This window comes from Niastella sp. sgz303648 (genome assembly GCF_059587045.1).
In genome coordinates this window covers 1,095,755-1,211,097 of sequence record NZ_JCAPSW010000001.1, presented here as the reverse complement: position 1 = coordinate 1,211,097, position 115,343 = coordinate 1,095,755, and the positions used below count along the sequence as shown (strand labels likewise).

83 protein-coding genes and 1 riboswitch (2 of these 84 running past the window's edge) are annotated in these 115,343 nt (G+C 43.7%); of the genes, 52 read left to right on the top strand and 31 right to left on the bottom strand.

The genetic code is table 11. The features are described from left to right. From AC59IL_RS04185 to lepB, 7 genes are all read left to right on the top strand, one after another. A protein-coding gene (locus tag AC59IL_RS04185; RefSeq protein ID WP_496550827.1) for a hypothetical protein crosses the window boundary here: on the top strand, nucleotides 1-501 show its final stretch. 2,049 nt of this gene lie to the left of the window's left edge; 501 of the gene's 2,550 nt are visible here — the last part of the coding sequence; its start codon lies off the left edge, out of view; it ends in the stop codon at nucleotides 499-501. 43 nt (nucleotides 502-544) lie between these two features. Then, nucleotides 545-1,984, top strand: coding sequence for a DUF1593 domain-containing protein (locus AC59IL_RS04180; protein WP_496550826.1), 1,440 nt, complete (start codon nucleotides 545-547; stop codon nucleotides 1,982-1,984). Nucleotides 1,985-2,228: 244 nt separating this feature from the next. Next, complete coding sequence (locus tag AC59IL_RS04175) at nucleotides 2,229-5,057, top strand: glycoside hydrolase family 95 protein (protein WP_496550825.1); 2,829 nt, start codon at nucleotides 2,229-2,231, stop codon at nucleotides 5,055-5,057. A 124-nt stretch (nucleotides 5,058-5,181) separates the two neighbouring features. Then, nucleotides 5,182-8,922, top strand: a complete 3,741-nt coding sequence (locus AC59IL_RS04170) for a malectin domain-containing carbohydrate-binding protein (protein ID WP_496550824.1) — start codon at nucleotides 5,182-5,184, stop codon at nucleotides 8,920-8,922. Between the two features lie 114 nt (nucleotides 8,923-9,036). Further along, entirely contained in the window at nucleotides 9,037-10,128 is a 1,092-nt protein-coding gene (locus tag AC59IL_RS04165) for a glycosylase (RefSeq protein ID WP_496550823.1), read from the top strand. Between the two features lie 157 nt (nucleotides 10,129-10,285). Next, the gene (locus AC59IL_RS04160; RefSeq protein WP_496550822.1) at nucleotides 10,286-12,352 is read left to right on the top strand and encodes a hypothetical protein; all 2,067 of its coding nucleotides are present in this window, start codon (nucleotides 10,286-10,288) and stop codon (nucleotides 12,350-12,352) included. 14 nt (nucleotides 12,353-12,366) lie between these two features. Then, nucleotides 12,367-13,236 (top strand): signal peptidase I, encoded by an 870-nt coding sequence (gene lepB / locus AC59IL_RS04155; protein WP_496550821.1) that lies wholly within the window; start codon nucleotides 12,367-12,369, stop codon nucleotides 13,234-13,236. Between the two features lie 5 nt (nucleotides 13,237-13,241). Here the strand turns inward: lepB and AC59IL_RS04150 are convergent, their stop codons facing one another. From AC59IL_RS04150 to AC59IL_RS04090, 13 genes are all read right to left on the bottom strand, one after another. Then, complete coding sequence (locus AC59IL_RS04150) at nucleotides 13,242-15,437, bottom strand: hypothetical protein (protein ID WP_496550820.1); 2,196 nt, start codon at nucleotides 15,435-15,437, stop codon at nucleotides 13,242-13,244. Between the two features lie 85 nt (nucleotides 15,438-15,522). After that, the gene (locus AC59IL_RS04145) at nucleotides 15,523-16,731 is read right to left on the bottom strand and encodes a DUF4221 family protein (RefSeq protein ID WP_496550819.1); all 1,209 of its coding nucleotides are present in this window, start codon (nucleotides 16,729-16,731) and stop codon (nucleotides 15,523-15,525) included. Between the two features lie 106 nt (nucleotides 16,732-16,837). Beyond that, nucleotides 16,838-17,065 (bottom strand): hypothetical protein, encoded by a 228-nt coding sequence (locus AC59IL_RS04140; protein WP_496550818.1) that lies wholly within the window; start codon nucleotides 17,063-17,065, stop codon nucleotides 16,838-16,840. Nucleotides 17,066-17,501: 436 nt separating this feature from the next. Further along, nucleotides 17,502-17,747, bottom strand: coding sequence for a hypothetical protein (locus tag AC59IL_RS04135; protein WP_496550817.1), 246 nt, complete (start codon nucleotides 17,745-17,747; stop codon nucleotides 17,502-17,504). Between the two features lie 299 nt (nucleotides 17,748-18,046). Continuing rightward, entirely contained in the window at nucleotides 18,047-18,289 is a 243-nt protein-coding gene (locus AC59IL_RS04130) for a hypothetical protein (protein WP_496550816.1), read from the bottom strand. A gap of 88 nt (nucleotides 18,290-18,377) precedes the next feature. Then, the gene (locus tag AC59IL_RS04125) at nucleotides 18,378-18,620 is read right to left on the bottom strand and encodes a hypothetical protein (RefSeq protein ID WP_496550815.1); all 243 of its coding nucleotides are present in this window, start codon (nucleotides 18,618-18,620) and stop codon (nucleotides 18,378-18,380) included. Nucleotide 18,621: 1 nt separating this feature from the next. Continuing rightward, a complete protein-coding gene (locus AC59IL_RS04120) occupies nucleotides 18,622-18,870 on the bottom strand; it encodes a hypothetical protein (RefSeq protein ID WP_496550814.1) in 249 nt (82 codons plus the stop codon). A 199-nt stretch (nucleotides 18,871-19,069) separates the two neighbouring features. Then, nucleotides 19,070-19,540, bottom strand: coding sequence for a hypothetical protein (locus AC59IL_RS04115; protein ID WP_496550813.1), 471 nt, complete (start codon nucleotides 19,538-19,540; stop codon nucleotides 19,070-19,072). 10 nt (nucleotides 19,541-19,550) lie between these two features. Next, a complete protein-coding gene (locus AC59IL_RS04110; RefSeq protein WP_496550812.1) occupies nucleotides 19,551-20,642 on the bottom strand; it encodes a DUF4221 family protein in 1,092 nt (363 codons plus the stop codon). A 194-nt stretch (nucleotides 20,643-20,836) separates the two neighbouring features. Beyond that, on the bottom strand, nucleotides 20,837-21,067 hold the full coding sequence (locus tag AC59IL_RS04105; RefSeq protein ID WP_496550811.1) for a hypothetical protein: 231 nt from the start codon (nucleotides 21,065-21,067) through the stop codon (nucleotides 20,837-20,839). 98 nt (nucleotides 21,068-21,165) lie between these two features. Beyond that, the gene (locus tag AC59IL_RS04100) at nucleotides 21,166-21,411 is read right to left on the bottom strand and encodes a hypothetical protein (protein ID WP_496550810.1); all 246 of its coding nucleotides are present in this window, start codon (nucleotides 21,409-21,411) and stop codon (nucleotides 21,166-21,168) included. 43 nt (nucleotides 21,412-21,454) lie between these two features. Continuing rightward, nucleotides 21,455-21,688, bottom strand: a complete 234-nt coding sequence (locus tag AC59IL_RS04095; protein ID WP_496550809.1) for a hypothetical protein — start codon at nucleotides 21,686-21,688, stop codon at nucleotides 21,455-21,457. Nucleotides 21,689-21,919: 231 nt separating this feature from the next. Beyond that, nucleotides 21,920-23,842 (bottom strand): O-antigen ligase family protein, encoded by a 1,923-nt coding sequence (locus AC59IL_RS04090; RefSeq protein ID WP_496550808.1) that lies wholly within the window; start codon nucleotides 23,840-23,842, stop codon nucleotides 21,920-21,922. Nucleotides 23,843-24,406: 564 nt separating this feature from the next. On the opposite strand from AC59IL_RS04090, the gene galB reads away from it, so the two are divergent. The 22 genes from galB (at nucleotide 24,407) to AC59IL_RS03980 (ending at nucleotide 69,301) form a co-directional block, all read left to right on the top strand. Continuing rightward, nucleotides 24,407-26,839: a beta-galactosidase GalB gene (gene galB / locus AC59IL_RS04085; RefSeq protein ID WP_496550807.1), complete on the top strand. Its 2,433-nt coding sequence runs from the start codon at nucleotides 24,407-24,409 to the stop codon at nucleotides 26,837-26,839. Nucleotides 26,840-27,346: 507 nt separating this feature from the next. Then, entirely contained in the window at nucleotides 27,347-28,048 is a 702-nt protein-coding gene (locus AC59IL_RS04080) for a DUF3826 domain-containing protein (RefSeq protein WP_496550806.1), read from the top strand. Nucleotides 28,049-28,180: 132 nt separating this feature from the next. Further along, nucleotides 28,181-31,525 carry a SusC/RagA family TonB-linked outer membrane protein gene (locus tag AC59IL_RS04075; protein WP_496550805.1) on the top strand — a complete coding sequence of 1,115 codons (3,345 nt, stop codon included), beginning with the start codon at nucleotides 28,181-28,183 and terminating at the stop codon, nucleotides 31,523-31,525. A gap of 35 nt (nucleotides 31,526-31,560) precedes the next feature. Then, the gene (locus AC59IL_RS04070; RefSeq protein WP_496550804.1) at nucleotides 31,561-33,543 is read left to right on the top strand and encodes a RagB/SusD family nutrient uptake outer membrane protein; all 1,983 of its coding nucleotides are present in this window, start codon (nucleotides 31,561-31,563) and stop codon (nucleotides 33,541-33,543) included. Nucleotides 33,544-33,751: 208 nt separating this feature from the next. Next, the gene (locus AC59IL_RS04065) at nucleotides 33,752-35,410 is read left to right on the top strand and encodes a polysaccharide lyase (RefSeq protein WP_496550930.1); all 1,659 of its coding nucleotides are present in this window, start codon (nucleotides 33,752-33,754) and stop codon (nucleotides 35,408-35,410) included. Nucleotides 35,411-35,789: 379 nt separating this feature from the next. Further along, nucleotides 35,790-38,876, top strand: a complete 3,087-nt coding sequence (locus tag AC59IL_RS04060; RefSeq protein ID WP_496550803.1) for a DUF6298 domain-containing protein — start codon at nucleotides 35,790-35,792, stop codon at nucleotides 38,874-38,876. Next, complete coding sequence (locus AC59IL_RS04055; protein WP_496550802.1) at nucleotides 38,873-40,285, top strand: glycoside hydrolase family 140 protein; 1,413 nt, start codon at nucleotides 38,873-38,875, stop codon at nucleotides 40,283-40,285. Before AC59IL_RS04060 ends, AC59IL_RS04055 begins: the two co-directional genes overlap by 4 nt. A gap of 85 nt (nucleotides 40,286-40,370) precedes the next feature. Further along, nucleotides 40,371-41,195: a glycoside hydrolase family 43 protein gene (locus AC59IL_RS04050; protein WP_496550801.1), complete on the top strand. Its 825-nt coding sequence runs from the start codon at nucleotides 40,371-40,373 to the stop codon at nucleotides 41,193-41,195. Between the two features lie 145 nt (nucleotides 41,196-41,340). Next, entirely contained in the window at nucleotides 41,341-43,191 is a 1,851-nt protein-coding gene (locus tag AC59IL_RS04045; protein WP_496550800.1) for an exo-alpha-sialidase, read from the top strand. An 89-nt stretch (nucleotides 43,192-43,280) separates the two neighbouring features. Continuing rightward, on the top strand, nucleotides 43,281-44,834 hold the full coding sequence (locus AC59IL_RS04040; RefSeq protein WP_496550799.1) for an MGH1-like glycoside hydrolase domain-containing protein: 1,554 nt from the start codon (nucleotides 43,281-43,283) through the stop codon (nucleotides 44,832-44,834). 145 nt (nucleotides 44,835-44,979) lie between these two features. After that, complete coding sequence (locus AC59IL_RS04035; protein WP_496550798.1) at nucleotides 44,980-47,808, top strand: glycoside hydrolase family 2 protein; 2,829 nt, start codon at nucleotides 44,980-44,982, stop codon at nucleotides 47,806-47,808. Between the two features lie 64 nt (nucleotides 47,809-47,872). Further along, nucleotides 47,873-51,652: a family 78 glycoside hydrolase catalytic domain gene (locus AC59IL_RS04030; protein ID WP_496550797.1), complete on the top strand. Its 3,780-nt coding sequence runs from the start codon at nucleotides 47,873-47,875 to the stop codon at nucleotides 51,650-51,652. Between the two features lie 121 nt (nucleotides 51,653-51,773). Beyond that, a complete protein-coding gene (locus tag AC59IL_RS04025; RefSeq protein WP_496550796.1) occupies nucleotides 51,774-53,168 on the top strand; it encodes an alpha/beta hydrolase family protein in 1,395 nt (464 codons plus the stop codon). A gap of 135 nt (nucleotides 53,169-53,303) precedes the next feature. Next, the gene (locus AC59IL_RS04020; RefSeq protein WP_496550795.1) at nucleotides 53,304-54,185 is read left to right on the top strand and encodes a sugar phosphate isomerase/epimerase family protein; all 882 of its coding nucleotides are present in this window, start codon (nucleotides 53,304-53,306) and stop codon (nucleotides 54,183-54,185) included. 139 nt (nucleotides 54,186-54,324) lie between these two features. Further along, nucleotides 54,325-56,208, top strand: coding sequence for a right-handed parallel beta-helix repeat-containing protein (locus tag AC59IL_RS04015; protein ID WP_496550794.1), 1,884 nt, complete (start codon nucleotides 54,325-54,327; stop codon nucleotides 56,206-56,208). 105 nt (nucleotides 56,209-56,313) lie between these two features. Then, nucleotides 56,314-58,497: an alpha-L-rhamnosidase-related protein gene (locus tag AC59IL_RS04010; protein WP_496550793.1), complete on the top strand. Its 2,184-nt coding sequence runs from the start codon at nucleotides 56,314-56,316 to the stop codon at nucleotides 58,495-58,497. 102 nt (nucleotides 58,498-58,599) lie between these two features. Next, entirely contained in the window at nucleotides 58,600-59,853 is a 1,254-nt protein-coding gene (locus AC59IL_RS04005) for a ribulose-bisphosphate carboxylase large subunit family protein (protein ID WP_496550792.1), read from the top strand. A 208-nt stretch (nucleotides 59,854-60,061) separates the two neighbouring features. After that, complete coding sequence (locus tag AC59IL_RS04000; protein WP_496550791.1) at nucleotides 60,062-61,387, top strand: four-carbon acid sugar kinase family protein; 1,326 nt, start codon at nucleotides 60,062-60,064, stop codon at nucleotides 61,385-61,387. A 74-nt stretch (nucleotides 61,388-61,461) separates the two neighbouring features. Then, nucleotides 61,462-62,118: an aspartate/glutamate racemase family protein gene (locus AC59IL_RS03995; RefSeq protein ID WP_496550790.1), complete on the top strand. Its 657-nt coding sequence runs from the start codon at nucleotides 61,462-61,464 to the stop codon at nucleotides 62,116-62,118. 111 nt (nucleotides 62,119-62,229) lie between these two features. After that, nucleotides 62,230-63,561: a bile acid:sodium symporter family protein gene (locus AC59IL_RS03990; RefSeq protein ID WP_496550789.1), complete on the top strand. Its 1,332-nt coding sequence runs from the start codon at nucleotides 62,230-62,232 to the stop codon at nucleotides 63,559-63,561. A 49-nt stretch (nucleotides 63,562-63,610) separates the two neighbouring features. After that, nucleotides 63,611-67,087 (top strand): glycosyl hydrolase, encoded by a 3,477-nt coding sequence (locus AC59IL_RS03985; RefSeq protein ID WP_496550788.1) that lies wholly within the window; start codon nucleotides 63,611-63,613, stop codon nucleotides 67,085-67,087. A 192-nt stretch (nucleotides 67,088-67,279) separates the two neighbouring features. Then, entirely contained in the window at nucleotides 67,280-69,301 is a 2,022-nt protein-coding gene (locus AC59IL_RS03980) for an aceric acid hydrolase (protein ID WP_496550787.1), read from the top strand. A gap of 86 nt (nucleotides 69,302-69,387) precedes the next feature. Here the strand turns inward: AC59IL_RS03980 and AC59IL_RS03975 are convergent, their stop codons facing one another. The 4 genes from AC59IL_RS03975 to AC59IL_RS03960 form a co-directional block, all read right to left on the bottom strand. Continuing rightward, on the bottom strand, nucleotides 69,388-70,071 hold the full coding sequence (locus AC59IL_RS03975; RefSeq protein ID WP_496550786.1) for a hypothetical protein: 684 nt from the start codon (nucleotides 70,069-70,071) through the stop codon (nucleotides 69,388-69,390). Between the two features lie 58 nt (nucleotides 70,072-70,129). After that, entirely contained in the window at nucleotides 70,130-70,678 is a 549-nt protein-coding gene (locus tag AC59IL_RS03970; protein WP_496550785.1) for a DUF1697 domain-containing protein, read from the bottom strand. 10 nt (nucleotides 70,679-70,688) lie between these two features. Beyond that, nucleotides 70,689-71,210 (bottom strand): hypothetical protein, encoded by a 522-nt coding sequence (locus AC59IL_RS03965; RefSeq protein WP_496550784.1) that lies wholly within the window; start codon nucleotides 71,208-71,210, stop codon nucleotides 70,689-70,691. A gap of 64 nt (nucleotides 71,211-71,274) precedes the next feature. Further along, a complete protein-coding gene (locus AC59IL_RS03960) occupies nucleotides 71,275-73,605 on the bottom strand; it encodes a DUF5703 domain-containing protein (protein ID WP_496550783.1) in 2,331 nt (776 codons plus the stop codon). Between the two features lie 210 nt (nucleotides 73,606-73,815). Here AC59IL_RS03960 and AC59IL_RS03955 point away from each other — a divergent pair, with 210 nt between their 5' ends. Next, complete coding sequence (locus AC59IL_RS03955; protein WP_496550782.1) at nucleotides 73,816-74,724, top strand: AraC family transcriptional regulator; 909 nt, start codon at nucleotides 73,816-73,818, stop codon at nucleotides 74,722-74,724. Nucleotides 74,725-75,183: 459 nt separating this feature from the next. On the opposite strand, the gene AC59IL_RS03950 is transcribed toward AC59IL_RS03955, so the two are convergent. From AC59IL_RS03950 to AC59IL_RS03940, 3 genes are all read right to left on the bottom strand, one after another. Then, nucleotides 75,184-77,481, bottom strand: coding sequence for a TonB-dependent receptor (locus AC59IL_RS03950; protein ID WP_496550781.1), 2,298 nt, complete (start codon nucleotides 77,479-77,481; stop codon nucleotides 75,184-75,186). Between the two features lie 129 nt (nucleotides 77,482-77,610). After that, nucleotides 77,611-78,075, bottom strand: a complete 465-nt coding sequence (locus tag AC59IL_RS03945; RefSeq protein ID WP_496550780.1) for a hypothetical protein — start codon at nucleotides 78,073-78,075, stop codon at nucleotides 77,611-77,613. Nucleotides 78,076-78,244: 169 nt separating this feature from the next. Then, on the bottom strand, nucleotides 78,245-79,078 hold the full coding sequence (locus AC59IL_RS03940) for a LamG domain-containing protein (RefSeq protein ID WP_496550779.1): 834 nt from the start codon (nucleotides 79,076-79,078) through the stop codon (nucleotides 78,245-78,247). Between the two features lie 457 nt (nucleotides 79,079-79,535). On the opposite strand from AC59IL_RS03940, the gene AC59IL_RS03935 reads away from it, so the two are divergent. The 11 genes from AC59IL_RS03935 to AC59IL_RS03885 all read left to right on the top strand — a co-directional run bounded on the left by AC59IL_RS03935 (nucleotide 79,536) and on the right by AC59IL_RS03885 (nucleotide 89,109). After that, nucleotides 79,536-80,150 (top strand): hypothetical protein, encoded by a 615-nt coding sequence (locus AC59IL_RS03935; protein ID WP_496550778.1) that lies wholly within the window; start codon nucleotides 79,536-79,538, stop codon nucleotides 80,148-80,150. 63 nt (nucleotides 80,151-80,213) lie between these two features. Beyond that, a riboswitch (TPP riboswitch) is annotated at nucleotides 80,214-80,307 on the top strand. Between the two features lie 62 nt (nucleotides 80,308-80,369). Beyond that, on the top strand, nucleotides 80,370-80,573 hold the full coding sequence (gene thiS / locus AC59IL_RS03930; protein WP_496550777.1) for a sulfur carrier protein ThiS: 204 nt from the start codon (nucleotides 80,370-80,372) through the stop codon (nucleotides 80,571-80,573). Nucleotides 80,574-80,753: 180 nt separating this feature from the next. After that, entirely contained in the window at nucleotides 80,754-82,637 is a 1,884-nt protein-coding gene (gene thiC / locus AC59IL_RS03925; protein ID WP_496550776.1) for a phosphomethylpyrimidine synthase ThiC, read from the top strand. Between the two features lie 85 nt (nucleotides 82,638-82,722). Next, complete coding sequence (locus tag AC59IL_RS03920) at nucleotides 82,723-83,343, top strand: thiamine phosphate synthase (protein WP_496550775.1); 621 nt, start codon at nucleotides 82,723-82,725, stop codon at nucleotides 83,341-83,343. 51 nt (nucleotides 83,344-83,394) lie between these two features. Continuing rightward, nucleotides 83,395-84,183 (top strand): hydroxymethylpyrimidine/phosphomethylpyrimidine kinase, encoded by a 789-nt coding sequence (locus AC59IL_RS03915; RefSeq protein WP_496550774.1) that lies wholly within the window; start codon nucleotides 83,395-83,397, stop codon nucleotides 84,181-84,183. A 50-nt stretch (nucleotides 84,184-84,233) separates the two neighbouring features. Next, the gene (locus AC59IL_RS03910; RefSeq protein WP_496550773.1) at nucleotides 84,234-84,860 is read left to right on the top strand and encodes a thiamine phosphate synthase; all 627 of its coding nucleotides are present in this window, start codon (nucleotides 84,234-84,236) and stop codon (nucleotides 84,858-84,860) included. Between the two features lie 98 nt (nucleotides 84,861-84,958). Beyond that, on the top strand, nucleotides 84,959-85,723 hold the full coding sequence (locus AC59IL_RS03905; protein WP_496550772.1) for a thiazole synthase: 765 nt from the start codon (nucleotides 84,959-84,961) through the stop codon (nucleotides 85,721-85,723). A 4-nt stretch (nucleotides 85,724-85,727) separates the two neighbouring features. After that, nucleotides 85,728-86,837 carry a 2-iminoacetate synthase ThiH gene (gene thiH, locus AC59IL_RS03900; protein ID WP_496550771.1) on the top strand — a complete coding sequence of 370 codons (1,110 nt, stop codon included), beginning with the start codon at nucleotides 85,728-85,730 and terminating at the stop codon, nucleotides 86,835-86,837. 236 nt (nucleotides 86,838-87,073) lie between these two features. After that, entirely contained in the window at nucleotides 87,074-87,913 is an 840-nt protein-coding gene (locus tag AC59IL_RS03895; RefSeq protein ID WP_496550770.1) for a hypothetical protein, read from the top strand. Nucleotides 87,914-87,984: 71 nt separating this feature from the next. Continuing rightward, entirely contained in the window at nucleotides 87,985-88,557 is a 573-nt protein-coding gene (locus AC59IL_RS03890; protein ID WP_496550769.1) for a flavodoxin domain-containing protein, read from the top strand. 201 nt (nucleotides 88,558-88,758) lie between these two features. Next, nucleotides 88,759-89,109: an HPF/RaiA family ribosome-associated protein gene (locus tag AC59IL_RS03885; RefSeq protein WP_496550768.1), complete on the top strand. Its 351-nt coding sequence runs from the start codon at nucleotides 88,759-88,761 to the stop codon at nucleotides 89,107-89,109. A gap of 197 nt (nucleotides 89,110-89,306) precedes the next feature. Here the strand turns inward: AC59IL_RS03885 and AC59IL_RS03880 are convergent, their stop codons facing one another. Further along, nucleotides 89,307-89,930: a phosphoribosyltransferase gene (locus AC59IL_RS03880; RefSeq protein ID WP_496550767.1), complete on the bottom strand. Its 624-nt coding sequence runs from the start codon at nucleotides 89,928-89,930 to the stop codon at nucleotides 89,307-89,309. Nucleotides 89,931-90,095: 165 nt separating this feature from the next. On the opposite strand from AC59IL_RS03880, the gene AC59IL_RS03875 reads away from it, so the two are divergent. Continuing rightward, nucleotides 90,096-91,436, top strand: coding sequence for an erythromycin esterase family protein (locus tag AC59IL_RS03875; RefSeq protein WP_496550766.1), 1,341 nt, complete (start codon nucleotides 90,096-90,098; stop codon nucleotides 91,434-91,436). A gap of 24 nt (nucleotides 91,437-91,460) precedes the next feature. Beyond that, nucleotides 91,461-91,655 (top strand): hypothetical protein, encoded by a 195-nt coding sequence (locus AC59IL_RS03870; RefSeq protein WP_496550765.1) that lies wholly within the window; start codon nucleotides 91,461-91,463, stop codon nucleotides 91,653-91,655. A 49-nt stretch (nucleotides 91,656-91,704) separates the two neighbouring features. On the opposite strand, the gene AC59IL_RS03865 is transcribed toward AC59IL_RS03870, so the two are convergent. Beyond that, a complete protein-coding gene (locus AC59IL_RS03865; protein ID WP_496550764.1) occupies nucleotides 91,705-92,127 on the bottom strand; it encodes a hypothetical protein in 423 nt (140 codons plus the stop codon). Between the two features lie 329 nt (nucleotides 92,128-92,456). Between AC59IL_RS03865 and AC59IL_RS03860 the strand changes: the two genes are divergently transcribed. From AC59IL_RS03860 to AC59IL_RS03850, 3 genes are all read left to right on the top strand, one after another. Then, the gene (locus tag AC59IL_RS03860) at nucleotides 92,457-93,557 is read left to right on the top strand and encodes a baeRF3 domain-containing protein (RefSeq protein WP_496550763.1); all 1,101 of its coding nucleotides are present in this window, start codon (nucleotides 92,457-92,459) and stop codon (nucleotides 93,555-93,557) included. Nucleotides 93,558-93,900: 343 nt separating this feature from the next. Beyond that, on the top strand, nucleotides 93,901-94,599 hold the full coding sequence (locus tag AC59IL_RS03855; protein WP_496550762.1) for a hypothetical protein: 699 nt from the start codon (nucleotides 93,901-93,903) through the stop codon (nucleotides 94,597-94,599). 2 nt (nucleotides 94,600-94,601) lie between these two features. Continuing rightward, nucleotides 94,602-95,681 carry a WD40/YVTN/BNR-like repeat-containing protein gene (locus tag AC59IL_RS03850; protein ID WP_496550761.1) on the top strand — a complete coding sequence of 360 codons (1,080 nt, stop codon included), beginning with the start codon at nucleotides 94,602-94,604 and terminating at the stop codon, nucleotides 95,679-95,681. Between the two features lie 81 nt (nucleotides 95,682-95,762). Here AC59IL_RS03850 and AC59IL_RS03845 read toward each other — a convergent pair whose 3' ends face one another. Beyond that, nucleotides 95,763-98,348, bottom strand: a complete 2,586-nt coding sequence (locus tag AC59IL_RS03845; RefSeq protein ID WP_496550760.1) for a cation-translocating P-type ATPase — start codon at nucleotides 98,346-98,348, stop codon at nucleotides 95,763-95,765. A gap of 330 nt (nucleotides 98,349-98,678) precedes the next feature. Between AC59IL_RS03845 and AC59IL_RS03840 the strand changes: the two genes are divergently transcribed. Then, nucleotides 98,679-101,129, top strand: coding sequence for a glutaminase family protein (locus AC59IL_RS03840; RefSeq protein ID WP_496550759.1), 2,451 nt, complete (start codon nucleotides 98,679-98,681; stop codon nucleotides 101,127-101,129). Nucleotides 101,130-101,166: 37 nt separating this feature from the next. On the opposite strand, the gene AC59IL_RS03835 is transcribed toward AC59IL_RS03840, so the two are convergent. Further along, the gene (locus tag AC59IL_RS03835; RefSeq protein WP_496550758.1) at nucleotides 101,167-101,751 is read right to left on the bottom strand and encodes a hypothetical protein; all 585 of its coding nucleotides are present in this window, start codon (nucleotides 101,749-101,751) and stop codon (nucleotides 101,167-101,169) included. A gap of 126 nt (nucleotides 101,752-101,877) precedes the next feature. On the opposite strand from AC59IL_RS03835, the gene AC59IL_RS03830 reads away from it, so the two are divergent. Beyond that, nucleotides 101,878-102,477, top strand: coding sequence for a protoglobin domain-containing protein (locus AC59IL_RS03830; RefSeq protein WP_496550757.1), 600 nt, complete (start codon nucleotides 101,878-101,880; stop codon nucleotides 102,475-102,477). A gap of 30 nt (nucleotides 102,478-102,507) precedes the next feature. Here the strand turns inward: AC59IL_RS03830 and AC59IL_RS03825 are convergent, their stop codons facing one another. From AC59IL_RS03825 to AC59IL_RS03815, 3 genes are all read right to left on the bottom strand, one after another. After that, complete coding sequence (locus AC59IL_RS03825; protein ID WP_496550756.1) at nucleotides 102,508-104,034, bottom strand: hypothetical protein; 1,527 nt, start codon at nucleotides 104,032-104,034, stop codon at nucleotides 102,508-102,510. Between the two features lie 130 nt (nucleotides 104,035-104,164). Next, a complete protein-coding gene (locus tag AC59IL_RS03820) occupies nucleotides 104,165-106,282 on the bottom strand; it encodes a xanthine dehydrogenase family protein molybdopterin-binding subunit (protein ID WP_496550755.1) in 2,118 nt (705 codons plus the stop codon). Between the two features lie 160 nt (nucleotides 106,283-106,442). Continuing rightward, the gene (locus AC59IL_RS03815) at nucleotides 106,443-106,910 is read right to left on the bottom strand and encodes a (2Fe-2S)-binding protein (RefSeq protein WP_496550754.1); all 468 of its coding nucleotides are present in this window, start codon (nucleotides 106,908-106,910) and stop codon (nucleotides 106,443-106,445) included. 247 nt (nucleotides 106,911-107,157) lie between these two features. Between AC59IL_RS03815 and AC59IL_RS03810 the strand changes: the two genes are divergently transcribed. Then, nucleotides 107,158-107,877, top strand: a complete 720-nt coding sequence (locus AC59IL_RS03810) for a hypothetical protein (protein WP_496550753.1) — start codon at nucleotides 107,158-107,160, stop codon at nucleotides 107,875-107,877. A 184-nt stretch (nucleotides 107,878-108,061) separates the two neighbouring features. Here the strand turns inward: AC59IL_RS03810 and AC59IL_RS03805 are convergent, their stop codons facing one another. The 3 genes from AC59IL_RS03805 to AC59IL_RS03795 all read right to left on the bottom strand — a co-directional run bounded on the left by AC59IL_RS03805 (nucleotide 108,062) and on the right by AC59IL_RS03795 (nucleotide 110,288). Continuing rightward, on the bottom strand, nucleotides 108,062-108,502 hold the full coding sequence (locus AC59IL_RS03805) for an SRPBCC domain-containing protein (RefSeq protein ID WP_496550752.1): 441 nt from the start codon (nucleotides 108,500-108,502) through the stop codon (nucleotides 108,062-108,064). A gap of 275 nt (nucleotides 108,503-108,777) precedes the next feature. After that, nucleotides 108,778-109,110, bottom strand: a complete 333-nt coding sequence (locus AC59IL_RS03800) for a YegP family protein (protein WP_496550751.1) — start codon at nucleotides 109,108-109,110, stop codon at nucleotides 108,778-108,780. A gap of 788 nt (nucleotides 109,111-109,898) precedes the next feature. Then, nucleotides 109,899-110,288, bottom strand: coding sequence for a DUF1801 domain-containing protein (locus AC59IL_RS03795; RefSeq protein WP_496550750.1), 390 nt, complete (start codon nucleotides 110,286-110,288; stop codon nucleotides 109,899-109,901). 289 nt (nucleotides 110,289-110,577) lie between these two features. Between AC59IL_RS03795 and AC59IL_RS03790 the strand changes: the two genes are divergently transcribed. Genes AC59IL_RS03790 through AC59IL_RS03780 form a run of 3 tightly spaced genes read left to right on the top strand, consistent with a single transcriptional unit; the run spans nucleotide 110,578 to nucleotide 112,769 of the window. After that, on the top strand, nucleotides 110,578-111,807 hold the full coding sequence (locus AC59IL_RS03790) for a DUF937 domain-containing protein (RefSeq protein ID WP_496550749.1): 1,230 nt from the start codon (nucleotides 110,578-110,580) through the stop codon (nucleotides 111,805-111,807). A 23-nt stretch (nucleotides 111,808-111,830) separates the two neighbouring features. Next, on the top strand, nucleotides 111,831-112,328 hold the full coding sequence (locus AC59IL_RS03785; protein WP_496550748.1) for a BON domain-containing protein: 498 nt from the start codon (nucleotides 111,831-111,833) through the stop codon (nucleotides 112,326-112,328). An 18-nt stretch (nucleotides 112,329-112,346) separates the two neighbouring features. Then, a complete protein-coding gene (locus AC59IL_RS03780; protein WP_496550747.1) occupies nucleotides 112,347-112,769 on the top strand; it encodes an SH3 domain-containing protein in 423 nt (140 codons plus the stop codon). A gap of 111 nt (nucleotides 112,770-112,880) precedes the next feature. On the opposite strand, the gene AC59IL_RS03775 is transcribed toward AC59IL_RS03780, so the two are convergent. Next, a protein-coding gene (locus tag AC59IL_RS03775) for a DEAD/DEAH box helicase (protein ID WP_496550746.1) crosses the window boundary here: on the bottom strand, nucleotides 112,881-115,343 show its 3' portion. 405 nt of this gene lie beyond the right edge of the window; only the last 2,463 of its 2,868 coding nucleotides appear in the window; its start codon lies beyond the right edge, outside the window; its stop codon occupies nucleotides 112,881-112,883.

Here is a 115,343-nt window from a genome sequence, read left to right as displayed (position 1 = left end):
CCCGGCTTGCCCGATTCGCAGCAGGATGTAGGCGGTTGGGAAAATTATCCCGAAGAACACCGCCCCGCTAACTGGGACAGTGATAATGATGGTTTGCCCAACTGGTGGGAGCGATTAAAAAAATTGAATGTGTCCTCCGCAGCCGGTGATTTTTCTGATGCCAATGCTGATCCGGATCATACGGGCAATACAAACCTCGATCAATATCTTGAGTTCATGGGCGCGCCGCATTATTTTGCACGTAAGGGTAAAACCATCCCGATCGATCTTACAAAGCTGGCACGTGGCTATACCAATAAACCTGTATTTGCCATTGGTAAAATAACAAAGCAGGGAACTATGCAGCTTCGCTATACAAATGGAATTGCGTCGTTTACATCATTTGCCGAAGGCATTTTCTCTTTTACATTTACAGTGAAAGATGCGGAAGGCAGTTCAATGACACGTATCGTTAATGTAGTGGCTGCTGACGATCCCGAATTGCCGGTTGACGGTAAATAATGAAACAAACAATGAATCTTTAATAATGAAAAAACAGTTCACAATGGCACGGTCGAAAAAGCATTGTAAGGGTTACAGGTTCCCTGTATTTTTATTGATCCCATTGTTGTTTGGTTCATTGTTTTGTATGGCGCAACAGGCCGATAAAAAATTGCGCATTATGGTGTTGACCGATATTGAGAACGAGCCCGATGATGCGCAATCCCTCGTACGTTTTGTAACCTATTGTAACCAGTGGGATGTTGAAGGACTGATTGCTACTACTTCTACCCATAAAAAAGAAAACCCCGCAGCATGGCGTATACGCGAAATAGTGAATGCTTATGGCAAGGTACGGAACAACCTGTTATTGCATGAAAAAGGATACCCCGACGAAAAGTATTTACTGAGTGTTACCAAAGAAGGCTATTCAGGTTTTGGCATGGCGGCTGTTGGCCCGGGAAAAGATTCGGAAGGTTCTGAATGGATCATTGCTACATTAGATAAAAAAGACAGCAGACCTTTATATGTATCCGTTTGGGGTGGAACCAATTGCCTCGCGCAGGCACTGTGGAAGTTAAAGAATACAAGGGCGACGCAGGAAGTGCAGGAGCTGGTTGCAAAGTTGAGAGTGTATACCATTTCCGATCAGGATGATGCCGGGCCATGGATCAGAAAAAACTTTCCCGGTTTGTTCTATATCGTTAGTCCCGGGTATCGGTCGGCAGGCGCCTATCATTACGCAACATGGTCGGGCATCAGCGGCGATAAATCGTTTCATGGACGCTTTACCGGCGCAAACTTTAGTATTGTTGATAATCCCTGGCTCACTGAAAATATTCGTAAAAAAGGTCCGCTTGGTGCCGAGTATCCTATGACTAAAAATCTGATGGAAGGCGATACGCCTTCATTTTTATGGCTGATCAATAACGGGCTCAGTGATCCGGAGCATCCTGATTATGGAAGCTGGGGCGGCCGCTATGAATTGTATACACCCCGAACGCAAAAATGGTTCTTTGAGCCCGAAACACGGCCTATATGGACAGATGCTGTTGATGAAGTGATGGGCGTTGACAGTAATTTTTATACAACGAATAAAACTACCATCTGGCGGTGGCGCGAAGCTTTTCAGAATGATTTTGCAGCCCGTATGGATTGGACGATCAAATCCTATAAAGAAGCCAACCATCCGCCAAAAGCAGTATTGAACCATGCGAATTACCTGCAGGTTAAAAGTGGTGATTCGGTTGTATTAAGTGCCGAAGGTTCAACCGACCCCGATGGCAATGCGTTGATGTATGAATGGATGCAATATCAGGAACCCGGAACCTACAGCAGAAGAGAACCGGTACCCATTAAAAACAAAACATCCATAAAGGCGATATTCATTGCACCTAAAGTAGATAAGCCCGAAACAATACATGTGATATTGAAAGTTACCGATAACGGAACGCCTGCCTTAACAAGGTATCAGCGGGTGATTCTGGCAGTTCTTCCACGATAAAAATTAACTGCGATAAAGTGCTATGCGAGACTTGCAGTCTCGCATTATTATTTTGTGGCCTTTGGCCACAGGCTTCAGAAAAATTATCCGGCATATCTTATTATTCTGCTGGAACATCTTACTATAACGCCTTTTTAGCCCCTTTAACCAGACGGTGCGGGTTGTACAAAATGCTGCATACCCGTATATTGCGTTTCATGTAACTCATCAACCTGTTAACCCGTCAACTTATCAACTTATCAACTTGTCAACTTTTCAACTAAAATACCGGTGCCTTGTAATATTGTTTTGCTTATGTGCTGTTGCAATAACAGCGCATGCGCAACAACCCCTGCAACTATGGTACCGCCAGCCTGCAGCTGAATGGACAGATGCCCTGCCCATTGGCAATGGCCGGCTCGGCGCTATGATCTACGGCGGCACAGATACAGAGCACCTGCAGTTTAATGAAGAAACTTTATGGACGGGGCGTCCGCGTGCGTATGCACACCCCGGTGCTGTAAAATACCTGCAGCCCATAAGACAATTGTTGTTTGAAGGAAAACAAAGTGAAGCCGAAGCATTGGCCGAAAAACATTTTATGGGTTTGAAAGATGCCGATGACAGTGCATATGCGTTGCAAAAGAAAGCATGGTTTAATAAGGCGCGTCTTGATACTGCGATGGCATCGGCCACTTATGACGATAGCAACTGGGAAACAATGGTGCTGCCTACACCCGACGGGTGGGAGCAGGCCGGACTGACAGGCACCGACGGTGTGCTGTGGTTCAGAACAACATTAACCATTCCTGCAAAATGGAAAGGTAAAAACCTGGTGATCGATCTGGGTAAAATTCGTGATCTTGATTTTACCTATATAAATGGAAAATTCCTGGGGTCAGACCAGGGCATTTTCAAAAGAAGAAAATATTCCATTCCCGCTTCGTTGTTACACGAAGGCGCCAACAGCATTGCGGTTCAGGTGTTCAACTTTTTCGATAAAGGAGGTTTCATTGGCGGAAAAGGAACGATAAAATCTTTGACATTATATCCCGAAGGCGATCTGGCAAGCGCTGTACCATTGCCTGCTACCTGGAAGTATTTTATACAAAGCGAAAATCAACCGGCATTTCCCCGCTACGAAGCCGATTATCAGCCATTCGGCGATGTATACCTGAAATTTGATCAGGCGCCGCAGGTAAGTAATTACCACCGGCAACTCGATATAAGTAATGCTGTTTCATCGGTTACCTATACTGCCGGTGATATTGCTTATACGCGGGAATATTTTGTGAGCGCTCCTGCACCGTGTATGGTTATGCATGTATCGGCCAATAAAGCGGCTGCTGTTACCGTACAGGCTCTGTTAAAAACATTGCATAAAAAATACTCGGTAAAAAAGATTGACGATCACACGCTGGCGCTTGCCCTGCAGGTAAGCAACGGCGTATTGAAAGCTCAAAGTTATTTGTACGTGAATACCTCAGGCGGCACAGTTTCGGTAAGCGACACGGCTATCACTGTGCAAAAGGCCGATGAAGTAACCTTTTACCTCGTAGCTGCCACCAGCTTTAAAAATTATAAAGATGTATCCGGTGATCCGGCTTTGTTGTGCAAACAGGCGCTGCAACGAATAAAAGGTCAAACGTACAATACTATTAAAGGGGCGCATATAAAAGACTTTCATCAGTATTTTAATACGTTTTCGATCACTATTCCCGATGCAACCAATGCTGCGCTGCCGACTGACGAACGTATTGCGCAGTTTACTATGCAAAACGATCCTTCGTTAATGGCATTGTATATGCAATATGGCCGTTATCTGCTGATCTCTTCTTCACGACCCGGAACACAGCCAGCCAATCTGCAGGGTATCTGGAACGATCTGTTAACACCTCCCTGGGGCAGTAAATATACCACTAACATTAACCTGCAAATGAATTACTGGCCGGCAGAGTTGTTACACCTGCAGCCATGCACGCAGCCTTTGTTTCAAATGATCAGTGAATTGGCTGAAGCGGGTAAACAAACAGCGAAAGAACATTACGGTGCACCCGGCTGGGTGTTGCATCACAATACCGATCTGTGGCGTGGTACGGCGCCCATCAATGCATCTAATCATGGTATATGGGTTACAGGCGCTGCCTGGTTATGTTTGCATATATGGGAACATTTTTTGTTTACACAGGATACCGCTTTTTTGCGCAAACAATACCCGGTGATGAAAGCGGCTGCATCATTCTTTGTCAAATTTCTGGTAAAAGATCCTAAAACAGGCTGGCTCATCAGTAGTCCGTCTAATTCGCCTGAACAGGGTGGGTTGGTAGCAGGGCCCACAATGGATCATCAGATCATTCGTGAATTGTTCAGAAATTGTATCAGTGCCGCTGAGGCGTTAAAAACAGATGCTCCATTTGTACAAACACTAAACCTTACATTGCCTCGCATAGCACCCAACCAAATTGGCAAATACGGTCAATTGCAGGAATGGATGCAGGACATTGATGATACAACCAACCATCACCGTCATATTTCACATTTGTGGGGTGTATTTCCCGGTACAGATATCACCTGGACTGATTCCTCGATGATGAAAGCAGCCCGCCAGTCGCTGGTATACCGGGGCGATAGCGGAACGGGCTGGAGTTTGTCGTGGAAACTTAATGTGTGGGCGCGAATGAAAGATGGCGATCATGCGCTGCGCATGGTAAAAACATTGCTGCAACCTGCCTTTGATAAAAAAGGCGTTGAACGCGGTGGCGTTTATAATAACCTGTTCGATGCACATCCGCCCTTTCAGATCGATGGCAATTTCGGCGGCGCTGCCGGTATGGCCGAAATGCTTTTGCAAAGTCATACAGGAACTATTGAATTATTGCCTGCATTGCCGGCCGAACTGCCCGATGGAGAAATAAAAGGAATATGTGCCCGCGGCGGATTTGTATTGAATATGAAATGGCAGCAGGGAAAACTGCAGCAGGTAACGGTGGTATCAACAGCAGGTAAATTGTGCAGATTGAAATATGGTATAAACGAAATACAGTTTGCTACTGCAAAAAACGGTAGCTATACTTTTAATGGTGATTTGAAATAAATCGTGCAATAATAAATCGCGCAAAGGCGTCCCGCCATGGCGGGACAAAGCTTTTTCTTGGCGTTCTTATTGATCGCGAAGCGATCAACTTGCGCCCTGGCGCCTTTGCGGGAACTTTTTTCTCATGACTAAAACATTTTCTACAATAGTACAATCGGTTATTGTTTGTTTATTATACGCTTCATCAGCGTATGCGCAGGTAAATGTGCGAACCGATATTTCTTTAAACGATAACTGGTTCTCCATTGCCAGCGACAGCAACCAGCATGCATACGACGGATTTGAAAACAAATCCTTTTCAACCGGCACCTGGATAAAAGTAAATGTGCCCCACAACTGGGATGCTTACGAAGGATACAGACGGTTACACCACGGCAATCGTCATGGGTATGCCTGGTACCGGCGAACTTTTTCGGTTGCCGCCAAAGAACCTGGCAAACGTTACTTTTTATTTTTTGAAGGAGTAGGTTCCTATGCCACGGTTTGGGTAAATGGCAAAAAAGCAGGTGTTCATGCAGGTGGCAGAACAACATTTACATTAGATGTTACCGAATTATTGAATGATGACAAGCAGGCTAACCTGCTGGCGGTACGGGCCGATCATCCTGCGGGTATCACCGATCTGCCATGGGTTTGCGGCGGTTGTTCCGACGAGCGTGGTTTTTCTGAAGGCTCACAGCCAATGGGTATTTTCAGGCCGGTACATTTGATTGCCACCAATGAAATTCGTGTAGAACCATTTGGCGTGCACATCTGGAATGATACAACGGTATCTGAAAAATCGGCCGTACTGCACATTGCAACAACCATTAAAAATTACAGCAACAAAAAGGCAACCTTTGCAATTACACATCGTTTACTAAACAATGGCAGGCTGGTTGTGAAATCAACTTATTCATCTTCATTAGGATCCGGTAATTCCAGCGTTTCGTGGGATGAACTACCCGAAATCAGGTCGCCGCATTTATGGTCGCTGCAGGATCCCTTCTGTTATACGCTGGTAACTGAAATTACTGAAAATGGAAAGATTCTGGATGTTGCTACAACACCCTACGGTATACGATGGATAAGCTGGCCTGTTGGCCGTAGCGGCGGTGGTAAACAATTTTTGCTCAATGGTAAACCGGTTTTCATCAATGGCATTGCAGAATATGAACACCTGATGGGAGGCAGTCATGCTTTTGGCGAAGCAGAAATTACTGCCCGTGTACAACAAATAAAAGCCCTTGGCTTCAATGCTTTTCGCGATGCCCACCAGCCGCACAATTTGCGGTATCAATATTTACTGGATAGTATGGGATTACTGTGGTGGACACAACTCAGCGCCCATGTATGGTACGACTCACCGGATTTCAGACAGAATTTTAAAAACCTGCTCGAAGAATGGGTGATTGAACGGCGCAACAGCCCTTCGCTCGTTTTATGGGGCCTGCAAAATGAAAGCAAATTGCCGGAAGATTTTGCCAGGGAATGTACCGAACTGATTCGTGAGTTGGACCCAACTGCCTCATCCCAGCGAAAAGTAACTACCTGTAACGGAGGCGCCGGTACCGATTGGGATGTTCCGCAAAACTGGACGGGCACCTATGGTGGCGATCCTGCTACCTATGCCAGTGATGTAAAGCGTCAGCAACTGATCGGCGAATACGGCGCCTGGCGAACGCTTGATCTGCATAACGAAGGAGGGTATAAGCAAAATGGCCCGTTAAGCGAAGACCGTATGACCGAACTGATGGAATTGAAAGTTCGGTTAGCCGAATCGGTAAAAGACAGTACTTGCGGGCAATTCTTCTGGCTATATACATCGCACGATAATCCCGGCCGCGTGCAGAGTGGAGAAGGGTTGAGAGAACTGGACCGTATCGGTCCCGTAAACTATAAAGGATTATTAACGCCCTGGGAAGAACCGCTCGATGCTTTTTACATGTTCCGCGCCAACTATGCACCAAAAGAAACTGCGCCCATGGTATACATTGTATCGCATACCTGGCCCGGCCGCTGGAAAACCGTTGGTAAAAAAGACAGCATCATTGTGTATTCCAATTGCGATGAGGTAGAGTTGTTCAATGATGTAAATGCCATGTCGTTGGGCAAACGTACCCGTAAGGGCATCGGCACCCATTTTCAATGGGACGGTGCAGATATCAACTACAATGTATTGTATGCAGTAGGCTATGTAAACGGAAAGAAAGTAGCAACTGATTACATTGTGTTGCATCATCTTCCGCAAGCACCCCATTTTGATAGATTTTATAAGGATTCTTTATACACTTTTGATCAATATAAGCCATCAAAAAGGGGGGCTAATGTGAACAGAGAGAGTCTGTCCCGGCGCCCCCCCACCGGGGGGGATCGGGGGGGCTTGTATTTATACAGAGTAAATTGTGGCGGCCCCGACTATATTGATGCAAACGGACACACGTGGATGGCTGACCGTGAAAAAAGAACTGACAACACCTGGGGCTCCGTATCCTGGACAAAACAATTCGACGGCATGCCATCCTTCTTTGCCAGCCAGCGCCAAACATATGATCCCATTCAGGGTACAACAGACTGGCCGTTGTTTCAAACTTTCAGATATGGGTTACAGCAACTGCGTTATGAATTTCCGGTGCCCGATGGCGATTACCTGGTAGAACTATATTTTACAGAACCCTGGTGGGGAACCGGCGGCGGCATGGATTGTACCGGCTGGCGCATGTTTGATGTAGCCATCAACAATAAAACTGAGATAACCAATCTTGATATATGGAAAGAATCCGGCCACAATGGCGCGTTAAAGAAAACCCTGAACGTGCACGTTACCGGCGGACAACTGCAGATCTCTTTTCCTCATATTGCTTCCGGACAGGCAATTATTTCAGCCATTGCCATTGCCACGCGCAACCCGCAGATAAAGCCTGCACCGGCATCGCCGCGTTTGATTGATAACCTGGTTGTAGCAGATAAGATAATTGCAAAAGGCATTTCGCAGCAATCGTGGCTGAATATAGGCGACAAACAATATGAAGGAAGTAGTATTGAACTGTCAGCTTTGCCTCCCAACTTATATGGCGCTGAATGGATGCGTATGCCGTTGATTAAATCATCTGAATTGTTGCCGGCAAAATGGGCATCATTTACAGTTACTGCCGAAGCCGATGTATTCATTGCGCTGGATGCAAGTATTGCGCAACTTCCTGATTGGATGAAAGATTTTGAGGATACGAAGACTTTTTTGCAGACTGCATTAACAGGTAGAGCATTTGAGTATTCTGCTAATGAAAACGCTGCTGCCCCTCCCCCCTCCACCGGAGAGCCTGTCCCGCCTAAGCGGGAGATTGGGGGAGGCCGGGGCCGCCTTTACCGTAAACGTTTCCCCGCACAATCAACCGTGGCCTTAGGGCCAAACGGTAAAGCATACGGCGGTCAGAGCATGATGTATACCGTTATGGTAACACCTGTAACAACCCTGCAACCTGCATTTGATCTTAAACCGGTAACAGGATACAAAATGCCGCAGGCCACGATAAGTGGCGATGGAATAGCCCGGCAAACCATCAATAACAGAGAGTCTGTAGTGTTTACCAAACCGGCAGATGGTAGTGTTGCCTTTACAATTGATATTGGAGTGGCTGATTTGTATTCGCTATCATTCAGGTATTATAGCCCCCCAGCAATTACGAAAAAAGCGACCTGGCAATTGATAGCCGCCGATGGCACTGTAATGAAAACAGAAAATATGGACTTTACAACTACCCGAGAAGGCAAATGGAATTATTTCAGCACCACCACCGGAACTATGATCAATGCCGGAAGGTATACTGTACGCATTACAGCCGAAGATGCAGAGGGCGTGGCGATAGGAGGGTTAGATGTGCAGTAGTCGGGCCACGGTCCTGAGCGTAGTCGAAGGATAATCCCGATCGAAATCCTGAGCGAAGTCGAAGGATGCGCGAAATCGAATGACGCGCCTTTGCTATAATTTAAATAAATTAACGTGAAAAAAAGCATAGCCATTATCTTCCTGAATGTATATCTGCTCACTGCCTATGCGCAGAAAACAGTGCCCGATACCGTAATGCAGAAAATTTATGAGCAGGTAAAAACGCCGTATAAATACGGACTGGTAGTAGTGCCTGATGATAACAGCAAAAAGATCGATTGTCCGCAGGTGTTTCGCAAAGGCAATAACTGGTATATGTTATATGTGGTATTCGATGGCCGTGGCTACGAAACCTGGCTATCGGAAAGTAAAGATCTGCTGCACTGGCAAACAAAAGGCCGCATGCTATCGTTTTCGAAAGATACCACCATGTGGGATGCCAATCAGAAAGCCGGTTACATAGCCTTGCAGGATCCCCAATGGGGCGGCAGCTATCAATGGCAGTCGTGGAACAAAAAATACTGGATGTCGTATTTCGGCGGTAATGCCAAAGGGTACGAAGCTGGATTACTATCGCTCGGCATAGCTTATACAACCAAAGATCCTGCAAAACCACATGAATGGCAACGCCTGCCAAAGCCCATATTAACTTCAAAAGATGCCGATGTACGCTGGTGGGAGAACCGCAAGGAATTTAAAAGCACCGTGCTGTGGGACAAGCAAAAAACAACCGGTTATCCGTTTGTGATGTACTACAATGCCAATGGCGATTCGGCTGCCAATAATATCAAAACCCGCTGGTACGAACGCATTGGCATGGCCGTAAGCAATGATATGGTGCACTGGAAGCGATTTATTACCGATCCTGTAATACATCATCCCATGGGCATTACCGGCGACCCCGTTTTGCAAAAGATCAATGATGTATGGGTGATGTTTTATTTCGGCGCCTTCTGGAACAACCGCAAAGGCGCGTTCAACCGCTTTGCCTGCTCCTACGACCTCATAAACTGGACCGATTGGCAGGGGGATAACCTTATCGAATCTTCAGTTCCCTTCGATGATCAATTTGCCCATAAGTCGTTCGTGGTAAAATACAATGGTGTTGTTTACCATTTTTACTGTGCGGTAAACAAGAAAGACCAGCGGGGAATTGCCGTTGCCACTTCGGTTGATATGGGAAAGAGTGAAGTGGGGTTTAAATAAGATGGTTATCCTGGTTTATTTAGTTGAATTAAGAATGATTTGAGTGCGCCCGGTAAATCAGGGAGTGTAGCAGAATTGTATAATATTATTGATCAGCTATCGAGGGGGAATATTATTTATAAACAATATTTTATAAAGCAACTCACGTTATAGGAATATGAAAAAAATAGCAGGTTGTAAAAATGCCATGGTTTTTAAAATACTTTGTTGTTTATATCTGATATCTGTGTTGCTGATATTATTTTCATGTAATTCAAGGAAAGTTCCCTTAAGGGAGGCCGTCATAACGCATTACAGGGAAACGCCCGGTGATACTTTGAAATTAAAGGCCGCCTTATTTCTATTGGATAATATGCAGGGGCTTAGAACGCTTGATCCGGCTTCTGTATCTGCCAACCAACCTTTTTACCAGTATATGGAATACCTGGCGAATAAAGTAGAAGCAGATAGTACCGGCAAGGGAAGGATAAAGGTGCCGGATGATATGTTTAACAAAGGAATGGATAGCATAATAGCCATTTATACAAGCAATGGAAGTGCTACCATTACGGCGCCTGCTGCCAGGTTTACCATTGATGCAGATACCATTAATGCTGATTTTATCATCGACAATATTGATAAAGCTTTCGATACCTGGAAAAACATGCCATGGGCAAGACAGCTTTCTTTTTCAACTTTTTGTGAGTATATATTGCCATACAGGGCAAGTGATTCGTACTGGGAAAACTCACGTACATATTTTACCAACAAGTATAAGAACCTTGTTGATTCTTTTAAAAATGAAGAAAATCTTATTACAGTTGGCGAAACGGTTCGAAAGGATATTCATGTATGGTTTAAGGAAGATGGCACTTTTAGCGATAAATATCCGTTTGTGAAACCAATGCCATTTGAAAATATTTTAAAGGGCCGAAGAGGGGATTGTTATGAAGCTACCTTCACCAGGGTTACTGCCATGCGCGCGATGGGGGTGCCGGTTGCATTTGAAATGATTCCTCAATGGGGTAACGTAAGCGGCGGGAGCCACTTCTTTTATAAAATAATTGATCCCCTTCATGATACTATTGCTTCAAAAATAGATAATGCCAATGTATACCGCGATACAAGATATATAGTAGAAGGATCGAGCTATGAAGAGAAATTAGAGAAAGTGCCCGAAAACATAAATATAACATACAATAAATCTGTTCCTAAAATATACCGGCTTTGTTTTGCCATTCAGGATTCAAGCCTCGGGTATCGTAAATTGATCAATGAAGCGGTGCCCCGCTTTTTTGAAAGCAACCGTTTAAAAGATGTAACGACACAATATATTGAAACTGCAGATGTAACCATTGAGCTTCCTCAAAGCGACAATAAATATGCATATTTATGCGTGTTTAATCCGGAAGGATGGGAGCCTGTTGCCTGGGCTGAAATAATCGGCAACAAAGCAGTATTTAGAAACATGGGAAAAAACATTGTGTACCTGCCCGCCTTTTTTAAAAATCAGACCATTGTTCCCGCCTCTTCTGCATTTTTACTTCCACTAAACGGTGCCATTCAACCGTTGGTACCATCCAAAACAAAACAGAAAATGGCATTAACAAGAAAATTCCGCATTTCTACGCATAACGTGGGTAATGCTATGCAATGTGTTGGCGCCCGGTTTCAGGGAGCTAATGATCCTGCATTTAAGGATACCGTCAATTTGCATACAATACATGACGTACAGCTCGACTGGACCAGTGTTTCGGTAAATAATTCCCAAAAATTCCGATATCTTTTATTTCGATACGATAGTTCACATAAAAGCTCCGTTGCAGAGATTGAAGTCAGGGGAATTAAAAACGGGAAAAATATTAAGTTAAGCGGAACTCCAATAGGTAATCCGGGGCAGTATAAGAATAATTTGCAAAATGCTTTTGATTCAAGTAAGCTGTCGTATTTTATGTATGTTCCCGATGCGGTGAATTATATTGGATTAGATTTGGGTGATCAATACCGGATAACCGAAATCAGGTATTGTCCCAGAAATGATGATAATAATATTTCTGAAGGAGATTCATACGAATTATTCTATTGGGATAATCGCTGGATTTCTTTGGGAACCCAAACCGGAAAGGAACTATCGCCATTAATGTATTCAGGGCCGGCCAACGCATTATATTGGTTGCGTAATAAAACAAAAGGAAAAGAAGAGCGAATTTTTACTTATCAGAAAAATCAACAGTTTTTTTGGTGAAACCCGGAAAACCTATGCGAACGATAAGGATTGTTGTTAAAAGAATCATACAAATTGTTATTACTTTAATTCTCGCTGTAATTATAGTGCGCCTTTGTTTTTTCGACATTTTTAAAATTCCCAGTGGTTCAATGCGGAATGCATTGAATCAACGGAATTATATTATTATAAATAAAACGCTGTATGGGGGATTGTTGTCGGGAATATTGCCCGGTAACCCACAACCGGCTCAAAACGATTTGTTTGTTTTTAAAAATAACATCAACCAGATAGTGGTGAAACGGTGCATTGGTTTACCGGGAACTATCATTGAAGTTAAAACCGGGGTGGCGTTCATTGATGGCCGCCCGGCGCCCGAACCATTTACTGTTCGGCATTATTACAAAATATGGTTTAAGAATTATGGGGCGCTGAATAATGCACTAAACAGCAGCCGTGTAGATATATTCCATGATCACTTTAAAAGATATTCAAATTGTATATCGGCCTACTTCGACAATTCGGAAAAGAATTTGTTGTTAAAGCAACAGGGAATTGATTCAATTACCTTGTGTAGTATACGCGATGAAGATCCTGACGCACCCGATAGCGCCTACGAAAAACAAAATATACCACCGCTATTAATCCCATATAGTGGCATGAAAATAAAAATTGATTCAGCAACAATAGCTCAATACTCGAACCTTTTAACTACCTGTGAGGGTGTGCGTATTAAAAAACAGGAGATTAATTATTTTATTAACGATAAGCCCATGAAGGAATATGTTTTCAAAAATGATTATTATTTTTTTATGGGCGATAACCGCGACGGATCGTCTGATTCAAGATATTTCGGGTTGATCCCTAAAAACAAACTGATTGGAAAAGTGGTTAAAAAAATTTGAGCAAATTACTTTACCGAAAACCGGAATATTGCTTTGCCCAATAAGCCTTCATCGCCAACACCCTCTGCCACACCGATAAATTTACTGTTGATATCTGAACAGAAGAATTCGAGAGTAGCCTCTCCGTTTGCATCGGTAGTTACAGATGGTACCCAAAGCAGGGTGTTGCGGTAATCGGGCGCGGAGTTATCTTCTTTATCGTAATTGGGCTGGTAAAACTGACGCGTGCCATAATAGCCTTCTGTTCGGGCCAACTTAAATAGCTTTAATAATTCTTCTTCTGTAAAAGTAGGGTAGTGGTAAACGACCTTTCTTATGTCTTTGGATGTAAAGTAAATAGGGTGCGACCTGATTTGTGATTTATCGCCTGTGTATTCTGTGTATAGTTTTCCTTCAACCGGTTTTGAGCCTACATCTCTGGCAGGACAGTTCAGCCATCCGCAAATACCTACATAATCGGTCACGGCATTAAATTTGGCAATGCTGTCTAAATGACTTATATACTTATCGGCGAATAAACGCGACCGGGCACTGGCCGAAACAACTACCTCCTTAAGCATAGTCTGTTGTATTCTTGCGGGAGGTATGGCTGTATCAGTCGTGTCTTCATTATTGGTGGTTGCCGGATAGTTGAGTTTCATGCTGCGCACTGCATCCTGCATATCCTTAAAAGGATCATTTACCTGCACCGTAAATTCTTCGTTACCGAAATATTTTATGTATATGCGTCGCCCCATTAGTTGCTGATCGGGTGTTACTGCAAAATGCCCCGCACTATCAGCCAATACCATTTGTTTAATGCTTTCATCGTGGTTAAATATCATTAGAAATTGCTGCTGCTGCGGTTGTTTTCTTTTTTTTGCAGGTGTCAACCGGCCAAATGCTGTGTCGGAAATGGGGGAGGGGCAACCGGCATCTTTCATTAAATTATTTTCATTCCATACATAGCAGCGCCAGCCCTGGGTTAGTAAGAGCAGGTCAAGCGCATCTTTGCGACTGGTATTATGATCCTCGAAATAATACCGGGGGTTATATACCCGGCCTTTCAATTGGGTTGAAAGATAATAATGTGTCATTATATCTTTCGCCTCCTTATTATTGTAATACAGGCTGTCGAAAATGCTCACCGAAATGGTGGCCGGAACAGCCTGACCTTCTACGTTGGTTGTTTTTACCCTCACCGTCACCTTCTCCCGTGTTGTAAATAGTTTTTTCGACAAATCGGCTTTAATGTATAACTTTTTATCTGCGCTTACATAAACAAGACGTTCTGCGAGAGGCTGCAGGCCTTGATTAAAAAGGGTTATTTCTGCAATACCCTGCGGAACATTTTTCAGAGGTAAGGTCATAACCAAACTATCTCTGAGATTCCCGGCGCCGATCATTTGCACCATACCGCGCACCTGCAGTCTTAGGTAAACCGGCTGTGCAACCGATCCGGTAGTTTGTCGGATGCTGAGTTGCAAACTGTCGTTGGTGTTTTTCAGCAGATGCATGATCACGCCGCTGGTTTGGATGGCAGGTAGGGTGTATAAGGTATCTGTCGCCGGATGGGTTAAACGAATGGCATATTTTTTTCCGGCATGCGGAGAAAACGAGAAACTGCCCATGCCTTCGTGCCGGCTTGTAAATGACAATATTGGCCGGTTATCTGCTAATAGTATGCCTGTTACTTCTATGGGAACGCCGCTGGTATCTACTGCTTTAAATGCCACAGTGTTTTCCAATCCCGATACCAGTTGTCCTCCTTCCGGAAAAAGATTGAATTGCACGCTTTGGGGGGAATATATCTTTTGGACGTTTGTTTTTTTGCTGAGCAACGATTTCAAATCCTTTACAACAGTAATCTTTCGCAATGCATATACATTTTCCTGGCTATTGCATTGGGAATGCACCGAAAACGCCCGCAGCATATAATCTCCTTCCGGAAGTTTATAATCAAGATAGATATGACCATTTACAATGCCGCTATCTATGTAATACTTCTCTTGCCATACAATACTGTCATCGTTGCTTTTTACCAATTGTACAAACAATGTTTTGTCGATGCCCGAAGGTGTTAAGTGCTGAGCATCCAGTACGTAGGCTGCAAACCAGCAATCTTCCTGTGTTTCATATATGTTTTTGCTGGTTTGTATATACACTGAATTTTGGGCAATGTTGTTTGTGCCGGCAGACAGGCGTTCTGCCAGCAAATCCATTGTTTTTCTGTTTTGCTGTGAAAAGCCTCCCAGAAATGTGAATAAAAATGAGGTAAACAGAAAATTTCGGGTATGCGGCAATGGATTAAATTTTTTGTAAAGTAAATATTTTAAATGTAAGATATTCTTCCTTTACGTCATTGTCGTTAATGTATTCAATGTTTAATCCGTCTTCAGTAACAAATGCATTTTCCCAATGGTAATTCTTCCATTTACCAATGGTGGTTTCGCCGAGGTAGTTAAAATGCTCATCAAATACAATAACGGCTATTGGCTTATCTGTTACTTTGTTTTGTGCAGTTGCATCGGGTATGGCCCTATGCAGAAAACGGTAGTATACTTTATGGTACTTATCATATTTTATAGCCGAATACAGGTCGGTTGTACAAACTTTTGCTATGAAATCTTCTTTTGAAAGATGTTGTTTTCTTTTAATGTTTTTGTCAATGGAAGAAATAGTACCCGCTTCATTGCTGCCGGCGTAAACCGATTGGTAACCTTCTGCATCAATGCTGGCAATATATACGTCGTGCGATACCGGGAAGCTGTATACTATTTCTCCTTCTTTGGGCGATAGTTCTGAATACGCGGTGGTAAAATATCCCTGATCTTCCCAATTATAATCATTTCCATATAATGGTTTTGGATAACGATGAATGTGGGTGACTGTGTTGTCAGTTAGGCTGATTTTTGAGGTAAGCCGAAAGGTATCTAATATTTCTTTAGGTACAGATAACATGTATTGACCTGTAAATACCAGCTCGTTTTTTATTTCCATTATAGGAGTTGCCGTGTATGGATAGTATTGAGGATAAAGATATAGCCATAAAGGGTTCCTGGGGCTCATGTTGTTAATAAGGGAAATGTGTGAAAGTACCTGTGCTTTGCTATTAGCGATTAGTAAGTCATGTTTTATTCGTTCGAAAAGGTAAATCGAATCATAATTTCTGATATAATAAGCCCTTATATCAGTATTGCCGCTTGCTGTCTTTTTTTCGAAAGAAATTTTGTTAAGAAAAGCTGATGTTTTATAGTCGTAGAAATAAATTGAATTGGTATAGGTATTCAGGAAGGAAAGCGTTGTTTTTTCATTGCTGTCTGTAAATAGCTGAATGTATTGCGGCTTTGGCGCCGTGCTGCTGTCTAACTGAAATTTCTTTTCGGATATATTCACCAGTTTTACGGAAGCTTTCAGTTTTCCTTTTTTTTCATTTACAATGTTAACGGTTCGTGTGGTGCATGATAAAATACATATTCCCTCCAATAAAATAAGCGCTGTTGTTTTTATAGTCATACAATGAAATTTCTAAGGCATTGAAATCGATGAGTTTGAATTTGCATGTATCCAAAAGTGTTATCCATCATGCTGGCGGATAACACTTTTGTTTTGAGATCAACTTTTACCATCCAAAGGTGCAGTCGCTACCGCCGTATACACATATCTCAGCAGATAAACAATGTCCATCAATAATGCCGCCGATATTTCCACATTCTGCATTGGCTACATTTACTCTTAACAGACTGGCTAAATCTGTATTATTATCTTCAGCTGCATTTGTGTTTGTTGCGATAAATGAGCCGGCGGCCAGCATGGCGATACCTGTAATTGCGATAATTTTTTTGTACATAGAAATTTAGTTTTGATGATTAATAAAGCATTTGTTAGTAGTGAAAGTCTTTCAGGAGATACTACTTTCATAGGAATATCTTACCATGCTTATCTCTAAGCCGGCAAACATTTATTTATAAATGTCCTATATGGATTTTGATTTAAATGATAGGCGATTTTTTTTAATATTTAAGAATGATGGTTGACCTCAATCAGATTAATTTTCATAATGCTGATTGTTATATCGTGCGCATGCGCGCAGATATAGGTTGGGTAATGAATAAAAAGGAAACAATCGTTCAGTGAAGCTCAGCGTTGCAGAAAGGACTATACTAACGTAGTTAGATGTACTAAGGTAAAGATAATTTTAAATTAGTCAAATTATATTGGTTGAAAAAGGTGAAATAGTTATCCGCCTGATGACGGATAACTATTTTGTTTTGAAACCGGTTTTATTACTTCAGCATGCTACAATGTGCAGTTGGCCCATATACACATATTTCATCAGCACCGTCGCCACCGGGAACACAGTCTCCCAAAGCGTCGATGCCGGTAAGTCCACATTCAGCATTGGCTACATTTATTTTCAACAAGTCTGCTAACGTTAAATTATTTTCATTAGTTGTGTTTGCATTTGTGGCAAAAAAAACGCCAGTAGCCAACAGGGCTACGCCTGTAATTGCGATTAGTTTTTTGTACATAGAATAGTTTTTAATGTATGTGATTTTTTTATTTGAAACCGGTTTTATGGAATGTTTGGGTCACAACGGTCACCTTCACTATTCCAACGAAGACATGCTGCAGCACTTCCAACCGTTACACAGCCTCCGGTATGATCCAGCGTTTCTGTACTACATTCTGCATTAGCTACATTTACTTTTAACAGATCTGCTAACGCAATATTGTTAGCTGTATCTGAATTAGCTTTTGTTACAACAAATGCGCCAATAGCCAGCAGGGCTACTGCTGCAATTTTTAAAATTATAGAATGAAACCAGCTCTATTCATAGCGTGAGTCACATTCAGAACCACCTGAAACACATATGCCTTCACCACCCCATGATGTTATACATGTTCCGGAAACTGATTCGGCTTCTTTCATGCATTCAGCATTGGCCGCATTTACTTTCAGCAGGGTTGCTAACACTATGTTATTTTCATTAGCTGTGTTTGCTTTTGTGGCGAAAAATGCGCCCGTAGCCAACAGGGCAACACCTGTAATTGCGATTAATTTTTTGTACATAGAATTGTTTTTAATGATTAATAAAGCTTTTTAGGATCCAAAATAATTATCCTCCTGATGACGGATAACATTTCGATTGAGGCCGACTTTAAGGTTGAGAAGAGTCGCATTCGCTATAATTAGAAACCAAACATGTAGGAAAGCCTCCGGCTGGTAAACAAATTCCGCCAGAACGGGTTGGCTCATCATAGCATTCTGCATTGGCCACATTTACTTTTAACAGGTCAGCTAACGCTATGTTTTTATCGTTAGCTGTATTTGCTTTTGTAGCAAAAAATGCGCCTGTAGCCAGCAGGGATACTGCTGTAATTCCGATTAGTTTTTTGTGCATATCATTGAATGTTTGGGTCGCAAAGTTCAATACCAGAATTATCAACAACACATACTGCCCCACTTCCAAGCCGTAAACAGGTTCCAACAAGATGAAACGTTTCTGAACTACATTCCGCATTGGCCACATTTACTTTCAACAGGGTTGCTAATGCTATATTATTTTCATTAGCTGTGTTTGCTTTTGTTACGAAAAATGCACCCGTAGCCAGCATGGCTATTGCTGCAATTGCGGTTATTTTTTTGTACATACAATTGTTATTAATGATAAATAAAGCGATTTAATAGTGAAAGTCTTTCAGGAGGTACCACTTTCACAGAAATACCTTTGTCCCGCTATAGATAAGCGGGATAAACATTTACCGGGTAAATGTCCTGTGTGGGTCTTTAAAATTTAGTTATAGGCATTGATTTTAGAGATTAAGGATGATGGTTAATCTCTTCTTCATACTATTGCTCAATTTTTACTTTTAGTTTGTCGAAGGCCTGGCTGTTTTTCGGGCTTTGAAATTCATGGTCGGCCACTTTGCCGTTTTCAAGCTTTGCAATGCAGGGATAGATTTCATTTCCGCCAGGTACTTTAAACAGATTGTCTTTGTCGATATAAACATTAGCCCGGTCAGTAACCTTTGTGCCTATTTTTTGTTGTAGTATTTTGAGTGATTCTATCTTTGTAAGAACGAACATTATTTTAGTGTCATTAACATGATCTCTCATAAATGCTTCTCCTTCCTGGATGCATCCGTGACAACCCATACCCGGCAGCAATACCAGCCATTGATAGTTTTTGCCGGGTGTAATTGTATTCAATTCTTCATTAAGGGCATCGGCTTCCGTTTCTTTCTGGTCTTTTGGTTTATGAGAGCAGGATGTACAAAAGAGCACAAGGGACATGGTAAGTAAAGTGAAAATCCTTTTCATATAGTGTTTATTAAATTTTTTGTAGTGAAAATATTTTAATGGTAATAGTGTCTTCATTTATATCATTGTCATTGATGTATTCAATGTTCAAACCATCTTCGGTAATAAAAGAATTTTCCAGGTGGTAGTTTTTCCATTTACCGAGGGTTGTTTCGCCGAGATAATTGAAATTTTCATCGAACACTATAATGCCCACGGGCTTTTCTATAATGGGTGTTTTTTTGGTTGCATTTGGTATTGCTCTCTGAATAAACCGGTAGTATACCTTACGGTACTTGTCGTGTTTTATAGCTGAGTACAGGTCTGTTTGGCACGCCTTCAGTAGTAAATCATCATCGGGAAGCTGGTTCTTTGTTTTCAGGTCTTTATCAAAAGATGTTATAGTACCTGCTTCATTGCTGCCTGCATACATGGTTCTGTAACCCTCTGCATTTGCCTTTGCGATATATACATCGTGCGATACAGGGAAGCTATATACGATTTCACCTTCTTGTGCCGACAGGTCAGCAAAAACGGTGGTAAACAATCCCCGGCCCCAATTATAATTGTGTCCATACAACGAAGGGGGGTATTTATGTGAATGTATAACCTGATTATTATTAAAGCTGATGTTTGATGTAAGCCGGAACGTATCCATTATCTCTTCAGGAACCGACAGCATGTATTGACCTGAAAAGTTGATCCCCTCTTTAGTAACCAGCATGGGCGTTGCTGTTGTAGGATAGTATTGCGCATACAAATAGGTCCACACGGGGTTTTTATAATTCATGTTGTTAATAAGAGAAATTTTAGAAAAGACCTGTTTAGTATTTGCAATCATTAAATCGTGATTCAGCCGGCTGAAAAGGTATATCGAATCCTGGTTCCTGATATAATAGGCATTTAAGCCCGGAATTCCCTGCGGTCCCTTTCTTTCGTAGGTGATTTTATTAATAAAAGAGCCTGTTTTATAATCGTAAAAATAAATTGAATTGGAGTATGTATTCAGAAATGTAAGCTGCACTTTTCCATTGCTGTCGGTATACAACTGCATGTATTGGGGCTTAGGCGCCGTAATACTGTCTAATGCGAATTTCTTTTCGGCTACATTTACCAGCTTCATAGAAGCTTTAAGGCTACCTTTTTTTTCATTTTTGATACTAACGGTTCCTGTGTTACATGATATAATAAATATTGCGCAAAAGAGAACAAACGCTGGTAATTTTATAGTCATACAATATAATTTCTTATTGAAATTGTATAAATAGAGTTATCCGCCAGAGGGCTGATAACCTTTGCCTGGAGTGAATATTATTATTAATTTGGGGCGCACTCATCGATACCACCCCAAACACACACATAGCCTGTACCACCAGGTACACAATTACCCGACGCATCCGGAACCCAATTACATTCAGCATTGGCCACATTAACTTTTGTTAGTGCCAATAGATTGGTATTATCATTAGCCTTATTTGTTTTTGTTGCGAAAAATGCGCCTGCAGCTAATAATGCTGCAACTGTAAATCCACATATTTTTTTGTGCATACGATTTGTTTGTATTGAAAATTTATTTTAGGGTATATGCCAGAACAACATGCAAAGAATTATCCGCCATTCGACGGATAATCCATTGGCATTCTCTTTTATGGTTGTGCGCCATCACAATCCCGATAATTATTGTTAACAAAACATGTAGCACCAGCACCGATTGATATGCAAATGCCGGGGACCGGGAAGATTACATCATCGTAACATTCCGCATTGGCTACATTTACTTTTGTCAGCGCCAATAGATCTATATTGTCATTGGCTGCAATTGTTTTTGTTGCGAAAAATGAGCCAATAGCCAATAGGGCTACAACTGCAATTCCTATTAGTTTTTTGTACATAGAATTGTTTTATTATTTATGATTTTATTATTGTTACCCACTTTTATGGTTGAGAAGGGTCGCATTCATTAGCACAGCAATAGGTCATGCAGGTTCCACCTATACAAATACCGCTTCCATAGTGTGGGGTATCATAACATTCAGCATTGGCTACATTCACTTTTGTCATCGCCAACAGATCTATCTTGTTTTCATCAGCTGCTTTTGCATTAGTAAAGAAAAATGCACCTGTAGCTAACAATGCTACTCCTGCAATTGCAATTATTTTTTTGTACATAGAATTTTTTTAAGTAGTAATAAAGAAAAATTTGTGCTGAAAGTTTGTCAGGAGATGCTACTTTCGGGAGCATCCTGCCGCGCTTATCCCTAAGCCGGAAAACATTTACTAATAAATGTCCTGTACGGTCATTGAGATTTTGCTTATAGGCAGTTGTTTTAAAATGTTAAGAAATATTGTTAACTTCTTAAGCTATTTTTATTCTCTGCATTTTTTCCTACTGCCTTGTGCCTATTGCTTATTGTCAATTGCCTTTTGACTCCCTGCTTCGTATTTATTTATTATGTCTTTCATTGCCGTTTGTATTTCATCAATTGCCTTTGAAGGAACTTTCACCGGTTTCACCATAATTGCTTTCGCCAGCATATAAGCCTTTTGCTTTTGCCCCGAAGTGTCATATAATTTTGTTAGCAGGTACAGTGGATAAAAACGTCCAGGTGCCATATCAGCCGCCTGCTGATACGCCTGCTCTGCAGCTGTATAATTGCCGAGAGCGGCATAACAATCTCCAAGCGCTGTTTGTGTAATGATGGTGTTTAGCTGGTGTTTCGACTGGTTCAGTACATCAATCGCCTCTTTATATTTTCCGGCCATCGCCAGCGCTTTGCCATATTGCATGGTAAAATCTCCATGATCTTTTAAAAAGGGATATGCTTTTTCGAAGGCGGTTACACTTTGCTGATAACCTTCGTATTTATATTCTTCCTGTGCTGAGTTCCAACCGGTAAATCCTGAACGTAGTTTTTCTGCTGCGAAAACCGAAAATATCAGCATGGCAAGGCAGAAAAACAGCATCAGCACTTTTGAAAGGGCAAAACCCTGGAATGTGCTTCCTGATAGTTCTTTAGAAAACAACGGAGAACTATCGATGCTGGCTAATAAACACAGCATCGCTGTTGCCATCAGTTTTATTGGCAGTATATAAGAAGGATAGGAAAAAAGACCAAAGCCAAAAATAGCCGCCAGAACGGCCAAAGCAAGCGGCTTTAAGATAAACATATCTTTGCCGGTCTTTAACCTGAAACAAAAAAACACCAGCATCCCAATAATTAATAGTGCCGGAATGCCATTTTCAACCATAAATTGCAGCGGTTCATTAAAAGCGTAATAGGTATTATCAGCCAGTAATGATTCAGCGCTACTTCCATCTTTTCGTAACCGGTTGGCCTGTGCATCCATATAATGTGCCTGAAAACGATCGAACCCAATACCAAACACCGGATGCTGTTGTATCATGCCAGCACACACTTTGTAAACGAGGTATCGCCCATCGGCCGACGCTGTTTTATATTTATAGGCGCCGTATAGCCCTGCTGCACCTGCGATAAATACACAACCTATCAATATCTTTTTTACAGGAGTAAGTGGCAATAAAAACCGGTACCATTTATATTTATATATTAACAGTAGTAATGCGCCTGCTAAAAATGCTGCCCAGGCTGCTCTTGACCGTAATGCAGGCAACAAAATAATAACTGGTGCTAAACAGGATAGCGGTATATAGCTAAACAGTACATTGTTAAACAGCCTTCGATAAACCGTGTTGGCAGCTGGCTGTTGCCGATTGTCAATTGCAATTTGCAAATTGAATTCTGTTCTATACAAATACATACCTGCGGCCAGCACGCCCGTTATAGCCAGGTAACCTGCATACGGACCTGGATTAAAAAAGTTACCCGTAATCATGAAATTGCCGTTGCGTACAGGCAATATTTTAAACAATTGCAGCAACCCGTGTACGCCTTGTACAGTGTCTCCCAGCACAAGAGCCGGCAATATGTACAGGAAAGTTTTTGCGGGAAAACCTCTCAGTAGTATATAGCACAATGCCAGTCCCATTAACTCATATACCTGTATTGATAAACCCGAATATGGACGGAACAGATATCTGTTAAGCAATAGGTATAACAGTAACATTAATAATACAACGTCGATGGCAGACGCGGTAACAGAAATTCTTCTCCACAAAAAAACAGCTATCATTGTTACTGCGAGCACCAGCACCATTGCATAAAGCAACACGATCAGTTTGGTAGATTGTGTTGCATCTGCAAAACCTGCAAAATAAGCCGATGGAAGTATTATAAACGTGCAAACAACAATTAATGCACCGGACAGAGGAAACCGAAATAAAGCAAACAAATGATTTTTCATAACAGACAGTCGTATTGCATGGCTGTAATTATACCATACTTAAATGTTCAAAAAATGACCATTCAGTAAAATTCAATACCTCGTGTAAAAGTATTTTTCCAATCCGGTATCGGCTGAAGCTGTTTAGCAGGCAGGTCGATACCGCTGCGATATTTACTATCGCTTAGTGACCGGGCATATGTGCAGGTGAAAATTCGGCGACCAAATAAGGGGTATTGGTAAAAGTTCTGTTTGAATTAGTAATTTCAGCGCACCCGTAAAAATTCGGGTATATGGCATGTTCAGTTTCATATCGATAAGGAATTTGGTGAACGAGGTTAATTGGTTAAAATATCAGCACTTTTTTACTAACGCCTTAAGATGAACTAAATTAATAATTATTTACGAATGGCCAAATTAAAAGCATAAACAAAAAGTGTGTGTTGTGTTGCATTGTATGCGAATATTTATGATGTCAATAAAGAAAGTAATTTGGACCGGGACAGTACAGGATGCTTTGGACTTTTAACAGGCACTTGTTATTTCTTTTTTAGTCTATTTTTGCCCACCGTGAACTCACCCACAATGAAACCGCATTATTATATTTTTTTATTGGCATTACTGAATGGTACTTTGGCATTAGCTCAGGATGCAAACTCATCCCGCCAGATCATCAACTTCAATAAAGGCTGGAAATTTTATTTGGGCGATACCGCCGCCGCAAAAGAAACGGTTTTTGACGACAAGCCCTGGCGATCACTGAACCTTCCGCACGACTGGAGCATCGAAGGCGATTTTAGTGAAAAAAATTCTTCAACACCCAACGAAGCGGCCCTGCCAACAGGTATCGGCTGGTACAGGAAAACATTTACGTTGCCTGTTTCTGCAAATAATAAAAATGTATTTATTGAATTCGACGGCATTTATCGCAACAGCGAAATATGGATAAACGGGCATTACCTTGGAAAGCGGCCGAATGGCTACATTTCTTTTCAATATGATCTTACCCCCTGGTGCCAATATGGTGGTGCGCAAAACGTAATTGCGGTGAAGGTCGATAACAATGCACAACCCAACTCGCGCTGGTATTCGGGCTCGGGCATTTATCGTAATGTGCGGTTGGTGGTTACTAACAAAATTGCAGTCGATCATTGGGGCACATTTATCACTACCCCCGAAATAACTGCTCATAAAGCTAAAATCAATATTGAGGTGGTGGTGAATAACAACTCGGCCAATGCAGGGTGGGGGATAGCATTTACCGATATTTTCGATGCTTCGGGGCGGCCGGTTTACCGCGATAAACCATCTGCAGAAAATACGGTGCGATTATCTGCGGGTAAAATTCATTTGAATTATAACGTGAATATTCCTAATCCAAATTTGTGGTCGGTCGATCGTCCTTATTTATATAAAGCAGTCACCCGTATTGTAGTGAATGGTGAAACATTGGATGAATACACCACACCTTTTGGAATCCGCTATTTTAATTTCGATGTGCAGAAAGGATTTATCCTCAACGGTAAGCCAACTAAAATACTTGGTGTTTGTATGCATCACGATCTCGGTGCATTGGGTGCGGCCGTTAACATACATGCCATGGAGCGGCAACTGCAATTATTAAAAGAAATGGGCTGCAATGCCATACGTACATCGCATAATCCACCGGCGCCCGAATGGCTTGAGCTGTGCGATAAAATGGGATTCCTGGTAATGGACGAAGCCTTTGATATGTGGCGGAAGAAAAAGAATAAACACGATTATTCGGTTGATTTTGAACAATGGCACAGGCTGGATCTTGAAGATCAGGTGAAAAGAGACCGCAACCATCCGTGTGTATTTATCTGGAGCATTGGCAATGAAATACGCGAACAGTTCGACAGCACCGGCATACCCATTGCGAAAGAGCTGGTAACTATTATAAAGCAGCTCGATACCACAAGACCGGTAACCACTGCGCTCACAGAAACCGATAGCACTAAAAATTTTATTTATCAGTCGGGCGCACTTGATCTGATAGGCCTTAATTATAATCATGAAATATATCCCGACTTTTTAAAAAGGTTTCCCGGCAAAAAATTCATTGCTACTGAAACCATGTCGGCGCTTGCCAGCCGCGGCCATTACGACATGCCGTCTGACAGTCTTCGCCGCTGGCCTTTGAAAGGGCAAAAGTTTGTAGAAGGAGGGAACCCCGATTTTACTGTTTCGGCTTATGATAATGTGTTTGCTTATTGGGGGTCTACCCACGAGGCAACCTGGAAGGTCATAAAGCAGTATGATTTTTTATCGGGTTTGTTTGTGTGGTCGGGATTTGATTTCCTGGGTGAGCCTGTGCCTTATCCGTGGCCGGCGCGCAGCTCTTATTATGGTATCATCGATCTGGCCGGTTTTCCGAAGGATGTATATTATATGTATCAAAGCGAGTGGACGAACACACCGGTGCTACACCTGTTTCCGCACTGGAATTGGGAATCGGGAAAAACAATTGATGTGTGGGCTTATTTTAATCATGCCGATGAAGTGGAGCTGTTTTTGAACAACCGTTCGCTGGGCATTCGTAAAAAAGAACCGGGCGATTTGCATGTGCAATGGCGGGTTAATTATGAGCCGGGTATTGTAAAGGCAGTGTCGAGAAAAAACGGTAAGATCATACTAACAAAAACTATTCAAACGGCGGGTAAACCGGCGGAGCTTAAACTGCTCACAGATAAAAAGATCCTCCATGCCGATGGTGCCGACCTGGCATTTGTAACCGTTAAAATTGTAGACGAAAACGGCAATTTGGTACCTGATGCAGATAATAATTTGTCGTTTGAAATTACGGGCGAAGGTTTTATTGCCGGTGTTGATAATGGATATCCTGCCAGTCACGAGCCGCTTAAAGCTTCGTCCCATAAGGCTTATAACGGGTTGTGTTTGGTGATGGTGCAATCGAAAGAAAAAGCAGGAACTGTTCAATTGACCGTTCATTCACCTGGCCTGCCATCCCGTACTGTCCTGTTCCAGAACAGGTAAATTACTTAAATCGTTTACACTCGTTAGTCTTAAAAAAATAGTAAAATATTCCATCAATATAGTGAAACCTTACATTGTTTCCGGTAAAGGTCACCTGTACCTTTAATATGTTATTTGGATATAGAACAGGGAGCAATGATTACAGGTAAATGGCTCCGGAGAATTACGATAAATGTTCCTTGTTACATGTTCATCGGGTTCGTATAATAAACGATTGTGCTTATGAAGAATTTTTGCTTGCCCGGTCTTTCTTATTTACATTGCCATACACTACCATTTTTCCCGGCAATATATAACACCAGCGTAATGTCCGGACATACAAAAAACTTCCCCTGGCGCGATCTCACTATTTCGCATTGGATTTGTCCGCACGCTAAGTTCATCGAATTACAACACAGAAAGGAGTTATTGGCGATAATCAATTACCGGTACACTTAAGTATACAGATATAGGTAACCAATTTAATCAGATGCTGGTTACATTAAATTATAAAACCCAACTTGCGCAATGAAAAAGACAGGCACCTTAGCGATCATGTTAATGACATTAACGGTGTTAATGATGTTGTTATCGGTATCGCTTGCTTTTGCCCAGCCGGCCCAAACTCCATCAACAGACGGTAATGACGGGTATGCACAGGTGATAGCCAAAAGATCGGCTAAAATTGTTGCTGCGTTACATACTACAGATACTGTTTTTAATAATAAAGTAACAAACATCATCGCTGATCAGTATATGCAGCTTGGCCGTATACATGACGACCGGAATGCCAAAATAAAAAACATAAAAGCGCAAAAAGCTGAATTAACTGCAGATGATAAAGCCGCTATTCAAAAGCTGGAAACAGATGCCGATCAACAGCTGGCGCAGTTGCACACCGCATATCTGACAAAATTATCCGCCCTTTGTACACCTCAGCAGATCGACGCAGTAAAAGACGGCATGACTTATAGCGTATTACAGGTAACTTATACAGCCTATCAGGATATGCTGCCCAATTTAACCGAAGACCAGAAGAAGCAAATACTTACCTGGCTTACCGAAGCGCGTGAACACGCCATGGATGCCGAATCGAGCGATAAAAAGCACCAATGGTTTGGAAAATATAAAGGACGCATCAATAATTATTTATCGGCTGCCGGTATCGACATGAAGAAAGCAGAAGCTGAATGGCAGCAACGGATTAAACAAAGGAATGTATCAAAATAAAATTAAAAAATAAATGATTTGTAGCGTTGCCTGCTGCCGATACCGGTTACCAGTAACCGGTAACCGGTAACTGGTAACCGGAAACAAAAAAAAGGATTGCTAAAAGTTTCAAGTCCTAAAAACTAATGCTGTATGAATCTGCAACAATTGACAAAATCTTCTTTCACTTTTCTGCTATTGCTATTGATTGCAATAGGGACCTTTGCCCAGAATAAGATTATTACCGGAACGGTCAGGGACCCGGATGGTAATCCCCTGGAAGGTGTAACGGTGGCTGTTAAGGGACAATCCGGGAGCGTAATAACCGATCTAAAAGGATACTATGCTATAAAATCAGCACCAGGGGAAACGCTTACATTCACTCACGTTGCCTTCCAGACAAGAGAAATGAAGTTAGGTGATGAAAGTTCAGTGAATGTGTCACTTTCAAAATCTGACAGCAAGTTAGACGAGGTGATCGTGATTGGTTATGGTACGCAAAGGCAAAAAAATGTTACAGGGTCTGTAGTTTCGGTTAATCTTTCAAAGCTTTCCGAAATGCCCGTGGTAACGGTTACCGAAGCATTGAGAGGTCAGGTACCAGGACTAAGCGTAACGGGCGGAAGCACTCGTCCCGGCCTTATGCCCGCCTTAACCATTCGCCAGCAATTCAACTGGGGTAAAGACGGGGGGAATACAAACCCGTTGATTATCATCGATGATGTGATACAGGTCGATCCGTCAAACGGATTGTCTTCGTTAGACCGGTTTAACCTGCTTGATCTTTCAGAGGTGGAAAGTGTTACCGTACTGCGTGATGCGGCTGCAGCCATTTATGGTTCCCGCGCTTCGCAGGGCGCTATTGTTATAAAAACAAAAAGAGGAAAAGCCGGTGCGCCAAGGATTAATTACTCAGGTAAATTCGAAACCATGGATGCAGTAAGCCATGGTAAAGTGATGAATGCCTATGAGTATGGGGTGTTTGCCAATCGTTTCGGCCGGTCCCTTCCATGGAGCAGTAGCAATTACTATTTCAGTGATGCTGAACTGGAGCGCATGAAATCGTTGAACTATGATTGGTTGGGGAACGACTGGAGACGGTCTAATGCAATGCAACAATCTATTGATGTTAGCGGTGGGTCTGAAAGAGCGACTTTTTTTGTCGGCGGATCTTATTACGACCAGGGTGCTAATTTGGGATCGCAGGATTATAAAAAATATACCTTCAGGGCCGGTACAGATGTAACCGTGGCAAACGGCCTGAAATTAGCCGCCACCATTGCTGCAAACAACTTTAACCTTGAAAAATCATTTAACAAAGTTAATATTAACGACGGTAGCTACGGAATAGGGGGCGAGCAAATGGATTATAGCGCCTTGCTCCATATGCCTAAATACATACCGTGGATGCAAACCATTGACGGGGTAGACAGATATGTTGCGCCAGCCCTCGGCCCTCACAGAGTAGGCGCCGTAAATGGTGCTAATTCTCTTTCCAACTGGAACTATTATGCCCTGTTGAACAACGGGTCTAAAACAATAACTAACCAGTTTGGGTATAACGCTAATTTCTCGCTTCAATATGAAGTGCCATTCATAAAAGGTCTATCTGCTAAAGTTAATTACGCCATTCAGTCTTCCTCAAGCAAAAACGAGCAGGACCTGCTGGCGCAAACCCTGGTACTGGCTACCAATAACGCAGACGCGGATCATCACTTATATGATTCCGCAAAATGGTCTGCCCCTACTTTAAATAAGGCAAGTTCCCGTGTTACTTATGATAATACAACAGGAACTTCAGAGCAAATAAACTTCTTTGTGAATTATGAGCGTTCTTTTGGAGATCATAACATTTCTGCCGTATTTGCAGGTGAACGGGTGAAAAATACTTTTGAAGACAGGTTCCAGATCTATGACAACCCTGTTCCCGGTGTTTACAATGGTGCTTCTAATACTGCCGGTGCACTTAATACCAGTAATAGCTACATGAGACGCTTTGAAAGCGGAAGCCTTTCTTATTTAGGCCGGGTGAGCTATAATTATAAAAGCAAATATCTGGCTCAGTTCGTTTTCCGCCAGGACGCATCATCACGTTTTGCCCCTGAAAACTATTGGGGTTTCTTCCCAAGTATTTCACTGGGTTGGGTAATGTCTGACGAAAACTGGTTTAAAGACAACGTACCCTTCGTAAACTTCCTGAAGTTGCGTGCTTCAGTTGGTAAAACGGGTAATGATAATGTACAGCCCTGGAAATGGATGCAGTTGTATAATATAGAAACCGATAAAGGAAGCGCCTTTGGAGCGAGTGGTGGTGGTACCCTTACAAATGGCATTACAACCCAGGTTAGCCCTAACAGGGACATCAAATGGGACAAAACCATTCAGCGAAACATCGGTATTGATTTCAGCGTTCTCAGAAATCGCCTGTCTGTAACTATAGATAAATACTTCAATAAATCTACCGACGTGCTTACCCTGATGTCGAACGCCATCAATGTGCCTATTTCGGTTGGTGGTGCATTTGCTGAAGAAAACTATTCCGATATCAAATGGTGGGGTACAGAAATATCTGCTACCTGGAAAGACAAGATAGCTAACAAGGTTGACTACTCTGTGAGCATGAACTTTGGCATAGGTGATAACAAAACGCTCAAATACTTCGAACAGCCATATGGTTATCCATCCGTAATGTCGCTCAGGAAAGATGTGGGAAATTCTACCTACACTCCTGCATGGGGTTATAGAACATGGAAGGGAACCTCAACTGGCGACGGTATGTTGCGTACCGATGCAGATGTTGACGCATATTGGCAATATCTCACCGACAATGCGGCCAAATCGGGTGTTGCAGGCGCCGCGCCTAACTTCCTCGGTATCACTAGTAAATCGCAGATGAAAAAAGGGATGCTTGTATATGAGGATGTAGCAGGTAACCTTGATGTGGCAAACAAAACTTATGCCGGACCTAACGGGGTGATTGCGGAGAGTCAGGACTTCCAAATGTTAAAGAAAGACACCAGGACTTATGGCATTGCCACCAACCTGAGCTTTGGATATAAAGGCATTTCCTTGCAGGCGCAGATCCTTACATCTTGGGGTGGCCTTAACAGGATTGATTACATAAAGCAGGGTACAGGTAGTACACAAAGCATGTGGGCTCAACCTGTTTATCTGAACGATATGTATGATTCAACAGATAATCCCAATGGTAAATACCCCAATTTGGCCTTTTATGATAAGTTCGGCGGCGCCAACTCTGATTTCTTTACCATCTCTTCTTTCCGTATGTATGTGCGTTCGCTGAGCGTTGGCTATACAGTGCCGAAAGTATGGGTGCGGAAAGCGCATGTCGAAAACGCCAGGGTTTACCTAAGCGGTAATAACTTATGGGACTTCTTCAATCCTTATCCGAACAAGTACCGCAATATGTATGATGCACCAAATACCCTTTACCCAACATTAAGAACATGGGCGCTGGGCGTGAACTTAGGGTTTTAGAGATACCAATTTATTAAACTGATTATATTGTTTGTATGAAAAATAAAATAGCATATCTCTTGTTTTTCATTGTTGCTGTGAGCTCGGTAAGCTGTAATAAAAAGTTTCTGGAAGACATGAAGAGCTATAACAGTGTCGATGAAAGCATGTTTGGCAACGAAGTGCTCACTGGTTATTATATAGACAGGCTTTACAACTATTATTTCGCATCATATAAAAACCCTATGCTTACCGTGGTAGGATTGTATGATGATACCAGAAGAAATCTCACTGAAGAAGTTGGCGGACAGTCACCGTTTCCCAACTACATTAACCCAAATAAAACGCTGATGTTTGCAGCGGACGGTGATTCATATTACAATGGATCAACCTCAACACTTCCGGCCAGTGTTACAAATAATCCCTATACCCGGATAAGAAATGCCAATTTTTTGTTAGAAAGAATAGATGAGGTCGGCAAGGATCTTTCTGAAGATTTTCGGAATAAGGCAAAAGGGCAAATGTACTTTTTACGGGGGCTTCAGTATTTTGATCTTGTTCGCGTGTATGGTGGCGTTCCATTAGTATTGACAGTACAAAATGCCAGCGCTACAGATGAGAGTATCCGATTGCCACGTGCCAAATCATCGGAGGTTTTTGACCAGATCGCAAAGGATTTCGACTCGGCTGCAGCCTTATTGCCTAAGACATGGTCGAGCACTGATTATGGCAGATTTACGGCTGGCGCCGCCCTGGCTATGAAAAGCAGGGTGCTGTTGACCGCTGCAAGTCCTCTGTATAATGCTGACTGGGACAATCCGGGTGATGCACGCTGGCAAAAAGCACTTGATGCCGGTCTTGCTGCAGAAACTGCACTAACGGCAGCCGGTTATGGTAACGCCATCAATTCGGCAAAAGACTGGGCCGAAGTAACGTTTAAAAATGACAACTCTTTTAATGGTGAAGGTATCTTTGTGAACCTTCTTTCCAGTTCTTCTGCTTCATCCGGCGTTATTAATAATTCCTGGGAAAATTCAATCAGGCCAAAAGATCATAACGGTGGCGGTGGTATATCGGCTCCCAAAGATATGATTGACCTGTTTCCAATGTTTGATGGAAAACGTCCCACAGTGGCTAACGGTTATGACGAAACTTTCTTTTTTGCAAAAAGAGACCCCCGCTTCTATCGTACGTTTGCGTTTTCCGGAGCTAAATGGCCTTTTAAAGGCAATGCCAATAAAGTCACCTGGTTGTATAGATGGAAAAAAGATGCAACCTCCACTACCGTTACATACTATGGAAGTAACAGCGTAAGCAGCCCGGCTGTTGTTCGTAAAATGTCTAATCCCAATGCAGATAGTACGGGCTTCGCATTTTCCGGTACCGATATATTCGACTATCGCTACGGTGAATTATTATTGAATATTGCGGAGTGTTATGCAGCTAAAGGCGATATCGGTAATAGTGTTGCTTACCTTACCAAGATACGTAAGCGTGTATTTCCTGATTCTGTCAGTGCCAACAACTATGGTATAGGAACACCTGCAGACCGGTATGCCGCTTTGGAAGCCTGCCTGTATGAGCGCCGTGTAGAATTGGCCTATGAAGGTAAACGCTTCTGGGACCTTCAACGCTGGATGTTATACGACGACGAAGGCACAGATAATACGAATGCCAAACTGGGAATACCCAAGCTCAACGGCACCAGCCGTACAGGCTATTACTGGCAGTCGCAAACATATAACGCCGATCCGTTGACCCCGGCAGACAGGGCGTCTATCTCTATTGATCCTGATGCGTCAGATTTCAGTACTCAAATAGACAAACTGAAAATATTATTTACAAACAAATTTGTAAAAACGCCGCTCGATAATGCCATGGACCGCGATGGTACAACGCCGGTAAATATTTTGTTCAGATCGAACTATTATCTTGCCGGTATAACAGGTGGTGTTTTGGCCAATAACCCATGGTTAACGCAAACGATCGGTTGGCAGGATTATAGTGGAGGAATGGGAACATTCGATTATAAACAATAAGCATAAATAAGAAGAGGCTGTCTTTTTTGAGACTGCCTCGCTCTAAGAAGTATTGGTCAGATCTTACAAATGTTACAGGGAGGATGCAACCATCTTCCCTGTGTTTTTAAAAGCGAATTAAAATTTACAACATCTACAAGCAACCGATTGATAACTAAAAACCGTCTTTTATACAGTTAATATTACATGGAATTGAAAACCGATAATGATGATTATGAAATTTGTTCGCAACCTCGCTGTTGTTTCCGCATTGGGTTTTGTTCAGCCTGTAATGGCACAATACCCAACCATTCCACAGGATGTTCAAAAATGGTCAGATTCTTTGCTGAATGCAGAACAGGTTCGTTCTGAAGAAGCATGGGCCAAAGCATTGCCCATCATTCAGCAGGAAGCAAAGCAGGGTAAGCCTTACATTCCCTGGGCTGCACGACCTTACGATCTTCCGCAGGCCAATATTCCGGCATTTCCCGGTGCAGAAGGAGGCGGCGCTTACAGCTTTGGTGGCCGTGGTGGTAAGGTAATTGTTGTTACAAGTTTGGCCGACAGAGGTCCGGGCACTTTTCGTGAAGCGTGCGAAACCGGTGGCGCACGTGTCATCGTATTTAATGTAGCCGGTATCATTCGCATAAGTACACCAGTTATTATCAGGGCTCCCTATGTTACCATTGCCGGTCAAACGGCCCCTGGTGATGGAGTTTGTATAGCCGGTGAATCGGTTTGGATCAACACCCACGACGTTATTATACGTTATATGCGTTTCCGTCGCGGCGAAACCAATGTGGGGCGCCGGGATGATGCTATTGGCGGCAACCCCGTCGGCAATATTATGATCGACCACGTATCGGCCAGCTGGGGACTCGATGAAAATATGAGTATGTATCGCCACATGTATAACGACAGCACCGGTAAGCAGGAAGATAAATTACCTACTGTAAATATTACTATTCAGAACTCGATATTCGCCGAAGCGCTCGATACGTATAATCATTCTTTCGGCAGTACGTTAGGAGGCGAAAATTGCACCTTCATGCGCAATATGTGGGCCAATAACACCGGCCGCAATCCTTCTGTTGGCTGGTTCGGTATTTTCAATTTTGTAAACAATGTAGTGTTCAACTGGATGCACCGCTCGAGCGATGGCGGCGATTACAGGGCCATGTACAATTTCATTAATAACTATTACAAACCTGGTCCGGTTACACCTAAGAACAACAATGTGGGGCACCGTTTCCTGAAACCCGAGTCGGGCCGCAGCAAACTGAAATATCATGTATACGGCCGGGTTTATGCACATGGTAATATCATGGAAGGGTATGATGCTATTACAAAAGACAACTGGGCCGGTGGCATACAACTCGAAGAAAGCAGCGATGCCGGTGATCAGAAAGACTTTATAAAATGGAACGAACCCCTGCCAATGCCCAGGATGACCATTCTGCCGGCTTCAGAAGCATATGATTACGTATTAAAAAATGCAGGCGCCACCCTGCCCAAACGCGATGCGGTAGATACGCGCATTGCCGAACAGGTAAGAACAGGAAAAATATCTTATAAAGATGGCATAAAGTTGCCCGAAAAACAGTTTGAGCATCGTAAATTGCCGCTCGATTCCTACAAGCTCGGTATTATAACCGACGTATCACAGGTAGGCGGATATCCTGAATATAAAGGCACCCCATACAAGGATAGCGATAACGATGGCATGCCCGATGACTATGAGGTAAAGCATGGCCTGAATCCTAAAAACGCTGCAGACGCTTCATTAGATAAAGACAAAGATGGATACACCAATATTGAAGAGTATTTGAACAGTGTAGTGCCTGTAGGCAACGTAAAACCAGAGATTAGTAAAACAGCTAAAAAATAATGATTGCCGTAATATTTCGTTGAACGCAGCAGAAGTATTCACCGCTTCATTGTAAAAGCTCTTTATAGTATAGCCATGATTTTTTTACATGTTTAATTGGATCTAAAGAAACCGATTCGCAGTTGGTTATTTATTGCCTCGCTCTTCAGGGCAGGGCAAGTATGTCCTTTAATAATTTCTATGGCCTTCAGGCCATGTAACCGTCACAATTGTTGGCCCTCCCGCCCAGGCGGGAGGGTTTCCAACATATATTATTAATCATCAGGGAAAAATGTTTTTAATAATTTCATTGATACAGAAAGGCACATTTTGTAACTCGTTACATAAATTTCTCCTGCACTATATTGTACAACCGTTATTGATAACCTGTTTGCTGTTTGTGTCATTTGATACAAATGCCCAAAGCAATAAGAAGCCGTTACTCCCGGTAATGTACGAAAAAGGCCGGCTGATATACACGGCCGATTCTCTGGGTAACCGTATTCCCGACTTTTCTTATTGTGGTTACCACGCCGGCGACATAGCCATTCCAGATGTTCCCATACGCATAATGGTGCCTGTAAAACCAGGCGACGCTACTCAACGCATTCAATCAGCTCTCGATTATGTAGCTGCGCTGCCTGCTGCAAAAGATGGTATTCGCGGGGCTGTATTATTACAGCCGGGTATATATGAAGTAGCCGGTCAGCTGGTAATTCGTTCATCAGGTGTTATATTAAGAGGAAGCGGCTTTCAGGAGAACGGAACTGTTTTAAAAGGCACCGGAAAAGACCGGCAAACTTTGATTGTTATTACCGGTAAAAACGACAAAAAAGCTTCCTCCGAAATAAAGATCGCCGACCGGTATGTACCTGTAAATGCCGTTACGGTGAAAGTAGCTTCACCTAATTCATTTAAAGCAGGTGATAAGGTAATTATTCATCGGCCCTCAACCGCCAACTGGATAAATCTGTTGCATGCCACTCATTTTGGTGGAGGTGTTACTGCATTGGGATGGAAACCGGGGCAACGTGATATTTATTGGGATAGAACAGTGATATCAGTAAACAAAAATACCATTCAACTCGATGCACCAATAACAACCGCCCTCGATGAACAATTTGGCGGCGGAACCATCTCAGCCTATACCTGGCAGGGCCGTACGCACGAAACCGGGGTAGAAAATATCCGTTGTGTATCGGAATACGATGCCACCAATGCAAAAGACGAAGCGCATAGATGGATGGCCATCACCATTGAAAATACAACCGATGCCTGGGTACGGCAGGTAGTGTTTGAACATTTCGCCGGCTCTGCTGTGTTTATAACAGAAACCAGCAACCGCATAACGGTTGAAGATTGTAAGTCACTATCGCCCGTATCGGAAATCGGCGGGCAACGGCGCAATACTTTTTTTACCGCAGGCCAGCAAACCCTGTTTCAACGGTTATATGCTGAATACGGCTGTCATGATTTTGTAACAGGATTTTGCGCAGCCGGTCCCAATGCATTTGTGCAATGTGAATCGCATAATGCGTATGGGTTCAGCGGCGGACTCGATAGCTGGGCCAGTGGTGTATTATTCGATATGGTATATATCGACGGTCAGGCCCTTAGTTTAATGAATCGCGGTATGGATGGCAATGGGGCCGGGTGGGCCATGGCCAATAGTGTTTTGTGGAATACGACTGCTTCACGAATTGATTGTTACCAGCCGCCGGGCGCACAAAACTGGTCATTCGGTTGCTGGGGACAGTTTTCAGGCGACGGAAATTGGAATGAATCGAACAGCAGCATTGATCCCAATAGTTTATACTATGCTCAGTTAAAAGAGCGAATTAAAGAAGATATTACCAGCCGCACACAATTGCTGTTGCTTGAAACATCTGCCAGCAGCAATCCCACCATAGACCAGGCTGCGGCGCTCACTGCCCGGTCGGTAAATCCTGCGCCAACCCTTTCGCAATACATCGATGAAGCGCACAAACGTCAACCTATACCTGTTGTTACAACAGGGGTTAAAATATTTGATGAATCAATTATTAAAAAAACAGCACCGGTTCAATTTGCCGGCATATTACAGGTCGAAAACGGCTGGCTGGTTCGTGGTAATGCCGTGTTAACCGGCACAAGGGCCGAATCGCCCTGGTGGACGGGCAGTGCACGGCCATACGGGCTTACCGATGCCAAACCGGCCATCACCCGTTTCATTCCCGGCCGAACCGGAAATGGTTTAACCGACGACCTGTGCGATATGACCGATTCCATGAAAGCCAACCACCAACTGGTAATGGAACAGAACTATGCGCTTTGGTACGACCGCCGCCGCGATGATCATGAACGCATAAAGCGTATAGACGGAGACGTATGGACTCCATTTTACGAACTACCTTTTGCACGCAGCGGAAAAGACACTGCCTGGGACGGTTTAAGTAAATACGATCTTACAAAATACAATTACTGGTACTGGAACAGGCTGAAGCAATTTGCCGATCTGGCCGATCAGAAAGGACTGGTACTGGTTCATCAGAATTATTTTCAACATAATATCATTGAAGCCGGCGCCCATTATGCCGACTTTACCTGGCGGCCTGTTAATAATATCAACAATACCGGTTTTTCCGAACCGCCGCCTTATGCAGGTGGTAAACGCATTTTTATGGCCGAACAATTTTACGATGTTACCCATCCGGTGCGTCGTGAATTACATCGCGCTTATATACGCCAGTGCCTGAATAATTTTGCCAATAATAATGGTGTAATTCAATTTACCTGTGCTGAATATACAGGTCCCTTGCACTTTGTACAATTCTGGATAGATGTTATAAAAGAGTGGGAGCACGAAACCGGCAAAAAGCCATTGATTGGGTTAAGCGCTACCCGTGATGTGCAGGAGGCTATACTGGCCGATACCGCCCGCGCTTCTTTTGTTGATATAATTGATATCCGATACTGGTATTATCAAACTGATAATACGCTATACGCGCCGCCCGGCGGACAAAGTCTTGCTCCCCGGCAGCAGTTAAAGCAATACAAACCCCGCATCGGTTCGTCTGAGCAGGTATATCGTGCCGTTAGGGAGTACCGCGACAGGTTTTCCGGTAAAGCGGTGATGTACTCAGCCGGTAACTATGAAAATGTAGGATGGGCAGCATTTATGGCCGGTGGATCACTCGCCAGCATTCCGGTTATAGCCGATACTGGTTTTATAACTGCTGCAGCTGCCATGAAACCCATTGATGGTCCCTCAAAAGATCAATATACACTGGCCGATGCCGGTAATGGATATATTATTTACAGCGATAAGGCAAACGACCTGCAGGTTGATTTAACCAATGCAACCGGCACCTTCCGGGTAAAATGGGTTGACCCTGCTACCGGAAATATTATTGGTAAAGAAGAAAAAATAAAAGGCGGAAAACTGCTTTCCCTTCAACATGTAAAACAGGGAAGCGTAGTTGCATGGATAAAGAAAATTGGAGGATGAAAACCAAATCGATCATATTAATTATTGTGCTGGCAAGCTGTGTGGGGGGAGTTGCCTTTGGCAAGTTGTACAATGTTGCCTCTGTTTATACCAATCCCAAACCCTTAAAAATTTCTCCCAATGGTCGCTTCTTCATCACCTCAGATGGAAAACCTTTCTTCTGGCTGGGCGATACCGGCTGGCTGTTGTTTTCAAAACTAAACCGTGAGGAAGTTATTAAATACCTCGACGATCGTAAACGAAAAGGTTTCAATATTATTCAGGTGATGGTTTTGCATATGGTGACCGTGGTAAATGCTTATGGCGATTCGGCATTGTTGAACGGCAATGTTGCTACTCCGAATACAACCGGAGGCAACAACGCCGCCAATGCTACTGAATACGATTACTGGGACCATGTGGATTATATTGTAAATGCCGCTGCGCAAAGAGGTATTTATATAGCGATGGTGCCGGTTTGGGGCAGTGAAGTAAAAGCCGGACATGTTACCAGTGAACAGGCAAAGCAATATGCCGCTTTTTTAGCCAGGCGCTATAAATCAACAACGAATGTCGTTTGGATGAACGGTGGAGATATCAAAGGGAGCGATTCAATGGAAGTATGGAAAACGATCGGCAACACATTGCATGAAATCGATCCTGCACATTTGATCACTTTTCATCCCCGGGGCAGAATGCAATCATCAACCTGGTTTCATAATGAGTCCTGGTTGCAGTTTAATACTTTTCAATCGGGCCATCGCCGGTACAACCAGGATACCACGGCAGGTGAGCTGCATTATGGCGAAGACAACTGGCGATATGTGGAGGCTGATTATCAGTTAAGCCCTGTTAAGCCTGTGTTCGATGCCGAGCCGTCGTATGAAAAGATTCCTCAGGGATTGCACGATACTTTGGAAAAAGTGTGGACGGCCGATGATGTACGCCGCTATGCTTACTGGAGTGTTTTTGCCGGCGGTTGCGGGTTTACGTATGGTGATAATGCCGTTATGCAAATGCACCGCCCGGGCGATAAAGATGGTAACTACGGAGTAAAGGATTATTGGTTCAATGCCATCAATGATCCCGGCGCCTCGCAAATGGTACACCTTAAAAGCCTGGTGTTGTCGAAATCGTATTTCGACAGAGTGCCCGATCAGTCATTGTTATCGGGCGATGCCGGCGAAAAATACGACCGGTTACTGGCCACCCGCGGAAAAAATTATGCATGGATTTATACATACACCGGCAGGGTGATACGTATACAGATGAATAAATTAAAAGGAACTGAAATAAAAGCATCGTGGTACAACCCCCGGAACGGAAAATATACCCCCATAGGTTCCTTCACCAATAAAGGAACACAGGTATTTGATCCACCGGGAAGTCAGGTAGAAGGAAATGATTGGGTGCTTTGCTTTGAGTTTTAATGATTCACCATTCACGATGAAACATATTGCAGTATACATAATTTGCCTTTTCCTGTTTTCCTGCGCAGCCCAAAAGTCTGTGTACATGTTCACGTCGTTTCATGAACCGGCCACCGATGGGTTGCGTTTTTTATACAGTTATGATGGGCAAAACTGGAAAGATCTCGGGCGTACATTCATAAAACCCGATGTGGGCAGTAAGGTAATGCGCGATCCGTCTATTGCCAGAGGCCCCGATGGTGAGTATCACCTTGTATGGACAAGCGGCTGGAATAAGGATAAAGGGTTTGGCTATGCGCATTCTAAAGACCTGGTACATTGGTCTGAACAGCAGTATATTCCTGTTATGGAGCACGAAGAAACTGTGGTGAATGTTTGGGCCCCCGAAATATTTTATGATGATGCAGGCGGGCAGTTCATCATTGTGTGGGCGAGTACCATTCCTTTCAAATTCCCGAAAGGGCAGGAGGATGAGAACAATAATCACCGCCTGTATTATACGGTAACAAAAGACTTCAAAACTTTTTCACCTGCGAAATTATTTCTTGATCCCGGTTTTAGTGTTATTGATGCCGTGATCGTAAAAAGGGCGGCAAACGATTATGTGCTGGTGTTGAAAGATAATACCCGCCCAAACAGGAATATAAAAGTAGCGTTCGCCAATAATGCCCTCGGCCCCTGGAATAATGTGTCGGAACCCTTTACAACAAATTTCACCGAAGGCCCGTCGGTGGTGAAAACCGGTAAAGAATGGCTGATATATTTTGATGCCTATCGCAGCAAAACATACGAAGCTGTGAAAACAACCGACTTTAAACACTTCGACAGCGCGCATGTTTCGGTGCCCGAAGGGCATAAGCATGGGACGATATTTGTGACTACGAGGAAGGTTCTTGCCGGTATGAAGTAAGAAGTTCGCGCCAAGGCGCAAAGTCGCGAAGCGACTTCTTTGTGTTCTTAATTTGTTTCGGATAAGGCAAATGTCTGTTCATCCTGGCGCCCTGGCGCCTTTGCGCGAAATATAAACGAATGCTGCCAAAAAATGTATAACAACAATGATGATCCATATATCTAAAATATCAATTGTTTTATTTTTTATTGGATGTTGTTCGGGCGCATTGGCACAACAGGATACGGTACGCTATACCGGTAGTACCCTCGTGAATGTAGATTATCATCACGGACAATTATCACCTGCTGTTGGGGTGCATAATATACAGGTGTTGCGCGCCAACCGCGAACAGCCCGATGCTACCAATGGTTTTGGCTGGACGTATAACCATGCGCCCATGCTTACTTACTGGAACAATTCTTTTTATCTCGAATACCTCAGTAACCCCGTAGGCGAACATGTGCCGCCCGGGCAATCGTTTCTGCTCACTTCAAAAGACGGATATCATTGGTCGCCCCCCGTAGTAGCTTTTCCACCGTATAAAGTTCCCGATGGAACTACCAAGGAAGGTTATAATGGTGTTGCCAGCAACCTTTCGGCTGTGATGCACCAGCGAATGGGGTTTTATATCTCTGCCAAAAACAGGTTACTGATGTTTGCTTACTATGGCATTGTGCTGGGACCCAAAGACGACCCCAACGATGGCAATGGCATCGGCAGGGTAGTGCGTGAAATATATAAAGACGGCAGCTTCGGCCCCGTTTATTTTATCCGTTATAACCATGCGTTTAACGCTACCAATACTTCATATCCGTTTTTTGAACGCAGTAAAGACAAAGGCTTTCTTGAAGCCTGTAAAGAAATGCTTGCCAATCCATTGCTTACCCAGCAATGGAACGAAGAAGCCGACCGCAACGATCCATTGATAACACTCCACAACGATAATTACAAAGCCTTCAATTTTTATACGCTGCCCGATGGCAGAACGATAGGCTTTTGGAAATATGCGCTTACATCGGTAAGTAACGACAAAGGAAAAAGCTGGTTATATAATCCCGTTCGCGCCCCTCGTTTTGTAAACAGCAATGCGAAAATTTGGGGCCAGCGTACGTCGGATGGGAAATACATCACCGTTTACAATCCATCGGAGTTCCGCTGGCCTTTGGCGCTTTCGGTAAGTGACGATGGACTGAATTATAAAAATCTGTTGCTGGTAAACGGCGAAATAACGTCCATGCGCTATGGTGGAAATTACAAAAGTTATGGTCCGCAGTATGTAAGAGGGCTTGAGGCAAATGCGCTTTCGCCCGATGGCAATTGCTGGGTTAGCTATAGCATGAATAAAGAAGATATCTGGGTGTCGTGCATACCCGTTCCGGTGAGGGATAAAGTGGAGCAGGATGTGAACGATGACTTTGCCCAACTGCCCGAAGCTACTGCTTTGAAAGAATGGAATGTGTTTAGTCCGCTGTGGGCCCCGGTAGCCATTGAAAAAATGACAGATGGTACCCGCGCTCTCGCATTGAAAGACAAAGATCCTTTTGATTTCGCCAAAGCAGAACGAGTAGTTCCAGTTGCTAAAAAAATGACAGCCGAATTTTCGGTTATTCCTCAGCAGCAGGATCATGGCAATTTGTATATAGAATTTCAGGATGCGAAAGGAAATGCCGGCGTCAGGCTGATATTCGATTCAACCGGAACGCTGGTAACAAAAACTGGTTACAGATATAAGAATGTAACCAAATACAAGGCAGGTGAACGATATGATGTTAAAATATCGCTCAATGCCGATGCCCGTTTTTATACCGTAACCGTGAATGGAAAAGAAAGCGGCGGTTTATTATTTTTTGCACCGCTCGAAAGCGTTCAGCGGATCGTGTTCAGGACCGGCGAGGTACGGCGCTTTCCCAATGCCGATACACCTACCGACCAGATGTATGACTTGCCGAACTCCGGTGCGCAGGATAAGCCGGCAACGTTTTATATACGGTCGTTGAAAACGACAAAAGAATAATGTTTCGCGCGAAGACTAAGCCCTACAAACCATAAACCACAAACCACAAACAAACATATAGTGCCTTTGCGAGAGATTAACTGACCGAAATGATCAAAAGACCAACCATATTATCACTCGTATTTTTTTTACTCACAACCTGTGTTGTGGCTCAAAAAAATACACACAGCAAAACCACTGTACCTGTGCTCAGGGCCGATAACTTTCGCCATTACGTTGATTACTTCAACAAAATGGAAGATGAGAATATTGCCCAGGCCATTCCCAATGCAAAAGCCTGGGACTGGATGAGAGTAAATATTCCCCTGTTCGAATGTCCGCAGCAAAACTTTGAAGAAATGTGGTATTTCCGCTGGTGGACGTTGCGCAAACACCTGAAACAAACACCGGCCGGGTATGCATTTACCGAGTTTCTGGTACCCCGTACCTATGCCGATAAATACAACCTCATCAGTTGTGCCCTGGCGCACCACATCAATGAAGCCCGCTGGTTGCACAACGGTCTTTACCTGAACGAATACGTGCATATATGGTACAGAGGCAATAATGGTAAAAGCATGGACAAGCTGCATAAATTCAGCAGCTGGGCTGCCAATGCCATGTATAACCGCTATCTCGTAAACCGCGATAGCAGTTATGTCATCGACATGTTGCCCGATCTCGAAACAGATTATACCCGCTGGGAAACCGAGAACCGGCTGCCGAATGGTCTTTTCTGGCAATCGGATGTTAAAGACGGTATGGAAGAAACCATCAGCGGCGGCAGACGTGAAAAGAATGCGCGTGTTACCATCAACAGTTATATGTATGGTAATTCGCTCGCGTTGGCCAACATCGAATCATTGGCAGGCAATAAAACCAAAGCCGATGCATATCGCCTGAAAGCCGATACCCTGAAAATTTTAACACAACAATTATTATGGAATGCAAAAGATACCTTCTTTGAAACTTTAAAGGAAACCGGTTTGCCGGCGAATGTGCGCGAAGAGATTGGATTTTTACCCTGGTATTTTAACCTTCCCGATACCGGTTACGAAGCAGCCTGGGAAAAAGTGGCTGATAAGAATGTATTTCTGGCGCCTTTCGGCATTACTACGGCCGATCAAAGGCATCCGCAATTTCGTACGCATGGTTCCGGCAAATGTGAGTGGGACGGCGCCATCTGGCCATTTGCTACCGCACAAACTATGACGGCGATGGCTAATCTGCTGAACAACTATCAGCAGAACGCAGTAAATGATTCGATCTATTTTAAACTGATGGAATTGTATGTGGAGTCGCAATACTATCGCGGACGCCCGTATATTGGCGAATACCTCGATGAAAAAACCGGCTATTGGTTAATGGGCGACAGAGAACGCAGCCGGTATTATAATCACTCCACCTTCAATGATCTCATCATTACCGGCCTGGCAGGCCTGCGCCCGCGTGCCGATAATACCATTGAAGTACATCCCCTGTTGCCCGGTAACAAATGGGATTGGTTTTGTGTAGACAACCTGTTATACCATGGAAAAATAATAACCATCATCTGGGATAAAGATGGAACAAAATATAAAAAAGGAAAAGGATTAAGTGTGTGGGCAAACGGAAAGAAAGTGGCGCAAAGTGCAACACTGCAAAAAATAACAGGTAAGATATGATACGTCCTGCAGGGACGAAATATAGGTAAGGAAAATTCCCGTCCCGTTAGGGACGAAATGTTGGTAAGGACGATATGTCGGTAGCAAAATCGTAACACAAGGGTTTTCGCCCCGTAGGGATGAAATGTTGGTAAAAAAAATGGCAATGTTTAAAAGAAAAAATTGTTTCAGGATTTTAGTGATCGGCTTGTTGTGCATGACTTACAGTGTAATATATGCGCAACAAACCGAAGTGCAGTACTTGTCGGGCACCGGCAGCGACAATACCGTTAACTGGCAGTTTTACTGCACGGCTGGCCGCAATTCGGGTAAATGGACAACCATACCTGTTCCTTCAAACTGGGAAGTACAGGGTTTTGGTACTTACAACTACGGGCTCGATAAAGATACTGTGCGTGGCAAAGAACAGGGATTGTATAAATATAATTTTAGTGTTCCGGCTGCATGGCTGGGAAAAACGATTGAAATAGTTTTTGAAGGTTCCATGACCGATACCGAAGTGAAGATAAATGGTAAGCTGGCAGGAGCTACTCACCAGGGTTCTTTCTATTGTTTTAAATACGATATCACGCAATTATTAAAATATGGTAAAAAGAATTTGCTCGAGGTAAAAGTATCCAAGCACTCAGCCAATGAATCGGTGAACGGGGCCGAGCGCCACGGCGATTTCTGGATCTTTGGCGGCATCTTTCGCCCTGTTTACCTGCAGGCTTTACCGGCTGAGCATATTGCTCATGTTGCTGTGAACGGCAATGCAAATGGTGAATTTTCGGCGAAAGTAAAGCTGTCGGAGGAGGTAACGCATGCCGATGTGGTAACTGCGCAGTTGTATTCCTTTGATGGAAAGAAAACAGGCGACGCTTTTTCTGCCAGAATACAGCCCAATGATACAGAAATAATGTTGCAAACAACGGTAACATCGCCTTTGTTATGGACACCTGAATTTCCCAACCGGTACCGGATTGAATTTACTTTGCTGTATAAAGGCAAAGCAATTCATACCGTACAGGAAAAATTTGGATTTCGTACCGTTGAATTGCGCGAAAAAGATGGCGTTTATCTGAATGGCGTAAAAGTAAAGTTCAAAGGGGTGAACCATCATTGCTTCTGGCCAACAACTGCCAGGGCGTTGAACGAAACAAGGAGCATCGAGGATGTGCTGATGATCAAAGATATGAACATGAATGCCGTTCGAATGTCGCATTATCCGCCCGATGCACATTTTTTAAATGCATGCGATTCGCTGGGTTTAATGGTGCTGGATGAACTGTGCGGATGGCACAAAGCCTACGATACAAAAGTGGGAACTGCTTTGGTAAACGAAATGATAGCGCACGATTGCAATCATCCTTCGATAGTTATTTGGGATAATGGCAATGAAGGCGGACATAATTTTGATCTGGATGCTGTATTTGATGAAGCCGATTTTCAGCATCGTCCGCTCATTCATCCCTGGCAGGTATTCCGCAATGCCGATACACAGCATTATATCAATTACGACTATGGCAACGATACCCATCTGCATGGTCATAACATAACTTTCCCTACCGAGTTTTTACATGGATTATATGATGGCGGCTTAGGGGCCGGTTTAGAAGATTATTGGGAACTGATGTGGCATCACCCGTTATCGGCCGGTGGTTTTTTATGGGTGTTTGCCGATGAAGGGGTAGTGCGTAAAGATAAAAACGACAGTATCGATACCGATGGCAATCATGCGCCCGATGGAATTGTTGGTCCGTTCCATGAAAAAGAAGGAAGTTATAATGCCATTAAAGAAATATGGTCGCCCGTTCATTTTGAGCATAAAGAAATTACACGGGCTTTTGATGGCAGCCTGCCTGTTGAAAACCGCTATCATTTTACCAATCTTAACCAATGTAAATTCAGCTGGAAGCTGAGCATGTTGCAGTGGGTAGATAATAATGGTGTTGTAGATGCGCTTACCGGAACATGCAATGCGGCAGATATAAAACCCGGTGAAAAGGGGGCGTTGTCATTTAATATACCAAATAACTGGCAGCAATACGATGTGTTGTATATAACAGCATACGACCCGCATGAAAAGGAAATATTTACCTGGAGCTGGCCGATTACCAAACCTGCTAACCTGGCCGCCCGCTTTATAAAGTCTGAAGGACACGCTGCGGTTTCGGTTAGTGAAAACGATAGCCTGTTGACTGTTGTTGCGGGTGATGTGACCATTTCGCTGAATACCAAAACCGGTCTGTTGCAAAAGGTGCAAAATGTAAAAGGCATGATCCCTTTAACAAATGGCCCTGTATTGTGTGAAGGCGAAACCGGCTTTATAAAATGGAACCATCGCAAAGAAGGCGACAATGTGGTGATTAGTGCGGAGTTGCAAAAGAAAAGCAACTGTCAGCAACTGGAGTGGACCGTTTATCCATCAGGCTGGGCTAAAATGCAGGTGAAGTATTTTCCAAAGGAATATGAGTCGTCGTTACTGGGTGTTAATTTTTCGTTTCCCGAAGATAAAGTAAAGAAAATAGAGTGGGTGGGTAATGGTCCGTATCGTGTATGGAAGAACCGTATGAAAGGAGGCAGATTGAATTTCTTTGAAAATGCTTACAATAACACGGCTACCGGTGAGGGTAAACCGGTATATCCTGAATTTAAGGGATATTATTCAAATCTGTACTGGATGAAGCTGATCACTACCGGTCAGCCGTTGACCGTGGTTTGTACGAATGAAGATGTTTTTCTAAGGTTGTTTACCCCTAAATTTTCATCAACGCCGTTCAACACGGCACCTGCATTTCCGGGTGGCGATATTTCCTTTATGCATGGCATATCGCCTATTGGCACAAAGGGACAAAAGCCCGAAAAGATGGGACCTATGGGGCAAAAACATATGTATTACGATTACAGCAAAGACCCGATGTATGCAAAGGAGATCACATTGTTTTTTGATTTTTCGGGTAAGGGCATCAAAGAGATAGCTCTTAAGAAATAGAATGGGTAACCCTTTCAGTGGTGGCTCATTCTGACTGGCAAATTATAAAATGAATTAACAGTAAATGGGTTTTATAACAAGATATAGTATTGTTGTTTTTATAACTGTTTTGTTTGCGGCAGCAACTGTCAATGCTCAAATCACCGTTCAGCAGCTTCGTTGCGAAATGCTGAATAATCCCGAAGGCATTGATGTAGTGCAGCCACGTTTAAGCTGGCAGGTGAGCGGCACTGCGCGTGGTATTCAACAAACAGCTTACCAGGTGCTGGTGGCTTCTTCACCCGAAAAACTGGCACGAAATGAAGGCGATTTCTGGAATTCGGGCAAAGTCGTTTCTGATCAGTCGATTCATATCTTATATAAAGGCAAGCCACTTGCCAGTCGCAAGGCCTGTTACTGGAAAGTAAAACTGTTTACGAACAAAGGCGAAAGCAAATGGAGCGAAACCGCACGCTGGAGCGTTGGCTTGCTGGCGCCAACAGACTGGCAGGCACAATGGATCGGTTTTGATAAAACCATGCCCTGGGATAGTCTTACCCAGTTTTCGCGTTTGTCTGCCCGTTATTTCAGAAAATCATTCACAACGGCTGCTGTAAAAAAAGCTACCGTATACATAGCTGGTTTGGGTTTATGTGAATTGTATGTAAATGGTGAACGTATTGGCGACCAGGTGCTGGCGCCGGCTGCCACCGATTATACAAAATCAGTTTTGTACAATACGTATGATGTAACTGCCAAACTGCAGAAGGGCGACAATGTGATTGCCACTGTGCTGGGCAACGGACGTTTTTTTACCATGCGGCAGAACTACAAGCCCAGGAAGATCAAAACCTTTGGCTTCCCAAAAATGTTGTTGCAGCTCGAAATAGAATACACGAATGGTACAAAGAAAACGATCGTATCAGACGCATCATGGAAGATGACAGCTGATGGCCCCATTCGTACCAATAACGAATACGATGGCGAAGAGTACGATGCCACCAAAGAAATGACCGGATGGAACAACAACGGTTTTAACGATAACAACTGGCAATTAGCGCAACCCGTAGATGCTCCCGGCGGAAAGCTAACCGCGCAAATGAATGAACCCGTTAAAATAATGCAAACGGTAAAACCGGTTGCTATTAATGAGGTAAAACCCGGCGTGTTCATTATGGATATGGGCCAGAATATGGTAGGCTGGTTACAAATGAAGCTGAGGGCGAACAAAGGTATGCGGGTGAAATTGCGCTTTGCCGAAAGCCTGCAACCCAATGGAGAACTATATACCGCCAATTTGCGCGATGCCAGAGTAACGGATATATATACTGCCAAAGGTGGTGGCGAAGAAACCTGGCATCCGGCTTTTGTATTTCATGGTTTCAGGTATGTTGAAATCAGCAATTATCCCGGTACACCTGCCATTAATGATTTTGAAGGACAGGTGATTTATGATGCCATTCAAACAACCGGCAGTTTCGAATCCGGTAATGAAGTAATCAATCATATTTATAAAAATGCGTGGTGGGGTATCAGCGGCAATTATAAAGGCATGCCGCTCGATTGTCCGCAACGCAATGAACGCATGCCCTGGCTGGGCGATCGCGCCATTGGGTCATTGGGTGAAAGTTTTTTGTTCGGCAATGGTAACCTGTATGCCAAATGGTTGCAGGATATTCAGGAATCGCAAACCGATGCGGGTGCTATACCCGATGTGGCGCCGGCCTTCTGGAATTATTACAGCGATAACGTTACCTGGCCTGCCACCTATATCACTGTAGCCGACATGCTGTATAATCAGTATGGCGATAAACGGGTCATTGAAAAGCATTATGCCTCTATGAAAAAATGGCTGGCATACATGCAAACGAAATACATGACCGGTTTTATTGTAACCAAAGATAAATATGGCGACTGGTGCGTGCCCCCCGAATCGCCTGAGCTGATCCATGCAAAAGACAGCGCCCGCATAACCGATGGCACGCTGATAGCTACGGCATATTTCTATCGCATGTTGTGGTACATGCAACGTTTTGCAGGGATATTGAACAAACCGGCCGATGCAAAAGAATTTGCCGGTCTGAATAAGAATATTCAACAGGCATTTAATAAAAAGTTTTTCAATAAGCAAAAGAAGTGTTACGGCAATAATACCGTTACCGCTAATTTGCTGCCCCTGTATTTCAACATGGCGCCTGATAGTGTAAGGGAAGCCATATTCGACAATATCGCCCATACTGTTTGGAACGAAAATCATGGACATGTTAGCACCGGTTTAATTGGAGTGCAATGGCTGATGCGCACCTTAAGTAATTACCAGCATCCCGATATAGCTTATACGCTGGCGGCCGATACTACTTATCCATCGTGGGGCTATATGGTAAAACATGGTGCTACTACCATTTGGGAATTATGGAACGGCAATACGGCCAATCCGCAAATGAACTCGCAAAACCATGTGATGCTGCTCGGCGATTTGCTCACCTGGCTATACGAAAATATGGCCGGTATTAAAACCGACAGCATACAAACCGGTTTCAAAAAGATCATTATGCAACCTACGCCGGTTGATGGACTCACTTGGGTTAATGCATCATACCAAAGTGTTCATGGTTTAATAAAGAGTGAATGGAAAGCCGAAACAGACCGCTTTATATGGAATGTTACCATCCCTGCCAATACAAAAGCTATTCTATATATACCTGCTGCATCTGTTAATGATATTCTGGAAAGCGGTAAGCCGTTAACGGCAACGGAAGGTGTTCGGTTTTTACGTGTTGAAGGAAAGAAAGTGGTATTGGAAGTTGGTTCAGGTAATTATGCTTTTGTTGCAACAAAAGCATGGAGGAACGGCATTGTAAAAGACGAATTTATCTTCAATAAAACGTCCTTTCCCGAAAGTCATGCGGCCACTATTGCCGAAACACCAAAAGGACTGGTGACTGCCTGGTTTGGCGGCACCAAAGAAAGAAATCCTGATGTTGGTATTTGGGTAAGCCGACTGGTAAACGACGGATGGACGGCCCCGGTAGAAGTGGCCAACGGCATCATCAATGATACGTTGCGTTATGCTTGCTGGAATCCTGTATTGTACCAGGTTCCCAACGGGCCGTTGTTGTTGTTTTATAAAGTGGGGCCCAAAGTATCGGGCTGGAAGGGTTGGTTAATTACATCGAAAGATAATGGCATAACCTGGAGCAAACCACAGGCGCTGCCCGATGGATTTTTAGGACCTGTGAAAAACAAACCGGTGCTGTTATCAAATGGAGAACTGATTTGTCCTTCAAGCACCGAGGAAGGCGGATGGAAGATACACTTTGAAGCAACACCCGATTTTGGAAAAACATGGAAGATGGTGGGGCCTGTGGCCGACGATAAAAAGATCAATGCTATTCAGCCTTCTGTATTGCAATACAATAACGGGAAGTTGCAGGTGCTTTGCCGCAGCAAAAGCGGTGATCTGGCAACATCATGGTCGGTAGATAGCGGTAAAACATGGTCGCTGATGGAGGCAACCAGTATGCCGAACAATAATTCGGGAACTGATGCTGTCACTTTGCAGGATGGTCGCCAGTTGCTGGTATATAATCATGTAAAAACGCCTCCCGGTCAAAGCAAAGGCGCCCGTACGCCGCTGAATGTAGCTGTGTCGCAGGATGGCAAACAATGGTATGCGGTACTGGTGCTCGAAGATTCGCCGGTAAGTCAGTATTCGTATCCTTCGGTGATACAATCATCCGATGGCATGGTGCATATTGTATATACCTGGCGAAGAGAGCGGATCAAGTATGTGAAAGTGGATCCTTCGAAGTTGAAGGAGGTGAAGATAGAGAACGGGGCGTGGCCGTCAATAAGTAGTAAGTAATAAGTTATAAGTAATAAGTATGCAGCCATTAAATCCTGAGCGCAGTCGAAGGATTTGCAATTAAGTCCTGAGCGTAGTCGAAGGACTACAAAATGAAATGATCAAAGATTAGCGTCCCAATATGTCAAAAAAAATATTAATTATATTCTGTTGTGTTTTGTGTTCGCTGCATGGCATTGCGCAAACGTATGATGATTTGTATCGCGAGCCGCTGAAGCAGGTGTTAACGGATATTCAGCAACAGTATGGCATTACCATCCGGTACAACGATACGCTGGTGCGTGACCATTGGGTTACCTATGCCCGCTGGCGGTTCAGGACCGATGTAGAGAAAACGCTGGAGAATGTGTTGGCCACGCAGGACCTGTCGTTCAGCAAAATCAGTGAAAAAAGGTATAAGATAAGTCCTTTTCAATACCATCTTAAAACAGTAGCAGAAGGAAAGGCGCAACTGGAATATTTATCGTCGTTATATTATGATGCCGCTTCGTGGGAAAAACGCAAAACCGAATTGCGTGCCTGTATGATGCAGGCGCTTAAATTATCGCCCATACCTTCAGCGCCTGCCTCAAAACCCATTGTTACTGCCATCAGAAAAATGGATGGTTATACGGTAGAAAATATAGCCTTTGAAGTATTGCCCGGAGTGTATATAGCAGGTTCTTTATACAAGCCTGCAAAGATAAAAGGAAAGATACCGGTGGTGTTATGTCCCGATGGACATTGGGATAAGCACCGGTACCGCGATGATTGTCAGTTTCGTTGCGCCACATTGGCCCGCCTCGGCTGCATGGCCATCAGCTACGATCTGTTTGCCTGGAATGAATCGATGTTACAGTTTAAATTCGAAGACCATCGCCGCAGTCTGGCCATGACGGTTCAAACACTCACCGCGTTTCGTATTCTTGATTATTTGTTATCGTTGAAAGAAACAGATACCAGTCGCGTGGCCATCAGCGGTGGATCAGGCGGCGGCAATCATACTATGCTGGTATCGGCGCTCGACGACCGTATCAAATTGACGGCGCCGGTGGTTTCCTTGTCGTGCTATCATAGTGGCGGTTGTCCCTGCGAAAGCGGTATGCCGGTGCATTTCTGCATGGGCGGCACCAATAATGCCGAAATAGCCGCTATGGCTGCTCCACGCCCGCAGCTTGTTATTTCGGATGGTAAAGACTGGACAGATAAAGTTCCTGAGATTGAATACCCGTATCTGCAAAAAATGTATGGCTTCTACGGCAATCAGTCATTGGTTGAAAATGTACACCTGCCACAGGAAGGACATGATTACGGGATTAACAAACGTAGTGCAGTATACGAGTTCGTTGCAAAGCATTTTCATCTGGATATAAATAAAATAAAAAACAAAGAAGGAAAGATCGACGAAAGCAAGGTCACCATTGAGCCCGAAACAGCTCTATATGTATTTGGAGAGCATGGAGAAAAATTGCCGGCCAATGCCATACATGGCTATGAGCAGTTGCAAAGGCTTTTTGAAGTTGTAAGTATTAAGTAATAATAAGTTGACATATTAATAAGTTGACAAGTTAACTGGTTGATCAGTTAACAGGATAACAAATTAACGGGTTGACCAGTATGCTGAGCGTATTGCCGTTTGCTGATTGACGTTTGACGATTCACCATTCACTATATGATAAATAAAAAAATAATTACGATTTGTTTGCTGGTTGCAATGTGCACCGGTTGCATAGCCACAGCACAGCAAACCAATTCTTCCGCACAACGCTATAAAATTGCCGTAGTGGATTTAATGATCCTTAAACGCCAAAAGCTCGGCGCATTCCAGTTAACGAAAGACATTGGCGCCGATGGGGTAGAAGTTGATATGGGTGGTTTGGGCGATCGCGAAACTTTCGATAACCAGCTGGCCAATGACTCCATACGCACGCAGTTTTTAAGTAAAGCAAAAGAACTGGATCTTGAAATTCCTTCTCTGGCTATGACCGGTTTTTATGCGCAGTCATTTCCCGAAAGACCTACCGCTGTGAAAGCAGTACAGGATTGCATCAATACCATGAAACAGATGAATGTAAAGATTGCTTTTCTGCCATTGGGAGTAAAGGGTGATCTGGTAAAGTATCCCGAACTGCGGCCCGCTGTGGTTTCACGATTAAAAGAAGTAGGTAAAATAGCTGAAGAAGCGGGCGTGATCATTGGTATTGAAACTGCTTTGAGCGCTACCGAAGAAGTAAAGCTGTTAAAGGATATCGGATCGCCGGCCATTCAGATCTATTTCAACTTTGCCAATCCGTTACAGGCCGGCAGAAATTTGTATAAAGAGCTGGCCATTTTAGGTAAGCATCGCATCTGCCAGATCCATTGCACCAATAAAGACAGTGTATGGCTGCAAAACGATCCGCAAATAAATATGAACCAGGTAAAACTAACCCTAAATAAAATGGGGTGGAGCGGCTGGCTGGTGATCGAACGGTCGAGAGATGCCACCGATCCGCGCAATGTGAAAAAGAATTTCGGTGCCAATACAGCTTATATGAAGTCGATATTTCAATAGATGCTGTACCATGGCTTCGCAATAGGGAAGTACTATGAAGGTACTACGGGAGTACTAGGTGGATACTATGTTGCGTGTATGGAGTTAATATGGAGTAACTATGGAGTTAGTATGGAGTAACATGCCGTTTTAAGAACATATGAAAAAGTTATTTAAACACATCATTACGATTGTACTATTTGCCACCGGTATTGTTTATACTGTGGAGGCTGCAAATATTTGGGTTGCACCGGATGGAAAGGATACCAATCCCGGTACTAAAGAACAACCGATGGCCACAGTAGCCATGGCATTGCGCAAAGCAAGGGAATTGCGCCGGTTAAACGATCCTGCTATAGCAACTGGCATTCACATCATTATTCAAAACGGCACATACACTTTTTGTGAACCATTGTTTGTGCGACCCGAAGATTCGGGTACACCTGCATCTCCTACCGTTATCGAAGCCGCGCCCGATGCCCAGCCAATATTCAGCGGTGGAGTGGCGGTAACCGGCTGGCGCAAAGCCACAGAGAAAATACCCGGATTACCGGCTACCGCTCAGGGAAATGTATGGATTGCCCCCGCGCCTACGATCGCCGGCCGTTTGCCCGAATTCAGACAACTATGGGTGAATGAGCTAAAAGCCATCAAGGCCCGCGACCGCAATGCCGATAGCATGAACCGCATTTTATCGTGGAATCATCAAACAGAACAATGCTGGATACCTAAACCGGCCGTATCGGGCTGGGATAAAAATACATTACCCGAAATGGTCATTCACCAGTGGTGGGCCATTGCTGTGTTGCGCATAAAATCGGTTATGGTACAGGGTGACAGCGCGCTGCTCAGCTTTCATCAGCCCGAAAGCCGTATTCAGTCAGAACATCCCTGGCCTGCACCCTGGATTTCACAAAAAACAGGTAATTCGGCTTTTTACTTAACCAATGCCATTCAGTTTCTCGATCAGCCCGGCGAATGGTATCTCGACAGGCAGCAACAGCGTATCATTTACTGGCCGCGTAATAACGAGCATATGCAAACGGCGAATGCGGTTGCTCCGGTAATGGAGCAAATAGTGCAGGTAGAGGGAACCATCGACAGACCGGTAAGCTATGTATATTTCAAAGGAATTAATTTTAGTTATACTTCCTGGTTGCGTCCGTCGCAGGCAGGCCATGTACCCTTGCAGGCGGGTATGTATTTGCTCGATGCCTATAAATTAAAGATACCGGGCACTCCCGATAAAAAAGGACTCGAAAACCAGGCATGGATCGGCCGCCAGCCCGCCGCCGTTACATTACAATTTATACACAACACCGGTTTTGAACGTTGCCGGTTTAGCCATATGGCGGCAACCGGTCTTGATTATATAAAAGGAAGCTACAACGATACCATTGTTGGATGCGCTTTTAATGATATTGGCGGAACGGCTATACAGGCCGGCAAATTTTCAGATCCCGGTTTTGAAACGCATTTGCCGTACAGTCCGGCCGATGAACGGGAACTGTGCCGCAACCTTGTCATCAGCAATAATTTTATTTCCAATTGCGCCAATGAAGACTGGGGCTGTGCAGGCATCAGCGCCGGCTATGTACAGGGCATTAACATCGATCATAATGAAGTGAGTGATGTTGCCTATTCGGGTATTTGCGTGGGCTGGGGCTGGACGAAAACCATCAATGCCATGCGCAATAACCGCATTCATGCCAACCTTGTGCATCATTATGCAAAGCATATGTATGATGTAGCAGGAATATATACTTTATCGGCACAGCCCGGTTCGGTGATCAGTGAAAATTGCGTGCATACAATAAACAAAGCGCCCTATGCACATGATCCTGAACATTGGTTTTATTTGTATCTCGATGAAGGCTCTTCTTATATAACGGTAAAAGATAATTGGTGCGAGGCTGAAAAGTTTTTAAAGAATGCGAACGGCCCCGGTAATACCTGGGAGAACAATGGCCCCATGGTAGCGGATAGTATTAAACAGGCTGCAGGTTTGGAAGCTCCATTCAGGGAAATTAGAAATGAAAAATGAGAAATAAGAAAATATCGAATAATGAATTTTAAATGTTGAATAAAGAAGGAAAGACAAACCTGCGGGTTCAACTTCAAACTATAAACGATAAACCATAAATTACTAATGAATTGCAGAAATGCCATATTGCAACGGATCTGTTTTTTTTCGCTGTTGTTTTTTGCCGCAGGTAGCAGTGTGATGGCGCAGGCCACCTGGATCTGGTATCCTGGCGACTTTGAGATCTGGCTGGCCAATAACATGCAGAACCGCCGTACCGAACGCGGAAGTTTTTTTCCTCCTTTCTGGAAGCTCGATAATCACTATGTGCTGATGGATTTTCATAAAGACGTTGAGCTGACCGAACCCGAACAGGTACAAATAGCCATAGAAGGCGATTATGCCGTAAAGATCGATGGCAAAGGCTTTGAAGGCACACCGCAGCAAATAATTGTTCCTGCAGGAAAGCATCGCATCAATATAAAAGTTTTCAATCGCGATAAAGTGCCGGCCATTTTTGTAAAAGGCAAAACCATTGTATCGGATGCCTCGTGGCTGGTAACTTATGAAGACAAAGAATGGATTGATGAAACCGGTAAGGCATCTGATCAGTCGGCTACCATATGGCTGCATGCCGCTGGTTGGAATTTCAACGATCCTGATCACCGCCCTTCTGCCTTTAAACTGGCAACGCAGGCACAGTCACCGGTTTCAGTTACTAAGAATGGTTCGCTGCTGGTTGATTTTGGTAAAGAAACATTCGGTTATATCCGTTTACATGGAGTGAAAGGAAAAGGCAAAGTATCGTTGTATTATGGCGAATCGAAGGAAGAAGCGCTGGCCACAACATCCTGCGAATTGCTCGACAGGATCGATGTAAACCAAACCCAAAAAGCAGATTCTGTTTTGCCGTTATCGAAAGCATTTCGATTTGTAAACATTCAATCCGATAATGAAGTTACGTATGATTCGGTTTCGATGTTGTATGAATATGCGCCGGTTGAAAAACGCGGTGCTTTCCGTTGTTCAGATGAATCTGTAAATAAAATATGGGAGGTAGCGGCGTATACCCTGCACTTAAATACCCGCGAGTTTTTTATCGACGGTATTAAACGCGACCGATGGATATGGAGCGGTGATGCCTATCAGAGTTACCTGATGAACTATTATTTGTTCTTTGATGCGCCCACTGTATCACGTACGTTGATTGCCCTTCGGGGTAAAGATCCTGTGACCAGCCATGTGAACACCATCATGGATTATACTTTTTACTGGTTCCTCGGTATTTACGATTATTATTTATACACGGGCGATAGAACCTTCATACAGCAGTTTTATCCGCGTATGAAAACCATGATGGATTTTTGTTTGCAGCGCCGTAATAAAGACGGCCTGTTGCAGGGATTAAGCGGCGACTGGATATTCATCGACTGGGCCAACGGCCTTAGCAAAAAAGGCGAAGTAAGTTTTGAACAATTGCTGTTTTGCCGCAGTCTTGAAACCATGGCGCTTTGCGCCAATATGTTGAACGATTCTAAAAATGCAGAGCAATACAAACAGCTGGCTGCCGACCTCAGAACAAAACTGTTCTCCATTTACTGGAGTGATGTCAAACACGCGTTGGTGCACAGTCGCGTAAACGGACTGCCCACCGATAACGTTACCCGCTATGCCAATATGTTTGCCATCTTTTTTAATTATTTCAACAATGACCAGAAGCAGGCTGTAAAGCAACATGTATTGCTGAACGATTCTATTCAAAAGATCACCACACCGTATATGCGTTTTTATGAACTGGAAGCATTGTGCGCTATGGGCGAGCAAAAATATGTGCTGAATGAAATGAAAAATTACTGGGGCGGCATGTTGCAGGCAGGTGCAACTTCTTTCTGGGAAGAATACAATCCCACGAAACAGGGCGCAGAACATTATGCCATGTATGGCCGTCCGTTTGGTAAAAGTTTATGTCATGCCTGGGGCGCCAGTCCGATTTACCTGCTGGGGAAATATTATCTCGGCATACAACCCACTTCACCGGCCTATGCCACCTGGGTAGCAGAACCCGTATTGGGCGGTTTGCAGTGGATGGAAGGAAAAGTGCCAACGCCTCATGGCGATATCAGTTTGTACTGCAGCACTACACAAATAAAAATAAAAGCAGGCGAAGGCACAGGAACGCTACGGATTAAAAGTCAGTCGAAACCCGTGTGCAAAGAAGCGGTAATAACCGATAAAGGAAATAACGTGTACGAAGTGACTGTTGAAGTGGGGAAGGAGTATGTAGTAAAATACAAGGCTAAAAACATATGAGTTACAGGTTGCAGGTTTCACGGATTCGAAACCTTGTAACCTGAAACTTGTAACCTGAAACCTGTGACCCGGATGAGTATTTTGAACTGAGCATAAATCATTATGGAACGAATAACTGCCACCTATTTTATCGAAACACCATTAGCGGTTGAAGCAGCTGCTGCGGTATTGGCGGGTGAACAATCGTCGGGAACATTTATTGCTGTGCCCGGCGAAACCTCAGCGCTGAAACAGCGCTTTGCCGCAAGGGTCGAGGAGGTAACACCGATTGAAACGGTAACTACCCCTGCATTACCGGGTGTAGCGAGCGCTTCCGGTAAATACAACAGGGCCCTGTTAAAAGTGTCGTGGAGCATTGAAAATTTCGGCTATAATTTACCGGTACTTGTTTCAACCCTGCAGGGTAATTTATACGAGCTGCGACAATTTACCGGTTTAAAACTCATAGATATTGAGCTGCCTGCATCGTTTGCGCAACACTATAAGGGGCCTGCCTTTGGCATAAGCGGATGCCGTGGGCTGACCAATGTGCAAAACAAGCCGTTGATCGGTACTATTATAAAACCAAGTATTGGTTTAACCCCGCAGCAAACGGCTGAAATGGTAACAACACTGGCAGGTGCAGGTATTGATTTTATAAAAGATGATGAGCTGTTGTCGTCATCGGCCAATTCATTGTTCAACGACCGGGTAGATGCCGTGATGCAGGTGATCAACAAACATGCCGATGCAACCGGCAAAAAAGTGATGTATGCATTTAACATCAGTGGCGACATTGACGACATGTTACAGCGGTACGAAAAAGTGGTTCGCAGCGGCGGTACCTGTGCCATGATCAGCGTAAACAGCGTTGGACTGAGTGCCGTGAAAAAAATATGCGATCAGCGGCGGCTGGCCATACATGCCCACCGCAATGGCTGGGGCATGTTAACACGGCATCCGTTGCTGGGCATCGATTTCAAAGCCTATCAAAAACTTTGGCGGCTGGCGGGTGTAGATCAGTTGCATGTAAACGGTATTCAAAATAAATTCTGGGAAAGCGATGATTCGGTAGTGGCTTCGATCAACGCCTGTTTGCAACCCATGTATGATCATAAAACAGTGTTGCCCGTAGTTTCATCAGGCCAATGGGGCGGACAGGCGCCTGAAACTTACCGCCGTACCCAAACCGTTGACCTGTTATATATGGCAGGTGGCGGTATTATGGCGCATCCTATGGGTGCAGCAGCCGGTGTAATAGCATTACAACAGGCATGGCAGGCCGCAGTTGACGGATTAAGTGTTGAGCAGGCAGCAGCCCTTTATCCCGAATTTGCTCAGTCGGTGAAGCAGTTCGGTGCAGGGAGTAGCAGGTAGTAAGTAGTAAGTTGACAAATTAACAGGAACAAGTTATCTGTTTCAGGTTACAGGTTACATGTTACAGGGAATAACTGCTTCTGAAGCCCTGAAACCTGCAACATGAAACCTGTAACATAAAATTGCCGTTTCACGTTTTCCGACTTTGTCTGCCGAAGCTTCAGCGTAGGCGGATTGACAATTGACCATTCACTATTCACCATTCACGATGAACAACACCAACATACTGCTCGCCTTTTACGGCGATGATTTCACCGGTTCAACCGATGCGCTGGAGTTTTTAACCAGGGCAGGGGCGAAAACTGCCTTGTTTATTGAGCCGCCATCGGCTGAACAATTAAAAAAATATCCGGGGTTGAATGCTTTTGGTGTGGCAGGCGCTACAAGGGCTATGGCGCCCGCACAAATGGATCTTACTTTAATACCTGCTTTTGAACAGTTAAAACAAACCGGCGCACGCCATGTGCATTATAAGGTTTGCTCAACCTTCGATTCGTCACCTGCTACCGGAAGCATCGGGAATGCGATTGATATCGGCACTGCTGTTTTTAAAAATAAATTTATTCCATTGCTCGTTGCCGCACCTGTTCTTGGCCGTTATTGTTTGTTCGGTAATTTGTTTGCACGCATGGGCATCGGCAGCAAAGGAACTATTTACCGGTTAGACAGGCATCCATCTATGAGCCGTCACCCGGTTACACCGGCCGATGAAAGTGATCTGCGTTTACATCTTGCAAAACAAACGGCAAAAAAAACAGGCCTGGTAGATATTTTACAAATAGCCGAACCGAAGCAAACGATCAAAAAAGAAATTGATCTGTTGGTGCAACAGGGCGTGGAAGTGATTTTATTTGATGCCCTTTACCAGGAACAACTATTGGCAATTGGTGAATTAATAGATGGCTATGCAAACGAAGGAACTCTGTTCTCGGTTGGGTCTTCGGGTATTGAAATGGCGCTCGGTCAATACTGGAATCATACAAACGCCTTACAGCCGGTTACCGAATGGCCGCATGCCGGCAAGGCAGAACCCATGCTGGTGATATGCGGAAGCTGCTCACCGGTAACAGCCGGACAAATTATTAACGCCAGGGCAAAAGGGTTTGAAGAATTGAACCTTGATGCAGTGGCCGTTTCAAATAATGATAATCACGTGGCGTCGGCAGCTTTGCTGAAAGCCATCGACTGGCTGCGGCTTGGAAAAAGTGTAATTGTTCACACCGGAGGAGCGGCAAACAGACAGCCGGCTTATTTACCGGCCGATAAATTAGGCAAGGCATTAGGGTTTATTGCCCGCCAGGCAGTTGCGCAAACAACTGTAAAGCGCATTGTAATTGCCGGTGGTGATACCAGCAGTTATGCAGCAAGAGCCATGGGTATTGAATCGGTGCAAATGATCGCGGCCCTGGTACCCGGCGCTCCGCTTTGCAGAGCAACCGCTCCCGGATCACCGTTAGATGGACTTGAAGTAAATTTTAAAGGCGGACAGGTTGGCGGCGAAGATTACTTTGAAATATTGTTAAACGGAAGATAAATAAAGCCGTGCCACGGTTCTAAACCGTGACACGGCTACAAATAACTCAGAACTCAGAACATAGAACTTATCATATGCAAAAAACATTAGGACTTATTCATACCTCAGCCACGCTGGTGCCCATGTTTCAGCAATTATGCAACGAATATTTACCGCAGGTAAAAGTGTTTAATATTGTTGACGACAGTTTGATCAAAAACGTGATCAGCTGCGGCGAATTAACACCGAAGACAGCAAGGCGCGTAGTAAACTATGTAGGCTCGGCCGAAGCAGCCGGCGCTGATTTTATCCTGGTAACCTGTTCTTCAATTGGTGCAGCCGTTGAAGCATCGGCACCTTTAACAAAAGTGCCCGTATTGCGTGTTGATCAGCCCATGGCCGATAGGGCGGTGCAAACAGGTAAACGAATCGGCGTAGTGGCTACGTTACCTACTACCCTGCAACCTACCAGCGACCTCGTAATACGCAGAGCTACCGCTGCAGGTAAAATCATTGAACTGGAAGCTGTTTTGTGCGAAGGCGCTTTTGACGCATTGATGAGCGGCGATGCAGCCACCCACGATGCCATGGTGGCAAAGGCATTAAAAGAATTATCGGCCAAATCAGATGTGATTGTATTGGCGCAGGCCTCTATGGCACGTGTAGCTGATAATCTGTTGGCCGAAGATAAAAAGGTGCCCATTCTGGCAAGTCCGGGTATTGCAATAAAGCACATTGCTTCTATATTATAAGTCAGGAAGAAAAAGACCGAAAGTCAGAAAAGACGGAAAGACCGAAAGTCCGGAATACTAATAATGAATTACGCAGTTTCTTTCGGACTTCCCGACTACTAAAAAAATCATATGAAAAAGATAGCTCAATTGTTCCTGTTGATAAGCATAGTATCGATGGGTGCTTTGTTTGCCGGCATCTTATTGCAGCAACCGTTATTTTACAAACCGGCTGCAGTAAGTGCTGCAGTGTGTCTGGCCATTGGCCTGGGTGCTGTAAAACGCCTGAAAGGATACCGGTATACTGCCTGGATCCTGGCTGCTGTGGTTGCGGGCATGATGTATCCCGAAGCATTTAAAAGCTGGGGACCGGTTGAGCTGAGGAACAAATGGCTAATGCTGGTGATTATTCAGATGGTGATGTTTGGAATGGGCATACAAATGAAGGTTGCCGATTTTTCGGGTTTGCGGCAAACAGGCAGGGGCGTGGTGATCGGCTTATTATGCCATTTTTCCATAATGCCACTGATGGGATGGTTGCTCACACGCTTCTTTCATTTTGAGCCTGAAATAGCGGCCGGTATTATACTCATTGGTTCTACCTCGAGCGGGCTGGCTTCTAACGTAATGGTATATCTGGCAAGGGCCAATCTTGTATTATCGGTAGTGGTTACTGCTATGGCCACCATGGCGGCGCCTTTTTTTACACCGCTGCTGATGAAATTGCTGGCAGGCACGCTCGTGAAGGTGGATGTGGTGAATATGATGATGGAAATAATTAAGATCGTAATAGTACCCATTGGCGCAGCCTTATTGCATGATTATTTAAAAAATGCTTCATCGAATGGCATACGGGTAATGACGCTGTTATTTATCATTGCCGTTTTTTGGCTGGCAGCATTGCCGTTGGGCTGGTGGAGCTTTTTATCGGAAAATGTTTCGTCGGCGCAGCTGTTGCAATCGATAGAAATATTCGGTTTTTTGCTTGGCGCCGTTATCGCAGGCATTTTATATCATCTGTTGGCTCAGCTATATCCCAGGCTCGATGCGGTGATGCCTTATTGCTCTATGTTCGGTATTATTTATTTTACAACCGTTACTACGGCGGCCGGATATGAGAATTTATTAAAAACCGGCTGGATATTGTTTCTTTGTTCGGTATTGCACAATGCAGCGGGTTATTTCTTTGGTTACTGGCTGGCCCGTTTGTTCAGGTTAGATAAAAATTCATCGCGTACCATTGCATTTGAAGTGGGATTGCAAAACGCTGGTATGGCATCGGGCCTGGCAGCCGGTATGGGAAAGTTGGGGACGCTTGGTTTGCCTGCTGCTGTGTTTAGTCCGTGGATGAATATTTCCGGTTCTATCTTAGCCAACTATTGGCGAAAGCACCCGGTGAAGGATGTCTTGGAGGAAACAGATGCCATTACGAATATGGAGTTGAAACTGAAGGAAAGTGTGTGATTTTGGGATTTTGAGATTTTGGGATTTTGTGATTTTCATAAAACATAGCATGAAGAAAGGACTGGTAACAGTTATTGTTTTTTTTGTTTCGTTTGTTTATCTGCAGGCGCAGAACCATGGAGGTTCTAATAGCAGCGTAAGCAATTCATCTGGTATTTCATTAGATGATCTGTTCCGTCATCCGCCGCAGCAGGCTAAACCATGGGTGTTCTGGTACTGGATGCAGGCGGCTGCTTCAAAAGAAGGCATTACAGCCGATCTGCAGGCGATGAAAGAAGCAGGCATCGGCGGCGCTTATATGATGTTCATAAAAGGAACAGCCAATCCGCCATTGATCAATCCGCCGGCCGAACAATTGTCGCCGGCCTGGTGGCAACTGGTAAAATTTGCCATGGAAGAGGCAAAGCGGCTGAACCTGCAACTGGCCATGCACGTAAGCGACGGCTTTGCGCTGGCAGGCGGCCCGTGGATCACACCTGAATTATCGATGCAAAAGGTAGTGTGGACGAAGACCTATACCACCGGAAAAAATACATTCAACGGACTGTTACCGCAACCTGAAACCAAAGAAAAATATTACAGGGATATAGCAGTATTCGCATTTCCGACCACCATCAAAAATGCCATTGCCGACACGGCCCTGGTGCCTGTTGTTACGACCAGCATGGCTGGTGAAGCACCGCAGTATCTGGCCATGATACAAAGTAAACAAAGTTTTAAAAGCGATACCGCCTGCTGGATACAATATGCTTATAACAAACCGTTCACCTGTCGCTCTATTCTGATTCGCGCCAATGGCAATAATTATCAGTCGAAACGATTGCAGCTGCAGGTAAGCAACGATGGAAAACAATTCAGGGTGGTAGAGCGTATGCAACCCCCGCGGCACGGCTGGGAAGATAATGATGAAGATGTAACCTATGCCATACCGGCCACCACTGCACGCTATTTCAGATTTATATACAATAAAGAGGGATCCGAACCCGGTGCCGAGGATCTCGACGCGGCCAAATGGAAACCAACTCTCAAAATTTCGGGTATTGAATTATCGGGCGAACCGGTGATACATCAGTACGAAGGAAAGAACGGATCGGTATGGCGCGTGAGCGAACGAACGCTGGCAACGCAGGCGCCCGAATCGTTGTGTGTGCCGCTGAACCGCATTATTGATATTACCGGTAAAATGACAGCCGATGGCCGTCTTACCTGGGAAGTGCCCGAAGGTAACTGGACCATCCTGCGTATTGGTCATACTTCAACCGGGCATACCAATGCTACCGGCGGTGGAGGCATGGGGCTTGAGTGTGATAAGTTTAATCCGGCAGCAGTGCGATTACAGTTTGATAAATGGTTTGGCGAAGCCATACGGCAGGCCGGGCCCGAGCTGGCGAAGGAAGTGTTGAAGATATTTCATGTTGACAGCTGGGAATGCGGCAGCCAGAACTGGTCGCCCGTATTCAGGGATGAATTTAAAAAACGCCGCGGATATGATTGCTTCCCTTACCTCATTGCTATGGCCGGTATACCGGTTCAAAGCGCCGATGTTTCAGAACGTTTTTTGTACGATGTACGGCAAACGATCATAGAGCTGGTAAAGGAAAATTTTTATGTTACGTTAAAAGATCTCGCGCATGAAAAAGGATGTGCATTCAGCGCCGAAAGTATTGCGCCTACCATGACGAGCGATGGCTTATTACATTATGGGCAAAGCGATATTTCGATGGGCGAGTTTTGGTTACGCAGTCCCACACACGATAAACCCAACGACATGCTCGATGCTATTTCGGGCGGTCATATTTATGGTAAACCCATTATTCAGGCCGAAGCATTTACCGAATTGCGCATGGTCTGGGACGAACACCCCGGTATGCTCAAAACGCTGGCGGATAGAAATTTTGCGTTGGGCATTAATCGCCTCGTGTACCATGTGTTCATGCACAATCCGTGGACCGATCGTGCTCCGGGCATGACATTGAATGGGGTAGGGTTATATTTTCAGCGCAATCAAACCTGGTGGAAGCCCGGCAAAGCCTGGGTTGAATATGCACAGCGATGCCAGGCATTGCTGCAACAGGGTAAACCGGTGGTAGATGTGGCTGTGTTTACAGGAGAAGAAATTCCGCGCCGCTCCATTCTACCCGACAGACTGGTAAGAACCCTTCCCGGTATTTTTGGCGATTCAATAGTACAACACGAAAAAAAGCGGTTGGCCAATGCAGGTAATCCATTAAGAGCGATACCCGAAGGTATTGTGCATTCGGCCAATATGGCCGATCCCGAAAACTGGATCGACCCGTTGCATGGATACGCCTACGATTCATTCAATCCCGATGTGTTATTGCAGGCCACCGTACGCAACGGCCGGGTTGAGTTTCCCGGAGGGGCTAGTTACAAGGTGCTGGTATTTCCGCAGGTGCATCCGATGTCGCCAAACAAAAAATTAATGACACCGGCTATAGCAAAGAAAATAAATGAACTGGTGAAGGCCGGGGCCACGATAATTGTAAATGATGCACCTGAAAAGTCATACAGTTTGCAACAATATTCCAATGCCGACAAGCAGGTAAAAGCATTTGCCGGTGAAATATGGAAAAAGGTCCCTGCGAAAAAATTAACTAAGTGGAATGTAGGAAAAGGTACTGTAGTACAGGGGCCTTACCGGGAAAGTTCTTTTGGGCCTATTGGTATAGAAAGAGATGTTGAAGTGCATGACAATGGCGAACCAGCTACCGGCATTACATGGACGCATCGTGCCGGCGACGGGTTTGATATTTATTTTATCAGTAACCAGCTTAATGAAGATAGGGATCTTTCGGTTTCCCTGCGTGTAAACGACCGCTGGCCCGAAATATGGAACCCTGTTTCAGGAATTCAACGAACCGAAAAAAAATATCGGCATATAAGTCGTTCGGTGTTTCCTTTAGAGCTTCCTGCCAATGGATCGGTATTTATAGTCTTTCGTGAAAAAAGAAAGAGAACATCTACTCCTATTAACGGAAGTGAAAATATGTTTGAGTCTTTTTATGGCGATACCATCCGGAATGCCTGGACCGTTGCATTTGACAGTACGGTTGGTGGCCCTTCGCAGCCGGTAGTGTTTGAACAATTGAAAGACTGGTCAACCAATACAAACAATGCCATCCGCTACTATTCAGGTACGGCCGTTTATAACACCACCTTTAACTGGAATAAGCACCCTGGTATAAATACACGGTTATGGTTAGATGTAGGAAAGGTATACAACATGGCCTCGGTGTATGTAAACGGAAAAGCGTGTGGTGTGGCCTGGACAGCCCCTTATCGCGTTGATATAACCAATGCCATCCGGCCCGGCAACAACGAATTGCGCATCGAGGTAACCAACACCTGGGCCAACCGCTTAATGGGCGATTTGCTGTTACCCGAAAAAGAAAGAATTACCTGGACCACCGCACCGCTGTGGTTAAAAGATAAACCCTTATTGCCGGCAGGGTTGTTGGGGCCGGTTACGTTGCGGGTCCTGAGCGTAGTCGAAGGAGCTCAATAAAATTTTCGGTGGCCGTCATCCTGAGCGTAGTCGAAGGAGCGGAGTCGAAGGGCCGGCAACGTTGAGGATTGGGGATTGATGAATATCCCGTTAGGGATAATATGCAGGTAGAGAAATTGCAATCGGAGAGCCGGTCCCGTAGAGACAGAACGTGGGGGTATTAATTCAAAATTCATTATTCAATATTTTATCATGTACAAACGTATTCATCTTTTTCTTTTCCTGTTGGCCGCCGCAGATACCGTGTATTGTCAAAACAACAGTCTGGTGAATACCAGTAACAGTGCGCATGTTAAACTGCAGCCGGTTGATATGAATGCTGTGGTTTGGACAGGCGGTTTCTGGGGCGAGCGTATGCAGGTGTGCAAAGATTCGATGCTGCCGCATTTGTGGAGAACCTATACCGATGCCAATATCAGTCATGCATACAAAAACTTTGAGATCGCTGCAGGTCACGATGTTGGTTCGCATAAAGGCCCTCCCTTTCACGACGGCGATTTTTACAAGCTGCTCGAAGGGGTTGCCAACATGTATGCCATTACAAAAGATAAGAACCTCGATGTAATGATGGATACGGTGATTGCTACCATTGCACAATGCCAGCGCCCCGATGGGTATATTCATACGCCGGTGATGATTGAAGAAAAGAAACAAACCAATAATGCAAAGCCGTTTGAAGACAGGCTGAATTTTGAAACCTACAATATGGGGCATTTGATGACGGCCGGCTGTGTGCATTACCGCGCAACCGGTAAAAGAACCTTGCTGGATGTAGCGATCAAAGCAGCCGATTACCTCGATAATTTTTACAAACGCGCTGAGCCCGAACTGGCACGGAATGCCATTTGTCCTTCGCATTACATGGGCGTGATTGAATTGTACCGTACCACCAAAGACCCGAAATATTTACAACTGGCTATTAACTTAATCAATATACGCGGACTGGTGAATGAAGGCACCGATGATAACCAGGACCGTGTTCCTTTTCGTCAACAAAAAACAGCGATGGGGCATGCGGTACGGGCTAATTATTTATATGCCGGTGTAGCCGATGTATATGCCGAAACAGGAGATGATTCGCTGATGGATTGTTTGAACCACATCTGGGACGATGTAGTATATAAAAAAATGTACATCACCGGCGCCTGTGGCGCTTTGTATGATGGCGTATCGCCTTATGGCACTTCGTACAAACCTGTGAATATTCAAAAAATACATCAGGCTTATGGAAGGGCGTACCAGTTGCCTAATATGACGGCGCATAACGAAACCTGCGCCAATATCGGCAACCTGTTATGGAACTGGCGCATGCTATTGCTGAGCGGCGACGCCAAATATGCCGATATCATGGAACTGGCTTTGTACAACAGCATATTGTCGGGCATCAGTTTGGATGGTAACAGATTTTTCTATGCCAATCCTTTAAGCGCTTCGGGCGATTTTCCTTATACGCTGCGCTGGGCCGGTGGCCGTGTGCCTTATATCAGTTTATCAAATTGTTGTCCGCCCAATACGGTGCGCACCATTGCCGAAGCGGGCGATTATGCCTATACGATATCCGGCAAAGGTGTGTGGGTGCATTTGTATGGAAGCAATATGTTATCATCTCAATTAAAAGATGGTGGGGCTGTACAACTGTCGCAACAAACCAACTACCCCTGGGACGGGCGTATTAAAATCACTGTTGCAAAGGCGGCCAGTACTCCTTTTTCAATGTTTATGCGCATCCCGGGTTGGTGCAAAAAAGCAGGGATTACGGTGAATGGTAAACCGGTTGCTGTTGCCATAGCGCCAGCACAGTATGCCGAAATAAACCGTACGTGGAAATCAGGCGATGTGATTGAGCTGAACCTCGATATGCCGGTAACATTGATTGAAAGCAATCCGCTGGTAGAAGAAACACGTAATCAGCTGGCGGTAAAACGCGGTCCGGTAGTGTATTGCGTTGAATCGACCGATGTGCCCACTGGCACCAATGTATTTGATATTGTATTGCCGCTTAAAAATGATCTGAAACCTGTTTATAAAACCATCGATAAAAGCAAAGTGATGAGTTTGCAGGGCACTGCCTTACTGCAGCCGAAGGCCGACTGGACAAACACTTTGTACAGGGAGGCGCGCGCCGCATCAACACCCATCAAAATAACTATGATTCCCTATTATGCCTGGGGCAACAGGGGCAAGTCGGATATGACGGTGTGGGTGAAGAAGTAGTAAGTAATAAGTTGTTGCCTTCGGCAACGTTTAAAAATGGTATTTGCATGCTGCAAGCCTGTGCCCAAAAAACTGTCAGGTTTAAGCTAGAAATTCGACGACCCTTTTAAAAATTCATTTCGTTCTATGATCTCTCCATCAAACACATTGATAACGGTTACGTGCTGGCTGTCGCCGGTGGTATTATCGGCTTCCATGATTTGCCATACAATGGTTTTGAACGTTTCGTTGTAGTATAAATAAATATCGCCGGGCCGGGTGATGGGGGCTTCTTTATCGGATGCGGCAATGGCTAATGCTTTGCTGCAGTTGATGATCTTTTTTTTCTGGTTGGCAATGCCTTCAAACTGGCCTTTCTTTAACAGTTCGCCGTTTAGCTTAACCACCAGTTTAAAAGCGAAAGGAATATTGTCTTTAAAAAAGAACTCGTAAAAAATAACATACACTCCATCAGCCGGGTTGTTATTGCCATCGTACACTGTAACCGGACTAAACAATTTTTCGTTCACGGTTGAGTCGAAGATTTTGGCACTTTTTACATGCAGCCCTTTAAAAAACGAAGCAGAAGTTTCTTTTATGATCTCCGTTTTGATGCGTTCTTTTACCGAGTCGGGGATCAGGTTATAGTCATATTTTTTGAAGTCCTGAATGGGTAATTCAGAAGGCGCCATGGCCAGCTGATCGATGTATTTTATACGGTTGCACGAGGTTTGGGCCTGTGAAAAGTAACAAGCCATGCAAAACAGTCCTAAAAACAATAATGATCTCATGTAAGTTATTTGGATTGGCCCCCATTGGTGGGGTATGGCTATAAAACGATCATATTCTTTATATGTTGTTTGCGAGTTCTACCAGTTTATTTACTGTTTTCCAGTTGCGGGTGGTGGCGCTTACCTTCAACTTGCTCTCGAAAAAATTGTTCGACAGTTTGGTGATGCCATAGCCACCCGGGCAATACAAATAAATTTCATGGCCCTTCATAATAAACCGGTCGGGGGCGTAATCGATGGTTTTAAGCCGGTTGAGGTTTTCTTCAGCAGGCTCGCCGGCCAAAAAGGTTACATGCAACTTTTCGGTATCGATATTCTTCTCTTTCAGAAATGGGTTCTTTGAAATTACCTGTTCCATTTCTTCTGCAGTTCTGATAATGACAGGAACGCTGAAGTTGTATTTTTTCTCAATGGCCCCTTCAATTTGTTTAACAAGCGACGCCGGGGAAAGCTTCTTTTCGGATATAAACAACACATTGCCGCTTTGTATGTAGGTGATTACCTGTTTCAGGTGCAGGCTTTCGTACAGCGCTTTTAAATCAGCCATCGCAATTTTCTTTGCTCCGCTCACATTAATTCCCCGCAATATCGAAATATAAACCGGCATACATCAGTTGTTACATTATTTCGTAGATTATTGTCAGCGGGGAACCGAGCTTAGCTTCAATTTTTTGAATAAGTTCAGTGTTCACTTCATCGTTCAGATCAACAAACTGAAAGTACTGGTTCGAGATAGCGGTGGGCTGCTTAAACTGTATATCTGTTATTTTTGAAACTTTTTTACATTTTTCGCAGGTGACGATAATTGATTTCATATCCTTTTCAACCATATGTTCCACTTCAAAATCGTAAAAATCATTCAGGGCGTCATAAAATTCATCGTCTATATCTTCAGAACAATGGGTACAGGTAGCGCCATATCCTTCAGAAGAGGCTTCAGGAATTAGCCGGTCGTTCTCTGTGTCGCGTATTGATGCATATTCAAACGACAGCAACTGTCCCGGGGCAAAACTTTCATCATCTTCATCATAATAGCCCTCAATAAGATTCAGTTCTTCAAGAACGTTTTCAACAGTGCTTTTGAATTGTCCGGTAGGAAATTTCGTCTTTGGAATAAAATAAATGGATGTTGTTGCCATAAATTACGATTCGTTTCTTCAATGAAAATAACTTATAAAACTAATCTAACCAACCATCGGGCCATCAAAACATGTTCACTACGTCTTTTTTTCTTTCTTCCGGAACAACGATAACTGATTCTACCTTGCCATTTTTAACACTTGCTTCCACCGTGGTATTCCCGGGGGCATGTAATTTAAAATGTACATCCTGGTCTTTTGGCCAGGCAGGGAAAAGGTAGATGGTTTTGCCGTCGGCCTGCAGCAGCATTTCCTGTAAGCCGATCATTCCGCTGCCGCCCCAGTTGTGATCGGGCGTCCAGTCGAAACCCGGTCCCCAGAAAGCAGGAAAACGGCGGCCGCTGTTCTTTAATTTTTGTACGGTAAGCCGGGTCGCTTCACTAGTTAAACCCAGGCGGGCCGCAAAAATATTATCCTGTTTCCAGCCAACAGCGCTTCTGAATTTAACTACATCGGTGTCGTATTTAAAAGTGTTGATGGCGGTATCCAAACCGGGTTTGCCAATGCCAAACAGGCCCCAGGGAAAAACAGGGTATAATTGAGGCGCTTCCGTGTTGTTCACCCTTTCCCAAACACGGGCCGGCGCAATGGTGGTATGGTTTTGAAACTGCCTGAAACTAATGGGCGGTATGCGCGATGCCAGCAGCTGTAAACCGGTACGCGATGAGTCGCTCAAATAGTTCGATGGCAATTCGAGCAATCTTGTTACAATGGTTTTCAATGCGGCAATGGTGCTGGTTGCATTGTAGGTCATTTTATAGGTTTCGGCGGCGGAACCCGGATAAAGGACCAGGTGTCCGTTGCCATCGAGTGTTTTTCTGCCTCTTTTACCGGCGAGGTATTGGTAGTGCTCATTAAAAAAGCGCACGCAACTTTCGATAAACGGAATGTATTCGCTGATGTTATTGCCGGCATACCGTTCTGTTTCGAGCATCATTAAACAAAATTCAAGCACGGTATCCCATTCATATTCCAGCCAGGCATTGTATTCAACGCCTTTATCGGCATCGGCAGGGCGTTTCCATCCGTACTCGGTGCAATTGGGCAGTCCGAAATTTTCGAGCTGTTCGGCAAAGCAGGCGCCATTATGGTTCCAGTACAACCGGCTGCGCAGTTCGGCTGCCTTCAAACAACGTACATAAAAATCAAACTGGGGTTTCATTATATCGCAGTCGCCGCTCTTCAGCATGGGAAAATACACCAGCCGCTGGTTTTGTGCAGTATGAATACCGCCGCCCCAGTTGCGAAAGTCGGGTGTAAATCGTAATGAAGTGTCGATAAGCGATGGGTCATACGTGAACAGTCCGCCATTGAATTTGGTAGGATAATTTCCAAAGGCATTGCATCCGAGCATATAGCGAAACAACTGATAATTGCGGCCGGTTTGCCAAAGTACTGAACCGGTATCGGGCCGGTTGGGCTGTATATTGATATAGCTGCGTTGCCAGTATTGTTTCCACCAGTTACGGGTTTGCAGCCAGGCTGTTTTATTATTTTTAGCAGCATCGCTGATCACACGTTGCAAACCTGTTTGCCATTCCTGTACTGATGCGGTTTGTTCGGTATGCAAAAAAACGGTTATATGATGTTCGCGGGCGGGTTTTTTGCTTTGCATTTTCCACCCGGTAAAATCGGTATCGATATAAGTGCCGGTATACGTTCCGGCCGGTTGCATATTGCTTCCCTGCATGATACCGCCAAAAGTTAATTGGCTGAGCGGATTAAATAATTGGTCTTTTACCGGTTCAAGCCCCTGCTGTTTTACTGTTATATCAAAAATATTGGGTACATCGCTCCGGTTGCGATGATAAAACAACAGGTCGTTGCCTGAAAAATTAATATCATCTTTATATGTAATAACTTCCCCCTGGGGTGCCCATTTATATGAATTGGCGTTATTGGCCTTGCCGGAATTGATGCGGTTTTTATAACGCCAGTTTTCATAACCGGCTTCTGCAATTACCGGTTCGCCGGCGGTAATATCGATGTGTATAACGGGCCGGTATACATCAACCCATATTTTTATATTCGATTGCAAACGGTTGTTCTGTGCATCAATAGTTATATAACCTTCCTGTAATTTTAATTCCTGTTTAATGTACAATTTATCGAACGGATTGGGTGTTAGTTTAACACGTATCCGGCCTTGTTTTAATAATGCATTATTTTCATCGAAACTGCCGCTTTTTGCCATATACAGGAATAGTTCACCTTTTTCAACCCATACATTTAATCCTATATCGCCACCGCCACAGGGCATGGAGCCTGCTGCATCATTGCTTTGCGAGTTCCATATAACATTATAGTTTTCAGGTAGTACAGCCTGTGACCGTAAAAGCCGGGGAGCTATGATAGAAATAAAAAAGGTAACAATACATAAAACTTTTCTGTTCATGGCTGCGTATATAAGTTACAGATTGCAAGTTACAGGGCAACGGTCAATATGCAATAAGCAATATGCAATTGGCAATTATCGCTGCTAAAACTTTTTGCGTACAATGTGTGCGAACTCCTGATAATAACTCAACACTTATACCTTAGAACTTATGACTTAGAACTGAAAATGTAAGTATCTTGCACCAAACAGAAAGGCACTTAATAACCTATGAATGCAAAAAACAAAGAAGGGTCCCATAAAAATATATGGTATGGGATTGGCCGGCAGCGTATTGAAATACCCAAAACTGTACTGAAATTAAAAGTTCAGACGAACAGCCTGCTTAACCAGCTTTATGTATGCAGCCTCGGTTATTATCCCAATGCAAAAGGACATTATACATACCGTAAGAAAGGATTGCCCGAAAATTTTTTATTTTATTGTGTAGATGGATATGGATGGTACCAGATAGGTGATAAAAAATCAGAGGTTGGTCCCAATCAGTTTTTTATTCTGCCGCAAAACGTTGAGCATGCTTATGGCAGCGCCGATGATAATCCCTGGAGCATTTACTGGATACATTTTGGCGGTGACAATCTTCCCCAAATGAATGCATTGCAGGCGGTGCAAAAACATTTTAAGCCTTTTTATATAAAAAGCAGCGGAGAGATACTCACGCTTTTTTCGAGAATGTACAAGGCGCTTGAATTAGGATACAGTACCGATAACCTGATCTTTGCGAATATGTGCCTGCCTCATTTTTTAAGCTTGTTCATTTATAATTCAAAACATACTACGGTTAGTCCTAACGAAAAAATGGATTGCGTTGACAGCGCCATCCTGTACATGCAGGAGCACATCAATGAAAATATTTCGTTGCAGGAATTAAGCAGTCATTATAATTACTCTGCCTCGCGGTTCTCGAGTTTGTTCAAACAAAAAACCGGTTATGCGCCTATTGACTATTTCATTCAGATGAAAATGCAAAAGGCCAGTCAGCAACTCGATTTCAGCAGTAGTTCAGTGAAAGATATCGCTCTCAGCATGGGATTCGATGATCCCTATTATTTTTCAAAGCGTTTTAGAAAGATCATTGGGTTATCGCCCAAGCAGTACCGGTCGCAGAAGAAGGACTGAGCAAGTCGTAAGTAATAAGTCGTAAGTAATAAGTTGTCAATAGGGCGTAAGAGGTAAGAAGTATGAAGTATGAAGTAGGGAGTTGTCGCGGGTTCATCTACCTTCGCTCATTCTGCATCTTCGTTTTCTCTACCTTCCTCCGGGGCGGGATTAAGAAATATCGAATACTGAATGTCCAATAACAAATGTTGAAGTTGTTTCTACTTCAACATTCAACTTTTAATATTCAATATTCGATATTTATAGTGCCTTCGCGTCTCCGCCAAACCTTATTTTGATCTCCATCACAATATCAATCCCACAGCAATCATCACCACCTGCATGCCGGCCCGGAACATCGTGCTTATGTCTCTTAGCGTTTTGCCGCCTCAGTCCATAAAATGGTGTTTGTGAAAGAATGCAAATGAATAGCCTTCGGGTAAAACATCATACTGCTTACTTCAATTTTCGTCTCTTACCTTAATTAAGCCTTTGTCCAAATTTAACTGCTACACCTATAGTTATCTCACGCGGGTCTCCGAGGTTATAACTGAGTGTGCTACCCGATTTGCTGGCATAGGTTGAGTAATATACATTGGTAGCATTGAGCGCATTTGCCCATATTTCAAACTGCCTGATGGTATAACCGACGCGCAGGTTCAACAGATCATATCCGTTATATTTTTTGGTATTGGCGTTATCCATATAATACGAGCCGATGTGTTGCCATTCGGCGCCAAGGCGCAATCCTTTTACAAAAACGGGTTTCCAGGTTGCTTCGGCATTGGCAAGAAAACGCGGACCGCCGGCCAGCTCGTTGTTGTTGTAGGCGATGCCTTTTTCAATATAGTCAACAAAAGTATGTTTGCTGTTGGCGGCGCTGAATCGTAGCGACAGGCTGTTCACGGGTCTGTAAGTAATGCCGTATTCAATACCGGTATGTTTTGTTTTGCCGGCGTTTTGATTTTCGGTTGAACCATCGGCATTTTTTACACTGATGATTTCATTGGTGCCTTTTAGCAGGTACAGGCTCCAGTCGGCATACAATTTATTTTTAAGTAAAGAAAACCATCCGCCCACTTCATAGTTGAAAAACGTTTGCGGACCGAGGTAAGGCACTTTTACACCGGTATACAATTCACTGATTTGCGGAGGTACAAAACCTTCACTGTAATTGGCATACAAACCAGCTCCTTTGTAATTATAGGTAAAGCCTATTTTGGGTGAAAAACGTTTGAAGTTGTTTATCGAAGAAGGCGCCCCGGTGTAGGCCGATGGCGCCAGATCGTTTTGAAAATTATAGTGGTAATAATCGTACCGGAGCGCAGCGGTTATTTTCAATCCCTTTACCGGAGTAGCTTCGTAATGTATATATGAAGCGAGGTTAATGATGCCGGTTTTATAATGACTGAGCACCGAATCGGTGGTGGTATAACTAACATAATAGCCACGGCTATCGCGGTCGATGGCGATATAATTGCTGTTATATAACGAAGGACTATTATCGTACGAAACACCGGCAATCAATTTGCTGTTCAGGAAATTAAACGATTGCTGGTGCTGTGCAATAAGCATATACGTATTGAATGCGCTTTCATTGATTTCACCGGATGCAAGCAATGGATTGGTAGCCGAATTTTTTACCCGGTACGATGGATTCTGCTGCACCGAATTATCGCGGTATACAAATGATAGCTGGGTTGAACTATTGTCGTTCCACTGATGAAATAACTGCGACTTATACCGTATGGCCGGCACTTTGCGATAAGTAAATGTTTGCGGCGTACTGTAATCTTTGTTGGCAAAATGAATGCTGTCGAGCGAACCCAGCATATCGCTGTAATAGTTCACATATGTAATGTCATTCACCCATTTTGTTTTATCGCTAAAATTATAATCGCCGCGCACGGTAATGCCTGTTTTATGAAAATCGCTGTGATCAACAGGGCCGTTGTGGCGATTGGCATAATAGCCGCTGATCAGCAAGCCAAATTTGCCAAATGTATTGCCCACCTGCCAGTCGGTTCTTTTATAACCGGTATTGGTTGCCTGTGCGCTTACCTGAGCCGTTAATAAAGCTGGTGGCGCCTGTGTTATTACGTTTACTGCTCCACCAATAGCTTCTGCACCGTACAACGATGAGGCAGGGCCCTTGATGATCTCGATTTGCCGGGCGGCCGGCATATTCATTTCGAGCAAAGCATTGTGATTGTACAATCCGGTGGTGCGAATGGGAATGCCGTCTTCGAGATATAAAAAAAGACTTTTTGTGGTCATCGGCTGGCGGATGCTCATCTGGTGTTGCTCATTGCCGAGGTTCACCATATTTACACCGCTTACTTTATTTACCAGCTGATCGATGCGCGTAGCCCTGGTGTCTTCGATAGTTTGTTTGCTGATGGTGGCAATGGCAACCGGCGCCTCACTGCGTTTTTGAACGGTTCGGCTGGCGCTGATCACTACTTCCTGCAAATGATTATTGCCCGATTGTAAGGCAATCACATTTCGCTTTTGTTGCAGGGCAGCTACAAGGGTAACCGGTTCATAGCCTAAGTAAGATATCAATAATTCGCGGTTCGTATCTGTGAGTGGTAATGCAAATTCTCCGCCGGCATTGGTAATGGTTCCGTGATTGGTATTTTTAATTTGAACCGATGCATTGGCAATCGGTTCACGGGTAACGGCATCTATTACTTTTCCGATATAATTTATCTGTGAATAGGAAATGCAAGTTAATAATACAAAAACCGGTAGCAACACACATTTAATCGGGTTCATACAATAGAATTGGTACATGCATGATGTGTTATGTTGTGAATGATTGCATAACCTGGCGGGCTACTCATGCACAGCACATAACCATCATAGCATACGATGATTGAAGTTGGGAACTGAATAAAGATGAAATTAAGCGAAGGCGGAAGTCTGTGGCGGATGAAAAACCGAAGCAATTAATTTTTGTGTAACCGGTTCGGTATAGCGGGAAACATGTACCGGTTTTTCGTTCAATACTATAAAGCGGGTTTCTGTTTTCTTTTCGCTGTACAACAGCACTTCGAATTTAAAACCGCTGCCGCTGTTTAATGGCGTGTCCTGCGATTTTTCGTCTTTGTTAAGCTGTTTATTTAAATAGCAGGTACCGTGACAGCACGATTTGGGTTTGAATCTGTTCTCGCATTTGGTGGCGGCGATGGTTTTTTGGTTCATCCTGAAATTCAGGACGATCAGGCTTTTACTGAAGGTTTGCCCCAGTAAGCCTATCAAAAACACTATCGTCCACCATTTTTGCAATTCAACTGATTTCTCGCAAAGATAGTAGCTTAAACGATAAAAAAACAGGTAATTATCAGGGGGGCGCTTGACAATAGTCATGTGTGCAACTGCTGATTATCATAAGCATCACTACCAGCTGTAGGTACTTTTGTATTGCAAGAATAGTGTTTTACATTTAGCAAATGGTTTTAGTTTTAAACAGAAAGCCCGGAAGATAAACCAACAGGTTTTTTCTTTCGGACTTTCAGTTTTTGAGACTTCCTTACTATTAGAAAGCTCTCGTTCTTCCAACGTATAAATTCTTTACTGCCATGTAAGTGTCGGAAGTGGGTCCGGGCGAACCGCTCGATCCTTCCATTTGCATATTGATAATAATATACATGGGTTTGCCCACAAAGTTGGCGGTATGAACGGCTTTCCATACACCATCGACATAATAATGTATCTGTACATCGGTGGCCGATGTTTTAGTCATCCAGATGCGGTAATTATGCCAGCTTCCGGGCGATGATACATTGGTGATGGTTGAGGTAACATCGCTCGATGTGCGGAAGGTGTTCTGCCAGACATTACTATTGCCTTTGAACTCCATAATATCACTTTCGGGCGGCCAGCTGTTTACACCGGTAAGCCAGAATGCAGGCCAGGAGCCTGTTACGGAAGGCACCTGAAAATCGCCTTTGATCTCATAATTGGGGAACTGATCATTTACAAGCACCTGAAATTTGGCATTGATGGCGCCTGAATGATAGTGAATGGGCAGATGCGGTGTTGAACTGCTCGTGCCTTCGTCCCACGTAATGCGGGCGGCTTTAATGTGCAACACGCCCGATGCATCGAGATAAATGTGGTTGTGATCGGTTGAACTGCCATACATACGGGCGGTTCCGTTGTGGTCTGACCCCCAGGGGTACAGGTAATTCCAGTAGCTTTCGAAAGTGGCGTAGCTGCTGAAAGAATTGCTGATCACGGTTTCAAATGCTTCTTCACTGGCCGTTCTGCTGGTTGCAGAAACAGCGGAAGCATCAGTGACAGATTTTTTACATTGGGTAAACAGTAATACCAGTGTACATAACACCAGGCAAGGTTTGATTTTCTTCATATGGTTTATTTTGGTGAATCGTTTGGGCAATGGTGAATGGTCAATCGGTAATCGTGAAACGTAAAACGGCAAACGTGAAACGGCAAACGGCAAGGCGCTCTGCTCTTATTAACTTGTAAACCTTGTTAACTGGTTAACTTGTCAACTTGTAAACCAGTTAACTGATCAACCAGCAACCGAAAACTGATAGCCGGTAACAGGCACAAATAACCCATTCGATCATCCTAAGATAATAGAAAATACAAAGCCACAACTTTCCAGCAGCAAGAAAAGTGTCATTTGTACACCTGATAAGTAGTACATATGTTATCGTTTTTCGTTTCAGTGTTTTACAAATTAAAAACAATGGCTTGTTGAAAGAAGATATGACAGGTTTGAATGCCACCAGCAAAGAAAATCAACCAGCCCCCCGCTGTAGCAGAACCGGTTGGTAATTGATTTTAACTGGCGGCTATATATGGAAATAGCCGCCTGGCAGCATCTTATTAAGAAAATGCGGTCAATTCTATTCATACTTGCCAATCTGATTTTTGTAACAATGTCTGCACAAACGAATTCAAATAACAATTGTTACATTAATACCAACCCAAAAACAAAAGTTACCCGGCAAACTTATCCTTTTAATAAAGCTTATCGGATTCTGATAGTTAAATTCAAAGCTGTTGCAGTTCAGGGCAAACCAGATATTTTTAGTTGGGACTCGGTTTCATTAATTCCAAAAATTGGCAAAAACATTGATACATCCAGGTTTACAAAAAAATATGAGCTGACAAAAAATGATATAGATTCTTTGATTTCAATTGCAAATCAAAGGGGGAAAAGCAATCAGGTGAACGAAGGAAATATGACAGAGCCTTCAAATGCAATTCTGTTTATAAATAAAAACGCTCAAATTTTTGAATACAGTGTGATTTGTTTTACGCAATATGAAAATCTGATGGACTACACAGAGATTTCAGCTTCACCTTCAAAGGTTAATTTGGGCAGCAACTGGTGCTGTTATAAAGGACAAAAATTAGCTGACTTTTTTGTGAAACTGGGCGTTGATATTGTTATTACAAAGTGGTATTGAACTACGAACAATCTGTAAGGTCTTTCAGAAAAAATTTGATAATTCTATTTTTTCAATACCTTTACGATGCTTTAGGGGTGTCCATAAGCGGACTGAGATAATACCCTTTGAACCTGATGCAGTTCATACTGCCGAAGGGAAAAGTGAAAGGCTCTCTTTATTTCTTTCTCTTTATTCTCCTTTGTTTGCGTGTTCATTCCTGAAGTAAAAATTGTCAGCATGAACATCGTCATCAACCAGCAATCCAAAGACATACCAGATCAATGTTCGTTGCAGCAACTGCTCACAGAAGTACTTAACATTCCTGTGGCCGGGCTTGCTGTGGCGGTTGATCAAACGGTTATTCCGGGTAACGAGTGGCCTACATATATGTTACGCCCGGCCGATAAGGTAATGCTGATCAGGGCTACCCAGGGCGGATAGCTGCCTGTTGCCAGTTACCGGATACCGGTTGCCGGATACCTGTAACAGGTTACCGGTTGCAGGGTACAAGGCACAAGGAACAAGGTACATGGTGCAAGGTTCAAGGCACAGCTATTAAGTTCGGGTATTTCCTATTGCCTGCTGCCCATTCACTATTCACTTAAAAATATCATATACGATATGAAAAAAGAATCAATTCCTTCTCAAAACAAAATAACCTGCGATCCGTTCCCGGCTTCGCGGAAAATATATGTAAAAGGGCAATTGCATGATATTGCTGTTGCCATGCGTGAAATATCGCTGAACGATACCGCTCTGCATGGCAAGGGCGGCGCTACCGAAAAAAATACACCGGTTACGGTGTACGATACCAGTGGTGCGTATACCGATCCTAATATTGCCATCGATGTTAAAAGAGGATTGCCTGCCCTTCGTGAAAAATGGATAGCCGATCGTGGCGATACCGAACAACTGCAGCAGGTGTCGTCTTCGTATGGCCTTGAACGGTTGAAAGATGAAAAATTATCAGCCTTCAGGTTTGCGCATATTCGCAACCCGTTGCGTGCAAAAAGCGGCTACAATGTAAGCCAGATGCATTATGCCCGAAAAGGCATCATTACTCCTGAAATGGAATACATCGCCATTCGCGAAAACCAACGCTATGATTTGCTAAAAGAGCAATTGAACGGAAGTTATGCCACGCTTGCACAACAACATACCGGTCATAGTTTTGGCGCCAATACACCCAAAAATATCATTACGCCCGAATTTGTTCGACAAGAAGTTGCAGCAGGCCGCGCCATTATTCCCTGTAATATCAATCACCCCGAAAGTGAGCCCATGATCATCGGGCGCAATTTTCTGGTGAAGATAAACGCCAACATCGGCAACTCGGTAGTTACATCGAGCATTGAAGAAGAAGTGGAGAAAGCAGTATGGGCAACCCGCTGGGGCGCCGATACCATTATGGACCTGTCGACCGGTAAAAACATACATGAAACAAGAGAATGGATCCTGCGCAATTCGCCTGTGCCCATTGGTACGGTGCCTATTTACCAGGCATTGGAAAAAGTGAACGGTAAAGCTGAAGAACTGACCTGGGAATTATTCAGGGATACGCTGATAGAACAGGCTGAACAGGGTGTAGACTATTTCACCATACATGCAGGTGTGCTGTTACGTTATATTCCTTTAACAGCCCGCCGGGTTACCGGTATTGTAAGCCGCGGCGGCTCAATCATGGCCAAGTGGTGCCTCGCGCATCATAAAGAAAGCTTTTTATATACGCATTTTGAAGAAATATGCGAGATCATGAAAGCCTATGATGTGGCCTTTTCATTGGGCGATGGCTTACGCCCCGGAAGCATTGCCGATGCCAATGACGCCGCCCAGTTTGCCGAACTGGAAACATTGGGCGAGCTAACAAAAATAGCCTGGAAGCACGATGTGCAAACCATGATCGAAGGGCCCGGCCACGTGCCCATGCACATGATCAAAGAGAACATGGATAAACAATTACAACATTGCGGGGAAGCACCTTTTTATACACTCGGCCCACTCACTACCGACATTGCACCGGGCTATGATCATATTACATCGGCCATTGGCGCGGCCATGATCGGCTGGTTTGGTACTGCCATGTTATGCTACGTAACACCCAAAGAACATTTGGGTTTGCCCAATAAAAAAGATGTGAAAGACGGTGTGATCACCTATAAGATCGCTGCCCATGCGGCCGATCTGGCCAAAGGACACCCGGGTGCCCAGTACCGTGATAATGCCCTGAGCAAAGCGCGTTTCGAATTTCGCTGGGAAGATCAGTTTAACCTGTCGCTCGACCCAGATACAGCCAGAGAGTTTCATGATGAAACCCTGCCTGCCGATGGCGCCAAAGTTGCTCACTTCTGTTCTATGTGCGGACCCAACTTCTGTTCAATGAAAATAACACAGGATGTTCGACAGTATGCGGAAGAAAAAGGGTTGCAGGAAACAGATGCGTTGCAAAAAGGTATGGAGGAAAAGGCAAAGGAATTTGCTGCAAAGGGGAGCGAATTGTATCTGTAAGTTATGGAACCGTGCCACGGTTACCCAGTCAGCGCAACAGAACCGTGGCACGGCTATATTATAGGCACAGGAAGTATGAAGTAGAATGTTAATAGTTATATCATATCATGAGATGATTGCGGGGGAAGCACAGATCATAGAACAGCTTTTCAAAGAAGGGCTGGAGTGCTTTCACCTGCGTAAACCGGATGCATTGGAAAATGATATCCGGCAGTTGCTGCATGATATACCTTCCGAATACCATAACCGCATCGCCTTACACAGCTGCCATCAACTGGCCGGTGAGTTCGATATACAACGGTTGCATTTTACCGAACTGGCAAGGGAAAATGCTTTTGATGAAGGATGCACCACTTTGCACGCCTTCATCAAAAAAGGATACAGGCTAAGCACGTCGGTTCATAGTATTGATGCACTGCGCAGTTTGCCCTCAATTTTTTCCTATGCTTTCTTTGGACCTGTATTCAACAGCATTTCGAAAGAAAACTATAACGGTATAACGGATAAAGACTTTTTTGTGCATGATGGATATAAAACGGTACCCGTTATTGCATTGGGCGGAATCAATGCAGAGAATATCAGTAAAGTAATCGCTATGAATTTTGATGGGGCTGCAGTATTGGGTGCCTTGTGGACTAAACCAGAGAGAGCTGTGCAAACATTTAGATTATTAAAAATGAAGTGGCGCATTTTGTCATTAACTTAAACCGCCTAAAAAACGAAATAAACTTTTTAGCGCCTTTTGCGGGAGTGATTTATGCAAACACCACGACCATACGTATTATCCATTGCCGGCTTCGACCCAAGCGGCGGGGCAGGTGTGTTGGCCGATTGCAAAACATTTGAACAGCATGACGTGTACGGTTTTGGCGTTTGTGCTGCCTGGACGGTTCAAACCGATAATGAATTTTTTAATGTACACTGGTTAAGCGCCGAACAGATCATTGAACAACTTCGACCACTGGTGCGAAAATTTTCAATAGCTGCCTGTAAAGTAGGTATTGTTGAATCGCCCGACACCATGCTTGAAGTAATACGGTTTTTGAAACAACACCATCCCGCTATACGCATTGTGTGGGACCCGGTGTTAAAAGCAAGCGCCGGATACGAGTTTCATGCACCGGATGTTTTTCATAGCCTCGAAGCAATACTCGCATCGATCGATCTGGTAACACCCAATTACGATGAGCTGCAGCGATTGCAGACCATAACCAATTCGGCATTGATAAAAAAAGACAAACCGTTGTTTTGCGCCGTTTTATTAAAAGGCGGGCACCGGCCCGATGCACGCGGAACCGATACATTATTTGAACAGGCAGGCAGTACAGTTATTCCGGCCGGTGTTGAAAATGTGTATCCCAAGCATGGTTCCGGCTGTGTATTGTCGGCCGCTGTAACAGCCCGGCTGGCACAGGGAAATTCTTTGCAACAGGCCTGTACATTGGCCAAACAATATGTTGAATCGTTTTTAAACAGTAATACGTCGCTGTTGGGCTATCATGCAGTAGACAATAGGCACTTGGCTGTTGACGAAGCAAGCTCCTGACTGATTACTGCTAACCTGAAACAAGGGCTTTTTTTAAATAATTGAAAAATATGTTAGACAGACTTTATTATATTTCACAACAAACAAAAACAAAAACACACACTACGGCTGTTCGCGAAGTACTCGAGGCTGGTTGCCGGCTGGTACAGTTACGTATAAAGAACCAGTCAGAAGCAGAAGTGATTCAACAGGCAACCGCTGTTAAAGCATTGTGCGATCATTATGAAGCCAAACTGGTCATCAACGATTATCCGCATGTGGCTAAAGAGGTAGGCGCCTGGGGCATTCATGTGGGGCTCGACGATATGCCTGTTGCCGCAGTTCGTTCAATAACCGGTAAGCAAATGATTGTAGGCGGAACCGCCAATACATTTGAACATATTCAGCAAAGAGCCGATGAGGGAGTTGACTACATCGGACTGGGGCCGTATCGCTTTACCACCACCAAAGAAAAATTAAGTCCGGTTTTGGGGCTCGAAGGCTTTCAGCGAATAATGGATAAGGTTAGGGCTGCAAATATTCAATTGCCCATTGTGGCCATCGGCGGCATATTGCCCGAAGATGTGCCCGGCTTGTTCGCTACGGGCATACACAGCATAGCCATTTCCGGAGCTATTACCAATGCTGATAATAAAAAGGAAATCATTGAAAAGTTTAAAGGGTGTGGATTGGTTTAAGTACTGAAATCAGGTTGCCGGTTACCTGTTGTCAGTTACCGGGAACCGGAAACCGGTAACTGGTAACAATTCATTCACCATTCACGAAATTGATACATATGCTAACAATTGCCGATAAAACATTTACCTCGCGTTTATTCACCGGTACCGGAAAATTCAGTTCTGCACCGGTCATGGAGGATGCGCTGCTTGCTTCGGGTTCTGAGCTGATTACCGTTGCATTAAAGCGGGTTGATATGAACAATCCGAACGACGATATCTTACGTCATTTGCAACACCCGCATATTAATCTGCTGCCCAATACATCGGGCGTGCGTAATGCCAAAGAAGCGGTATTTGCAGCGCAGCTGGCGCGGGAAGCTTTACAAACAAACTGGCTGAAGCTTGAAATACATCCCGATCCCAAATACCTGATGCCCGACCCGGTAGAAACCTTACGGGCAACCGAAGAACTGGTAAAGCTGGGTTTTGTGGTGTTGCCTTATATACATGCCGATCCGGTGTTGTGCAAACGGCTCGAAGAAGCAGGCGCTGCTGCGGTTATGCCGCTCGGTTCGCCCATAGGAAGCAATAAAGGATTAAAAACGATCGACTTTCTTGAAATTATAATCGAGCAAAGTAAAGTGCCAGTGGTGGTTGATGCCGGTATCGGCGCGCCTTCCGATGCCGCCAAAGCCATGGAGATAGGCGCCGATGCTGTATTGGTAAATACTGCCATCGCCGTAGCCGGGCAACCTGTAGCCATGGCAAGGGCTTTTAAACAGGCGGTAGAAGCCGGCCGAACAGCTTACGAAGCCCGCCTGGCAAAACCATTCGGCGTTGCAATAGCCAGTAGTCCGTTAACCGCCTTTTTAGATGAATAACAGTATGAGTAGTTTTATAAACATATTCGACCAATATAGCTGGAACGATATTAAAGAACGCATATACAGCAAAACGGCCACCGATGTGGAGGCTGCATTAACAAAGCCGGGAAGAACGCTGGAAGATTTTATGGCGTTGATTTCACCTGCTGCGGCAGCGTATCTTGAACCCATGGCGCAACTAAGTCAGCAGCTTACCCTGCAGCGCTTTGGCAAAACGATACAGTTATATGTACCCATGTACCTGTCGAACGAGTGCAATAACATTTGTACCTACTGCGGTTTTAGTTTAGATAACAAAGTACGTCGCCGTACATTAACGGCAACCGAAATACTACAGGAAGCCGAAGCCATTAAATCGATGGGGTATGAGCATGTGCTGCTGGTAACCGGCGAAGCGAATCATACGGTGCATATTCCGTATTTTAAAAATGCGTTGCAGCTGTTGCGTAAGCATTTTGCGCATATCTCCATGGAAGTGCAGCCACTCGATGAAGAAGATTACCGCGAACTTATTAGCGATGGTTTGCATACGGTGCTTGTATACCAGGAAACCTATCACCGCGAAGATTATAAAAAACATCATCCCAAAGGAAAAAAATCTAATTTTCAATACCGCATCGAAACGCCCGACCGGCTGGGCAGGGCAGGGGTGCATAAAATCGGTTTGGGAATACTGATAGGTCTTGAAGACTGGCGTACCGATTCATTTTTCACCGCATTGCATTTGCAATATCTTGAACGCACTTACTGGAAAACAAAATATAGTATTTCCTTTCCGCGTTTGCGTCCGTTTTCGGGAGGACTGGAACCTAAGGTCGACATGAAAGACCGCGAACTGGTTCAGCTCATATGTGCCTGGAGAATATTTAACCAGGAAGTAGAGTTGTCGCTGTCGACCCGCGAATTGCCAAAATTCAGGGACCATGTTATTCAGTTAGGCATTACGTCGATCAGCGCCGGATCAAAGACCAACCCCGGCGGTTACGCCGTAGAACCCGAATCGCTGGAACAATTTGAAATTGCCGACGAGCGCTCTCCCGCCGAAATGGCTCAGGTGATTGCCTCAAAAGGATATGAGGCTGTGTGGAAGGATTGGGATATAGCTTTATAAATTCCGAAATCGGAAGTCAGAAGTCGGATGTCCGAAGATAGCCATTGAAGGGGTAAAGAAATAGTCATGGGCCAGGCAAATCGGGTTCTTCAGACTTCTGACCTCAGACTTCTTATTTTCTCTCGCCACTCGCTATTGCCCTCGCTTCTTTGATAATAATCATCTCCCCGCCTAATAAGCGTCATATGTAAAGCAGGTTATCCAAAATAGCTTTGGATTACAAAATCATTTTCACCATGAAAAAGATCCTGCTTGCTATTGATGTGGCACAAACAGATGTACAAACATTAAACTTTGCCTGTTATATAGCTGCCCTGGCGCAATCATCTATCACCGGTGTTTTTCTCGAAAACTACGAAGAAACAGTTCCGGTAATAAAAACGGCTTTTGGTATGCCTTATGTTGAAACCATTTTAGCCAGTGATATGCCTGATTATGAAGTGCGCCATAAAAAACATGAGGAAAATATCCGCCAGTTTGAAAAAGTATGCGTAAGCCATGGCGTACGCTGCCAGATACATGTGAATGGCACCAGAACACCTGCCAAAACGATCATAGAAGAAAGCCGCTTTGCCGACCTGGTGATCGTACATGCCGAAACATCTTTCGAAAAGAAATTTGAAGGGGCGCCTACCAACTTTGTAAAGGAAGTGCTTGCCGGAGCTGAATGCCCGGTACTGGTGGCACCGCTTTCATTTACCGGTATCGATCAGATCGTATTTGCCTACGACGGCAGCCGGTCGAGTGTTTTTGCTATTAAACAATTCGCGTATTTGTTTCCCGAATTAACCGACAAAAAAGCGATCGTATTGCAGGTGAATAAAGAAGTTACCATGCCGCTTAAAGAAAAAGAAAAGATCGGCGATTTGCTTAAAATGCATTATTCGGGCATCGGCTTTCAGGTATTACAGGGCAAGGCATCGGATGAACTGTTTGGGTTCTTACTTGAAAAGAAAAATACACTCGTGGTTATGGGCGCCTTTGGTCGCGGCTGGTTGTCGGGCCTTATTCGTCCAAGCTCTGCCGGACTACTATTAAAAACCATGAACCTTCCTTTTTTTATCACGCATCATTGATCAGTGATGGTGAAACAGGTTGTGGTTAACCGTTGCACGAGCAATTATATAAGAAATAATAAAGCCTCTATATGAAAGGAATTATCATTTACAAAGGAAAATACGGCGCCACGCGGCAATATGCTGAGTGGATAGGCGATGAATTGCAATTGCCGGTTTATGCTCCCGATAGTTTACCTGCCGGTGAAATTGAAGCAAGTGATTTTTTAGTGATAGGTGCTTCGGTATATACCGGCAGACTGATGCTGAAAGAATGGCTGAATAAAAACGTTGCCCGTATAAAAAATAAAAAGCTGTTTTTATTTGTTGTATGCGGCACGCCGGCCGATAAAACCGAAGTGCTTGATCAGATCATACGATTGAACGTTCCGGCTGAAATACGAAACCAGTTTTCGGTTTTCTTCCTTCGTGGAAGAGTTGTAATGAAACAGCTTTCATGGACGCATAAGCTGTTGCTTGCCATTGCATCGCGTATTACAAAAGATGCTGATGAAAAGAAAAGGATGCAGGAAGGTTTTGATTTCGTTAAAAAAGAAAATGCAACGTCATTGATAAATTCGGTAAAAGCAATTTTTCCGAAAACCGAAAGGACCTGTAAACTGAAGTCGGAAGTCAGAAGCCGGATGTCCGAAGATAGCCATTGAAGGAGTAAAGAAATAGTCATGGGCCAGGCAAATCGGGCTCTTCAGACTGCTGACCCCGGACTTCTTCTTTCCTACTGGCTGCTTTTCATAACGTTATACTTTTTACAGGTAACAGTTAAGCCGGAGCCTACAGGTATTTAACATCCGGCGTTGCACGTATTATTGCATTTATAATCGTAACTTACAAGATATATATTTTTTATGCCATTCCGATTTGAATCAATGATTATTGAGATTCATGCCCCGCATTCGGAAGTAAATGAATCCATATTGAATCCTGTGAAAGAGAAAGTGCTGTCATTTTCTCATCTCATTAAGGATGTAGTAAAGGCCGAAATTGTACTGCGAGATGATGTCGCGGCTGCCACTGAAAAAAAGATTTGCGAAATCAGGCTCACGCTGTATGGCGATTCGTTGTTTGTACACCGGCGATCGAATAGTTTTGAAGAAAGTGCCTGGCTGGCTGTAACCGAGCTTGAAAAAGCAGTGCAGGAGCAGGCGAAGCTGCAGCAGGGGCTACCTGATCAAATTACCAGCACGGTGAAAGTTTAGCCAATAAGCAATAGTCAATAGACAATAAGCAATAGACAATAGTCAATAGGCAATAGGCGATAGACAATTCAATAGGCAATAAGCAATAGACAAGAGACAATAGGCAAAATAAGAGTGAGCTATAGGGAATCGATCAATATATAAAATGCGGGTTCCTTTGCCAATTGCTAATTGCTTCAGGTTTCCTTGCAAATTGCCTATTGCAAATTGCCCATTGATTCAAGAATGTGCATCACTTCTTCATCGGTTACCTGCGTAAAGTTTTCATAAAATTCACCTACAGCACGAAAATGCGGCGGGGTTAGTACACTTATAAACTCATCAGCCGCTTCACTTAACATTTTTGCTGCCTGTCGCGATGCAACAGGCACCGCCACCACAACTTTTTCGGGCGATTCGTTTTGTATCATTTCTACCGTACTTAACATGGTATGCCCCGTAGCAATGCCATCATCGATAATAATTACTGTTTTATCTTTTACATACGCCGGTTGCCTGTTTCCCATAAATCTTTTGTACATCTGCTGTAGCTGCCAGCGAATGTGCTCGGTTTCTTTGTCGATATATTGTTGCGGCACGTGTGCATCAGGCGCTATAAAACGCCCTGTAAGACTTACAGCGCCAATGGCATATTCTTTATGCAAAGGGTGACCGATTTTTTTGGAAAGGATGATCTCTAATGGCAGGTATAAAATTTTTGCTACCGGAAAAGCAACCGGCACGCCGCCCCTTGGCACAGCCATTACTATTGCATTAGCGTTTTTATAATGAAGCAGGTGTTGGGCCAGCGCCAAACCTGCATCGATCCGATCCTGAAACATAATGAGGTTTTTAAATTGGTCAATGGTGAATGGTCAATGGTCAATCGTCAATCGGCAATCGTCAATCAGCAATTGGCAACGGGTTCTTCTGACTTCCGACATCAGACTTCCGATTTCAGCTCAGGCACAAATATTGGGTTGCTTTAAGTATTCACCTATAGAATCATGCCACATTATTTTACCAGCGAGCCTACCTTGAATGAGCAGGAGGCTATTCAAATCATTAGTAAACAAAGCCATCCGCTTACAAATGCTAATGACCTCGACCTGTTGCTCAGCCGCATTGGCGATGCCCGCATTGTAATGCTGGGCGAAGCATCGCACGGAAACCATGAATATTATACATGGCGCAGCGTAATAAGTCAACGTTTGATACAGAAAAAGGGTTTCAGCTTTGTGGCCGTTGAGGGCGACTGGCCCGATTGCTATCGCCTGAACCGGTATATAAAGGGATATGATGGGTCGCTACACAACGCACTGGCAGTAATAAAAGCCTTTAAACGGTGGCCAACATGGATGTGGGCCAATTGGGAAATGGTGGCCTTTGGCGAATGGCTGCGCAATTATAATAAAGGCCAGCAGCCCGGTGATCGTGTAGGTTTTTACGGACTGGATGTTTACAGCCTGTGGGAGTCGATGGAATCTGTTATGCAATACCTGCAGCGGGTTGATAAGGCAGCACTAAAAAAAGCGATGGAAGCCTTTATTTGCTTTGAGCCGTTCAGGCATGATGAGGGCAGGGGATATGCCCGTGCTGCTGCCTCGCAGTTTGTTCCTGAATTGTGTGAAAATGAAGTGGTTGACATGTTACAGGAAATACAGCGCAGAATGCCTCAATACGATTCGGATGAAGAAAATGTATTCAGTGCTGAACAGAATGCCCTGATAGCCGTTAATGCCGAAAAATATTATCGTGCCATGATCAAAGGCGGATCACATTCGTGGAATATTCGCGACCGTCATATGAACGATACGCTGGAACGGCTTTTGCATTTCCATGGGGCTGATGCTAAAGCTATTGTGTGGGCCCATAATACGCATGTGGGCGATGCAAGGGCTACCGATATGACCGACGAAGGCATGTACAATATTGGTGAACTGGCCCGTATTAAAAATCACGAAACAGGGGTTGTGCTGGTGGGTTTTGGGTCGTACGAAGGCAGCGTTATTGCCGGCAGCAGCTGGGGCGCACCTATGAAGCGTATAACGGTGCCGCCCGCTCAAAAAGGAAGCTGGGAACATTTACTGCACCAGGCCGGCGCCGGCAACAAACTGCTGATCATGGATGATTTTATGGATGATGTATTTATGGAGCACCACATCGGCCACCGGGCTATCGGTGTTGTATACCAGCCGAAGTTTGAACCTTATGGAAATTTTGTACCCAGTATTTTACCCATGCGCTACGATGCGTTCATTTATATAGATAAAACCACCGCTCTGCATCCGTTGCATATTCAGCCCGATGGGCATCTTGTTCCTGAAACCTATCCCTTTGGAGTTTAAAACAATCACATAAATGTAAATACCATGGCCAAAAAGAAAAATCCTGATAAACCGTCTGAAGTTCCTTCACCCGAAAATCCTGAAGTTACGCCTGAAACTGTTCCCGACAGGCCTACGCCTCCGTTCGAAGAGCCCGAAATCATTCCCGAAGAAGAACCCGGAGAAACATCGCCGGATGAAATTCCGGTGCCTGGTGACCCCGGGGAACCGAAGGAATAAGTAGTAAGTAGTAAGTAATAAGTTATAAGTAATAAGTAAAAAGCAAAAATTATTTGAAGAGTAATGTATAAAGCGAAGAATAACTTTCATCAAGTATACCGGTTAGGTATTTGGTTGTAGCCGGGTTTACTTTTTCGCCCTGTTCATTGAACAGGTATCTTAATGCAGAATAATAAGAGGTATTGTTATCAATGAATTTTATAAGAAGACTGTTGTTGTAATAAGCTGTTTTTACGCCAATGGAATCTTCGGTGAACGCATACCTGATTTTTACAATTTCTTTTTTGGATTTATTATAGAAGCATAAAGCTTTATAGTTCCCTGCTGAACACACGCCTGTAAAATTACGTTGTGCGATTCGCGGGTTTGCATCGATCTGCTGCGCTATGGAATCCAACCATTTTTTTTGCCAGTCCCAATCATCTTTCGAAATGTTCTGCGCCCTTGCAGCCGAAATGGCTGATAGCAGCATACATGGCAAGATAAGTATGCGAAACATAAAAAGGTTTGAGTATTCAATATACAAATTAAACAATGAAAGATTTGCTTATTTCCGGTAAGAGTTTGTTAGTAATGAGCAAATTATGACGCAATATTAAAAATGATAACGATAGCTGTAACCGTTAAAGAGCGCCGTTTGCCGTTTGCCGATTCACGGTTCACGTTTGTCGTTTCACGTTTCACGTTTTTATGAGCTGCATCAACTAAGCATGTGAGCAAAATCATAACGTATATGTGATGGGGGTCACAGGTATGGCCATTTTGGAAAGTTATTTTTGAAATACTAAAACAAAGCTAAATATGGTGCAAGTATTGAGTCATGAAGAGCAACAAATAGTAAATGTTATTAAATACCTGCCCGGTGTTTCGGTTATTATGCCGTTTGAGCCAAAGATGATGCTGAAAGGCGATCTTGAGCACAGGCTGAAGCTGGCTTATCAAAAGGTTGAAAAAGAATTAAGGGCCAATTACATCGAAGAAAAGGCCGAACCGGTTTTAGCAAAATTGCAGTCGCTGATATGGGGTCTCGATTATGGCACTTATAAAAAAAGCATAGGCATATTTGTTTCCCCGCTGGTTGAAAAAGTATATTATCTTGATATACCGGTACAAGAGAAGATCATTATTGATGAATCGTTCGAAATACGTGACCTGGTATACAGTAAAAAAGAGATACATAAGTACCTGGTGCTGGTATTAAGTGGTGAACGCAGCCGCATTTTCCTGGGTAATACCACGCAGTTTGTTCGCCTTGCCTCGAACATGCCGCATCATCTTGCTGCCTATAAAAATGATACACCTGAAAGAGTAGGAAATTTTTCAGACCCCGCACATCGCAAAGAAGTATTGCTCGATAAATTTCTGCGTCATGTCGATAGCGGGTTAGGAATTATTTTAAAAGCTTATTCATTGCCGTTATTTGTAATGGGCAACGACAGAACGCTGGGGCATTTTAAAAAAATTACCCATCACAAAAGATATGTAACAGATTATATACATGGCAATTATGAAGATGCCGGTGAAATGGCTGTTCGTCATGCTATAGCCCCGCATGTGGCCGACTGGAAAAAAGTAATACAAAACGACCTGTTGCTGAAACTGGATGCTGCTATGGGCGCCCATAAACTGGCTGTAGGTATACAGGATGTATGGAAAAATGCCTGTCGTGGAAAGGGCCGCTTACTGGTGGTAGAAAAAAATTATATGGTGGCGGCACGTCGTGGCACCGATGAAGAGCTGATTGAAGAAAACGAACTGGCCGTTACCGGTAACTCGTTATTTATAAAAGATGCGGTAGATGATGTAATAGAAAAAGTGCTGGCAAGCGGCGGTGATGTTGAATTTGTTGATGAAGGATTGCTGGATGATTATAACCGCATTGCTCTGATTGAGCATTATTAACTTTTTTTCATGTGATGTATGCGAATTGCTGATTAAATGTCGTTTATAGGGTGTGAACCTGGGTGCAGAGTGCTTGTTTTGTTCAGATAAAGGGTTCATACCCGATTAAACGGCATAATAATGACCAACATTAGCCGTTTAATTGATAATCAAGGCTTCACGCCTGCATATTGTTTCCCTTTCTTACTACCCATTACCCCTTGCTTACTGCCTGGTGGCTGGTGCCAATACCTCATTGCCGGCATCTTATTAAATAAAAACATTATGAATAAATAAATATCCTCAAAGCTTTTGATACAAAAACAATTATTTTAATTTTGTAGATAGTATCAAAAAGTATCCAATGAAGAGCCACATTAATCGGTACATCCTATGGGGATTGTCGCTGCTTATTATTCAACTATCTGCAAAGGCGCAAACCGCTCCGGCGCCACCACCTCCTCCAAAGGAAAAATTAGCTATTGATATCGATGCCGGTGTGGCATACCCTTTCGGTCAGGACTTAAATGCTGTATTTAAGGCTGGTGCTAATGCCACTATAGGTATTAAAAGAGCCTTTCTTAAAAAGAGAAGGTTATGGATACGACCCGAAGGAGGAATAAAGTACTACACTAAAAAAGCCGATCTGGGACAGGATATGCGCGAAACTTTTCGCAGCTGGAAGGCAGGGCTCGAGATCCAATACCGGGTTAAAGACTATAAGAAATTTTCATTCTTCCCCATACTTCGTGTTGACAATAACTGGTGTGCAAACCAGTTTTCAAACCATAGCAAGGATCAAACAACCGGAACCCGTCTCAATGAGGTTCCTGGCAATTATTTAGATGCAACCGGTATTTCATTCGATGCCGGCATTATGGTGGTGCGCTCAAAAAGTATATATGTAAAACTCGATTACGAATATTTTCAACCTACTTTAAAGGCAAGCCCCGATCTTATTAAAGCCCTTTATACCGAAGGTATTATTATGCCCGAAACCCGTAAACTGGATTGCAGCACAATAAACCTTAGTGTTGGCGTTAATCTGAATTTCAAACAATAACTATGAGAAAACCGTACTACCTGTTAATTTGCATAGCTATTGCCTTTGGTTGTGGCGATAAGGATAAATTTCTTTTTAGTCAGGCCGAAACCGATCTGGTGGTGAACCCTGAAACCAAAGTGCTGGTAAAAGGAGATACCTTAATGTATAGCCGTCTCGACAGCGGTAATATTATACATGGTTATACAAAAAATAAAGCCTTTACCACCTCTGATCAGTTTAAGACCTTTGATTATAAAAGCAGTACATTACCTACGAACATAACTCCCTTTGTTACTGATAAAAATATCATTATCACAGCATCTGGCGATGTATTGGCACCTGTGATACGACTTTCCACAGATTATGGTAACAGCTGGACTTCAACTACTCCAACACTTACGCCGGCTTTGTCTGGTACAGGATATTATTCAACCGAACTGGTTAGTGTAAATTATATCGCTGATACAGCGGTTATGATGATATTCAGCCAGAAATCGGTTTCAAGCGCCGATAAAAGAACCTTATACCGGGTGAATTTAAGTACCCAAACGGGAACCGTTGTAAGCAGTTTTTCAGATGCGTGGTTGCCGGCAGCTATGAAATTCGCCGATATTAAAACCGGCTGGATGTTGATGTACAACAGTGGTGCATATGGAACTACTTACATATCAAAAACGGTTGATAGCGGTAAAACATGGACCGCGCCGAAAATTATAGATTCAAAGCTCATGTCGAATATACAGGTTGCTGCCAATGGCGTTATATCTGCTTCTTATCCGTCGGGCAATGCAGCATTTTCATCTGATAGTGGCGTTACCTGGAAAAAACCAACGGGAGGCATACTCTTCACCTGTATACACCGGGTGAATGCCAACATCGTATATGGAATTTCAGACAGTGATTTAAAGAAGAGTACAGACGGTGGGTTAACCTGGGAAAATGTTCCCAACTCAGGGTATGAGTTCGTTAATATGAAAAACATTTATTTCCAGGACGAAGACAACGGATTGATGTATGCCGACCAAAAGCTGTTTATAACAGCCGATGGCGGTAAAAGCTGGAAAACACTGTTATACCCGTATTCCTATATCATCGAATAAAAAATAGTTCACAATAAGTAAAATGAGTCAAATAGGTCAACTACCTGTTTGACTCATTTTACTTTTTAACTTGTCAACTATTCAACTTGTCAACTTCTTTCTTCGTTTTTTAATATACTTCTCCAGCTCCACCGCATGAAAAGCAATGGCAGATACCAGCATACAAATGCCAAGTTCTTCAATGGTAAGCGGTGCCGTGTTAAATACCTTGTTCAAAAAAGGATGATAAATAATAGCAATCTGTAATAAAGTTGTAAGCAGTATGGCGCCAACCAGCGGACGATTGGTGAATACCCCCTGTTTATATACCATTATAAATTCATTACGCGACACCATGGCCTGCCCCAGTTGACTAAAACAAAGCACCGTAAATACCATTGTTTGCCAGTGTGCATCGCCGATATGAATGGCCCATGCCTGCATACACAGGGTAGCGGTGGCCATTAAAACACCCACCCATACGATAAAGTATCCTAAGCCCTGTGCAAAAATGCCTTCGCCCGGTTTGCGCGGCGGCCGCTGCATAATATCGGGGTCGGCCTGTTCATTGGCCAGCGCCAGTCCGGGTAAACTGTCGGTAACAAGATTGATCCACAAAATGTGAATAGGCAATAACGGAATGGGTAAACCGACGATAGGCGCCATAAAGATGGTTAGTATCTCTGCAAAGTTGCAGGCAAGCACATAACGAATAAAACGGCGTATGTTGTCGTAAATGCGGCGTCCTTCCTTTACTGCTTTTACAATGGTGGCAAAGTTGTCGTCGAGCAAAATCATATCGGCCGCTTCTTTCGAAACATCGGTGCCTGTAATACCCATGGCCACACCGATATTGGCGCGTTTCAGCGCCGGTGCATCATTTACACCATCGCCCGTCATGGCAACAAACTCATCTTTTTTTTGCAGGGCATTTACAATGCGCAATTTTTGTTCGGGCGATACACGGGCATATACTTTTATATGTGTCACCTGGAGCGCCAGCTCTTCATCCGATACATTGGCGAGTTCAGCACCGGTCATGAGTCTGTCGTTAGCTTGTTGCAGAATGCCCATGTCGCGGGCAATGGCTTTGGCGGTAACGGGATGATCGCCGGTAATAAGCACCGGAACAATACCGGCTGTTTTACATTCGGCAATTGCCTGCCGGGCCTCGGGTCGCGGCGGATCTATCATCCCGGCCATTCCGCAAAAATGCTGATCACTTTCAAGGCCGGCGTTTGCCTGTTTTGGAATTTCCTTTATCAGCTTGTAGGAGTAAGCAATTACACGCTGACCTTCTTCCGCCATTTTATTGGCTTCATCAGTATACAACTGCTGATTGGTGTCGGTACAAATCTTTAATACCGATTCAATGGCGCCTTTGGTGATCACCAGGTATTGATCGTTTACGGCATGTACGGTTGTCATCAGTTTGCGGTCTGAATCGAACGGCAATTCCTGTTTTCGCGGAAAGCTTTGTTCCCAGTTGTTATTATAATCGCTTTGTTCAACGGCATATTCTACCAGCGCTACTTCGGTGGGATCGCCTTTTCGTTTATTGCTTCCGTTATTTTCTTTATGCGCATCGTGGTTCAATGTCATGGCCAGCAGCAATAACTGTTCTTTGCTGATGTTGGGAACAGTAATGTCAATAGCTTCATGCTTCCAGATCCTTTGAACCGTCATTTGGTTTTGCGTAAGCGTACCTGTTTTGTCGGTACAGATATAAGTTACCGATCCCAGCGTTTCAACTGCCGGCAATTTGCGTATCAGGGCATTTTTGCGAGCCAGTTTTTTGCCGCCCATGGCCAATGCAATGGTGATCACTGCCGGTAATGCTTCGGGTATGGCCGCAACGGCCAGCGAAATAGCTGTGAGCAACATGGTTACAGGATCTTCGCCCCGCAACATGCCCACCACGTATAGAATAACGCAGATGGCAAGAACAACGAAAGATAATTTTTTACTGAAGTCGGTCAGTCTTTTTTGCAATGGGGTAACTGTTTCCTTTTCCTGCAGCATTTTTGCAATATGCCCTATTTCGGTATTCATGCCGGTAGCCACAACTATGCCGGTTCCGTTGCCTGCCGTTACCAGCGTACTTTTGTAAGCCATGTTGATGCGGTCGCCTAACGGTATATCGTCCTGTTCCTGTAAAATGTTGTTTGATTTATTTACAGCCTGCGATTCGCCGGTGAGCGAAGCTTCTTCAATTTTCAGCGCGTTGCTATGAATGATCCTGATATCGGCGGGCACCATGTCGCCGGCTTCGAGCAACACAATATCGCCCGGCACTATTTCTGCAGCCGGTATTTGATCAACCGAATTATTTCTTTTTATACGGGCAGCAGCAGCCGACATTTTCTTTAATGCATCAATTGCTTTTTCGGCCTTGTATTCCTGCACAAAACCAACAATGGCATTGATAATAATAATGATCAGTATTACGATAGTGTCTTTCAGATCGCCTGCAATACCTGAAACGATAGCAGCTGCTATCAGTATCAATATCATTATATCTTTAAACTGTAACAGAAAAAGCACCCAGGCAGGTTTTTTCTTTTTTTCCTGCAACTGGTTTGGTCCGTTCTGCTGAAGTCGTTTAGCAACTTCTTCGGCTGTTAAACCGGCTTCGCTGCTATTCAGTGCTTCAAAAACTTTTTCTATAGTTGATTTGTGCCAGATCATAAGAAAACCTTTGGTTTTAAAGGAGCATGGTTGAATCAATTAGCAATTGTCAATGGACAATTGGCAATTGAACCTGATCTTTGCAATTTGCTCATATATATATCAACCTGTTTTGCCAATTGCTAATTACCTTTTGCTAATTGTCTGTTGCTTGTTGCCAATTGGCTAAATGAAGTTCAGCAATTCAGGCTAAACCATTTTGCTTTTTTTACCGGTAGATTAATTTCTTTTTAATAAAGATTGTTTCTTTAAAGTCGAACATCTGTATTTATATTGCATGAACGAATGCAATTATTTGGCCTCAACCGACTTTAAACCATCTATCCGCATATGAAATATACTGTATTGCTGTCATGTTTATTGTTTTTTTCGTTTGTTGCCAAAACGCAACTGCAACAGTTGCCGGCCTATCCCTTAATAACACACGATCCATATTTCAGCATCTGGTCATTTACTGATGATATTACAGCCAGTTCAACCAAACACTGGACAGGCTTTGATCAGCCTTTGCTGGGCTGGCTGAAGGTAGATGGAAAAGTATATCGTTTTCTGGGAAAGGAAGATAAAGTTTATCAAACCATTGCGCCCACCACCGATGAAAGCAATTATTCAGTAAAGTATACCGAAACAGCACCCGAAACCGGCTGGAGTTCGGTTGCCTATAACGATAGTAAATGGGCCACGGGCGAAGCGCCCTTTGGGAATATGGATAATGCCAAAACAAAATGGGTTAGCAATAACCTGTGGGTTCGCAGAACGTTTACTGCACAACAAATACCGGCGGGGCCGCTTTTATTAAAGATCAATCACGATGATGATATAGAAGTGTATTTAAACGGCGAAAAAATATATTCGCTTACTGGTTGGGTTAATAAATTTATTTATGTGCCGGTTACAGAAGCCGTAAAGCAAAAAATGAAGAAAGGCAAAAACGTACTGGCCATTCATATTGCCAATACCAGGGGAGGGGCCTGGCTCGATGCAGGCCTGGTTGCAGAGCCGGTAAACAAACCCATGCAAAATGTAGCTGTTGCGCAGCAGCAGGATGTTACAGTTACTGCCACACAAACTGCTTATCGTTTCAGGTGCGGCCCGATGGATCTGAAGGTTACATTCACTTCACCGCTGCTGTTAAACGATCTGAAAGTGCTTACAAGGCCCATCTCATACATTTCGCTTCACCTGCAATCGAACGATAGCAAGGTGCATTCGGTGCAATCGTATGTAGGCGTATCGACCAATGTAGCCGTTGATAATACATCGCAGGTTGTTACGGCACGCAGGTATACGGCAGATGGTACAAACATTATAAAAGCGGGTACCCTTGAGCAACCGGTATTACAAAAAAAGGGCGATGACCGGCGTATCGACTGGGGCTATATGTATATGACCGCCCCGAACCAGCAATGGTTTGTTTCGCAACCGCATACTGCATTGGCCGATTTCATCAATAACAAAACCACTCCGCAGGATTCTTATACAGGCCGGCAACTGATATTGGGCGCGGTAATGCCGGCAGCAAAAATTGGCAATTCGCCTTTGGTAAATACTGTTCTGTTAGGGTATGATGATCAGTATTCAGTTCAGTATTTTCATCAAAACCTGCCGCCGTTATGGAAAGAACAGGGGCTTACTATAGAACAGCAACTGGCAAAAGCCGCTGCCGATTACAACAACATCATGCAACAATGCGATGCGTTTGATAAAAAAATGTACAATGATGCCAAAGCAGCCGGTGGCGAAACCTATGCAAAACTGTGTGTGGCCGCTTATCGCCAAAGCATTGCTGCTCATAAGGTATTGAAGAGTGCGCAGGGCGATATCCTGTTTTTATCGAAGGAAAATTTCAGCAATGGTTCTATCAATACGGTTGATGTTACCTATCCTTCGGCGCCGTTGTATTTGCTATACAATCCCGATTTGCTCAAAGGCATGCTGAATGGTATTTTTTATTATAGCGAAAGCGGTCAATGGACAAAACCTTTTGCCGCCCATGATTTAGGCACTTATCCCATTGCCAACGGACAAACCTATGGAGAAGATATGCCTGTTGAAGAATCGGGTAATATGATCATTCTTACGGCGGCCATTGCAAAGGCCGAAGGCAATGCGCTATATGCACAAAAACACTGGAAGTCGCTCAGCACCTGGGCGCAGTATTTAAGTAAAGAAGGGTTTGACCCCGCCAATCAGTTATGCACCGATGATTTTGCCGGTCATCTTGCGCGCAATGCCAATTTATCGGTAAAAGCAATTGTGGCGTTGGGTTGCTATGGTATGCTGGCGGGTATGCTGAACGAAAAAGATACTGCCGAAAAATACCGTGCCATGGCGCAGGCCATGGTACCTCGTTGGATGGAAATGGCCAATGATGGCGATCACTATGCGTTAACCTTCAGCAATAAAAATACCTGGAGCCAGAAGTATAACCTGGTGTGGGATAAAGTGCTGGGGCTGCATTTATTTCCCGGTGAAGTATATGAAAAAGAGATCAGTTATTACCTCACCAAACAAAACACGTTTGGTTTGCCTTTGGATAGTCGTAAAACCTATACCAAAAGCGATTGGATTTTATGGACGGCTGCCATGGCCGGAAAGCAAGCCGATTTTGAAGCATTGATCAGTCCGGTATATAAGTTTTTGACTCAAACGCCCGACCGTGTTCCTTTGAGCGACTGGCACGAAACTACCAATGGTAAGCAGGTAGGTTTTCAGGCGAGGAGTGTGGTTGGGGGGTATTTTATGAAGATGTTGTATGAGAAGCTGAAAGTAGTAAAGTAATAAGTAGTAAGTAATAAGATATAAGAATGAGCAGGTTTTACAGGAGCGCGGGATCGCCGATAAGGTCAGAATTCGGTTTGTAATGTTCAATGGCAGCGGATAACTTATAATTCGAAATGCTAAAATTGCTTAATTCGAATTCTTTTATTTCTCCGGTAGTCAGTAAGATAATAAAATAAGTTTTATTGTGTTTGGCGAGTTTCCGGGTCAATAAGTATGTTCCCATAATATCCGGCCAGGAGTATTTATAATTACTAATAAAAAGATGTTTGCTGTTTATGATTATATTGTAATTATATTTTTGAGACAAGAATGTATAATATATGTAGATAATAATAATTGTAAAAAATAGCGAAAGCCCCAGGCTTCCCGGCCCATGTAGTATTAAGTTAATTTCCCTCAGCCACATGTGTATTAAAAAGATCAGTACCGGCGTAACATAAATTTTATATAAGACAGAGGGGCGTATTACTTTTTCGTCTTTAAATTTATATTTCCAGGCTCCTGCTGCAATTATTTGTGTATCTGATATTACAGGATATTTATTAAAAATCTTATCTCCCCACGTCATTTGTTTTTCTTCATTTTTTATAAAATCCTGTATTAGCATCTCTTTGGTCATAACCCTTTAATTGCATCCTTAGGTCAATATTACATTGATTTACTTTTAATTGCAAGTAGTGGAAGAAATTCTACTGGTACAATTTTTTTAGCTTGTTAATTATAATATGTATAAAAACAATCGTTTATGCAAACCGAAGTAGAGCATATTGCTGGTTATGATTATGGCACGAAAGAGGTGGGTAAATCGCCGGTATCGATGGAAGAACTGGAGCTGATAAAACAAACGATTACGCTGGATTCGGAGGATATAAGGTATTTGCGCATGGCTGGTCAGGTGCTTGAACAACAAACTGAGTCGATAGTAAATACATGGCGCGGGGTAATTAGTTCTACACCTCATCTTGCCTTTTATTTTAAGGATGCTAACGGTAAACCCGATGAACAATATAAAACAAGGGTTAAAGAACGGTTTAAACAATGGATTGTGGATGTTTGCTGCAAGCCATATGATCAGAACTGGTTAAACTATCAGCATGAAATAGGGTTACGCCATACGCATGAAAAGAAAAATAAAACCGATGGCGCTGAAACAACTCCCCCGCATATACCTTTACGATACATTATTGCTTTTACAGCCGTGGTGAACGATACCATAAAATCATTTCTTACCAAAAATGGACATAGTTTGGGCGTAATAGAAAAAATGCATAAAGCATGGTGCAAGGCCGTGCTGTTACACGTTACTTTATGGACCCGCGCTTATTGTATTGAGAACCTGTGGTGAAATCTGAAATCTGAAGTCGGAAGTCTGAAGTCAGCAATCGGATTTCGTTGTTTTTTTAAATACACCAATTATATACTGCAGCAAAATAAAGGAAAACGCTGTGTATATTATCATGGGAAACAGCTGAAAGCGAAACACGATAGGTGCGGCATAAGCACTGAATAAAAAGTTGATTACCCAGAAAGCCCCAATGAGCAATACTGTGCGAAAAAGTGCAGGGGAAATGTTCGTTTTTTTGAACCGGGCCAATAATACAATAAACGACGCGCAAAAAACTATATTTATCAAAAAGAACAACCAGGGAATGGGTTGTAATAATTTGCCCTGCACATCTTTGTTAACACATGTTACGTTTTCGCTTTTATACTTGAACCATTTTACGGCAACTTCATCTACAGTGCTACGTCCTTCATTGTACGACAACAATGATTCAAGCGGTGGCGCAAAATATACTTTGGCATTGGGCCACATAAAATACTTTACAAATGCAAACGGATGTTGTTTTACCAGGGTTCTGCTGAACTTTGCATAAATGGGCGCTACGGCATGCCAAGCGCTGAAATATCCTTTGATCTTTTTTTGCGCCTGTAGTTGGTACATATATTTTTTTAACGGCGTTTCTTCCCCCCACAAAAAGGTAACGCCTGCAACCGGGTAAGGTCTTTTATCAGCCGGCAGGTTGTCGAAATATTGCTTAACAACCGTATTGAACTCAGCTACATCTGCCGATGCAAAATCAGCATTATGCACATCGATGTACGGATACATGTGTAATGCATTGTTGGCGGCCATCCAGCCGCTGAAAGCCGAAAATATGGCGGTGCCGGTTTCTTTTTTTGTAATGTGCTGTATGATCTTTATTTCAATTAACAGGGGCAAAATAGTCAGGGCAATGGCTGATAACCGGTATACCCATTGTTTGTTGCTGCTCAGAAAAAGCGCAAAGATCGAAATTACAGGAAGGTACAACGCTGCATACCGCAAATTGAAAATAAAGAACAATAAAAAGGTATGTTCAATGATGTGATGCCATTTGGGCCGATTAATGATCCATATTAATTCAGCGATCCATAATAAACTTAAGCCAACAAATAAGGCATCACTGCTGATGTAATTGCTGATGTATAATACCACCGGGTTAAATACCAGCGCCACCAGTAACAATATGCTGACTATTTTATTCAGATTGAAAAAATACCGTAACGTAAAGAAAAGAAATAAGGCGCCGGCCTGTATGGCGAGGAACTGAATATAAACAACAACGGTATCTGAAGTAGTGAGTGCATGAATTATTTCGAGGAAGCGGGAGTAACCAATAGGGCGAAAGCTAATTACTGCATGATCGGTAGCGGCATCTATGTAGGTATAGCTGTCGTTAAAATAATCGGCATACGGGTAACAGATCTTAAACAGAATGAATTGTATGGCAATACCTGCCAGCGCAATAGACAGGTAATTTTTATTGATCGCATTTTTAAATACGAAATGAAAAAAGGAATCGGTTCCCTGTTCCTGCAGCACAGATTGTTTTTTGGTACGTGATAACCAGTTGATCATAGCGGCTAAAATAGTAAGAAAGTCGGAAAAGTCCGAAAGTCAGTAAAGTCGGAAAGTCCGAAAGAAGCCTACCTAAGTATGTATTTCTTTCGGACTTTCGGTCTTCCGGACATCCGGACTTTTTTCGGACTTATTTAGAATTAAACGGCAGTTTTCGTATTCTTTTTCCGGTTGCCGCAAAAATCGCATTGCATACCGCCGCTGCGATAGGCGGTAAGCCAGGTTCGCCTAATCCGGTGGGCGCCTCGTTGGTTTCAATAAATTGCACCTGCACATCGGGCGGAGCATCCTGCATACGCATCAGGGTATAAGTATTAAAGTTCTTTTGTTGAACAGCTCCTTTATCGAAGGTTATTTCGGTAAACCATGCATGCCCCAGTCCGTCAACAATAGCGCCCTGTACCTGGTTTTCGGCGCCGCTCAGGTTTACTACCTGCCCGCAGTTAACGGCGCAATACACTTTATGAACTTTCGGTTTACCATTGACCATCGATATTTCTGCTACTTCAGCCACATAGGTGTTGAAAGAATAGTAAGCGGCAAATCCTTTAAATCGCCCCGGCGTTGTTTTGCCCCAGTTGCTCATTTTGGCAACGAGGTTAATGACGCTTTTGAATTTTTCAACATCATAACCCAGTTTGCCAACCGGATTGCTTTTGGCGCGGTCGAGCAGTTCGAGCCTGAATGCAAGAGGGTCTTTTTTCAGTTCATGCGCAATTTCATCGATAAAGCTTTGCTCGGCAAATGCCACGGCATTGTGCGTTGGGGCGCGCCATGGACCGGTTTGAATGTTGGAAGTAAGTCCGTGGCTATCGGTGCGATAATTGGCCAAAGCGCCAGCCGGAAAATTCTCTGCACTGGCAGCACGGTTCGAATTTAAAGCGGCGGCGATCAGGTACCAGCCATCCAGCTCATTGTTGTTGTTGATGGCAGCGCGATAGCGGTACATGCCACTGGGACGGTAAAAATCGCCCTGCATATCATCTTCGCGTGTCCATAACATTTGTATGGGCGCTTTGGCGGCTGCAGAAATTAATGCGGCTTCAACCGCATTATCGCTGCGCAACTTACGGCCAAAACCGCCACCCTGGCGGGGTATGCCCACCGTAATATTTTCTTCGGCAATATTCAAAGCTTTTGCAACATCGGTACGCACCTTGCCCGGCACCTGCGTGGGGCCGTACAAGTCGGCCTTGCCATCACGCACATCGGCAAAAAAGTTAATGGGTTCCATAGGCGCATGGCTCAGTATGGGCACCTCATAAATAGCTTCTATTACTTTTTTAGCATTGCTTAATGATTGTTCCACGTCACCATCGTTGCGGTCGGCCTTTTCGCTTTTTTGTTGTACCAGGTTTTTGTAGGCTTCAATGTGTTCATTGGTGCTTTCGAGTTTGCCGTCATCTTCCCATTCAACTTTCAAAGCATCGCGCCCTTTTTTGGCAGCCCACGTGTTGGTAGCCAGCACGGCAACCACATTGCCCGCCTGCACCACATTTTTAACACCAGGTATTTTGCGCGTTTCGGTATCGTCAAAAAATTTGAATTTTTTACCAAAGGCTGGCGGACGCGCTACCATGGTATAAAACATGCCATCGCGACGGGTATCGATACCAAACAAAGGCTTACCGGTGAGGATGTTTTTGTTGTCGATATTCCGGATGCGTTTTCCGATGATCTTAAAATCTTTCGGATCTTTTAATTTAATATTTTCAGGCACAGGCATGGTGGCCGATTTGGTGGCCAGATCGCCATAGCTCAGTTTTTTTCCGCTTGACTGATGAATCACCCAACCGTTTTCGGTGTAGCATTCCTGTTCAGGAACATTCCATGTTTGAGCGGCGGCTGCCACCAGCATATAACGGGCTGTAGCGCCTGCTTTGCGTATCGGTTCGTACCGGCTTCGGATAGCGCCGCTGCCACCCGCTACCTGGTTGCCATATTTGTCTTTATCGAGCATAGCCTGGTTAACCACAACTTTATTCCAGTCAACATCCAGCTCTTCGGCCAGTAGCATGGGCAGCGAAGTTTTTACACCCTGACCGATTTCAGGATTCGGTGCCATCAGGGTAACGATCCCTTTCGGGTCGATAGACAGATAAGCATTCGGCGAAAATACAGCTGCGGCTTCTACAGCTTCAGGGCCTGCATTCGCCAGCAACTCAAATCCGAAAAGCACGCCGCCACCGGCGAGCGTGCTTATTTTTAAAAAATGTCTGCGTGATATATGAGAAGGAACCTGTTTCATTTGAGATGGTTTTTGTGGTCAATGGTGAATAGTCAATGGTGAATAGTCAATGGTCAATGGTGAATAGTCAATAGTCAATAGGCAAAGCGCTCTGTTCCATTTAACTTTTCAACTTTGTCAACATGTTAACTTATCAACCTGTCAACTTACTACTTATTACTTACAACTTACTACTTGCTTTCTCTGCTGCCAAATGCACAGCTTTGCGTATACGCACATAAGTTCCGCAGCGACAGATATTGGTCATGGCAGCATTAATATCCTCATCGGTAGGGTGGGGCTTTCTTTTTAACAGCGCCACGGCGGCCATTACCTGACCGGCCTGGCAATAACCACATTGGGGAACATCCACTTCATCCCAGGCTTTTTGAACCGGGTGATCGCCGTTTTCGCTCAGTCCTTCGATGGTAGTGATTTTGTTGGTACCTACTGCCGATACGGGGTACGAACAGGAGCGAATGGCCGAATCGTTCATCAGCACTGTACAGGCGCCGCATTGAGCAATGCCGCAGCCGAACTTGGTGCCTACCAGGTTCAGCTCATCGCGCAATACCCAAAGAAGGGGCGTATCGGGTGATACATCAACCGTGTACTTTTTATTATTCACTATTAAATTAATAGAAGCCATGGTACTGGTTTTTGTTTTTAAACAGGAATCTCCCTGCGGAGACTGCATTAAAGTTAACAAAAATAGGGGTGTAGCGCTATTGTATTGTGAAGGATGGTTATATTAATGGAAAATCAGATAACAGAATTGAATTTTTGGGTAATTGGGTTGAATTTATTGAAAGGCTTTTTGTATTTTTCGCTGCTAAAAACCAATATTGAATATTAGCCGGAGTATGAATAAATGCCGGTTGTTAACCCTAAACCATATGCAAACGTTTAAAATTAGCCCCGAAAGTTTTGGTGGCATCAGAAAGAAAGCCCTGTTGAAAATGATCCCTGCTTTTTGTGGAATTATTGTATTTTCCATTGTTGTGAATTTCATAAATGGCAATGCGGATAAAGCAACAGATTTCAGCGACATCATTATTCCCATTCTTGTATCATTGACAATTTGTTCTTTTGGGTTATTACTCGGTTTTAGGCGGTATTTAAATCTGTTAAAGAGTTACACCATTGTTATCGATAACAGTACAATTACCCGCGAGCAAAAAAACACACCGGTTGTTTCGATCAGCTTCTTTGAGATTAAAGAAATAATAAAAAATGCCAATAATAGTTTCCTGATAAAAAGTAACAGACCAGGAAATATAATTGCGGTGCCGCCGCAAATTGAAAATTATAACGAGCTGGAACAATTACTTAATCAGATAATACCGGTTACCGAAAAAACAAAACAACCGCTGTATCAGAAATATTCAATTGTTTTTTCATTGGCAGGACTTGTCCTGATGCTGGTAATATATACTGTGCAAAATAAAATAATAATAGCTACAGGAGGCACCCTGTTAGTTGGATTTTTAGGATGGAGCCTCATACAGACGCAAAGAAGCAAGCAAATCGATAGTACAACAAAACGAAGTTCCTGGGTTGCGTTACTTGTTTTGGCGAGTGTTATTGGGGTGATGATTTTGAAGCTAACTGCATAGAGCAAAGCCGTGCCACGTTTCGAAACCGTGGCACGGCTTCACTAAAAGCATCGGGGATGTAAAAAAATACGCGGGGCTTGAGAATCGCTTAAAAGACTACCTGTCTCCATCAGGTACCCGAATAAAAAGAGGGTGTATCGGACTTTTGATACACCCTCGATGCTTTTATACTGATATAACAGTTTTAATTATGTTCTGCCAACTCCTTTATCTTTTGCAGTGCTATGGGGAAAGTGGCTGAAAAATAATCTTTAAACTCGTCGTTGATATCCATGTCAACAAGCAGTTCAGTTTTTCCATTCACGTTTTTCAACGTATAATTTTCGTGCGCACCAGCCCATTTTTTCACTTCATCACTTTCGGTATCTTCCATGCCATCTTTTACAACGCCGAGGTGTTCAAAGCTCATATATTCATTGGGAATGTTTTCGGCAATGGTAGATACCATACCCATGCCTCTGCCATCAAGAAATAAAACCTTACTGCCTTTTTTCCAATCGGTTTCGGCATGGGAACCGGATGAAAAGGGGGCAGTCCATTCGCGATAAGAAGCGTCTTCCCATAATACGTTCCATACTTTTTCGCGAGGCGCATCGATGGCGATTTTAAATTCCTGCTTTTCCATAACTTTTACATTTTACATTATTTAATTGGTTGATTTTTTAAATAGGAGGGTATGAACTCTGTATAAAGTTGGAGCTTTTTTGAGGTAACAAGCGGGTGCGGGTGTGACAATCTAAGGGGGTAAATGCGACAACAAATGGCTCTCGCCAAGCCCTTTAGAAGGGCAAAAAATAGCAGGTTCTTCCTTGCGGCTTAGGCCTTTGCGGAAAAGATTAACAGAAAATGCGACCCATTAGCAAATGAGTCGCATTGCATTATAAGTACGCGTTTTCCTTCTCAGAATGTTGAGTCGTAAATAATGGCTTTGGGCGCCAGCGATTTTACAAACACGATACCATTATTACGGCTGGCCTCGGTTTCATACATTTTGCTAACGGCGATTGTTTGGCCGTTGGCAGCTTCAAGAGTAAAGAAGTACTTTCCATTGGTAGCCGTTCTGCGGTCGTACTTGTCATCCTCGGTAGCATGTTGCATAACCGTTTCAATTACATGGCGGCAGTTTGATTTCGACGAAAAGCCATCGCCTGTTAAAAGGATTTCCTCATTTCCGGTTTTTAAATTGAACTGATATTCACCGGTAATCCGTTTGCTGATTACAAATTTTTCCATACGCAATTGTGGTTTTTGGTTACAAGCGTTATTTACGCAGACTAACTATAACGCATATATACTAATATACGTAAATTGTTTTGGATTTTTCAGGGATTTTGGCAGTCGGGGATAAGTTTTGATTATGGTCAAGAATGTTGTGGATAGGAGGCGGGATTCTAAAGGATCAGGCTGATTAAAAGCATTTGCATGGTGACTTTTTACTTTTGTAGGAGAGATGATATCGGCTGTAAGTGAATTGAGGTCGTGTGTAAGGGAACTTATCCCGGCTGCAGGTGAACTTTTTAATTTGTAAGGGAAATGGCACCCTTTGCAAGGGAAATGCTACCCTCTGCAGGCGGACTTATTAAGTCTGTAAGGGAGCTTGCCTCAGCTGTAATGGGACTAATGTCGTTTGTAAGGGAAATGAGGCTGGTTGTAAGGGAACTGTTGACGTCTGTAAGGAGACTTTCTCAGCTGCAGGTGAACTTTTTACGTTTGCAGGCAAATGATTCCGTCTGTAAGCGAACTTTTTATGTCCGCAAGCGAACTAATTGGCTTTGTAAGGGAACTTTTTTCGTTTGCAGGAAAATGATGAGTCTGCAAGGGAACTTTTTGGCTTTGCAAGCATGTTTTTATGGCTTGCAGGCCTGCAGACGGCATTTGTTACCTGTTGACCCAAAAAGTTCCATTGTTTTAGCTGTTAGTTCCCTTGCGGAAGCAACAACTTCCCATGATGGACCTGCTATTTCCCTTACAGGAGGTGTTAGTTCCCTTGCAGAAGCAAAAACTTCGGTTTCCCTGAGGTTTCATTTGTAAAGCGCAATCACCTCTTTCAATATTCCATTGATCATTTTCACCGGAATATCTTTCTCCGGATCGATCAGCAGAATTTTCATCCTGGCCCTTTTTTCAATAATTAAATCGGGATGGTTGATTTGTTTTCCTTCAACAATGCCTAAATAGGGCTGGTGGTGTTTTTTATGAACCCATAAATAGCAGGCCATTTTTCCCTGAATGCAATAAAATGGCATACCGTATTTCCAGGATTCGGTAATATCATTATCAAGTGTAAGTATATGCGCTCTTAAAAACTGCAGGCAGCTTTTATTAGGTTCCTCCTGCTGTAAAAACCAGTTGTCGATGGGGCGAAGCATGGTTGAAGATAAAAAAGAAAAGTTTCCATCCGTCAATATCATTCAGGCCATTTTTAATAATCACATCATTGTACAGCAATAATTGCAGCACGATAACTCATTGATATAAATAATTTTTGACTTAAGATTATAAAATCATACCTTAGTATATATTCCATCCCTCATTAATTAGTATATCTTTTAACTCCACAAGGTCTAATAAGTAGCGATAGAAATCATTTCGAACTGTAGTAAATATTTTGACTGCTTTTGAAGGTGTTATCTTTTACCCTATCATTCCTTTATTAATCTTCTTCCTGAAAATCTATTGATAATTTTAAAACTTAAAATTATGTCATTTAATCTCATTGAATCAGTAAAAGGTCTTTTGGGTAGTGATGTTGTCTCAAGAGCCAGTACCACATTAAATGAAGATGAATCCAGGGTGCAAAATGCAATGTCGGGCATTGTTCCTTCTGTATTGGCAGGTATATTAAATAAGGCAGGTTCGGGAGATGCAGGAGGAATTCTTAATATGGCAAAAGATACAGCTAATAGCGGTGTTTTAACGAATATTGGTAATTTTTTTGGTAACAGTAGTTTGCTCGACAGGGGCGCCGATTTGTTGAAAGGTATATTTGGTAATCGCATGAGCGATATTGCAAATATGGTTGCTAATTTTGCCGGCATCAGACCTACATCTGCCACTTCGCTTATGAGCGTTGCTGCGCCCGCAGCATTAGGTACATTAGGTAATCATGCAAAAGCAAATAATTTGAATGCGGATGGTTTGCTTTCTTTCCTGAACAGTCAAAAAGATAATATTCTGAATGCATTACCTGCCGGTCTTAACATTGCAGGTGTATTAGGGCTAAGCAGCCTTAGCAATATTGGAAGCAGGTTATCAGGCGCATCACGCAGCGCTACCGCACAGGTCAGAGATATGCCAGGTGACATAAGAAAAACAACCGGCACACGTTGGCTGGTGCCTGCGTTACTGGTTTTAGCTGCCATTGGGTTATTATGGTATATGGTGAATAGAAGAAGTAACAAGCCTGAAAACGCCCCGATGGCGACCAGAACTAATGAACCTGGTACAATCGCATCTCCTCCACCCGGTGCAAGTATGAGAATGAAATTACCGGATGGTGCTGAAATCAACGCTTATAGAGGTGGTATAGAAGATCAATTGGTTGGTTTTTTAAAAGATGCTTCAAGGCCGGTAGATAATAATACCTGGTTCGATTTTGATAACCTGAATTTTGAAACAGGCAGTGCGACTATTACTACCGAAAGCATGCCGCAGATCAGGAATATTGCGATGATACTGAAAGCATTCCCTAATGCCAATATTAAAATAGGCGGTTATACCGATAAAACAGGAAACGAAACGGCCAACATGAAATTATCAAAGGCAAGAGCTGAGGCTGTAGTAACCGAATTAAAAAATAACGGAATTTCTGATGCTCAATTATCCGGCGCCGAAGGATACGGATCACAATATGCAAAAGCACCTGCCAATGCCTCTGATCAGGAAAGAAAAAAAGATAGAAGAATTGCCGTAAGCGTAAGGAAAAAATAAGAATTATTTAAATGATTTGAGTTATGAAAAAGCATATTAACCCGTTGGCGATCCTTTTGATGTTTGCTATGCCATGGATGCTGGTTTTATCATGTAAAGAAAAAGATAGTAATATTCAATCGGCCGTTGAAGCAACATTAAAAGATAATAAAGATGTGAATGGCGCATCTGCATCTGTAAAGGATGGTGTTGTTACATTAACAGGCGAATGTAATGATGAAATGAGTAAGTCAGCAGTTGAGTCAAGCGTCAGAAAAATAAAAGGAGTAAAGGATGTAATCAATAATTGCACGATCGTTGCTCAGCAACCGGCGCCGGCTCCTGTTGTAATTACTGAAGATGATCCGCTGACCAAAAGTGTAAAAGATGCAACTAAAGATTATCCCTCGGTAAATGCTACTGTACAGGATGGAGTCATTACATTAACCGGAGATATTAAAAAGACAGATTTGCCAAAATTAATGAAGAGTCTGCATACGCTTAAACCCAAAAAAATTGAAAACAAGCTTACCATTAAATAAAAAAGGAGGAACCAGGCTATGGCACTTCAGGATAAATATAAAGAGCTGCTGGATACCGCCCAAACACTTGGCATTACTCACCTGCAGGCGAGGGAGCAGGATAATGTTCTTTACATCGACGGCGAAGCGCCCACTGGCGCTGCAAAAGATCAATTATGGAACATTTATGAAAAGCTTGATCCAAGTTTCAGGTCGGCAGATGTAGTGATGAATGTAAATGTTTCTACCATGTTGCCCGGCGTTAAAGTACTTGTAACAACTGAGAGTTCAAATTTAAATATCAGAAAGGGGCCCGGTACCGATCAACCTGTCATTGGTAAAGCAGCGCATCATGAATTGGTTACGCTGGTTAGTAAAACCAATGATCAATGGTGGCTGATACGAACAGATGCCGGAGAAGAAGGATACGCCTTTGCACAATATTTGTCGCCACAGAATTGATTGCAAATTGCCAACTGCTCTCCTGACCAAATATTGAATATCGAATATCAAATTGCGAATGTCGAAGTGCCTTTACTTCGACATTCGTCATTGGAAATTCATTATTCGTTATTAACTAAACAGGTATTTAATATCATCCTCGGTCAGTGACTTCACAAACCCTTCGTCTTCTGAAATCAGTTCTTCGGCCAGTTGTTTTTTGCGTTGCTGCAGCTGAATGATCTTTTCTTCAATAGTGTCTTTGCAGATCATCTTATACGCAAATACATTTTTTGTTTGACCGATGCGGTGCGTACGGTCAATCGCCTGTTGCTGTACAGCTGTATTCCACCAGGGGTCGACCAGAAATACGTAACCGGCTGCTGTGAGGTTCAAACCGGCATTACCGGCCTTCAGGCTTATCAAAAATACATTGGTGGTATTATCGGGCTGTTGAAATTTGGTCACCATGTCGATGCGTTTTTCAGGCGCCGTTCCTCCGTCGAAATGATAGTACGCAATGCCCTGCTCGCGGCATTTTTCGGCCAGCAAATCCAACATGCTGGTAAACTGCGAAAACACCAGTACTTTATGATCTTTCAGGTTGTTCTGCAATTCATTCATCAGCAGATCGGTCTTAACCGAATCGGTGCAGGTTTGTTCTTCTTCGGGCAGCAGCAGGGGCGAGTTACAGATCTGTCGAAGTTTCAACATACCCTGCAATACGGCCAGCTTGCTTTTATTTAAACCGTCTTTTTCAATATTCAGAAATACGCTCTGGCGTATGCTGTCTTTTATCTCGTCGTACAACTGCTTTTGTGCGGCGCTCATGTTACACCACATCACCATCTCGGTTTTTTCAGGTAGATCAGTAGCTACCTGTTCCTTTGTTCGTCGTAACACAAAGGGCGCGGTGATCCTTTGAAGGGTTTTTATTTTTTCTGCATCGCGGTTATGGTCAATGGCATCGGCATACTCGCGACGGAAAAATTCGCGGGTGCCAAATATTCCCGGCAACAAAAAATTCATTTGCGCATACAGGTCGAATGTATTGTTCATGACCGGCGTACCGCTTAATGCAATGCGAAACGCAGCCTGTAACCGTTCCACCGCTTTGGTGATTTGTGCAGCAGGGTTCTTTATATTATGACTTTCATCGAGCACAACGGTGCCGAATGCCATGGTGCACAGTTCTTCAATATCCTGCCGTATGGTGCCATAGCTGCTGATGATCACCTGAAATTGCCCGCCTGCTACATCCTCAAGGACACGTGATGCGCCGTGAAAGATCAGTACATTGATATGCGGCGCAAATTTTTGCAGTTCCTGGTGCCAGTTGTAAATGAGCGACGAAGGACAAATGATCAGATGGCGCTGTTTGGGTTGTTGCTGCAACTGATGCGTAAGCACGCTGATCGTTTGCAGCGTTTTTCCCAATCCCATGTCGTCGGCCAGGCATGCGCCTGCATTGGCTTCGGCCAGCAACAGCATCCATTCAAAGCCTTTTTGCTGATAAGGGCGAAGGGTGGCCTTCACTTCACCGGGAATGCTGTAAATCGCTTCGCCGTTTTTTTGCCAGTGCTGCCATTTTTCCCACCAGTTGTTGTGCAGTACCGGTTTTAATATCTGGGTACCTTCATCCGTTTCTTCTTCACTGAATGCCAGCCAGCGGGGCACCTGTATTTCATTTTTTGAAATTTTTCCATGCCTGATGATCGTTCCATATTGCTGAAGCCATTCTTCATTCAATATGCCAAGCGATCCGTCCTGCAACAAAATAGCGCGTTGACCGGCCTGAATAATTTTCTGCACTTCGGTCAGTGCTACTTCTTCTTCCCCAAAATAAATGAACATGTCGAGGGTCAAAAAATCGGATATATCTTTTTTAACTGTTACTTCGGCCCTTACTTTATGTTGCGAGTACCTGAAATGCTGCAGCATATCCATGCCAATAACCTGTATGTTCAGATCGAGCAGGCGGTGATATACTTTCAGGAACCATTGCTTTTTTTGCGCTTCTTCAAAAGAAACATAATAATAGCCGTTCAACTGCTTTTGAAAATTCGGATGCAGCGATTCAAGTAATTGCCATAAGGCTTTTTCATCTTCTTTATGGCGATAAATAACATACGATTGTCCGTTGCGGGTAATATCGTATGTCTCCTTCCACGGACCTTCTACAAAAAAGCCATCGTATTCCCACTGGGGCGTAAGCACCAGGAACGACTGGCTTATTTCGCTTAGCATTACCCGGTTTACCGGTGATACCCGGATCTCATTTTTTTCGAACAGGTTGTTGCGATTTACCGCATAGTCCAACGATTCCAGTTTTGCCAGTATGTTGTCAGAAAATTCGTGCGGCTGGTGGCTGTATTGCTGCGGATCATTTTCGCGTAGCCACTCCAGTGTTTGAAAATCTTTCCAGGATAATACAAAATATTCGCTGCCGCTCAGTAGTAAAAAAAGCTGGCGGTTGAATTGATCGGTACTATAGGGAGCGCCATTGATAGTAATAATGGTATTTAGCTGCAGTGCGTTACCGTTTTTGGTTACTTCGAACTGTAACTGCGGTTTAAAGGTGCTGAAGTTGCAGGG

Excerpts from the sequence above, each read along its gene's own strand:
- AC59IL_RS04180 (WP_496550826.1), top strand. The coding sequence starts at position 545 with ATGGCACGGTCGAAAAAGCATTGTAAGGGTTACAGGTTCCCTGTATTT.
- AC59IL_RS04170 (WP_496550824.1), top strand. The coding sequence starts at position 5,182 with ATGACTAAAACATTTTCTACAATAGTACAATCGGTTATTGTTTGTTTA.
- AC59IL_RS04160 (WP_496550822.1), top strand. The coding sequence starts at position 10,286 with ATGAAAAAAATAGCAGGTTGTAAAAATGCCATGGTTTTTAAAATACTT.
- lepB (WP_496550821.1), top strand. The coding sequence starts at position 12,367 with ATGCGAACGATAAGGATTGTTGTTAAAAGAATCATACAAATTGTTATT.
- AC59IL_RS04150 (WP_496550820.1), bottom strand. The coding sequence starts at position 15,437 with ATGGATTTGCTGGCAGAACGCCTGTCTGCCGGCACAAACAACATTGCC.
- AC59IL_RS04145 (WP_496550819.1), bottom strand. The coding sequence starts at position 16,731 with ATGACTATAAAAACAACAGCGCTTATTTTATTGGAGGGAATATGTATT.
- AC59IL_RS04140 (WP_496550818.1), bottom strand. The coding sequence starts at position 17,065 with ATGTACAAAAAAATTATCGCAATTACAGGTATCGCCATGCTGGCCGCC.
- AC59IL_RS04135 (WP_496550817.1), bottom strand. The coding sequence starts at position 17,747 with ATGTACAAAAAACTAATCGCAATTACAGGCGTAGCCCTGTTGGCTACT.
- AC59IL_RS04130 (WP_496550816.1), bottom strand. The coding sequence starts at position 18,289 with ATGTACAAAAAATTAATCGCAATTACAGGTGTTGCCCTGTTGGCTACG.
- AC59IL_RS04125 (WP_496550815.1), bottom strand. The coding sequence starts at position 18,620 with ATGCACAAAAAACTAATCGGAATTACAGCAGTATCCCTGCTGGCTACA.
- AC59IL_RS04120 (WP_496550814.1), bottom strand. The coding sequence starts at position 18,870 with ATGTACAAAAAAATAACCGCAATTGCAGCAATAGCCATGCTGGCTACG.
- AC59IL_RS04115 (WP_496550813.1), bottom strand. The coding sequence starts at position 19,540 with ATGAAAAGGATTTTCACTTTACTTACCATGTCCCTTGTGCTCTTTTGT.
- AC59IL_RS04110 (WP_496550812.1), bottom strand. The coding sequence starts at position 20,642 with ATGAAGCTGGTAAATGTAGCCGAAAAGAAATTCGCATTAGACAGTATT.
- AC59IL_RS04105 (WP_496550811.1), bottom strand. The coding sequence starts at position 21,067 with ATGCACAAAAAAATATGTGGATTTACAGTTGCAGCATTATTAGCTGCA.
- AC59IL_RS04100 (WP_496550810.1), bottom strand. The coding sequence starts at position 21,411 with ATGTACAAAAAACTAATAGGAATTGCAGTTGTAGCCCTATTGGCTATT.
- AC59IL_RS04095 (WP_496550809.1), bottom strand. The coding sequence starts at position 21,688 with ATGTACAAAAAAATAATTGCAATTGCAGGAGTAGCATTGTTAGCTACA.
- AC59IL_RS04090 (WP_496550808.1), bottom strand. The coding sequence starts at position 23,842 with ATGAAAAATCATTTGTTTGCTTTATTTCGGTTTCCTCTGTCCGGTGCA.
- galB (WP_496550807.1), top strand. The coding sequence starts at position 24,407 with ATGAAACCGCATTATTATATTTTTTTATTGGCATTACTGAATGGTACT.
- AC59IL_RS04080 (WP_496550806.1), top strand. The coding sequence starts at position 27,347 with ATGAAAAAGACAGGCACCTTAGCGATCATGTTAATGACATTAACGGTG.
- AC59IL_RS04075 (WP_496550805.1), top strand. The coding sequence starts at position 28,181 with ATGAATCTGCAACAATTGACAAAATCTTCTTTCACTTTTCTGCTATTG.
- AC59IL_RS04070 (WP_496550804.1), top strand. The coding sequence starts at position 31,561 with ATGAAAAATAAAATAGCATATCTCTTGTTTTTCATTGTTGCTGTGAGC.
- AC59IL_RS04065 (WP_496550930.1), top strand. The coding sequence starts at position 33,752 with ATGATTATGAAATTTGTTCGCAACCTCGCTGTTGTTTCCGCATTGGGT.
- AC59IL_RS04055 (WP_496550802.1), top strand. The coding sequence starts at position 38,873 with ATGAAAACCAAATCGATCATATTAATTATTGTGCTGGCAAGCTGTGTG.
- AC59IL_RS04050 (WP_496550801.1), top strand. The coding sequence starts at position 40,371 with ATGTTCACGTCGTTTCATGAACCGGCCACCGATGGGTTGCGTTTTTTA.
- AC59IL_RS04045 (WP_496550800.1), top strand. The coding sequence starts at position 41,341 with ATGATGATCCATATATCTAAAATATCAATTGTTTTATTTTTTATTGGA.
- AC59IL_RS04040 (WP_496550799.1), top strand. The coding sequence starts at position 43,281 with ATGATCAAAAGACCAACCATATTATCACTCGTATTTTTTTTACTCACA.
- AC59IL_RS04035 (WP_496550798.1), top strand. The coding sequence starts at position 44,980 with ATGTTTAAAAGAAAAAATTGTTTCAGGATTTTAGTGATCGGCTTGTTG.
- AC59IL_RS04030 (WP_496550797.1), top strand. The coding sequence starts at position 47,873 with ATGGGTTTTATAACAAGATATAGTATTGTTGTTTTTATAACTGTTTTG.
- AC59IL_RS04025 (WP_496550796.1), top strand. The coding sequence starts at position 51,774 with ATGTCAAAAAAAATATTAATTATATTCTGTTGTGTTTTGTGTTCGCTG.
- AC59IL_RS04020 (WP_496550795.1), top strand. The coding sequence starts at position 53,304 with ATGATAAATAAAAAAATAATTACGATTTGTTTGCTGGTTGCAATGTGC.
- AC59IL_RS04015 (WP_496550794.1), top strand. The coding sequence starts at position 54,325 with ATGAAAAAGTTATTTAAACACATCATTACGATTGTACTATTTGCCACC.
- AC59IL_RS04010 (WP_496550793.1), top strand. The coding sequence starts at position 56,314 with ATGAATTGCAGAAATGCCATATTGCAACGGATCTGTTTTTTTTCGCTG.
- AC59IL_RS04005 (WP_496550792.1), top strand. The coding sequence starts at position 58,600 with ATGGAACGAATAACTGCCACCTATTTTATCGAAACACCATTAGCGGTT.
- AC59IL_RS04000 (WP_496550791.1), top strand. The coding sequence starts at position 60,062 with ATGAACAACACCAACATACTGCTCGCCTTTTACGGCGATGATTTCACC.
- AC59IL_RS03995 (WP_496550790.1), top strand. The coding sequence starts at position 61,462 with ATGCAAAAAACATTAGGACTTATTCATACCTCAGCCACGCTGGTGCCC.
- AC59IL_RS03990 (WP_496550789.1), top strand. The coding sequence starts at position 62,230 with ATGAAAAAGATAGCTCAATTGTTCCTGTTGATAAGCATAGTATCGATG.
- AC59IL_RS03985 (WP_496550788.1), top strand. The coding sequence starts at position 63,611 with ATGAAGAAAGGACTGGTAACAGTTATTGTTTTTTTTGTTTCGTTTGTT.
- AC59IL_RS03980 (WP_496550787.1), top strand. The coding sequence starts at position 67,280 with ATGTACAAACGTATTCATCTTTTTCTTTTCCTGTTGGCCGCCGCAGAT.
- AC59IL_RS03975 (WP_496550786.1), bottom strand. The coding sequence starts at position 70,071 with ATGAGATCATTATTGTTTTTAGGACTGTTTTGCATGGCTTGTTACTTT.
- AC59IL_RS03970 (WP_496550785.1), bottom strand. The coding sequence starts at position 70,678 with ATGCCGGTTTATATTTCGATATTGCGGGGAATTAATGTGAGCGGAGCA.
- AC59IL_RS03965 (WP_496550784.1), bottom strand. The coding sequence starts at position 71,210 with ATGGCAACAACATCCATTTATTTTATTCCAAAGACGAAATTTCCTACC.
- AC59IL_RS03960 (WP_496550783.1), bottom strand. The coding sequence starts at position 73,605 with ATGAACAGAAAAGTTTTATGTATTGTTACCTTTTTTATTTCTATCATA.
- AC59IL_RS03955 (WP_496550782.1), top strand. The coding sequence starts at position 73,816 with ATGAATGCAAAAAACAAAGAAGGGTCCCATAAAAATATATGGTATGGG.
- AC59IL_RS03950 (WP_496550781.1), bottom strand. The coding sequence starts at position 77,481 with ATGAACCCGATTAAATGTGTGTTGCTACCGGTTTTTGTATTATTAACT.
- AC59IL_RS03945 (WP_496550780.1), bottom strand. The coding sequence starts at position 78,075 with ATGACTATTGTCAAGCGCCCCCCTGATAATTACCTGTTTTTTTATCGT.
- AC59IL_RS03940 (WP_496550779.1), bottom strand. The coding sequence starts at position 79,078 with ATGAAGAAAATCAAACCTTGCCTGGTGTTATGTACACTGGTATTACTG.
- AC59IL_RS03935 (WP_496550778.1), top strand. The coding sequence starts at position 79,536 with ATGGAAATAGCCGCCTGGCAGCATCTTATTAAGAAAATGCGGTCAATT.
- thiS (WP_496550777.1), top strand. The coding sequence starts at position 80,370 with ATGAACATCGTCATCAACCAGCAATCCAAAGACATACCAGATCAATGT.
- thiC (WP_496550776.1), top strand. The coding sequence starts at position 80,754 with ATGAAAAAAGAATCAATTCCTTCTCAAAACAAAATAACCTGCGATCCG.
- AC59IL_RS03920 (WP_496550775.1), top strand. The coding sequence starts at position 82,723 with ATGTTAATAGTTATATCATATCATGAGATGATTGCGGGGGAAGCACAG.
- AC59IL_RS03915 (WP_496550774.1), top strand. The coding sequence starts at position 83,395 with ATGCAAACACCACGACCATACGTATTATCCATTGCCGGCTTCGACCCA.
- AC59IL_RS03910 (WP_496550773.1), top strand. The coding sequence starts at position 84,234 with ATGTTAGACAGACTTTATTATATTTCACAACAAACAAAAACAAAAACA.
- AC59IL_RS03905 (WP_496550772.1), top strand. The coding sequence starts at position 84,959 with ATGCTAACAATTGCCGATAAAACATTTACCTCGCGTTTATTCACCGGT.
- thiH (WP_496550771.1), top strand. The coding sequence starts at position 85,728 with ATGAGTAGTTTTATAAACATATTCGACCAATATAGCTGGAACGATATT.
- AC59IL_RS03895 (WP_496550770.1), top strand. The coding sequence starts at position 87,074 with ATGAAAAAGATCCTGCTTGCTATTGATGTGGCACAAACAGATGTACAA.
- AC59IL_RS03890 (WP_496550769.1), top strand. The coding sequence starts at position 87,985 with ATGAAAGGAATTATCATTTACAAAGGAAAATACGGCGCCACGCGGCAA.
- AC59IL_RS03885 (WP_496550768.1), top strand. The coding sequence starts at position 88,759 with ATGCCATTCCGATTTGAATCAATGATTATTGAGATTCATGCCCCGCAT.
- AC59IL_RS03880 (WP_496550767.1), bottom strand. The coding sequence starts at position 89,930 with ATGTTTCAGGATCGGATCGATGCAGGTTTGGCGCTGGCCCAACACCTG.
- AC59IL_RS03875 (WP_496550766.1), top strand. The coding sequence starts at position 90,096 with ATGCCACATTATTTTACCAGCGAGCCTACCTTGAATGAGCAGGAGGCT.
- AC59IL_RS03870 (WP_496550765.1), top strand. The coding sequence starts at position 91,461 with ATGGCCAAAAAGAAAAATCCTGATAAACCGTCTGAAGTTCCTTCACCC.
- AC59IL_RS03865 (WP_496550764.1), bottom strand. The coding sequence starts at position 92,127 with ATGCTGCTATCAGCCATTTCGGCTGCAAGGGCGCAGAACATTTCGAAA.
- AC59IL_RS03860 (WP_496550763.1), top strand. The coding sequence starts at position 92,457 with ATGGTGCAAGTATTGAGTCATGAAGAGCAACAAATAGTAAATGTTATT.
- AC59IL_RS03855 (WP_496550762.1), top strand. The coding sequence starts at position 93,901 with ATGAAGAGCCACATTAATCGGTACATCCTATGGGGATTGTCGCTGCTT.
- AC59IL_RS03850 (WP_496550761.1), top strand. The coding sequence starts at position 94,602 with ATGAGAAAACCGTACTACCTGTTAATTTGCATAGCTATTGCCTTTGGT.
- AC59IL_RS03845 (WP_496550760.1), bottom strand. The coding sequence starts at position 98,348 with ATGATCTGGCACAAATCAACTATAGAAAAAGTTTTTGAAGCACTGAAT.
- AC59IL_RS03840 (WP_496550759.1), top strand. The coding sequence starts at position 98,679 with ATGAAATATACTGTATTGCTGTCATGTTTATTGTTTTTTTCGTTTGTT.
- AC59IL_RS03835 (WP_496550758.1), bottom strand. The coding sequence starts at position 101,751 with ATGACCAAAGAGATGCTAATACAGGATTTTATAAAAAATGAAGAAAAA.
- AC59IL_RS03830 (WP_496550757.1), top strand. The coding sequence starts at position 101,878 with ATGCAAACCGAAGTAGAGCATATTGCTGGTTATGATTATGGCACGAAA.
- AC59IL_RS03825 (WP_496550756.1), bottom strand. The coding sequence starts at position 104,034 with ATGATCAACTGGTTATCACGTACCAAAAAACAATCTGTGCTGCAGGAA.
- AC59IL_RS03820 (WP_496550755.1), bottom strand. The coding sequence starts at position 106,282 with ATGAAACAGGTTCCTTCTCATATATCACGCAGACATTTTTTAAAAATA.
- AC59IL_RS03815 (WP_496550754.1), bottom strand. The coding sequence starts at position 106,910 with ATGGCTTCTATTAATTTAATAGTGAATAATAAAAAGTACACGGTTGAT.
- AC59IL_RS03810 (WP_496550753.1), top strand. The coding sequence starts at position 107,158 with ATGCAAACGTTTAAAATTAGCCCCGAAAGTTTTGGTGGCATCAGAAAG.
- AC59IL_RS03805 (WP_496550752.1), bottom strand. The coding sequence starts at position 108,502 with ATGGAAAAGCAGGAATTTAAAATCGCCATCGATGCGCCTCGCGAAAAA.
- AC59IL_RS03800 (WP_496550751.1), bottom strand. The coding sequence starts at position 109,110 with ATGGAAAAATTTGTAATCAGCAAACGGATTACCGGTGAATATCAGTTC.
- AC59IL_RS03795 (WP_496550750.1), bottom strand. The coding sequence starts at position 110,288 with ATGATATTGACGGATGGAAACTTTTCTTTTTTATCTTCAACCATGCTT.
- AC59IL_RS03790 (WP_496550749.1), top strand. The coding sequence starts at position 110,578 with ATGTCATTTAATCTCATTGAATCAGTAAAAGGTCTTTTGGGTAGTGAT.
- AC59IL_RS03785 (WP_496550748.1), top strand. The coding sequence starts at position 111,831 with ATGAAAAAGCATATTAACCCGTTGGCGATCCTTTTGATGTTTGCTATG.
- AC59IL_RS03780 (WP_496550747.1), top strand. The coding sequence starts at position 112,347 with ATGGCACTTCAGGATAAATATAAAGAGCTGCTGGATACCGCCCAAACA.